Genomic DNA, 115,343 nt, shown 5'->3' with positions numbered 1-115,343 from the left:
TTATAATTAAAACTGTCAGTAAATTCTTTTTCATGTGATTTATCCTTAAACACAATTTTTTAAATATTTTATATCACTTATTACGCATAAGTATTTCATGAATACGTCAAAAAAATATGTTAGGCAAGTCTTTTAGTCATTATTTTTAAGGGATGAATCAACTGAATAAATCACCAATAATGGCATCACACCACACAAGGCATCATGTTTATTGTTAACATATTGAACAATATATAGAAATCTAAACTGCCAAGAAATGGCTATTTATTGTTTATAAAATTAATATCAAAGTAGCTTAAAGATTCGTTTAAAATTTCAATCTTATTTTAACGACGCTGGCTTTTTCACAGAATAAGATTCAACAGCATATCGCCAATCTGTTGAAAAATGCATGCCGCAAAAGTTAATTTCTCTTGATCAATAAAATCAATGCAATAAAGATCGTTTTGAATGATATGAAGCTTCCCTGACCAAACTGTTTGCTGTACATCTAAAGCCTAAATAGATTTACGTAGATGATGCTTCACTTTGCCTAACCCATTTTTTGTTTAACCGTATTCTTGCGATGCAAAAAAGGTAGTGCTTTGTTTTTTGCTCATATTCGCATATAACCTCACTCAACATAGCAACATCCATGTCACCTCACGATAGCAAGACCATCCTTGATGTAAAAGTGCAGAATAAATGAATTACAAAAAATTTAAAAAAACATAAAGTTGATTCGACATGAGTGATTAAAATAAAATCAATTGTATGAATATTCAGGAAATATTAAATGCATACCCTGTTAATTTAAATATTTAAAAAAAATTTGACTACAGGACAATGAGAGATAGATTGACTCAATCTTTTCACAAACTAACTATTTCACAAATTGAAAACTATAAAAGTGATTGCTAAAAAACCTGAGGATTTCCCTCTGCCTTTGCATATATTAGATAAAACAGGATGCTAACAACGTTATCGCTGAATGAAGATTCTAATCAAGTTGCATTGAATTAGATAAAGCAAGTTGAGTTATTCATAAGCTGCCACTGTTCGATTGAACAGTGGCAAAATTTAAAAACGATAATGATCAATATTCAAGGATCAATTTGATAGCAGTGTTTTAATATCCGCCAATAAGTTTCCGTTTTTAGCATTTACACTATAAGCGGTACCATGGTCCCATTTTGGATCGGTTCGATAATCAATTTTTGTGGTTAATGCTCGTGCTTGCGCCACTAATGCGTCTGTTGCCTGAGGCAACACCAATGTATCTGCACCACCTTGATAAATAATGATTGGTGTTTTAACCAAGACTTGAAGAGGCTGTGAATCTTTCTCCAAAAATTGTTTGACGATCGGATCATCCATATAGCCCTTAGCTCTTCGTGGATAATCTTTTATACTACCATTATTTGCTTCAGCATATTCCCCTATTCCTCGCGCAAATTCAAAACCTAACTCAAGCACACATAAAGACTCAGCTTGTTCTGCAATTTTGTCGGTGGGTGACTTAAAGACCTTACTATATACACCATCCATCCCATAAGTAGTTTTAATACTCGCAGCAATCAATGCGGTAAACCCATCCGTAGCAACATAGCCAAGGACCTTACGTTGAAATTCAGGATTCACATTTCCATTTTCATCCAATGGTTTATCAGGTAATCCTTCTAACTTAAATTGAATTAAACTATCAATCATTTTTAAATTAGACGCAGGAGCAACCGCCACTGCCCCTTTGTAGTCCATATTGGCGCGTGCTGCATATTGAGCAGCACCTAGTGCCGCTTGCCCTCCTTGTGAATGCCCCACTACTGCCCATTTATTAGAGACCTTATCACGTAACCAACTTTTGGTTGCTACCACTGCATCCGTAATTGAATAAGCCTCACTTTTGACATTTAGAAAAGGATGTAATTCCTTATTTCCAGGCTCTCCCAAACCTTCATAGTCAGGTGCAACAACAACATAACCTTCTTTAAGAAAGCTATCGATCATGTTTTTAATCGTTGGATCACCTGGACCAAACAAACCTGGTATCGTCAATTTGTTAACACTCGGTGCACAACTATCTGCGACACCCGTTGTACCATGTGCCCATACTACGATTGGCCATCCCCCTGCAGGCGGTGCTGTTTTTGGGGTAAAAACTAAGCTGGTAGCCAATGTTTCAGTTCCTTTGATGCCTTTCATTTTATAAGTCATCATTACACTGTCTGCGGCATTCGGTGGTGCATCTTCTTTAATATATTTATATGCAGCAGGTGTTCCCACCACAGGGTTTTGAATATTATTGATGTCTACATTTGATGTGGTAGATGGACCTCCATCATTATTGTCATCTCCTCCACATGCTGTTAAAAATACAACTGAACTTGCTAATAATATCCAAAGCGTATTTCTTTTCATTTTTTTCATCCTTGTTGCCTATCTTGTTTTAATACTTCAGTGTGAATCATTCCAATTTATCCGCACTGATCATTCAATTACCTAGCTTTTGGCGGGGTATTCTTTTTAAATTACCTTAAATCCAATAATTAAGATAATCTACACTATAATTATCTTATTAAAATAAATTTGCAAGCGATATTCGATAGCCATTATTTTGATATTTATTAGAAAATATTTAAAAAAAGTAGATTAAGTTGGTTTTAAACTAAAAAATGAGGTGAGATTCACTGTATTCAGTAGAATTTACAACCTCAACAATAAAAAATACCAGCACGCCCAAACTTTAAGATATTCTTATAAATTATTAAATAAATAATGATAGCCAGTATCAACTAGATATAATTTATATTTTAATCATGCAACCACCATACAAGGACAGAACTGCTTGAGAGTTAAACAAAAACAAATCAAAACTGACTTTCAAATAACTTTAAATTGTATTCAATGCTTAAAAAAGCTAGGGTACTCAAAAGCTCCTGTTCAAATTGGTGAAGGAACAAAAGATGCAAGCCATTATTTTAGATACAGAAACACATACACTCAATGGTCTACCTATTGAAATTGCTTATGCACCTATTCAGATTGAAGCAGGAAAACTCAGTTTAGATCGCAAGCAAATATTTGATCAGCTTTATAGCATTGGCAATGAAAAAATCTCTTTTGCCTCTATGGCAGTTCACCATATTTTAGAAGCGGACATTGCAGGACAACCTAACTTTTCGGACTTCGAGCTTCCTAAAGAAACCACATATATCATTGGTCATAATATTGATTATGATATTCGTGCCATTGAACAATGCGGTGTAGATACCTCAAAAATCAAAGCCATCTGTACGCTGGCATTGGCTCGTTTAGTTTGGCCAGATGCTGAAGCCCATAATATTTCTGCACTGATTTATATGATCAGTAAAGGCAGTGAAAAAGCACGTGAAATGCTGAAAAGCGCGCATCGCGCAGATGCAGATATTATTTTAACTGCCAATATTTTAATGCACATTATTCATCATTTAAAAATTCAGACCCTAGAAGAACTCTATGAAGCCTCTGAAGATGCACGTATACCAAGAACGATCAACTTTGGTAAACACCGCGGTACTGCAATTTCAGAATTACCCTCAGACTATGTGCAATGGTTATTACGCCAGGAAGACCTAGACCCTTATTTACGTAAAGCCTTAGAAAATGCAAACCTTATCACACTTTAACCTTGTGATTTGTAACAAGAAAGTCATATTAGTGTAATTTTCATTCTTTATCCTTGGGTCAATTTATTGGGGGAATAACTTGACTCATGGATCAATATTTTAAAACTGACTTGGGAATTCAGGCATTAAAACAGCGGTCATTTCAACTGAATGCGCGTCAAAGACAGTTATTACTCCTGATCGGTACTGATGATTTTAAAATTTTAAATAGTGCCCTCAAACAACGCTTGGCGACTCCTGAACTGATTCAACAATTAGAAGAACTTGGTTTGATTTTTCAGGATAATGCACCATCTGCGGATAAAAAAAATTATACCGCCCTATCAGCAGTGACAACTTCAATTGCATTAGACACAAACCAACAACCAACTTTGGCTCAAACAACAAAAAGTCAATCTTCAAAAGAAGATCTCATTTCCTCAATTAGCATCAGTGAAAAATTAACAGAAGTATCCTCACCCGACAATCTCCACACCAATGAGCCAACCCATGATCTAAAACCACAACTAGAAACACCAGCACAGAAGGAAAATAAACTCGAACATGTCCATATCAGTTTTGATGAGATCAAACAAAAAATGGCACATCTATTACAAACTCATTGTGGACTCATGACTAAACAATTGGTGATACAGATCCAGCAGGCAAAATCTATCCGTGATATTAAATTTTGCCAAATGCAATGGATTACCGCATTACAAGAGTCCAGAATTTCACCAGTTGAGCTAAATCAAACCATGCAACAAATTAATTATTCTTTACAACACCTACAATCATCATAATTTAAGCATGTTACAAGCGTGAGACTTAGCATTTAGATTTAACCCCCTTAGAATGACACAATTAAGTGTTTTAACGTCATTCTAAGTTTTTTAATCTAAACAGATTAATATTTTTTAAAAGATGGATAATGATCAGATTTGGCAGATCATCGCCCTTGAAGATGATCATTATTTATCGGAACAAAAGCTGAATTTAGAATTAAAATCTGCTTTGCTCACAGAATTCCTTCAACACTTACACATTGAATTTCAACATTATGGTTCAGAAATACAACTATTCCACGTCTAAAATCAAATGTCATATATCGCTTAACATCACCAACATATCTCATTGATATTAATGATGAATTAACTTAAATCCATATATCTTATTATATCTTTTTACAAAATCAAATTGTCTATTTTTACATCAAGCTATACAATAAACACTCAGCTAACTTGTTCAAATAATTACACAATTATGACTACTTATATTACCAAATCGACCAATCAAACAGCATTAGCACTTTCAAATTTTCATTCAACTTTTGAACAGTGTTTGACGGCTGTTTCTAATATTAAGCATAAAAGAGATTTACGAATCAAAGATGACCCAATGTCCTCACAACATGTGTTGGTACAAAGTTATCAATCTGGATCACTCAAAGGTGATTTAAGAATTGAAAAACGCGCTGTTGTTCAAGCCAATCGAGACCGCTTAGCCCTTTATCATTTAGTTGCTGTTGTTCTTGATCATTTTAAAACTGCTTGATTTTTTTAGCAGAAACTTGGTTGTTGCTGTTCAGCTTTAGATCTTTTAATGCTTAGCTATAATAAATGTGTTGGATAAATGCATCCAACACATTTTTTTAATTGTCACATGTTTGGTCTAGTTAAAAATTAACTTACCTGTTCAATGATGCGATAAATACTATCACTTTCTTTACTCTCGAACAGTAATTCAATACTTGGCAATATCTTTTCGCCATCTACCACAATATGATCGATCTTTTGGAACAAGGATAAATTTTCAGCATCTTCATGCTCTTGCAATTTGTTTAACCATGCCATTGCATTTAATTCGTTGCTATATTGATCCTTCACCTTGACTGTAATCATTTCAGACATTTTCCTATCCTCTTTTTTATATACTGTTTTTCTTATAGCATGACATTGAATAAAATTTCTTGAGAAGTTGTTAGATTTTATGGCAATGTTAAAGCATTGCAACTTATGAATATTTTTCAGTTATAAAACAATCAATTACTTTGAATATTTTATGTAAATTCTGCCTATCTTAATTATTTCATCAGATTTCAAAATGAAAAAGCTCACATTTCTGTGAGCTTTTTGATGTTGGAAAGCTAGTGCTTATTTTTTATTTGAACTGGAGTCACAAATTCAATAAGCCGTCATTGATCTGTCCAACTACTTCGTAGCATCTTATCGATCTACTGTAGTTATAATATAGGCAGAACTTTGACCATCTGCAAGAAGCAGTAACATTATTCAACCTAATTACAGCGATTTTAAAATTGAATTATTTTAAAAACAGCAGATAATAGTTAAGCCTAAATTGATGATCAATTTTTCAATCTTTAAAGAATAATGGCTGCTAAGCACTAAAATGAAATTAAACTTTGAAAGTGCTTTAAAATGATCATTTTTCCGAATTAAAAATTCAGATAAAAAGTATAAAATTTTTTGAAAATAAATCATTTGTATGAAAAATTATGCGGTTTGAATATAAATGATCAGAAATTTACACTATCAATTATCACTTAGTATGTTTTCTTTATCGGATGAAAATTTGAGTCATGGCGATAATGTACTATATTCATTGTCCTTGAACTTCTTTACATTTTACCAATATTACCTAAAGTTATCGTACAGCTACATTTATAGTGCAATTATGTTCTGAGTCTTTTGCATTACGAAAATTTAATTGGTGCTTGAAACACTGACAATACGCTCTAGACTGAGTATATTTTATTTTTTCAGGAATATTTACACCCAAACATTCAGATTCAATATGCCCCATTTGTGATAAAGGAAACTCTCCTTTAAGTATTAATCCGACTGCACCAAATACAATCAACATCACAAAAATTATCAATATTATATAAGTTCTCATTATTCTGAATTTTCATCTTTTTATAACTCAATAAAAATTAAGCAGATCTGTCAACAAGACTGTACTGCTCAATCATCATCGACCGTCTCATAAAACATACGATTTATTATTTTTTTACAACAGAGGATTTAGTGGCATATTCAACCCCATGTTTTTCTAAATATTCACGAATTAATTGGCGAACAACTTGAGAAGGTTTTAAGTCTTGACGGTTACATAATTCTTCAAATGCTTCTTTTTTATTTGGATCGATTAAAATTGTTAACCTTGCCGTTTTATTTTCCATACCCCATTTCCTTAAATTTCTTAGAAATAGAATTGTAATAATATTTAGAAGATTTTCAATGATAATTTTTTATCTCGCCAACCTTACAAGATAAGACATATATATATGATTTATAACACTTTATTTTAATAATTTTAATATTTAAATGATAAATCGATCATAATTTTTTGTGAATATTATCAAATATTTTAATTTTAAAGCTAAAATTCACACAAAAGGCTATCACAACAACGCGAAGTAATAGCCAAGTCTCTATTTTTAAGAGAAATCTAATTCTTTTTCAAAAATTCTAAGTTCGTGTCTAGCCATTGCTAAATTAGATTTTTGACGATCCAATACTAAATATAAAAATAAATCACTGTTTTTCTCTAGCGGTCTAAGTAAATGATACTGTTTACCTAAAGTAATCAAAATATCATCAATAGTATCTTTCAAGTTCAACGCATCAGCAGTTTTCATTTTCGCACGTAAAACCTCAGTATTCCCCGCAGCTGCAAGCTCCAAATCAATGCCTGTTCCTTGTGCTGCCAATGAAAGACCACTTGTACAATCAACAAGTGCTGAAGCTGTAAATCCGTCAATATCTGCTAATGGTGTTAAGTCAATTTTAGCCATTTATATATACCTTTTATTAAGTAAAAACCGTATGAACCATCTGAGGAGTCTGGCTCATGTTTAAAAGTATCATAAAATTATAATAAAATATTATTTTATGATAATAATATGTGATTTTTTTAGTCTAATTAAAAAAAAAGACAATATTTCTTTTCAGAAGGCATTTCTGATTTACTTTAAAATTCACATGTGAATCGACACGATTCATATAAATAAAGATGATTTGGAAAATAAATTTAATTTTTCTTATAAAAATATTAAAAAAATATTGACAAAAAATAATTTAAATATAAAAACTTATGTGTTTATCATTTTCTTTGCAGCATACTTGGGTAGATGTTTTATGTATAACTTGCTCCACATATATGCTTTATGTATTACAGCACTTTTCATTAAAATGTTTGCGATATCATGTTATCAAGGTTATTTCCGTATTAAAAATAAGGCTTTTAAAAATAAAGAAGATGCACAATATCTAAACATGAATGCCCATCCCGAAGAACTTCCGCAAGTGGTGAGAGCAAGTCAAGCCTGGGCTAACGATTTAGAAAATATTCCTGTGTTTTGGGTACTTGGTGGCATTTGTATCGCCTTGAATTTGAACACAACATTGATAGCATGGGCGTTTAGTGTTTTTACCATTGCACGTATTGCTCATACAATAACCTATTTAGTAGGAATACAGCCTTGGAGAACGATCTCTTATATAACTGGTATCGTTTGCCTATTTATTTTAACCTTTATTATTATACTGGCTTGTTTATGACTGATCTAAGTGTAGGATGCTTCTAAATCAATCGCCAACAACATATTATGGTTGTGATCACGATCACAATATAACTATTTATTTGATGCAGATAAATACAAGATATGGTGAAATTTATAATTAAATTGAAAAATCATGTGCTTGATATAATATAAAAGCTAACCTGTTAGATAAATGCAGATTGACATTAAACTCACGCAAAATTTAAAATGATCAAAATATATCATCCCACTATCCAACAAAAATGTGATCTAACTAAACCCACACATACTAAAAATATATTCTTATTGCGATTTATCTTAATAAAGTAGATGTGACACAAGCCCGTACTGTATCGCTATTTTAAGTATAAACATAAACAACACTTATGCACAGTCACGCAAGCCCAATATACATCGTCGTAATATACCTAGATCTGAGAACATAACCACGACGTAAAGAAAGCAAGAGAATTGGTTAGGAGATAGACTTAACTCATCCTGATGATTGGTGACCTTATCCAAATGTTGTTTTCAAATGCTCAGCTTTATATAATCAGGAAAATATCCAGCCGCAATATGCATAATTTTAGCTGGAAAATTGGTCGTGCTAAATGCTTCGACACTACATATTGCATTGGTCAATAAAGTTACCAACAAAGATAAATCTCTAAATAGCAACAATCTTACAGCAATCCAATACCACTTTATACTCACACCCCCATATTTTATTATCTAATTTGCCAGGCTTGGATATTTTCCTGTTTTTTATCAAATTCTTATTTATCTCAACTTAGCGTTCATTTTTTATTGTTTCTTCATCCTGAAAAATAGCTTCTATAGATAAACCAAAGAGTCTTGCTATTTTAAAGGCTAAAGGGAGACTTGGATCATAACGCTCTTTTTCGATAGCATTGATAGTTTGACGTGAAACACCAAGTAATTCCGCAATTTGTTGTTGCGACCAACCTTGCTTCATTCTTAATTCAGATAAAATATTTTTCATCGATAACGCCAACTTCCAATTGCGATCCCCATTCCCCACAATGTTGCCATTAATGGCCAAACAAAAAACATCGATAGTAAAGGAAATCCAATATTTTCTAAAAAGCCATAGCTAAATGTGATGAGCGCAGTACCAACAAAGGCGATTGCAAAAGCTTGTAGTTGAATTCGATGTTGCATTTCATCTAATTGCGATAACTGTCTAATCACGCTCCAACATACGAATACGCAAGGAATGACAGGCAATAAAGTTACAATCATTTGTGTTGAATCATCAAGTTGATTATTTTTTAAATATCTTAGAGAAAAAACCAACACAACAATATACAGCAAGATAGATAAAACCAATTCAAAAAGGTGTCTAAATTTATTCATAGCGCACTCATGTAAAGTAAACTTTACATGAGCATAATTAATTTCAAATTAAATGTAAAGGATACTTTACATCAATGATGATTGATGTGAGTAAACTAACCAAAAGCATCGTACGCCTGATCTACTCTTTTTGAAGTAACCCAATTCAATAAAAATATATTTTTCATTTAAAATCAAATATATATTTCACATTTAAACTTTATAGCAATGATTTTAGATCATCTAAGATATTTAAAGTGAAAAAAATTATGGGGTATCATAAAAAACCCCACCAAAAGGTAGGGCGATTTATATCCAAGCTTATTTAACTTCTTTCACCGAAAAAGACTGATCTTTTGCAAGTTCAATTGTTGCTTCCTCACCTTTGGAATGAATTGACACACCATTTTCACCTTCTAGACGCATACCACTGCCAGATGGAACTTCTTTAAGTGAATAGTTATGCCCTTCACTATCTGTCAAAGTTGCTGTAGCAAAATTATCAGTTGTTTGAAGTGTGAATTGCTTTTTATCTTCAGTTTCATATTTCACTGTTTTTTGGTTCGACTCATTGCTGTCTACCTGAGCAACAGGACTACTTGCTTCTCCTGTTGAGGCATTGGTTTTTTCTTTGTCTTTTGCATTACATCCAACTAAAAAAACAGCAGTTAAAATAGAGGAAATTAATAATATTTTTTTCATGATTAATCTCAGTAGAAATAAGAAGTTTAAGTTCTACCACAGGACTTGAAGCTCATCCAACCAGCGATTGCGAATTCACTACTGGTTCCGTACAGAAATCATAAACATTATTTATAATACTATACATTTCATATTTTATTTTTAACTATTTATATGTTAACTAGCCATAGATTTTAAATTAAGATTTATTTGAATAATAAATTAATGCAATGATTGCGATGAACACGATGCTGATTTGGAGAAGCAAAGAAAACATCAATTTTCCTAGGAGAATACAAAAATTTTCATTGAATTTAAAAGTTGTAGCTTCATCACTTAACATCGATATTGCTAATTTTTCCGCATTTACGGCATTCTTTTATGCAGCTTATATTAGGATATTCAAAAACATGAATACAAAGCAATTGTCTAATTCGCAACATCATAAAAATATGCCTTATAAAAGCCCACATGATTGGATAATGTGGGCAACTACATGAAAAGCTTCTATTAGGTAAAGCTTGAAACTACAAAGTAATTTCTGGCTCAAATTTTAAAACAAAAACAATCAAGAACATTGGCATTAAATGACAATTTTTAAAATTTTATTTTAAATCAACACTTAATATTAAAAATACTAAACAATAATTAAATACTATAAATGTTCAATAATTAATGGACGATACTTAAAAGATTAAAGGTGCACATCGAAACATCTGAGATTAAAAAATATGGAGATAAACAAATTTTTAAATTTATTGTGAAAAGTTTAAAATCACGCTATAAAATTACTTCTTATTACCCAACAAGCCCCTTAAATTAGAGACCTGCTGGAATAGATAGTTACGACTGAGGTTGAATGTCCTTGTCATCATTCTTGTCGTTTTTGCTTGTCTTGGTCAGATTTTTTGTCTTGGTTTTATCAGCGCCATTTTTATGTGACTGATAATAACAACCAATTGCGATCCCAGTGCCTAATAATGCTGCAGTCTTAAACATGACATTCCTCGTACTGAATAAAAAAGGTCTAATAGGAATAACATCAAATTAAAACCTGTGTATTTCAACATGTTAGTTGTGAAAGAATATGTGAAATTTTATAACATTAGATTTCAAAAATCATTTTAATTTTAATATTTTTCAATTGGTTAGAATTTATTTAATTTATAAACTGTTAACAGAACTGTCACACTTTGGACTATTTTTCATTGAATCATTAATTAATCAACATTTCCCTAAAAACAATCCATAAAAAAGCCCATCCTCAGATGAGCCCTTTACTTAGATTACACTATTTTAAAACCCACATCCCTGATGGAATATTTCCAAAGAGATGTACTAACAATGTAAGAACAACAAACATAAATATGAAAAAAGCGATGTTTATTGATTTATATATCATGTGATCACCCTCATTTTATTGTTGTTCTTTTTTTATACACTAATAACATAAAATTTACAAACCTTTTCAAAAAAACCCTATATTAAAAAGATTTATATAGTTATATCTATTCGGGCTAACAATCAGCAATCTTCTTGATTTTTCATTTTATTAAAACAATAAACACCAATATACATTTACTTTATTGTAGCTCTTGATAGAACGTTCATTTCATGATTTCACTGTGTAACCATTTTAAATAATTTTCTTTGTTATGAAATTGAGGAGACTGGTTTACATTCAAAGCAACTTCTTTCCCATCAACTAAAATTACATAATTTTTTGCCATCTGTGAACGCTCATCATCAGGTCGCGCAAGAATAAAAAAATATTTTAGAAACAGGGTATTATAAAGTATATTATCCATGATTGATTTAAGATCATTTAACTGTCTATTTTTCTTTGTGAATTTCTGATGATCATCTTTTTCAGGAAAATGCTGACTTGTCTTAAACGCTTCATATTTTTCATCTAATTCATTAATATTCATATTATTTATCACCAAAATTTTATTCCTACTTTAAATGAATGCAGTCAACCTGTTCTACATTCACCATAAACATGTTTTTATAACTACTTTGTATCAACCTGCGATCCGTTCCATAAGTATGAAGAATTAAACATTAAATTCGTTTCATACTTTTCTTGAGCAAATCAATCATCATATATTCATTTCAAATTTTTCATTCATTTATCCTTATTTTAAAGACTATGAATAAAATCACTTAGACTCATTAAAATTCTCCTTATTTATTAAATTCTTACAGTAATTAATGTGATCATTGTCTTTTTTATTATGCACCATTTTCATGCATGAACAAAAGTGCTCAGATCGTCCATACTGGATATCATCTGGAACATCAATTCCATAACATTTCGCATCAATTTCATTCAATTTAGGTGCAACAATCCATTTTCCAGAATAAAAAGGATAGCCAAAGCCACCAATAACAATCATCAACAGAACAATAATTGGAAAGTTATTTTTAATATATTGAATCATTTTTAAAAATCTTTAAGGTCTAAAATCCAATTCTACAAAAAAATGATTATTCAACCAAATCAATACACTTTAATGGTACTTTTTAAATTTTTTCAGCAAATAAAAGATATTGTCATGATAAAATATTTTAGAAAGTTGCTCAATCGTCGTTAGGAAATTATTTCATGAAATTTATAGTAGTTTTATCTACTTTTACTGTTTTACTTTCAGGCTGTACGGCAATGAGTCTTGAGCAATGCAAAACTGCAAACTGGTTTAATGTTGGTGAAAAAGATGGTTCAGCTGGTTCCAACCCACATCTAGATCAATACTACTCTGCTTGCCAAAAAGCCAATATCATTCCAAATCAGAATTTATATGAAAAAGGCTACCAAAAAGGTTTGAATGCTTATTGTCAACCTGAAAACATTTTCTATGAAGCCTTAGAAGGTCGTGGTAATTATCGAATTTGTCCTATAGAAAAGCGTGAATCTCTTCGTAGTTATTATCAAGTCGCAAGTCAGTACTTTTCCGCAAATTCAGATTTTAATAAATCACAAAATGGTATGAATTATTACCTTGAAAGATTGGAGTATAAGAACCTTTCTGATAAAGATCGTGATAGCTATAAACAGAAATTATATGATCTCCGTATCAATAGCAGCCAAGTACAATCTCGTTATCAAACAGCTCTGCGTAATTTAGAACGTTTCAAGGCTGAGCATGATCTTGACTAGATTGAAACAAATTCTTTATACAAATCTATGTTATAGATGTAATTTTCATGTTTTTTAAATAACATTTGAATAAAAATTTGTATTTGATTGATGCTGAATACGGTCTAGGATTATGCAATTATTTTAAAGCAATCTATACAAAATTGAAACTACTCGAAAATCTACTTATTTTTCGTTCTCGATTTTAAGCGATCTATAAGGCTGTGACCAAAAAACAAGTCGTGAGCAAAAAATATGATGAGATTTAAAATTATTTTGCTATAAAAAAAGCCTCACATTTCTATGAGGCTTACCTTAATTTTGCGCTGATTAAGGTTTTTTGTTATTTATTTTTAGTAAAATAACTATTTAAATTTAATTTAAAATATCTAGTATGTCAATGATATTTACTGGCTCAAACCAAAGTTTAAAGTTAAAATCTATTAGCAAGTGAATGTCTCACTTTGTTCAACTACATTCTTGCTTATATGAAAATATGAAAAAAATCTTCTGGTAGGTGAGGTCGAAGTCCTATTCCCTCACCTAATATATTCACTTTTAGTTATATATTGAATTATTATGGAAGATTCAACCTACGGCAATCTTGATAAATAATCTTACATTGAGATTCTGGAAAACCATCAGCACGACATGCGTCTACAACTTTCTTGCGTCCTAATGCCTTTCTGCTCCCAGGAACGAGTACTGGAATAACATCTTTCACTTCACCAGCTGTTGTACGTGCTCGATAAAGTCTATTGGTTCCTTCAGCCTGTCCGACTGTCGCACAATGATTATCATCATAAGTAAACCAAATTTGACAACCTGTACCCCCTTTTTTTTCACAATCTTGTAACGCTTTCTCTTCTAACTTTCCTCGGAAAATTTTTGCCGTTGCGACACCAATGACTCCATTTGTTCCTGCTGCAACATAACCTTCTGTCGTTGGTGAACGATAGCTTGGCTGGGCATATCCACCTCCACCACCATAATTTGGAATCGGTGCACAGCCTTGTACACCCTGACCACCTACTGGATAATAGCCAGGAGGACAGTTACCTTCAGCCTTAGCAACGCTAGAAATAATAGAAAGTACTGAAAGACAAATTAAGGCGATAAAAAAGTGTATGTTCTGTTGTCTATAGTGTTTCATCATGATTGGCACATCCATGTTTGTGAATTATTTTGTGAAAAGTACATCATTTATCGGTGATATTTTAATCATTTTAAATCTTAAAATAATTCATTGCGAAACTCAAATTTCGAGTCAACATCTATTATTTTTCTGTTTGAGGCATATGTCTTAGACAATCCTATCTATGTATCTAAGACATTAAATTTTCTAAATATTTTTTATAAAATTGATATTTAACAATGCTTAACAAACAAAACCAAATTATAGCTTTTATGGAGTGAAAGCGCCTTGCTGATATGCTGGGAAAGTATTTTGATCAATTTTGTGATATAAGGCATACCCATTTATCTTTTTTCCTCTATGAGGTTTTATATGAAAAATACACCATCATCTGATGATCTAGAATCAACAGCATTGGGTTGGAAATTCATTGTTATTGTTGGTATTTTAACGTCTATCTTTTTTACTTTCCTGTATCTGGCGATGTCTAGCGAACCAGACTATATGCCAAGTCAGAAGCAGAAACAAACCTCCATACAACATAAAAACAGCACATCATAATCTTTTGAGCAATCAACTAGAACTTTATCAAGTGAATTATAGAGTATTCATTTTTTATTGTTGATGCTTGGTTGAATAAAAAACTCGCTAAATTAAACCGCATCCGAAAGTTGGACACTTTTAATCTAAATTTGGAGGGTGCCTTTTTATGACCAAATATTCTTAAAAATAACGCTGAGATGTCCTATCAACATTCGTCGTTACCGAAACGGCTTCATCATCTTGAGGCTCCGCTTGTAATAGTTTCGTTGCGGTAAAAGCAAAAGTTACCATCAACAAAATAAACATGGACAACGAAAAAAAACCATTTTTTTTACCTATATCACATGATCCACAATGATTTTTTTCAATCATTGTGGATCTATTGCACCTTTTACAAAAATTTTGACTCATCGCCCTACGACAATCCTGTTACACAAGACTCTTTTAACATATCGATATTAGTTGATTTTGAGTAAAAATTACAGAATTGTTATTTTAAATAAAGAACCTCCTCTTTGTTGATCTACTTCAAATAAGGAATCTATATTTTAAATGATCAAAGAGTAGGTTGTGGAATCGGAATGTCTTTTGAGATTTTCTTAGCATTATTCAAATTCAGATCACAACGAGAGTGCCCCCACTTCACTATGATACCCTTTTCAAGCATAAATTTTTCTTCACAATAACGCCCTGGATGAACAAATGTTTCATAAGAAATTATTTTTCCTCCATTTGTTAAGGTATAGCTTTTATCTGGTAATCCCCATTTTTTAATTAGTTTTTCTTCTGACGAACCAACCCATGATTGCATTAGATCATTGAGTGTTTCATAGCGCTGTGTACTGAGACTTGCACAAGCTAGAAGTGATTGGCTGATTACAATAATTAAAAGTATTTTCTTCATTATTCATGCCTAAAATCATAATACAGATCAATACTATATGATTAAACCATTTTTACAAAGATTAAAAGTTAAACTATTTCTTCTTTTATTAAACTCAGCATGATTAACTTTCGCACCACTCTTTACTCTAACACTTAAAAAAGTGAGCAGTGTAGATCGTTAAAAAACTAAACATTTTACGGTACATTTTTATTCGATTTTACAGCATGCCCCCAAATGTACCCTTATTATGAAGGTATACAGAGGAACAAACTGCGACAAGCTGAGACAATAAGAATGCCTAGGTGCTTTTAATATAAAGGGTTTTGAGACAAATTGGAATAAGGAGGAACAGCAAGATGGTACGCCCAGCGGGACTCGAACCCACTCCACAGGCTTCGGAAACCTGTACTCTATCCAGTTAAGCTATGGGCGCTTAAATTGAGATGGCACATCATAACAAAAAAAAGCGTGAGGTAAAGCATTTATAAAACAACTCTTTTCATTGATGATCATGCTTTAAACAATGTTCTATATTTGCAATGTAGAATTCCGTCTAACTTACTTGGTTTATTCAAAAAGATCGCTCACAATAAACACTCCTGAAACCATGTGAGAATTTCATGACTGATGCCTTGACGTTAAGAGATTTATCGAAAACCTATAGAAATGGATTCCAAGCACTCAAAGGAATCAATCTAACTGTTCCAGAAGGAGAGTTTTACGCACTTTTAGGACCGAATGGTGCAGGTAAATCTACAACAATCGGTATTATCAGTTCCTTGACACGTAAAACTTCAGGAACCGTGGAAATTTTTGGACACAACCTAGATACCCATCCATCAAATGCCAAACAATGTTTAGGTGTCGTCCCTCAAGAGTTTAACTTTGGTCAATTTGAAAAGATCTTTGACATCTTAGTGACCCAAGCAGGTTATTACGGTATTCCGCCAAAAATTGCACAAAAACGTGCAGAAGAATACTTAGAAAAACTTGGATTATGGGAAAAACGTAATACTCAAGGTCGAATGTTATCTGGAGGCATGAAACGCCGCTTAATGATCGCGCGTGCCATGATGCATGAACCAAAACTTTTAATTTTAGATGAGCCAACTGCTGGGGTAGACATTGAGCTGCGTCGTTCAATGTGGGACTTTCTCACTGAAATGAATGAAAAAGGAACGTCTATTATTTTAACCACACATTATTTGGAAGAAGCTGAAATGCTTTGTCGCCAAATCGCGATTATTGACCGTGGTGTTATTAAAGAGGACACCTCAATGAAAGCCTTTTTAAATCAACTCAGTGAAGAATCATTTATTTTTGATTTGGAATATCCAATCGAGCCGATCACTGTTGACATCATCGGGGTTAAATTTAATTTAATTGATCCAATGACACTAGAAGTCACGATGGACAAAGCACACGCTTTAAATGATTTATTCCAACTTTTAGAAGCTCAAGGTATTCGTGTACGCAGTATGCGTAATAAATCGAATCGTCTGGAAGAACTCTTTGTTAAAATGGTGGAGAAAAACCTGCAAGGAGCAGCACAATGAATTTTAATCAACTGCAAATTGCACTTTACACACTGGTCTTAAAAGAAATTCGCCGCTTTATGCGAATCTGGCCACAGACACTATTACCACCTGCCATTACCATGAGTTTGTACTTTGTGATCTTTGGTAATTTGGTTGGTTCTCGGATTGGTCAAATGGGTGGATTTAGCTACATGCAATTCATCGTACCCGGTCTGATTATGATGGCTGTAATTACCAACAGTTATGCCAACGTCTCTTCAAGTTTTTTTAGTGCCAAATTTCAAAAAAGTATTGAAGAACTCATCATGAGCCCAGTTCCATTACACATGGTTTTATGTGGTTATGTGATTGGTGGGGTGTGTCGTGGTGTGCTTGTCGGTGCGATTGTTACTGCCATGAGTATGTTTTTCACTGACCTTTATATACATAATATTTTCGTGACCATATATACGGTGATTGTGACCTCACTATTGTTCTCTTTGGGTGGTTTTATCAATGCTGTATATGCAAAATCTTTCGATGATATTTCAATTATTCCCACCTTTGTATTAACACCACTGACTTATCTTGGTGGGGTATTTTACTCGATCAGTGCTTTAAGCCCATTTTGGCAAAATCTCTCTTTAGTTAACCCGATCGTATATATGGTTAATGCTTTCCGTTTTGGAATTTTAGGTCATAGTGATGTCAATGTTACTTTGTCTTTAATCATAGTGACACTTTGCTGTGGCTTACTCTATGGTGTTGCTTACTATTTACTTTCTCGTGGTTCAGGAATGCGTGAATAATGTCTGTTGAACAATCTTTATTGGGTAAAGAAACCAATTACCCGACCACCTATCAGCCTGAAATTCTTTTCCCAATATCACGTGCACAAGCACGTGAACAATATGCTGAAGTTGAAGGCATATATCAAGGTCAAGATTGGTGGCATGTTTTCGAAATTTCTTGGCTAAATGCTAAGGGAATTCCTCAAGTTGCGATTGGGCGTATTGCACTCCCAGCAACATCACCGAATTTGATCGAATCTAAATCACTCAAGCTGTATTTTAATAGCATGAACTTTACTCAGTTTGATTCCCGTCAAGCTTTTATCGATACTGTTGAAAAAGATTTGTCTCAAGCAGCGCAAGCACCTGTCACTTTAACGTTGTTTCAAGTGGATGATTTAGACATTACCAAACCGACAGGTATTTGTATTGATGATCAAGAACCTGACTGTCTGGTCAATCATCCAGATGCTAGCCTTTTGGAATTCGATCAAAACACTTCAAATACAGATAAAAATGTTGAAATTCAACTATTTTCACACTTATTAAGAAGTAACTGCCCTGTGACAGGTCAACCCGATTGGGGGACTGTTTTTATCCGTTATCAAGGTAAAAAACCTTGTTATCGTAGTATTTTAGCTTATATTATCTCCTATCGTCAGCATAACGGTTTTCACGAACAATGCGTGGAACAAATTTTTGCCGATATTTGGCAAAATTTAAAACCAGAAAAGCTGATGGTTTATGCAACTTATACACGCCGTGGCGGTTTAGATATTAATCCGTGTCGTGTATCTGATGAATCATGGATGCCAAGCCCAATTCGATTGGCGCGACAATAAACATTGAGGTTGAACACATGCCTTTTTTTGGTTTTGTACCTTCTGAAGAACTACTCAAGAATATTCAGACAGGTATCGAGAAAAAAAACTCTAACGAACCACTCTATCCTTTACGTGATCAAACAGCCTTACTTATCAATGAAGAAATTATTGATACGCTTTTGATTGAACTTGTTCGTCGTTTCCCTGCAAGCGACAAACGAGACACTGCGGAAAAACTCGCGGGTTATGTCAAATCAACCGTTGCTGTATTACTTAAACAGTTATTAAGTAAGGCAGACAATGATGTGGTTCGCCAGTCTGTCGATTTTTCAGAACGTAGTCTATTTAAAGATCCGCAAGGTCAATATCGGGTTGGGGTTAACTTAGATCCTAATTTGGTTATTAACCTAAAAAATAGCTTTGCTGAAGTTCAAGCCAATGGCGATGTCAATCGTGCCGTTTTAGCAGAGCAATTTAAACAGTTTGCTGATGCAACTACCAACCACTTTATGCGTGACTTTAATAAAACCCTAGATTTAGGAATGATTAAACGTAAAGCAGCAGATATTGGTGCAGCAGCTGTAGGTAAAGCTGTACATATCGCAATTGATAAATTGATTCCAAATTTAAATAAGGACGAAATTACAGCAGTTGCAGAATATTACGACACTTTATTTTTTAATTGATCGATAAATTTTAATTGATTTTTTAAATATAAAAATGCCCTTTTGATTCAGGGCATTTTTTTATGCTCTCAATCTGTCAGTTTTAAAATATATAATTTCTTTTTAAATTCAAACAACTAATCACAACTATAATTATATACTATTGGAGCGTACAGAAAATTGTTGAATCAATCTCAACATATCAGCGTAAATTGGCGATTCAGCTTTAGCTTTAACATCTTTCATCTATAAAAACCCCCTCTAAATATTCAAACATAATTTTGTTGCGAAGTATTGATATTCATTGCCTTCGGGGGGGATTGTGATAGCATGCGCAAAACATGTTTTTGTACAAAATAGACCAATGGCACCAAGCGCTCAATATAAATTTTTACGGCATTCTCCTCGTGATGGTTTAAGCACCGCCACGCTCCCCTCTCGTTGGCAAAGACTACATATTGACCCTTGGTTGAGTTTATTTCTGATTTTAAATGCATTACTGGGCTTAACCGTGCTTTATAGCGCATCGGCACAGGATATGGGGTTGGTTTCCAAACAAGCGATGAGTTTTGGGATCGGTTTCTTAGTGATGTGCAGTTTAGCCCAAGTCCCACCCAAAGTTTATCAAGCGTTCGCACCATATTTTTATCTTTTTGGTTTGGTCTGTCTGGTTGCAGTTAAGCTATTTGGTGAAGTGCGAATGGGCGCACAGCGTTGGATTGGTATCCCAGGCTTCGGTAGTGTACAACCCAGTGAGTTCTTAAAAATTGGTATGCCCTTAATGATTGCTTGGTTTTTATCACGTAATCCACTTCCACCAAGCTTTAAGAATGTCGTGTTGTCATTATTGATGATTGGTATACCTTTTATCCTAATCGCTGAACAGCCTGATCTAGGGACATCACTGTTGATCTTAGCCAGTGGAATTTTTGTGCTGTTTCTCAGTGGGCTTTCATGGAAAATGATTTTAGGTGCGGTTAGCGCAGCTGCTGTGGTTATTCCAGTGGCTTGGGAGTTTTTACTGCATGATTACCAACGACAGCGTGTTCTCACCTTATTTAATCCTGAAGCTGACGCCTTAGGCACAGGCTGGAACATCATTCAATCTAAAACGGCGATTGGCTCAGGCGGATTTATGGGCAAAGGCTACTTAGAAGGGACTCAATCACATTTACACTTTTTACCAGAAGGTCACACTGACTTTATTATTGCTGCATTTTCGGAAGAATTTGGTTTGATTGGTATTCTACTACTCATCACTATCTATTTTTGTATCATCTTTAGAACCTTTCAAATGAGTCTACAATGCTTTCATAATTTTGGACGTTTGGTTGCCGGTGCTTTTGCTTTGTCATTTTTTGTTTATGTATTTGTAAATGCAGGCATGGTCAGTGGTATTTTACCTGTAGTCGGTGTACCACTACCCTTTATGAGTTATGGTGGCACGGCAATTATTACTTTAATGGCCACTTTTGGCATTGTGATGTCGATCCATACGCATCGTTAATTTTTTATCATAAATAATTAGGAAATATAACCTATGCTTACTTTTGGGCTTTTACAGAAGGTTAAAAATATCACTTTCTGTGCGGCAGCATTTTCACTGACCAGTTTTTGTCAAGCCAATGATTTTGCCAGCAACCCTGAATACAATAATTTTAAAGCCAGAACTATGCAAACATACGGCTTAAGTGCAGAACAGATTGATTGGGCAATGAATGGTTCACGCAATTTACCGAATATCATCAATATCATGGAACGCCCAGGTGAAAGCAAGCCTTGGTATCAGTATAAGACTAACTTTTTAGCCGAAGGCACTATTCAGCGTGGCGTGCGTTTCAAACAACAATATGCAGATACCCTAAATCGCGCAGAACAGCAGTTTGGTGTGCCTCAATCGATCATTTTGGGCATTCTAGGGGTTGAAACAGGATATGGGTCGAATAAGGGCTCATTTATCACTCGTGATGCACTTGCTACACTGGGTTTTGGTTATCCTCGCCGTGCTCAATATTTTCAGGATGAATTAGGTGCCCTTATTGCATGGTCATATAAAGATGGTGTTCCAACCAACTCGATTGTTGGTTCCTATGCAGGTGCGGTAGGCTATCCGCAATTTATGCCAAGTAATGTGTCTAAGTTTGGTGTGGATTATGATGGCAATGGTCATGTCGACTTGCGTAACTCTGCTGTAGATGCAATTGGTTCTATTGCGAACTATCTTGCTCAGCATGGTTGGCAACGCGATCAACCGATTGCATTTTTAGCGCGATATACAGGAAACAATCCTGATGCAATCATTGCCAAAGATTTAACCCAACCTGTTCCTTATGGTTCACTGAAAAATTTAGGAATTTCTCCATTAAACCCAATTGTTAAAATTGATGATTTAGACTTGGTCAATATTATTCAGTTACAAGACACAAATGGTCCTATTTATTATATTACTTATCCTAATTTTCAAGTGATTACCACATATAATAGAAGCCGCATGTATGCCACCGCTTTATGGCTTTTAGGCACTGAAATTGTAAGTCGATAAGACTTACAATTTCCTTTAGATAGAATAAGTCAAGAAATATTTTTGTTAATTTGATCACATTATATACTTTTTAAATAAATTGTTACAATATTGGTTATTTTTTAATCAAAACCTGTAAGAATTTGTCCTTTTTGTAACGGTTTCTTAAATAATGCTAGACACCTTTAATGCAGCTTGAATATTATCCTTTCCGTTAAATGCAGTTGCAAAAGTGAATTTACAGACCTCTATGGTTAATTTTCAGCGACTTAGAAAGTTAAAATTGAGGTTCCAAGGAGTTAAACGATGCATGCTTCACTCAAATGTGTGATGGCCCTGACCATGGGTCTGAGTATGACGCAAGTCAACTCAGAAATGGTTCAGTCATCATATTTAAATAATGATTCGGATAGTTCGAGTCTAGCTTCTCGTGTGATTAGCAAAGATTCAACAAATTTCAATTCTCATTTTTCAAACCTAAACAGTTTGTCAATTACTGAACGTTCTGGCGACCAAGTACGTCGTCAAACTATTGCAGCAAAGATTCAAGTTCCTGAAGATGAGCCTTCAGTAATTGATAAACTTAATGAAGTTGCTTCTAATACAGTTCGCAAATTTAGCCAAACTGGTGTTGCATCTTGGTACGGTCGTCAGTTCCACGGTCGTAAAACTGCAAGTGGTGATACATTCGATATGAATGATCTCACAGCAGCTCATCGTAGCCTACCATTAAACTGCTTTATTCGTGTAACCAATAAAGACAATGGTAAGAGTGTTGTGGTTAAAGTTAACGATCGTGGTCCATTCCATGGTAATCGTGTACTCGATCTCTCTTATGGCGCTGCGAAGCGTTTAGGTATTACAAATTCAGGAACGGCACGCGTTAATATTGAACGCGTAGACGGTCCAAACTCGTAAATCACTGCATGCATTTAACAAAAGCCACTTTCCAGTGGCTTTTTTATTATCACTTAAAAATACTCATGTCCGAATTGCCCCCTTATTTTTTTAATTACTCCCCTTTTCTTTAAAATTATTTACAATCAAAATTAAAATTCAATGAGCACAGGAAGTGTTCGAGAACATATCCAAAAAAAGCAAAAATCTAAAATTAGGCAAGTGAGTCCAGCATGGAAGCAAACCATAAGATCCACCGTGTAGATCATCGAATACTCAGCAGAACACACAAAGTGATTGCGCTCGGGTTTGCGACACAAGGACTTGGTTATGCCACAGTCATGACTGCTCTCCCCACAATAAAAGACCGATTTAAGTTAACTGAAGACCAGTTAGCAATGATCATTCTAGGAGTCTGTATTGCTGCAGCACTCGGTTCAATTTTAGCCGATCGTATAGCGGTTAAACTTGGGTCACGACTTGCCATTGTGACTGGTTTTATTTTTGAAGCCATTGGAATAGCAATTGCTGCATTTAGCCCAAATGTGATGCTGATGATTGCGAGCTTCTTAGTGTATGGGCTTGGACTAGGCTGCTTAGATGCAGCACTTAATATGCAAGCCGTCATGATGGAACAACGACTTGGGAAAAGTGTTTTTGGCGGTTTCTTTGCTTGCTATACAGCGGCTGCTTTTCTAGGCGCATTGATGATGTCAGCCACTGTTTCAACCCCACTTGGCGCAACGACAGCATTATGCATCGCTGTGGTGATTGCGTGCATCACCTCGCATTTGTCTAGAAACTGGTTATTTCAGCAAAAACAGTGTGCAGAATTAAATCCACAGCAGAAGCCAGCCATCCCATATCAACAACTACTTATTTTTGGGCTAATTATCCTAATTGTATTTACTGTCGACTCCGCAATCAGTACTTGGAGCTCCATTTATCTCAAAGATGTTTTAGCAAGTTCAGCAACGATTGCTCCTTTAGGTTATGCAGCTTATCAAATTGGAATTTTACTGACGCGATTAAGTCTTGATTATTTGCTGCGATTTAAAACAGCCACATGGGTTGCATTAGTCACAATCCTGATCGGAGCATTTGGATGTGTATTATCAGGAATAAGTCATTCACTCGTTACCGTAATCATTGGTTTTGCGCTGGCTGGTGTCGCCGTAGGTGCATTGGTCCCACTGACCTTTTCCGCCGCAGGTCGTTTAGATGAAAATCGACGAGATGAAATTATTGCTCGAGTTAATATTTTTAATTATGGCGGTGCTGTTGCAGGTGCAGTTATTGTTGGCTTACTTGCAACGCCTTTTGGTTACGCCCCATCGTTTATTGGCTTGGCATTTGCTTTGCTGGGCATCCTTTATTTTAGAAAAAGACTGGTTTAATCTGTATCAATTCTAATCTTACATTCATAAAAGTGACTAAATAGCCCAGTTTAAATATGTGAAAAGTAAACATCATTTCTATACTTAGCATGAAATCTTTGTTAATTTAATTCTTATTCTATACGCTATTTTGAATTCAATTGTAGCGACGTATATTCAATTCTAACAATACAAAAACTAGGGTGATTCACTATGTTGCAACTTAACCCATCCCAGCTTGTTCGATTTATTGCTCCTATCATCTGCATCAGTAGTTTTGGATTGCTCAGTGCTTGTACCAACATCGCTCAATCAGATCCCACAAAATCTCAAACTGTCACAACTTCCCTTCCACAAGCCAGTACACTTTTTTATGGTGGCTCGATTTTGACCATGCAAGGGATGTCACCACATTATGTAGAAGCATTGTTTGTCAAAGATGGAAAAATTGTCTTTGCAGGTGATTTAAACCAAGCACAGAAACTCAAACAAAAGAATACTCAAGTAATTAACTTAAAACGTCATACTCTACTCCCCGGGTTTATCGATGCACATAGCCATTTAAACAGTGTGGGTTTACAGCAAACTGTTGCCAACCTCTATCCAACACCAGATGGCAATGTATCCGATATCCCCTCTCTGATTCATGAACTTTCCTTGTGGCAACAAAAAAATCCTGATTTTATTAAGGCAACCTCAGGATGGATTATTGGCAATGGTTATGATGATGCGCAACTGAATGAAAAACGCCACCCAACTGCTGATGATTTAGACTTGGTTTCGACCAACCATCCTATTATTGTCTTACACCAATCAGGTCATTTAGCCTCAGTCAATCATAAAGCGCTTGAGGTTTTAAACATCAATCAGAATACACCTAATCCAACTGGAGGGATTATTCGCCGTAAAGCAAATTCTCAAGAACCCAATGGCGTACTTGAAGAAGCTGCCGTTTTCTCAGCAATGGCAACGGCTTTTAGTCAAGTGCCACCTGAGATCATGCAAAATATGGCAAAAACAGCGCTCAATACCTACATCGAAAATGGCTATACCACCGTACAAGAAGGTCGTGCTGATCACGGCACAGCAGAATTGTGGCGAAGTTTTGCCGCCATCAACCAATTAAATATTGATGTTGTAGTTTATCCCGACATCATGAATGAAAAAAACTACATGCTTAAAAATGGCAGCAGTCTAAATTACCAAAACCATTTTAGAATTGGCGGGGTAAAAATCAGCCTAGATGGTTCTCCTCAAGGCAAAACTGCATGGCTCACTCAGCCTTATCTTGTTCCACCAGAAGGCAAAAGCAAAGATTATCAAGGTTATCCTGCTTATCCTGATATCAAACAAGTTCAAGATGCAATTAATCTTGCTTATCAGAATCACTGGCAAATTCTTGCACATGCCAATGGAGATGCTGCAATTGATCAATATTTAACAACCATTGAAAAAGCAAATACTCAATATGGATATGCAGACCGCCGTAATGTCATTATTCATGCCCAAACCATGCGTGAAGATCAATTAGATCAAGCCAAAAAACTTGGACTGATTCCATCATTCTTTTCATTACACACCTACTATTGGGGTGATTGGCACAAACATGAAACGCTTGGCGCAGAACGCGCTAACCGAATTTCCCCAACTGGATCTGCTTTACGCAAGAATATGATTTTTACTGAACATCATGATGCGCCTGTTATTCCACCCAAGAATATGATGGTGATTGATGCCACTGTGAATCGAACGACCCGTTCTGGAGATGTTTTAGGTGAAGATCAAAAAGTCAGTCCCTATATTGCTTTAAAATCAGTGACTGATTGGGCTGCATACCAGTACTTTGAAGAAAAAAATAAAGGTACTTTAGAGCAAGGAAAATTGGCGGACCTTGTACTTTTAGATCAAGACCCTTTAAAAGTCCCTTCTCAAAAGATCAAAGACATTAAAATATTAGCGACCTATAAAGAAGGTCGATTGATTTATCAACGCCCTCAATAAAGATCAAAAAGGATAAGTCATGCTCAAGCAAAAAATTTTAATCATGATTTTATTCCTGCTCAGTGGTTTTGCTTATGGCGATATTTCCATATTCAAAGCCACTTTTCCAACGTTGAAAAATAACAAAGCGCCACATCAACAACACCACATCGAAAAGCTGCCAGCGACCAGACTTAATCATGATGTTTTCGTCGACACGTATATTGCTGCCATTCCCAATCCATTTAACGATACAGGCTTTTATAAAGACGATTCCGTATGTAACTACAACAAAACCCAAGCTGTGAAGTGTCAATTTAATTATCAATTGTCCACAACACAGGCTAAAAATTTCAAAATTATCTTGTTACCTGGTATTGGTCCCGTACTCATCCCTAAAACATGGCAGGTCATCAGTACAGATTTAGGACCTTCTGGTGTCGCTTATGCTGTACTCGCAAGTCCTCAAAAAGATGAAGCGATCACAATTTACAATTCATCTGCTTGTGTTGGCTGTGCCATGCACAGTGCCAGTTTATATTTTCCAAATGTTCGAAAACTCAGTCTAGCCAATGAGTTTGGTGCTATTGAGGACAAAAATCATCTATTAAAGATCGTCAGAGTGAACAAAAACAAAGTTTATTTTAGTTATCAGATTCCCAACCACAACGCACATACACATGGTATCGCCTACTATAGCGATGAAAGTGACGGTAATGACATCACCAACTTTCAAGAAATCAAAGTCTCGCTCAAACCGCAACACCAAACTTGGGCACGTGATATCTTAAATTTTTATCAAAGCACGCATTAAAATAGGTCGACTAAAACAATCGGAATTGATTTGGTCAGTCGGATTTTGACCTCAAGCCAATTCTGAATTATATTATTTTCAGGAAAATTAAAGCTAGATGAATAATAAAGCCAACCACCTGCATGGAGCGCCAAATGAAAAACATTACTGAATGGTTTGATGAATATAGTGAAAGTCATCAAAACAAAACCAATAAAGCCATCCATTGGGCCTGTGTTCCTGCGATTTTATTTGCCATCATTGGAATCCTTGCACATTTTAGTGCCTTGCTTACAGCCCTTCTTTTAGTGCTTACACTGGTTTTCTACACCCGCTTAGATATTGTGCTTGCTGTCGCCATGACCGCATTGATTGCTGTTATGGCATGGGTGATCTATCTGCTTCCTGTTGGCGTTGGTTTTTATATTGGCGTGTTTGTTTTGGCTTGGATCGGACAGTTTTATGGGCATAAAATTGAGGGTAAAAAACCTTCATTTTTTAAAGACCTTCAATTTCTCTTGATTGGTCCTGTATGGTGCATGGATGCATATCTAAGTAAAGTACTGCCAAAATGGAAAACACGCCAAAAACTAGCTTTTTAAGGCAAATACATTGAGGGGAAATTCTATATCAGCTTTTCCCTTCAGATACAGTCAACTTAATAAGTAAAATAAACCATAGAAACACAGTAGACTTAGACCAAGATTGACTAAGATTTTTTTAGAAATCAGCGCTAAAACAATACATATGATCGCTGTTAAAAAATAAGCATCTAAAGGTAAAGCTCGCAATTGTTGATCATTAAAGAACACAATCGGTGCACAAATGGCGGTGAGTAAACAAGGTGCAGAATACTGCAACATATTTTCAATCCAATGCGGTAACTTAAATGCAACTTTGGGTTCGAGAAAGAAATAACGATTTAGAAATACGATAAGTGCCAAGCTTAGTAGCAATAACCATGTCATTGTTGAACTCCTAAGCTTCTAAGTTTTGTTAACTTTGCTGCACACATCGCACTCAACATGCCAAAGATTCCTGATAATACAATGCCGCCTTCGAATTGAAGATATTTAAAGATACAGGCAAAGATTAAGGTAAAAATCACTCCAATCAAGGTTGCCTTGTTTTTAATCATCGGCACAATGATGAGAATAAATACTGCAACAATCGAAAAATCGAGATGTAAACTTTCTAAATTAGGTATCGACTGTGCCAACAAGATGCCAAATAAGCTAAATACACACCATGCTAAATAAAAACATAAGCCTGCACCAAATAGATAAGCGAAGGTTCGTTGCTTATTTTCCCCTATTCCTACTGCAAATAATTCATCGGTTAACAGAAAGCCGATCACCAGTCTCTGTCTAAAAGAAAATTGAGTTACATCCTTACGGAAGTTCAAGGCATAAATTAAATGTTGACTGGTTAAGGAAAACACCGTAAAAAAAATGGTCCAAACCGAAGCCCCCGCCATAACCAAACCCAAACTCACCAGTTGAGCAGCACCTGCAAATACAACAGCCGACATCGAAAAAGCCTGAGCAAAGGTCAATCCTGCGTTGATTGCCATCGAACCTGCTAGAATCCCCCAAGGCAATACAGCGATTGATAGAGGCAAAATATCAACAACACCACGTAAAAATGCTTTTTTATTCAAGTCGGATTGCGATTGAATGTCAGCAGAACAAGGTTCAAATTGATGACTCATTGATTAAATCCAAAACCATGAATAGAACAAGTATCTTTAAAAGCAGTGGACGTGGCTTGCATGAAATTGCTGCTTTATTGCTGTTCTAAGGATTTCTTATGACATTTAAAAGATGTTGAACTAGGCTAAATATTTAAAGTGCTTAAATACTGGGAAGGTGTTACGCCCATGGCCTTTTTAAAATGTCGATTAAAATGGCTTTGATCTGAAAAACCACAATTTTGTGCTGTCATTGCGATCGTATAACCTTGTTTTAATAATTGCCGTGCTTTATGCAAACGGACTTGTACCAACCAACTGTGTGGCGGCAACCCTGTATACTTTTTAAATTCTCGCAAAAAGTGCCAAGGACTCAATCCTACAGTTGCAGCCAAATCAGTCAAAGAATAATCTCGCTCAGGAAAAGCATTCAATAAATCTTTGACAATTTCAATTTTACGTTGTGCCTCAGGAAGCTCTGCGGGTGTTAATTTTGCTCGACCATAGCGACTGATTAAACGAGCCAAAGTTGATAAATACAGACTTTCCTTGAGCAACGTATTTTCTTTTTGTTCCAATAGATCAAACAGTAAGCTAAACTGCTGTGCCAAGCCAACATCGTGAACAACAGCATGAGGAAACCAAGGCACACTATTTTTGACACTAAAAAAATCTTGTCCTGCATCAAGTAACATTTCGGGTGTTGGATAAATTGCTCGGTATTTCCAACCCGACTCAACCGCAGATGAACCCGTGTGAATTTCATCTGCATTGACTAAAATAATGTCACCTTTCGGCGCTGTATGTAACTGCCCTGTTCGATAAAAACTTTGCGCACCATCTTCAATCACACCAATACAATAACCTTCATGCACATGCTTTGAAAATTGCTTATGGTGATACTGTGCTTTTAACAACTCTAATCCACCTAATTCTTTAAGGTGGAAATAGTTTGCCCACTCCTGCATGTTTTCGATTCAAACGTCTTCTGATGGCTTAAAAATAGCACGATTAGAAACAAGGTATAGAACAAAATTGCTGTCTAAATCTGAATAGAATAACAATGAACGAAATTTTATAGAACCGAATGAACAATGCACTATTTATTGATAGGTTTTTCCATCATGCTTTAGCCAACCATCTTTATGACGGCGACTTGGATCATGATGTGTCCAATGAATCACACCACCTTGATTACTGTATTCATATTCGCCAAAAAACTCAACACGATCGCCTTTACGTAAATGATCAATTCGTGGCGCTAAATCAATATTATGTGCGATCAAGACAGTTAAGCCGTTATCCAACGAAAGAATGAATTTTTGATGACGGGAACCTTGATTATCGTCACGTAATATTGCTTTTACTCGCCCTTCCGACTGAACTTGAACATTACTCAACTTTCCATCAAAAGCTTGACGAATAACCGTTAACCCTTGCTGATTTTGACTATTGTTTGACTGCGTGTTTTGAAAATTTTGCTGATCACTTGATTTAGAATCAAATTGTGCAGCACGATTGTTTTGATCTTGGGAATTAACTTGAGCTTGCCCAGTTGATGCCTTGTTTTGTTGGTTTAGGTCAATACCAAAATAAGCAGCAACAATTACAGCGATTGCAGCACCAATACCAAGTTGCGTTTTGTTTGCCATTAAGTTTTAGTCTAAGCAATATGAATAATAGAGATTATAAAAGAATAACGCCCATCATTTGTATAAAATCATTTTACTGATTCTTCTTGAATTTATTTTTCTATAAAATCAACAGCAATAAAAAACCCCTCAAATGAGGGGTTTTCAATAATTATACTTAAAAAGTAAAATTATTTAGCAGCAGCCTGAGCAGCAGCAACTTCTTCAGCAAAGCTCATTTCAGCTTTTTTCTCAATACCTTCACCTACTTCGAAGCGAACGAATTGAGCTACAGTTGTTGCAGTCGCTTTCAATACTTCAGCAACTTTTTTGTCGTTGTCGATAACGTATTGTTGACGCTCAAGAACAACTTCGTTCAAGTATTTTTCAACTGAACCAGTTACCATTTTTTCAACGATGTTTGCTGGTTTACCAGATTCGATTGCTTTAGCTTCTGCAATTTCTTTCTCTTTAGCGATAAGATCAGCAGAAACTTCTTCAGCAGTTACAGCAACTGGGTTGAACGCAGCAACGTGCATTGCAATACCTTTACCAGTTTCAGCAGAACCTGTGTAAGAAACAACAACACCAATTTTTAAACCGTGTTTGTAAACTGCAAGGTTTTCACCTTCTACAATTGCAGCACGACGAACTTGAATGTTTTCACCGATTTTTTGAACAAGCGCAATACGAGCTTCTTCAACAGTTGAACCGTCTTCAAGTTTCAATTCAGCAATTTGAGCAGCGTCAGTTACGCCAGCAGCAAGTGCAGCAGCAGCAACTTTAGCAGAGAAACCAGCAAAGTTTTCGTCTTTCGCAACGAAGTCAGTTTGACAGTTTACTTCTAAAAGAATTGCTTTGTTACCTTCTTGAGCAATCGTGATTGCACCATCAGCAGCAATATTACCAGCTTTTTTAGCTGCTTTTGCTTGACCTGATTTACGAAGGTTATCAATCGCTAATTCGATGTCACCGTCTGCTTCTGTTAATGCTTTTTTGCATTCCATCATTGCAAGACCAGTACGGTCACGTAATTCTTTTACCATGCTCGCAGTAACTGCAGTCATGTTGTTCTCCTAAATACGGTAGAATATGAATCTGTTCAACAAAAACGGCCCAAAGGTTTCTCTGGGCCGTTTTGCTTTATCGACGCTCAATTTGTCATCATTTTAATTCACAAAAATGACAAGCTTGCGTCAAAACGCATTAAGCCTCAGGAGCTTCTTTCGCAGCTTCTTCGCCTTTAGCTTGAGCATTTGCTTGAGTTTGAGCGTATTCTTTACCAGCAAGAATCGCATCAGCCATTGCAGAAGCATAAAGTGTAACAGCACGAATCGCATCGTCGTTACCAGGAATAACGAAATCTACGTTATCTGGGTTAGAGTTTGTATCAACGATACCGATTACTGGAATACCAAGGTTTTTAGCTTCTTTAATCGCGATTGCTTCGTGATCAACGTCGATGATGAACAATGCGTCAGGTAAACCACCCATGTTCTTAACACCGCCTAAAGAGCGTTCAAGTTTTTCCATTTCACGAGTACGTTCTAATGCTTCACGTTTAGTAAGTTTAGCAAAAGTACCATCTTGTGATTGAGTTTGAAGATCTTTCAAACGGTTGATTGACTGACGAAGAGTTTTCCAGTTAGTCAACATACCACCCAACCAACGATGATCTACATAAGGTTGACCAGCGCGTTGAGCTTGCTCACGAATGATGTTAGAAGCAGCACGTTTTGTACCAACGAACAATACTTTGTTCTTTTTGCTTGCTAGATTGTTAACAAAATTCAAAGCATCATTTAACGCAGGAACAGTGTGTTCAAGGTTGATGATGTGAATGCGGTTACGCGCACCAAAAATGTATTGACGCATTTTTGGGTTCCAGAAGCGAGTTTGGTGACCAAAGTGCGCACCAGCTTGAAGAAGGTCGCGCATGCTTACGTTGTAATCTGCCATTTTCTTTACCTTAAAAGTTTGGGTTAGGCCTCCATATGTCCGCATTCTCCACCCTTTCAGGCACCCAGAGTAATGTGACGACATATGTGCGGATTTTTAAATTACCCTTATCAAAATTTCCATAAACGATTCATAAAGAAAGTCACAGAAAGCATTTGATAAATTGGGCGGCTATTTATACCATAGTCACATACAAATTTCCAAAAGTTTTTAAAGATCATGAACAGTACTTACGAAGCGCCCCGTCGATTAATCAAAACCGCAGATGAAATTGAGAAGATGCGTGTTGCAGGTCGATTGGCTGCAGAAGTTTTGGATATGATCAAACCGCATATCAAACCAGGTGTCAGTACACTGGAGTTGGATACGATTTGTCATGACTATATTGTCAATACACAAAATGCTATACCTGCATGTTTGGGTTATGGCGCTGCACCCGGTCGACCTGCTTTCCAACATGTGATTTGTACTTCTGTGAACCATGTGGTATGTCACGGCATTCCGTCTGAAAGTAAAATCCTGAAAAAAGGCGATATCCTGAATATTGATGTCACAGTGATTAAAGATGGTTACCACGGCGATACCAATATGATGTATGTCGTTGGTGGAGAAACTTCAATCATTGCAGACCGTTTATGTAAAGTTGCTCAAGAAGCAATGTACCGTGGTATGGCAACCGTTAAACCAGGCTCTACAATTGGCGATATTGGTGCTGCAATCCAAAAGTATGTTGAGTCAGAGCGTTTTAGCGTTGTCCGTGAATATTGTGGTCATGGTATCGGCACTGTATTCCATGACGAACCCCAAGTTTTACATTATGGACAACCAAACTCAGGTATGGTTTTAGAAGAAGGCATGACCTTTACCATTGAGCCGATGGTCAATGCAGGCGTTTGGCAAACCCGTTTAATGGGCGATAAATGGACTGTCGTAACCAAAGATCATAGCCTTTCAGCGCAATACGAACATACACTGCTAGTCACTAAAAATGGTGTTGAAGTTTTAACCGCGCGCCCTGAAGAAGACTTGTCTCGCTTTCAGAAATAAATAAGTCATTGACTAAACTGACTTGAGTCATTTAAGAAAAGGTCATATTGATATGACCTTTTTTTATTACTGCAATTTTCCACTATAAATAAGATATTGTTTTAAAATATTTTTTACCGTCAAAATCTTCTATTTTTACAATGTAATGCAATGTTAACACAATTACACAGATGCTAAGATTATCAACCCGATGATAAATAAAACATTAAAAAAAGAACATTCACTTAAAAAAACACCTTGCAAAAGCAACATTCAAACACAGCAAAAAATCCTAATAATAAAAATACATAAAAATTAGTATCAATTGCGGACATGGAGTCCAATTCTATGAAGAAATCATTACTTTGCATGATCACCACATGTGTGACTTTACCCATGATGGCACATGCGGATTCACCTTATTTTAGTTTTAAAGATGGTGATGGATTTAAACGATTTTCTGTCTCAGCAGGCTGGTTACATGCTATGCCACAAGGCAATGGCAATCCGATCAAAGTGAATACCGCCGTTGCTGAAGGAACCCAATCAAAAGTAGGAGATATTTCTAAAAAAGCTGTACTAGATGCAGCTGTTAAGGAATCAAATCCTTTTCTATATGGTGCAATCGGTCTTTTAGGTGACACAATTCCCAGTGCTTTAACTGGTACAGCAACGGTCAATGGCTTATCGAGTTGGACTGCTGAAGGTACAGGCTTAACAGCAAAAGATGTTGATACTTTTGGCTTGATGGGCAATTATTACTTTACTGACAATATTTCTCTAGAGTTTAAAGCGGGTATTCCACCTAAAGTTGAGATTGAAGGTAAAGGTCAAATCTTTGCCCCTTTGACAGGCAAAGATTCAACACCTCTCGGGAGTATTGACTTACAGAAAGATATTCCGATTACCGATTTATCCAAGCACGCTAAAGCAGCATCAGCAACTGCATGGTTACCAGCAGCAGAGTTACATTATCAATTTGGTAAATCTGGTGTAAATAAATTTCGACCTTATCTTGGTGTCGGTGTGATGTATGCACATTTCACCCATTTAAAAGTCGATAATGGCGTGAAAGATGATTTGATTGCAGCAGGTCATATGATTCAAAATGTCTTAGATAATCAAGCAGGTGCTGCACTTGACGGTAAACTATCTTCAGCAAATCCTGTAGTCAAAGTCAAAGCAGATGATGCTTGGGCGCCTATGGCAACATTGGGTGCAACCTATGACTTTAATGAGCGTTGGTTTGGCGTAGGCTCAGTAACTTATGCTCCTATGAGTAGCGATGCCACAATTACCATTTCAAACTCAAATACCAATAAAGATCTTGTTACTGCTAAGACTAAAATTGATATCGATCCTCTGATTACCTATGTGGGTGTAGGTTACCGTTTTTAATTTCTGAGACTAAAATGATTTTCTTGAAAAATCATTTAATCAATAAATTAAAATCATTGACCTAAACCGAGCAGATTGATCACTAAAATTTATCGATTGATAAAATTTTATTCTATCGCTAAGTCCCATTGAATCCTCTACAATTCTCATATGATGATTCAATGGACCACTTATGTCAGCGCTACAGGACGACACTCGCTTTTCTAAACCTCTCATTTATATGCTCATTGGAAGTGCTTTTATTCTGGCACTTTCTTTGGGTGTGCGTCATGGTTTTGGACTTTATTTAGTCCCGATGAGCCATGAGTTTAACTGGAGCCACCAAGTTTTTAGCTTGGCAATTGCCATGCAAAACTTACTCTGGGGTGCTGTTCAACCCTTTACAGGTGCACTTGCTGATAAATACGGCAGTAAAAAAGTTGTTGCAGTTGGTGGTGTACTTTATACGATTGGCTTGTTGTTGATGTCAGTCAGTTCAAATGCCCTTTTACTTGACCTCAGTGTCGGTTTAATTATTGGCTTAGCTCTCTCTGCAACTTCTTTTTCGGTACTCCTTTCAGCAGTTGGGCGTGCTGCTCATCCAAGCAAACGTAGCATGGCTATGGGGATTGCAAGTGCGGCAGGTTCATTTGGGCAATTTATCATGTTGCCTACCACTCTCCTACTGATTAAAAACTTTGGATGGTCTTCAGCACTAGTCATTACAGCCGTCTTGGTTGTATTGATTATCCCATTGGCATGGATGCTGAAAGCACCAATGTATACCCCGCCAAATGCAGTCAAGCAGGCGCTAAAACCGAGCTTAACCTTTAAGCAAATTTTAAACATTGCATTTCATCATAAACCTTTTCTGTGGTTGGCCTTTGGTTTCTTGGTGTGTGGTTTCCAAGTGGTGTTCTTAGGGATTCATCTTCCAGGCTATCTGATTGATCATGGTTTTGATGCTTCAACAGGTACAGTATTTCTTGCACTGGTTGGATTATTTAATATTGTAGGAACCTATGCCGCAGGCTGGTTAGGCGATAAATATTCAAAACCTCATTTGTTAATGGGTCTCTATGGCTTACGAGGCGTAACCATCATTGCATTTTTGATGCTGCCACTGAGCATCTGGACGGTATACGCTTTCGGCATCATTATGGGCATTCTTTGGCTTTCAACGGTTCCTTTAACCAATGGCATTGTTGCCAATATGTTTGGTGTAAAATATTTAACCATGCTCAGCGGTATTGTATTTTTCACCCATCAAGTCGGCTCATTTTTTGGTGGCTGGTTGGGTGGCTTAAACCATGATATAACAGGTAACTACAACATCATCTGGGGTTGTTCAATTGCGTTAAGTCTGTTTGGCGTTATTGTGCATTTCTTCGTGAATGAGGAGGCGGTTGTCGATGACTGATACTGATATATGGTTAAAATTTGCTGTTTGGGGTGTCATTATTCTATTGTTGCTCTTGTCTAGCCTACTGTGGTTTAACACACCTGAACTGTTTGAATATTTTAATATGGCTTTTTGTGCACACTAATTTGAACTGAATTTGACGACTTAAACGTTTGAGCTGAATCTCAGTGCGATTGATTCAAAAGTGCTCAAAAAAGGCTGCCAGACAATCGTGATTATGGCAGCTTTTTTAAAATTCACTATTCAGTCTTTATTTTTTGAATAAAAAAGTTTAGGCGTTAAAAAGACCATTTCACAATGGTCTCTTTAATGATCAATCTTAGATGATCTTAAGCTGATTTGCGTGAGTTTACTCGCCCTTGAATCACAGCTTTGACATTATTTTTGGCATAATTCAAGAATACTTTTAATGGTGAAAGTTTCGGATTTGGCTTTTTGCCTTCACCGATCGCTTTAAATTGTGCGGCATACCAAAGGATTTCCATAATTGCCATTTTATCAACAAAAGGAATACCAGTTTTGATTTGCTCTACTGCATAACGCACATCTTGACCTGCGATCAAATTATTACTCACATCAGGCTCTACTGCCAAAGGACGAGCAATACCAATAAATTCGCAAGCGCCACTCTCCAGTGCTGCATTCATCCCTTGCGCTGTGCGGAAACCACCTGTCACCATCAGATGACATTTGACCTCTTTACGGATTTTTTCAGCAAAATCTAGGAAATATGCTTCACGTGCAATAGTGCTTTGTTTACGCTTGTCAGCCTTTGCTCCCGCCATTGCTGGTGCTTCATAAGTTCCACCAGAAATTTCGATAATATCAATACCAGCTGCATCAATCGCTTTGAATACTTGCACCACTTCTTCTTCGGTAATCCCACCACGTTGAAAGTCCGCAGAGTTCAACTTAACCGATACAATAAAATTTTCTGAGGTTTTGGCACGAACTGCTTGATAAATTTCCAATAAGAAACGCATACGGTTTTCAATTGAACCGCCCCACTGGTCTTGACGCTTATTGGTCAACGGTGAGAGAAATTGGCTGATCAAATAACCATGTGCGCCGTGGAGCTGCACCCCTTCGAATCCTGCTTTTTCACAAATCCGCGCTGATTCTGCAAAACGCTGGATAATATCTAAAATTTCAACTTCACTTAACGCTCGAGGAGTCCCAAATGTGGTTGCCAATAATGGACTAAACGGTACGGCAGATGGTGCAACTGTTTCTTTATTTAGCCCTTTTGGACACTGACGTCCCGGATGTGACAATTGAATCAATTGCACCATGCCGTGTTTTTTTCCGATATTTGCCCATTCAGTCAATTTGGCAAGATCTCGCTCGGTTTCAACCACAACCACACCCGGCTCATTTTTAGCACGGAAATCGACCATCACATTACCGGTGATCGCACAACCCAAACCACCTTTGCCCCATGCATCATACAATCCCAAATGCAGTTGATTGGGTTGTCCGGCATGGTTTGCCAGTGCCTCACTCATCGCACCTTTAATAATGCGGTTTTTAAAAATGGTCTTATTTATTTCTAATGATTCTGCAAGATGGCTCATGGTCAAATCTCTTCAATGATTAGAGTTTTTACTCTATTTTAAATTTAACATAGTTCAAGCGTAAATCTGACAATTTAATTTGTCAATTTTGTAAGTGTGACTGAAGAGATTAAAATTGCTCAATCATTACAGCTTAATATTGACTCGCTTTAATTAAATTTTTTGTGTAATTATTCAACGGCTTGTCAAATAAATCTTGGGTATCTTGGAACTCGATAACCTTCGCCTCTTTCAGCACCAATACTTTCTGACAAAGTGCTTTGACTACTTGCAAGTCATGACTAATAAATAAATAGCTCATTTGATAGTCTTGTTGCAATTGACGCAATAATTTCACAATTGCACGCTGTGTGGTTCGGTCAAGTGCAGATGTTGGCTCATCAAGAATCAATAATTTAGGTCGCAGTACCACTGCACGTGCCAAGGCGACACGTTGTCGTTGTCCTCCTGAAAGCTGATGCGGATAAAGTTGTTTCACGACAACAGGTAATTCAACTTTATTCAAAATTTCATTGATCCGAATAATCATTTCTGATTCTTTTAAATTTTGTAGTGCCAAGCCCTCTCGAATAATCTGATCGACCGTCATTCTTGGGTTTAAACTGCTTAATGGATCTTGAAAGACAATCTGAAAATTGCAGCGTAGCGGTCTTAATTTGCGTTGATTCAAGCGATTAATATCTTGATTTAATAAAACAATATTACCTGTACTTTCAATCAGTCTTGCAATTGCCAAAGCTAAAGATGTTTTGCCAGAACCGCTCTCTCCGACAATCCCAATGGATTCAGCACGATTCAAACGCAAATTTAAAGGCTTAACCGCAATAAAATAATCTTGGATTCGATTTAAAACTCCTTTCCGAATTGGAAATTTGACCCCGAGTCGATGTAAAGACAGTACCAAATGACTGTCATTCGGTACTGGATTGGCTTCACCAAAGTTATAATCCAGTAAATATTGGGTATATGCTGTTTTAGGTTTTAGAAAAATATCTCGAACTAAACCCTTTTCTTCAACTCGTCCCTGATTCATCACGATCACTTGATTGGAATATTTACGAACCAAATTCAAGTCATGGCTAATCAGGATCATCGCCATTTTATGATTCAAAATCAGCAATTGTAATAAGTTTAAGACTTGGGATTGTAAGGTAACATCCAATGCTGTGGTTGGCTCGTCTGCAATAATAATTTCAGGTTTTTGTGCCAATACTGAAGCGATTAAAACACGTTGTCTTTGCCCGCCCGACAGTTCATGTGGATAACGTTGTAACTTATCCTCAGGATCATCCATCCCTACATCACACAATAAATCATAGACACGTTTTCTGGCTTTTTCTTTAGACATCCCTTCTAAAATTAAGGTTTCACCCACAATCCGTTCTACTTTATGCAATGGATTTAAAGCGGTCATCGGTTCTTGAAAGATCATGGCAATTTTTTTACCACGAATATTTAATATACCATTTTGATTGAGTGCCAATAAGTCGTGTTGATCATAGACAGCTTGCCCTGAAACTTTTAAATCATCGGGAAGTAATCCCAGTAAAGCCAAACCGCTGATAGATTTCCCGGACCCACTCTCCCCGACAATCGCTACAGTTTCACCGACATGTAAATCAAAATTCAGATTCTCAACCAGCACTTTCTGTTGTTTATTTTCAATGTGCAAATGTTTAACAGACAATAATAAAGATTCATCATTATTTTTGGCGTCTTGGATCGAATGCATCGCGTGTCGCCTCCCCAATATAAATTAATAATGACAAAACCAACGCCAATGTAAAAAAACCTGAAAGTGCAAGCCACGGTGCATCTAGGTTATTTTTACCTTGTAGCAGTAACTCTCCCAAAGATGCGGCATCAGGTGGTAAGCCATAGCCTAGAAAATCCAACGCCGTAAGTGCTGTAATATTTGCAGTCAACATAAAAGGTAATTGTGACAAGCTTGAACTCATGACATTCGGCAGAATATGCCTAAAAATAATCACTAAATCGCTTACACCTAATGCACGCGCTGCTTGCACATAATCCAAGTGACGCGCACGAAGGAACTCCGCTCGCACAATACCCACCAACTCTGTCCAGCCAAAAATCAACATGATCAAAAACAGCCAATACACACTCGGCGTAAACAAACTGACTAAAATAATCACCATGAATAAAGTGGGTAATCCTCCCCAAACTTCAAGGATTCGTTGCCCAATCAAATCAATCCATCCACCATAATAGCCCTGAATCGCACCCACAACGACACCAAGAAAAGCAGCAAACAACGTAAGGGCAAAACCAAATAACAAGGATATACGTAATCCATACAGGATTCTGGCCAAAACATCACGTCCTTGGTCATCTGTTCCCAACCAATTTTGCGTTGTAGGTGGTGATGGCACAGGGACAGCTAAATCTAAATTAGGGGTCTGATAGGAGAAGCGTAGAATAGGCCAAATCGCCCAGCCTTTTTCATCAATCAGCTGTTGAACAACAGGATCTCGATAATCAGCTTCAGTTTCAAAAACTCCACCAAAGGTTGTTTCTGGATAGGCTTTAAACACAGGCATGTAATAGTGCTGATCGTATTTGACCAATACTGGCTTATCATTGGCAATAAATTCAGCTGAAATAGAAATCACAAACAGTGCCATAAATAGAATAAAACAGCCAAAGCCCAATCGATTTTGTTTAAATTTCTCTAAACGGGCATGCATGATTGGTGACATTATTTCGCACCTCTTGATTCAAAATCAATCCGAGGGTCAATCACCCGATACAACACATCGCAAATCAATCTTAAAATCAGACCAAAGAGGGTCAAAAAGAATAAAGTACCAAAAATCACAGGATAATCACGCTGTTGTACAGCTTCAAAACCCAGTAAGCCTAATCCATCTAAATTAAAAATTATTTCGATCAGTAAGTTACCTACAAAAAACACCCCCACAAGCACTTCGGGTAACCCTGCCACAATCACCAATAAGGCATTACGGAATACATGTTTGTAGAGCACTGTATTTTCGGTCAAACCTTTGGCACGTGCAGCGAGTACATAATGCTTATTTAACTCTTCCATAAATGTATATTTTGTAAGATAGGTTAAACTGGCAAAACCACCCAGCACCATTGCCAACAAAGGTAAAGCCATGTGCCAAAAATAATCAATCACCTGCTCAAACAAGTTCAAACTGTGAAAGTTGTCTGATACAAAACCCTGTAATGGAAACCACTGAAAATAAGAACCACCAGCAAAAAATACGATCAACAAAATCGCAAAGACAAAAGCAGGAACGGCATAACCTACAGCGAGTAGCAATGATGTTGCTCGATCAAAAAAAAGACCATTCTGTTTGGCTTTCCTTATACCCAAAGGAATGGAAATTAAGTAAATCAGCAAAGTGCTCCATAAACCCAAAGACATTGTGACTGGCATTTTTTCGAGTAAGAGTTCTGTAACAGGTTTATCTTTAAAAAAACTGCTACCAAAATCAAAAGCCAAATAATTGCTCAGCATCAGTCCAAAACGTCGATACGCGGGTTGATCAAAACCATATTGCTTTTTGATTTGCTCAACCATTTCTTGGCTCAAACCTTGCGCACCACGATACTCATGACGGTCAATCGAAGCAGAAATCCCACCCGTGCCGATATTATCTCGTTGAAAGTTTTCTGCTTGCTGAATCGCCTGTTCAACAGGTCCGCCTGGTGCAATTTGAACCACAACAAAATTGATCAATAAAACAAAGAACAATGTTGGAATGATCAGTAATAGCCTTTTGAGTATATATGTGCCCATTGCAACAAGGTTCCTTATGTCCTCATGAGGATGGATGAATCAATTTAACTACGACTTAATTTGAGTCACTTATGTTTTGCATACTATTGTCTTTTAGACAATTTTTTTCATCGATTATCTTTTTAAATATTGCTCTACTTTTTTAGTTTCAATCGGATCAGCCCACCAATACTCCAAACCGAGTGATAGTTTGGGTTTAATTACAGGTTGATGATACATGTTCCAATAGGCATACCAATTTTTATCATTGCCATAGGTCAGAATTTGATAATAACCAGCACGTAACACACGATCGAGTACACGTGTATGTAATACCAGTTGTTCACGATTTGGGGAAGCAATCATCTTTTGGATCAATTGATCAATCACAGGATTTTTAATTCCTGCATAGTTATAATTGCCTACCTCATCTGCCGCTTTAGAACCCCACATTTGAGCCTGTTCAGCACCTGGTGTCAAAGATTGTGGCATGTCCATTGGCGTCATCTGAAAATCCAAACGGCGCATACGTTCAGTATATTGCGGCAAATCCACTTGGCGAATCGTGGCTTGAATACCGAGTTTTTTTAAATTGCGTATATAGGGCAGTAAAGTTCGTTGCGCACCATCCTGATGAATCAAAAACTCAATGCGAATAGGTTTCCCCTGCTGATCAAGCAATTGACCTTGGTAAAAACGATACCCTGCTTTTAATAAAATAGAACGTGCAATCAACAGGTTTTGACGATTAAAACCACTGGCATCAGAAACAGGATATTGCCAATCTGCTAAAACACCTTCTCGTTGTAAAGTTGGAAGTTGTTTAAGATAAGGTTTAAGAATCTCTAGTTCTTGAACACTGGGTTTCGCCGTTGCAGCTAGCTCACTGTTTTGAAAATGGCTTTGTAGTCGAATATTTTGACCATATAACAAAGCTTTGTTGATCCATTCAAAATCATAAGCATAGGTTAAGGCCTGTCGAAAATACAGATCATTAAAAGGTGTTTTTCGGGTATTAAATACCAAACTTTGAGTTAATGCCGGTGTTTGAATTTTAGCGGTATAAGTTTTGACTAGTCCTGCTTTTACCGCAGGAAAATGATATGCAGTCACCCAATTGCGCGCGCTTTTCTCTTGGTAAAATGTATACTGTCCGGACTTAAAGCCCTCAAAAGCAACTTCAGGACTGCGATAATAAACATATTTGATTCGATCAAAGTTATAACGTCCGCGATTGACAGGCAAGTCTTTTGCCCAATAGTGTGGGTTCCGTCTATAAGTAATACTACGTCCAGAATCAATTCGTTCAATTAAATAAGGACCAGATCCTAAAATCGGTTGCAAAGTCACTTTGCTATAGTCTTTATTTTTCCAATCCGCTTTTGAGTAAATTGCGATCTTTGCCAAAATATAAGGCATATCAGGATTATGGGCAGATTTAAAGGTCATTTTTACCTGATACTTGGACAACACTTCCGTTTTTGCCAAATCAGATAAATACATTTGAAAGCCAAGATTGGCTTTGGTCTGAATCGTATCAAAGCTAAATTTGATATCTTCAGCGGTGACTGGTGACCCATCACTAAAACGGGCTTGAGGATTTAGGTGAAAAATGACATATTTGGTTTTAGCGGGATCATAACTGACTTTTTCAGCAAGTAGTGGATATAACACTCCTGGTTCATCCAACGAGCTATCCATCAAGCTATCAAATACATAGTTGATTCCTTCAGTCGAACTGCCTTTGCCATTCAAACTGTTTAAATTATCAAATGTACCAATACTTGACGTACTGATATAACCGCCTTTGGGCGCATTGACATTGGCATAAGGCATGACCTGAGCTTTGACATATAATGGCGAATTATGAACCGCAATATAAGGTGTAGTCTGAATTGCAGCAGCTACATCCACTGCAATACCTCCCCCCAATGCCAATACGAATGTACTGACATGTGTAAAACTCAGGTGCATTCCCCTACTTTCCTTGATTCAAAAAATCATTTTGAAAATTTAAATCACTCAGTAAATCCATCTATCACCCAAATCAATTAAAGATTTGGAACTTTGATAATACTGCCAATACGTAAAGCGGCATTTGGTTTCAGATCATTCATCTCAGCTAATGCACCAGTATCGATACCGAACTTACTGGCTAAACGAATCAATGAGTCGCCACTTTTCACTTTGTACTCAGTGACAGTTTTAGGAATACGAATGGATTGACCGCGCTGTAAACCAGCACGTGGACTTAAATCATTCATCTCAGCCAGTTCTTGTACGGATAAACCCACACGACTGGCAATGACATTTAAAGATTCACCTGCCTTAACAGCATAACTTTCAGTATTCTTACTCGCTGCTTTAGATGAAGACTTTGCTGAAGCTTTTAAGTCTTCCTTTTCCTTAGAAAGCGAGGATTTACTGGGCAAATCTCCTTCAATTTTCAGACGTTGTCCAACATCAAGTGCTTGATTACGAGATAAACCATTTAAGTCGCTCAAATAGCTCAACTGTAATTTATATTTCTTGGCAATACTTGCCAGCGTCTCACCTGATTTTACGACATGAATGTCCTTGCTTGAAGCTTCAGATTTTGCTTCACTTTTGCTATGTGCTCTGTCTTTAGCACTACTTTCAGGTGTCCCTGTTAATTTGAGCTTTTGTCCAACCAGCAAACCTGAGGTCGTCGTTAGACCATTTAACTCAGCAATTTGGTTAACTTGTAAATTATATTTGTTGGCAACTGCAATCAAACTATCGCCCGATTGAACTGTATAGGTCTCTGGAGTAGAACTTCCAGCAGGAATTTTGATCACCTGACCTACAAGTAAGTTTCGAGATGGAGAGAGTTTATTCAACTCAGCCAACTCCGTTAAAGATAATTTAGACTGTGCTGCAATACTGGATAAACTATCACCACTTTGAACTTTATAGTTTTCCGTTTTATAGCTAGGTTCAGATTTCAGATTTTTAAACTTACTTTGCTCAGCAACTTTCGACTCAAGCTTGTTCTCTTGCTCATTCACTTCATTAAGGGGCACATTGATTTTTTGCCCGACAAACAAACTGCTTGAAATATCTAATCCTGGAGTTAAATCAGCAAGTTCATGTACTGATAATGCATAACGATCAGCGATGATTTTGAGATATTCACCACGTTTGACCACATAAGATTTAGTTCTTACTTTGGCAACTGGCTTAGATGTATCTGCTCGAACCACAGTCTTATTAATTTCTGATAATTTATCATCAGCAGTATCTTTAAGTTTTAATTTTTGACCAACAAATAAATTACTGTTGGTATTCAAATTGTTATAACTTGCCAATTGTGAAACCGATAAATCAAATTGGTTGGCAACGCCAGTTAAGCTGTCATTCGGTTTAACCACATAAGTGGTCGGTGCTGACTCTGTTGCTTTCCGTGAGGTGATAGGTGCGTCAATCTGTGGTTTTGCATCATACAAATACAATGTTGCACCAACAAATAAAGTTCCATTTGGATCCACTTGGTTCCATTTGGCAATGTCACGCCAATTGACTCCATTTTTCAAAGCAATCGTTGCTAAAGTATCACCTGGCAAAACAGTATAAGTGCTGCGTTTACCTTTAGGAGGTTCCACCACGACTTCAGTATCAGTTTTCTTAAAGTTCTTATCTTGATTCAGTTTCGCTTCTTCAGAATTTGCAGGTGTAGTATCAGCCAAGCCTTTAGGATATGCAAATCCAACGGTATTTTCTCTACCCTGCACTTCTGCGACTGATTGACTGGTCTGAATCGCAGTCAGTTTAATTTTGCCGTCATACGGGTCTAAAACTTCCGTACCTTGTGGCGCAATTGCTTTAATTTCTTTAACAACTTCTTCTTTTTCTGCTTGTGTTGCTTGTGGTTCTAACACTTGTTTAACTGTTTCTTTTTCACCTTCGGCTTTCACCGCGGCAAGAATTTGAGCCTTTTCTCGTGCAGAAATCGGTGGCTCCACTGCTACAGGTTTAACATTGGCAGCCGTAGTAACGGCAACAGGAATACGTGGTGCACTTGGAATATCTGCATTGGCGGCAAATCGCGCCAAAGCATCTGAGCCCTGTGGCGTATTCTTTAAAGTATTTACTGAATTTGCAGTGCTGGTTGTCGTAGTGGTTGCTTTATTTGAACTCAATACAGGTGGCGTAGTACGGGTCGGCGTAATCGATTGCGTTACTGTAGACGTTACACCAGCAGGTGTTAAAGTCTGGGTTGCTGTCGTTGGGCTATTATTGCTTGCCCAAAATCCACCATCAGAGCTTGATTTTAAAGCTCTTAACTTGGAATCAATTGTTGGGCTTAAATCAGCAGGAATCAAAATTCGTAAAGTACTTGATGGATCAACAACTTCACCACGATGCCCCGGATTCAGCGCGTACAATTCCGCACGGCTTAAACCTGTGATGGACGCAATTTGATTCAATTGTGCACCTGGTGGAACAGCGACTTCTCTAAAATGCGGACGATTGGCAATCGGCGGTAAACTTACACCATATTTAGATGGATTTTTAATGATTTGTGCGACCGCCAAAAAACGCGGAACATAGTTCATCGTTTCTTGTGGTAATCGCAATGACCAATAGTCTGTTGGCAACCCTGCTGCTTGGTTTCGATTAATTGCCTGTTGAATTCGTCCTGGACCAGCATTGTATGCTGCCAATGCCAATTCCCATGAACCAAACTGATTATACAAACCACCTAAAAACTCATATGCTGCACGAGTGGACTCAACCACATCACGACGCCCATCGTACAAACTGGTTTGTCTTAAACCGTAAATTTTACCTGTGCTTGGTATGAACTGCCACATTCCCGCTGCCGCAGCACTACTGGTTGCAGCAGGATCGTAAGAACTTTCAATGATTGGTAATAATGCCAATTCAGTTGGCAAACCGCGACGTTCAGCTTCTTTTACTGTATGGTAAAGATAACGTGATGCACGGGCACTCAAACGATCTATATAAGGTTGACGAGAAACAAACCAGCTTCGTTGTGCATCAATCCGTGGGTCCCAATGGTTTTCATCCATTTTAAAACCAACAGACATGCGCTTCCAAACGTCACCGTGTTTTAAAATCAATAAACGATCACCTTCTACCGCACGCATATCAGTTGCTGACAGAAGATCCTCTAGTGAATCCAAACTGTTCGCGTCCAACATTCCTGACGACTTTGATGTTTGAGTTTTTGACGTCGATGGGTTCGAAGAACACCCAGCAGTCAAACCCAGTGCCGCCAATGCAGATGTTAATAGTGATAGTTTAAAGAAAACAGATGCAGTAGGTTGCCACACCATTGTGGTAGGTTTAAACATAAGGGTTCCGAACAACATTTAGTAAATTATTTTATCTTTGCCATTTTAGTAGAGCTTAGGGCGCATACAAGGCAAAATTTGAATGCGAATTGCATACAAATGTTACAAGAAATTAAAAAAATCTCAGTTCATGCGTAGAAAACGCTGATTTGCGTATACAATAAATTCTTAAACCGCGATGTTCAACTCTTAATTCACTTTCATTGGTTATTACTATGTCACAAACAATCACACTTTATGTCGACGGTGCTTGTAAAGGCAACCCAGGTCCTGGTGGCTGGGGTGCTTATATCATCACTGAAACTGAAGAGCATAAATTGTGTGGTGGTGAGCTGGATACCACCAATAATCGTATGGAGCTGAGTGCTGCTATTGAAGGCATTTCATTTTGCCCCACAGAAGCGAAACTGATTATTTGGACCGACTCCAACTATGTGAAGCGCGGTATTACCGAATGGATTGAAGGTTGGAAAAAGAAAAATTGGAAAGATGTCAAAAATCCTGATTTATGGCAAAAACTGGATCGCGTATGTAGAGGTCGTGAAATCGAATGGAATTGGATTAAAGGTCATGCAGGTCATGCAGGAAATGAAATGGCTGATCAATTGGCAAACTTAGGTACGGAACAAACATTGGCAGCAAAAAATGCGAAGATGCCTCAATCAGCCACCGAACAGAGTGTAGAAAATAATGATAAAAAAAAAGATGAAAAAGACTGGTTGCTTGATGATCCCTTCGGATTTGACCTGATGGAATCCGATGAAACTATCGATACTGAATTGCCAACACCCAAACAAACTGTGACAAGCTCTGAAACACCAAATAATAATTTGCGCCATGAAGATGTAGTTGAACAGGTTGAACAAAGTACTCAAATGAAAGATATGAATATTCACCCGCAAATTGTGATTACACCTGCGACTATAGAGCTGCATGGACCTAAACAGTTTATTCTTGATACCGAAACCACAGGTTTTTATTATCAGGACAGTGATCGAATTGTTGAAGTTGGTGCGATTGAAATGGTCAACCGTAAACTCACAGGCAGTTCGATTCACATCTATATTAATCCAGGAAAACCTGTAGGTGAGTCAGAAGCCATCCACGGGATCACTGATGAATTTTTAAAAGACAAACCCAAGTATGAGGAAATTGCAGAAGTCCTATTCGACTACTTAAAAGGCAGTGAAATCATTGCACATAATGCAAGCTTCGATATGAACTTCTTGGACATGGAATTCAAACGCAGTGGTCTTCCTGCCCTGTCTGAAGTGTGTACAGTGACTGATACTTTAGCGATGGCTAAAAGTAAGCATCCAGGACAAAAAAACTCTTTAGATGCACTTGTTCGACGTTACGAAATTGTTCAACGTGATCGTACTTTCCACGGCGCATTGCTTGATGCTGAAATTTTAGCCGATGTTTATCTCGCAATGACAGGCGGACAAGTATCCTTTGACATGGATGCTATTTCTGCACATACTGAACAAGCTCAGGGGAATACAACACGGCAAAAAATTGAAATTGATGTTCCAGTAATTTACGCTTCAGATGAAGAATTGGAAGCACATGAGAACTGGGTCAATAAATATCAAGAAAAACATGGGGAAGCCTGCATTTTTGCAAAATAAAATTTCCTATTTAGGCTGATTTTTTTCTGTAAAAAGTCCCTTGTTCAGCTATATTAAAACTTAGAAAATTAGCCTCGTTTTGAGGCTATGCAATAGAACATTTAGATACCCAGGAAAGGTGCAGATCAATGTCTTACCAAACCTCTATACATTTTGATCCGACGGCATTACTGATTATTAAAAAAGAAGTCGATAATTCAATTTTACAAGTTGAATCTGCTGTCAGCAGTTTAGTTGAAGATCAAACTTTACCCTTTGGTATTGATGATGCATTGCTACAACTGGAACAATGTAGTCATGTACTGATGCTGATTGACATGCCTCAAGTTGCCAAAATTGCCGAACTTTCAGCACAAGTTATGCGTAAAATCATGCAAAATCCACGTGAAATCAATACTCAAGATGTGATTGCATTGAGCGAAGGTACAACCATGCTCAAACGTTACATCGAGTTTAGTTGTCTACGTGAAGTCAAAGTGCCACAATTTTTGCATGATACACTAAACCGCTTGGAACTTTCTTTAGGTTTAGAACTCACGCCAGAAGGTCAAGCTATTATGCCACTACTGGATTGCGTGACGCCTAGTTTTAATCTCTTACAAACTCCAGATTTGGAACGTTCAGTGCATGTACATAAGCTTTATAAGCTGTGTCTGCATAAACTCTTAAATCAACAAGAGACGGATTTAGATCTGCAAGGGATAAAACTGGTTGGCAATTATTTAGCCAATATCGCTCAAGGACAACCGAGTGCTCAATATTGGGCGCTGATTGCTGTGGCTTTAAATCAGATTGAAAATATTATCCTCAACGATACACGTTTAAGAACATTAATTAGCATCGAAACCAACATTTCATCATTCTTTAAAGACCTTGCAGGATTTATTCCATCCTTAACCGATACTGCAAATGTATTGAGTATTTGTATTAGTCAGGAAGATGAAATTTCTCAACACATTCGTGAGCAAATCAATGTAGGCGAAGATATTTTAACGGATACTCAATTACAGATTTTTAGTCGTCATTTGTACGGACCAGATTTCGATACGATTCATAGTGTCAGCCAGCTCATTACAGATGAAATGTCGCAAATCCGTAATGATATCGAGTTTAATTATCAAAATATGAGTGATGAAAAAACTCAAGAATTAAAGAGTAAACTCACAGACCTTGCACATGTATTTAAAGTACTTAACTTAAATGAAGCCTATAGCGAACTAAAACAGCAAGCTGATCTGTTGTCTCAAGAAAACATGCTGAGAGATGAAAACTATGCACAGCAATTGATGAATAGTATTCTATCTGCGATGAACTCTATTGGAATTCTTGAACGCAATTACACTTCTAATCGCTTGCAATTAAAGGTCAATAATCTACATATTTCTTTAGACCGTCTTGATGAAGCTCACACCGCTTTACTGACTGAAACTAAGGCAATGGTCGATTTAAGCTCACAAACACTGGTTCAATATTTACAAGATCCGCAGTCTACAAGTCTAGAACTACTACCTTCTCAATTATATGAAATTGGAGGAGCTTTATTGTTCCTTGCAGCCAAAGATGGTCAAAAGGCATTGGCACAGTCTGCTGAATTTATTCAGTCTGGACTCAACAAAGAACAGATATTTAACCAACAACAGATCAATAAACTTCTAGATGTGTTAGCCAGTGCAGATATGATGATTGAAAATCTACAGAACAAACAACCTGTTTTGCAAACGATGTTTGATGTAGCATTAGCAAGTAGTCAAAATTTAAAATCGGTAGCCTAATGTCAGAATTATCAGTTGCTTATATCTTTCATCACCAACAACTTTTAGTAGATGAAAACTTACAACTTCCGAAAGTAGAGAAATTGGCAAGTGATATCAGTTTTAACTCGGGTGATCAAATCATTGCCCGAGATCTTTTTATCGAAGATGAAATTCCTCAAGGTTATCAACTGATTCCAATTCGACAGCTCATCTCACAATGGACAAAATCTGAATTTGAACAAGCTAGTCGAGCAGTGCAACTGCTTGAATGGCGTCGAAATCATAAATTTTGTAGTCACTGTGGACATGAAACAGAAGTTCACCCGATTGAATATGCAATGGTTTGCCCTGCCTGTCGTTATCACCAATACCCTCGCGTACAGCCATGTATTATTACGGTGATCACACGCGGCGACAATGAAATTTTATTGGCTAAAAATGCCAAGAATAAAAGTAATATGTATGGTCTGATTGCAGGTTTTGTTGAAGTCGGTGAAACCCTTGAAGAAGCGGTAAAGCGTGAAACTTTGGAAGAAGTCGGTTTAAAAGTAAAGAATGTACAATATTTATCGAGTCAACCGTGGCCTTTTCCAAGCAATTTGATGCTCGCCTTTAAAGCCGAATATGAGGCGGGTGAAATCGTATTGCAAGAAGAAGAGATCAGTGATGCGCAATTTTTCAAATTTGATCAATTGCCTGAAACGCCGTTCACAGGCAGTATTGCACATGCCATGATTGAACATGTGATTCACAATACACCGATGCACCAAGATTAATTTGATCCATATCCTTAATAAAAAGCCTAGCGATTGCTAGGCTTTGTTCATTGCATCATCGAGTACTTTTATAATTTCCGATCGTGTCATAAAGAAACGACTGAATAAACTCGAAACACTTCCCATAATCGAGATATGTCCCGTTTTAGGAATCGTCAAGATTTCACAATGATTACCTTGTTCATGTAATTGTTGTTTGAAATCAAATGAGTTCTGAGGCTTTACGATTTGATCATTTTCAGCCAGAAATAAATAATGCTTTACATCATTCTTGGCAACAAAGTAATAAGGCATCACTTGTTGATATGGAATCGCCTGATCAAATGCATCTTCAGCCAAAGCATCACCTTTATAATCAAAATGATAAGGTCCCGCAATTCCAATCATGGCTTTGATGTTTGGTTTTAGCGCCAAAGCATAACTTTTGGGATGATAAAGCAATGAGGCAATATTAAATGCCCCAGCTGAATGCCCCATGAGTGCAATTTTATCTGTAGTAATCCCTAAACGTGTTTGCTGTTGTTCAAGATAATTCAAAGCAACGGCTAAATCATCAACATAGCTTGGAAACTTATGTTCAGGTGCTAAATGATAATTCATAATCGCAACGTTATAGCCATAGCGACTAAATGCTTCACCTACAAATTTATAGGCACTTTTATCACCATGATTCCAAGCACCACCATGTACAAAAACAATTAAAGCTTTGTTTTGTGTTTGATGGGAAAGATATAGATCTAAACGTTGTCGAGCTTTTAAACCATAAGCAATGTTTGATTTTATGGAATACCCCTTTTTAGGGGTTAGTCCATTGATCGTTATGCTGCCTAAATCATATAAACGAAAATCTTGATAATGTGCTTTAAACTTGACTTTAAGCTGTTGAAATTGCTTATCAAGTTTATTTTTTAGCAATTCTAATCTATTGTTGGATAACATTATTGTTTTGCCCTGAAGCATCTGGATCAATTGCAACAGGGGTTTGCACATCTGGCTGTTGTGCATTGTTTACCACAGGTGCCGTAAACGATGAAGTTTGAACTGAATTATTTGCTTGCTCAACATTGTCAATCAAGGTCACAATTTTAGTCACATTTCCAACCTTTTGTAGAACATCATTTAAATCTGCGATTTCAGCATTATTTAAACGACCCAAAACATACAGTACGCCATCTTCAGTATGAACCAAAACTTTGTTATCAGAAACGACAGGCGCTTTCATGATTAAGCCACGCGTATTTACGGTGACAGAAGCGTCTTGCATAATCGTGCTATAGCCGATTTGATTGCCAACAGTTAAATAATTATGTACCGCTTTTACGTCACTCATTGCACGTAAATTGTCTTCGGCAAGCTGCTTTAAATGTGCATCAGGCACTTGTCCAGTCAGTAAAACATTACTATGGAAACTATTAATATTTACACGAGATTGTTTAAATCGAGCATCCAGCTTATATAGATTAATTTTCGCAGTACGCTCAATAGAAGAATCAATAAAAACCTGCCCTAAAGATCGGACACCGCTTTCTGTTCCCACTGGTGAAGAACCAGTACCACCTGAGATAAAACTAGCGCAACCAGACAAACTTGCTACACACATCATGGTGATGACAATACGCTTTAACACTCAGCAAGACTCCTAATGATTTTAACTGACAACACAACATCCTGATTACTCATTAAGATGTTGGAACATATCTTTTTTTTGATAAAAAACTGTGAGGCAATTCTTCATCACAGATTAATCAAGTCTGCATCCAAAGTAAATGCATTTTCAATCCAAGACTGATCATAAGAGATTTTACTTAAGTCTTGCTGTACGTTTTTTGCAATTTTATGATGTAAATCAAACCCAATTACATCAAAACGACTATAATACTGTTCATATTGCGGATATTCTTGTAAAAACCTAAACGCCGTTTTGATCATTTTTTGTTGCTTAATCAAATTCACAGCTTCAAAGGCATATCCCCTATAGCTTGACGTTCTGGCTTTCACTTCAATAAAAACTAATTCTTGCTGTGCCTCAGCAATAATATCGATTTCGCCAAAGCGAGAAAAATAGTTCAATTTGACAATCGTGTAGCCAGACTGCCGCAGTATTTTTACTGCCTCATGCTCTGCCCATTCCCCTAAATTATTTTTAGCCATCGATCATTCAACTATAAGGGCACTAAGTTATTTTTAGAGCGCTCAAAACATTGTGGAATGCGCTCAACGCGATTACCTTCAATTTTAATTTTTCCTGTCCGCCCATTAAAGGTTAGACTTTTGACATTGGGATCTAACACAAATTGTTCAGCAATGTACCAAGCATCACCACCAAACGCATATAAACGTTGATAAGGTAATGACGTTGGTTGATCCTTATAGGCTTTCACCACATCTTCCCATTCTTTGATATACAAAGCAGGCACATCACAGAACTTCATGCCTTTCGGTAATGTTTTACTTTCATTCACGGCGATCGCTTGAGTATAAATATTCTTTTTCTTTAACTTCTTTAAATTTGCCAACCATTGATTTGACCCAAGCAATAAAATACCTTCACTTGCTTTGGTCGTATTTGGCATCGCATCTACTGGGTCAACTTCTCCTGCATAATTTGCGAAAAGTGCATTTAAAAAGCTGATTGATTCTGCCTCAGTGCCCTTTTCACGAACAACATAGAGTTTGCTCACTTTATCATGCTGAATATAATCCAGAAGTGCTAAAGCATCGTCATTTTTAGACAGACTATATTGCCAAACATTTTTATGGGTCGGATACACCTCATTCAAAGCAAGCACTGGAACTTTTGGTTTTAAATTAATCAATGCTTCTACATCTGGACGTGCCAAAGGACCAATAATCATTTTGGTCTTTTTATTCACATTTTGCTTCAATATGGTTTTGATGGGTTTTTGATCAGAATCGACAAATTTTAATGGAATTTGGTTCTTGGATGCATGAGATGCATTCAATATTCCTTGTTTGATACTTAAACCTGCTCGCGACATGGGACCTGTTTCAGGTAAGATAACAAGAATTTCTGCGTGAACTTGGATTGTAAATCCAATTATTCCCAAACATACCAGTCTTTTAATACTGTTCAACACTATCTTATTTTTCATGGAGACCTTTATGAGTGCTCAATTATTTGTCGTAGCGACCCCAATTGGGCACTTAGATGATATGACTTTCCGTTCTATTGAAGTTTTAAAGTCGGTTTCTATTATTGCGGCAGAAGATACCCGCCAATCCGCTCAATTATTAAAACATTATAATATCTCAACTCCACTTACAGCGTGTCATGATCATAATGAAAGTAACAAAATTGATATACTTATCGAAAAATTAAAGCAAGGTCAAGATATTGCACTGGTCAGTGATGCTGGAACCCCGCTCATTAGTGATCCTGGATTTAAATTGGTTCGTGCTGCACAAGACAATGGAATCCGTGTCATTCCTGTACCGGGCGCTTGCGCTGCAATTGCAGCTTTGTGTGCTGTTGGCTTACCTAGTGACCGTTTTAGTTTTGAAGGCTTTCTATCTTCAAAACAATCTCAGCGCTTAATACAACTAGAAAAATTAAAATATGAAACGCAAACCATGATTATCTATGAAGCGCCCCACCGTATTTTAGACAGTGTCAAAGATATGGCTCAGGTTTTTGGTGAACAACGCCCCGTCGGTTTCGCTCGCGAGATCACCAAGACCTTTGAAACTATTAAAAAAATGACGCTAGGTGAATTGGTGAGTTTTATTGAAAATGATCATCACCAACAAAAAGGTGAGATCGTTTTAGTCATCGGTGGTCTACCTGATGCCAAAGATCAAGATGTTGAACAAGATAAGTTAGATCAACTACTCACACGATTATTACAGGACTTATCTGTTAAAGCTGCATCGCAACTCGCAGCTGATTTAATGGGTATCAAAAAGAAAATTGCTTACCAACGAGCGTTAGAACTCACCAATCAATAATCACGTGATATAACAACAAAAGTAGAATGATCATCATTGAGGAATAGGATGTTTAGTGGCTGTTCCTCAATGTATCTAAGAATATGATTGAACATTTATTTTTATTTATCAGAAATTTTAACTTATGATCAATAAACCAAAGATTCAAATTTTTAAAATATCAAAACCACGACTCTTTTTATTGTCATGGCTGATGACATCATCTTTATTTGCTGCACAAGATCCGGATTTTAATGAACCACTTCAACTGTCAGGTGATTTTGCTCAATTTAATATCCATAACTCCTCTGGCTATTACAAAGGGAACTTTAGCGCTAAACAAGGAAGTATGCAGATCACAGGAAATGAAATACAGCTCAATCAAGAGAAAAATAAACAACTTGTGTCTATCATCGCTTTTGGTACCCCTCTAAAACTGAATAAGAGAATCTATAAAACGAAAGAAAACATTCAGGCTTCTGCAAATAAAATGATTTTCGATGCGAAAAAATCAATAATCACTCTAGAAGGTAATGCAATGATTAGAAGTGATATTGGAAAACAAATTAAAAGTTCAAAAATTACTTATGATTTAATCAGTAATGACTTTGAAGCAATTGGGAATGATCAACAACGTGTCGAAATCATCATGCAACCTTAAGCGTTGAATTAATCAGCCGCCCCTAATCAAATTTTAAAGACATTAAAAAAGCACCTGACGGTGCTTTTAAAATCAATCTCTTGCAGATTCATCAGGGGGAACTTCAGTAATTTTCCCACCACGCGCTAAAAATGCAGCGACTTCATCTTCTAATGCTTCACGTTGTCTTTTTTTCGCAGTCACTGTGAGTGTTTCTGCTTCAGCCAAATCTGTATCAGACACCGTTGATTCACTTACCGCAGCACCTTTTTCCGCTGCTTTAGCTTCATCATCGTCAACTGCATGATCTTCTGAATTATCATCATAATCATTTGTATCTGTCATCTTGAACTCCCCATCAACGACGTCAATTTACCATCCAAAAAATGGTGATGTTTTACAGAGAAATGTACCAATCTCTTGCGGATTCGACTAGTCTCTAGATACATAAAATCGTGTTTTTTTTCATCAAATTCGTAATATTGTTTAAATGATTGTTTAAAAAGTATCAGTCAACTCATGAAATGGCATATTGCGTGCTTTTTAACGTTTCTAACCCACTGGCTTTTGTTAAAAATTGATCTTTTAAAAGCGGAGTATTTTCCACTTGTTTCAGTCCAAAATTACGCGCCCAGATCATAGGAAAGAATTCAGCAGTTTCCAAGAAACCAATCATCGACATGCTATGCATCATGGCATCATTTTGCCCTTTACGTGTGTGTTCATAACGTTTTAAGGTCTGTTGGTGTGCCCATACACCACGCTTTTTATCTTGCAATAAGACATCACAAAGCACTGCCGCATCCAAACAACCTATATTCACTCCTTGCCCGGCCAAAGGATGAATCACATGTGCTGCATCACCAATCAATGCCAACCCTTCCTTGACATAACGCTGCGCTGCGCGTGCTTTGAGTGGAAATTTTGCACGTGGTGTTGCTTCAATTATTTCACCCAACATATGATGACTTTCACGGGTGAGCAACTGGCAAAAATTTACATCATTCAAACTGGCATATTCATCTGCATAATCATCAGGCAGTGTCCAGACAATTGAAATCCAATGCTCAGCTTGTTGAGGATTCAAACTCGCCATCGGTAAAAATGCCAAAGGACCAGTTGGATGGAAAATTTGACGAGCCACATAACGGTGCGGTTGTGTGGTACGAATCGCACAAGTCAAACCTGCTTGCTGATAATCAAGAATATCGTAATCAATAAAAGCCTGCTCACGCACAAATGAGTTTGCCCCATCTGCCCCTATGACCAATTTGGTCTTTAACTGACTGCCATCTGCAAGATGGATTATCCAACAACCAACGCCTTGTTCAACACGAACGACTTTCACCTCGGTACGATAGTCGTTTAATTGTTCCAGCATTTGTTGTTGAATGGCGAGATTTAATAAGCTGGGTTCAACCATTGAACCTAAACTATGTTCATCCGTCGGAAAATTTATGGATTCTTGACCAAAATTAATTTCTCCATAACCATTTTTATTCCAGACTTGCATCCCTGTATAAGGCATCTTTCGGGCAATTTTATCCCAAACATTCACAGTTTTAAGTAAATGAATGGTTGCTTGACTGAGTGCCAAAACTCGTGGATTCGCTTGGGCTAAAACTTTTTGCTCGTCTAAAATGGGTGCTGCGTCTAATACTGTTGCTTGAACACCGCCTTGCGCCAAAAGTAATGCGGTTAAACCGCCTACCAGACCGCCACCAATAACAATAACATCTAAAACATTTTGTTCTATCATGCTTTTAACCCCATTGCGTAATTGGCAACCAAGGGTTTTATTCCAGGGATGACATCAAATGCAACTAACCCTGTGTTACGTAATAATTTTAAAACTGGATTCTGATTACTAAAGCCTCGTACAACCGAATCACAAAATTTGATGACCCGTTGTTGATCTGTTAAGCGAGCCTGTTCATATGCCTTTAACATCTCAGGCTCACCTATATCTTCAGACTTAGCCATTTGTGCTGTGATATAACGCAGCAATACATCAGCATCACGCATGCATAGATTAAATCCTTGCCCTGCCACAGGGTGAATCGTATGTGCCGCATTTCCCATTAAGATCACACGTCCGACCGCCTGTTTATCTGCCAGCACTTGTGACAATGGGAAACTAAAACGTTTGCCTGTCTTTTGGAATTTACCTGCACGATCTCCATAGGTTTGCTGTAAGGCATCCAGAAAATGTTGATCATTCTCTTCCCCTAGCCACTCACCCTCTGTTCCTTTTTTTACCGGCCAAACAACTGAACGGCGGCATTCACCAGGCAAAGGTAATAATGCTAATGGACCTAAGTGGCTAAAGCGTTCAAAACCCACTTGCTGATGCGGTTTAGACGTTTGTACAGTGGTAACAATTGCAACTTGATCATAATCATGTACATCCACACCGACGCCTAAGGCTTGACGGCAAAAAGAGTCTCGACCATCTGCTGCAATCACCAATTTAGCTTTGATTGAATGACTATATTCTTCACCACGACTTGCTTCTACATAAACAAAGTCATTGTCTTGTTTTAAAGAGTTTACTTGCACACCATCAATCAACTCTATAAGAGGTTGTTGTCTTACCTGAGTAAGAAGTACCCGTCCAAGCCATGCATTTTCAATCACTTGCCCAAAGCTTTCGACTTTTTCTTGATCTGCTTTTAAACGGGCTTTACCGAAACTGCCTTGCTCTGTGATATGAACTTCAAGAATCGGGGTTGCATGCTCTTGTAAAGCATTCCACAAACCGAGCTTTTGATAAATTTGTACAGTACGACGTGAAAGTGCTGTATTTCGAGCATCAAAACTTGAATGATAAGCTACAGCATTGTTGTCATCATAATTTGGGTATTTCACCGCTTCTAAGAGCTTTACCGCAATATTCGCTTTCGCCAACATGAGAGCCAAACTCAGCCCAACCATTCCACCGCCAACGATGATGACTTCTTGTTGCATGCTTTGATCCTTTCTATACGTGATTCAGCTTACTGAATACTTATGATCTTGATGAATTTTATCTTACATCAAGCGCGATTATTTTTATATTGAAATAGGAAATTGTTGCTATCATTTGTACTGAATCAATACGTTATTTTAAAAAAGACACATCATATCTAATCAAGAGCTAACAATGACGTTGTAAGCGTTTTAAATTTAGAAAAAAGCGCAATATTGTCAAAATATTGCGCTTGTTGAAGCCATTTCAATGCAATGGCTCAGTCGAACATCAATAATTAACATATTCAGTTGTGGGATGCCATCAAGGCTTCAATATCCTCAATCGTTTTCACAACATTCTTAGTCAACACCAAAGGACCGTGTTCGGTTGCCACGACATCATCTTCAATTCGGATACCAATGCCACGCCATTTTTCCTCGACAGTTTCATCATCTGGCGCAATATATAGACCTGGCTCTACTGTAACCACCATGCCTTGCTCATAGGTTCGCCATTGACCATTGTCATCTTTATAAGCACCAACATCATGTACATCCATACCTAGCCAATGCCCAGTTCCATGCATATAGAACTGACGATAACTTTCAGATTCGATAATTTGATCAACATCACCTTGCATAATTCCAAGTTCAACCAAACCTTCAACCAGAATTCGTACTGCTACCGTATGCGGTTCTTTATAAGAGTTTCCAATTTGAATCGCTTCTATCGCTGCAATTTGTGCATCTAAAATAATTTGATACAAGGCTTTTTGTTCAGGACTAAATTTGCCATTCACGGGAAAAGTCCGTGTGATATCTGAAGCATAACATTCATATTCACACGCCGCGTCAATCAACACCAGATCACCGTTTTTTAGGGGCTGATTATTTTCTACATAATGTAAAATACAGCCATTTTTACCACCACCGACAATGCTGTTATAGGCAGGTACACAACCATGCTGACCGAAAATATAATTCAATTCAGCTTCTAAAGCATATTCCATCATTTCGGGACGAACTGTTTGCATGGCACGGGTATGCGCATCCGCACTAATATTTGCTGCGATTTGCATCAATTCAATTTCTTCAGCTGATTTATGCAAACGCATTTCATCTAAAATCTGATCAAGTTGCATAAGCTGTGTTGGCACGCCGAAACCACGACTGGATTCTTGTGCTTTGGAAATCCAATGCGTTATTTTGGCATCAAACTCTGCTCGTTGACCAATCCGATAGAATAGTTTTTCTTTATTGAGGATTTTGGCAATAATCTCTTCATCAAGCAGATCTATGGCATATGCTTCATCTGCTTCATAGTCATCAATTGCTCCATCAATTCCTGCTCGATAACCATTCCAAATTTCCATTTCACGGTTTCGCTCACGGCAAAATAGACTATAAATATACGTTTCACCAGTTTCATCTGTTTCGAACACTGCTACTGCTTGAGGTTCGGCAAAACCTGTAAGATAAAAGAAACTACTGTCTGCACGAAACTTATAGTCAGCATCTCTATTTCGCATGACTTCCGGACTAGTGGCGATAATTGCAATACTATTGGGACCCATTTGTTCAGCGAGGCGGTCACGACGTTCCTGAAAATCTGCTTGAGTTAATTTCATTCTCTATTCAGCTTGTCTTTCAGTTCATTAAATCAATTGGTGAATGTTTAAATTACAGTTTGATGGGGTAAGATGTAAATACGAATACAACAATATTTATCCATTTATTTTAAAAACAAAATCAGCAGTATTCTATGAGATTGATTGATCGATCCTTATCAATATCCTTAAAATGACTTGGTTTGGTGATCAAAATATATCCGCATATCATGATAAAAAAATGGCTGATTGTGGTCTCTAAATTTTAGAGATTTATACAATCAACCATTTCATTAAAACTTAGCAGTGCTTCATCTTGAACAAAAAATTTAACTTGGACGGTGTGGTGTAAACATTTCGACCACATTGTTACTTTCAGATGAGTCTATAGCTTGCTTCATTTTGCTATGGAAATTTTGCAACAAAGGACTTTCTGAAACTGGCACTTTTTTGCGCCCTACAGATAGGGATACTGGAATCAAGCGAACAAACTCATATAACTCTTCATAGCTTGCTTCACCCTCTTCATCGTCATCTGATTCATCAAACTCAACAGATGCAACATCTTGTAAACTTTCAATTAACTCTTGTTCGTCTGAACGAATGTGACCTGAAGCCAAACCAAAACCTAAAACAACGCCAGCACACCAGTCAGCCAAAGCTTGAACACGCTCCGATAACGTATGTTCATCATCTGGAAGCATCGGAAGATAGTCTAAATCATCTTCAGCAAGCGCATGTGACACATCTTCGGTTTCATCTGAGAGTACAGCCAATGCTTCATCGTCTAATTTTGGTACATCCAACGTCGATAAAATTTGTAACCATTCATCTCGGGTTGGCACTTCGGTAACACAAACTATACCTGTTAATAAGCCATGTAACTCACTCGGGCTTGAAATTTCCTCAATCCCTTTAAAATTTTGGTTCCAATCTGACCAACCTGAAATATCGTCTTGCATTCGCTTATCCAATCTCTATACTTCTGTATATATTACCTTTGATTGCAAATCTGTGCGACCCGTTATGTTAGAACAATTACAGCGTCTACAAACGCATATTGGTGTTTTAAAAACACGAATCGAGACTGTTGAGAAAGAAAATGCATCGCTGTTAAAAGAAAAAGATAACAGTGAAGAGCAAGCTCACGCTCAAATCAGCCATAAAAACAGTATTATTACCCAAAAACAAGATGAAATTGATTCGCTCACTGAACAGCTTGCTCAGTTGCAAAATCAATTTCAACAGCTTAACACTGATGCCTCATCTTTAGCTGAACGCTATAGCCGTTTAGAAAAAAGCTGTACAGATTTAAAAAATCGTTTTCAGGAAATTTTAGCCGAACGTAATGAATTACGCGTGGTTAAAGAGAAAATGGCAAATGAACAGCGCCATCATTTGCAGGACATTAAAAACCTGCAAGATGAGCGTGAACGTTTAATCCAAAAAAATGAACATGCAAAGACCAAAGTTGAAGCAATTATTCAACGTCTTTCTATTTTAGGGACTGAACAAGATCATCATGCGCAAGAGATTCAACAACTTGCTCATCCTTCAGAATCTAATGAGGAAGTATAATTATGTCTGAACATGTTACCGTAGAATTGCGTTTAATCGAACAGACTTTCCGTCTAGGTACGACAACAGAAAAAAGGCACGAGTTAGAACGTGCTGGTCAGCTGTTAAATGATAAGTTTCAAGAGTTCCGTCGCAAAGCACCCAACGTTGAACATAATAAGTTGGTGATTATGGTGGCGTTAGAGTTAATGCAAGAAGTTTTGAGCATGAATAAAACGTTACAAGAATACGCACAATGCGAACGTTTATTAGAAGCTATGCTCGAAGATGTTGAAAAAGCGGGCTAAACCGCTTTTTTTTCGTGCAGTTGATTTCATTTTTTTATCTATATTTATAATTTGTGACCTTTGATGATTTGCCACAAACGTCAGATTATGTATACTTAATACAACTCTGGGGTGTTCGCCAGTACGTCTATTCCCCTGCCGATACTTAAACTTATGGATGTGTTCTGTATATTTTGAGTGTATGCCCGCCGCGAGTGGGAAACCCAGTAAGTGTACGTCACGTCCACCTTGAACTCATCGGGTTCAGGGTAACGACCATGCAGCGGCATCACCGGAGTGTTTTAATTTAAATAATAACAACAACTTATATATTTTCAATCAAACTTATCAAACCAAATAAATCATTTTTTCTTGTCATTGTAGCCATTATGTAGCCTCTAGAAATGTCGTGTATTGTTGTATATGATTGCTAAATATTGTCTTATTAGTGCGTTAAGATGTCTTATATTCGATATAATATTACTAAAACTTTTGTAGACTTGTTACCCTTCTCACCCTCCAAAATTACATTTTATAAAGATGAGAAGCTCATCGGCTTTGCTGTACGTGTTACTAAGAACTCTAAATCGTATATTGCTGAGAAAAAATTGCCAGATGGTCGAACATGCCGAGTCACTATAGGTACACATGGTATTTGGACAGTGGCACAAGCAAGAGAAAAAGCTCAAGAATATTTACTCATGATTTCGAAAGGGATAGATCCTAATGCCGAAAAAACAAAATCTAAGAACGCCATAAGAAATCAAATAAATGTAAATACACTTATTCCTACTCTGAGTGATGCTTATGATAACTACAAATCTAAAAAAAATTTAAGTAAAGCAACGCTTGAGGCTTATGACCGCTGTGTAAATGATTATTTTAGTGATTGGAAGAATATAAAAATCACTGAGCTATCTCAAAAAATGGTTATCGACAGACACATGGATCTATCTAAAAGAAGCTTGGCTCAAGCAAATTTATCAATGAAATTTTTGTCCGCTGTCTATAATTTTACAGCTTCGATTTTATTTGATCATAATGATCAAAAAATTATCACCGAAAAAAGCCCTGTAGGTGTTATTTATAAAGAAAAAAAATGGAACAAAATTAAAAGACGTAAAGGCTATATTCGATCAGATCAATTACATGACTGGTCTGAAGGTGTATGTAAAACATATTGGAAAGGCAATCAAGGTACTGATCCAAGAGCTTATACAAACCAAGATTATTTACTCCTTTTAATTCTTACTGGGTTTAGGCGCGAAGAAGGTGAAACACTTGAATGGAAAAATATTGATTTAAAATATGGAACAATCAAAATTACAGATACAAAAAACCATGAGGACTTACTTTTGCCAATGGGCGATATGCTTTGGCATATTATGAAAGAAAGAAAGAGATTATCTGAAAATAATAAATTTGTTTTCCCAGGTATTGGGGTAGATACACATATCACAGATAAACGCAATGCAAGAGAAGAAGTAACCAAAAACACAGGTATTAATTTCACATTTCATGACTTACGGCGTACTTTTGGTACTATAGCAAATAGTTTGGCCATTGGTAGCTATACAATCAAAAAACTTATTAATCACTCATTAGACGATGATGACTTAGATGTAACAGATGGCTATATTCAAGTTACTTTTGATGATCTTAGAAAAGCTATGAATATGATTGAAAACAAGGTCTTATCAGATTTAGCTAAAAAGCTAATTAAAAATAGATTATACATTCAGCCAAAATCAACAAGAAACGCTTTTGCTGATTGGCACAAACACAACGAACAATTGATTATGGAGCATTTGTAAATGATGAAAAAATTTGATGGGAATATTCCTGACTTTCAAGTGTTGACTGATGAACGTCTAACACAAATGATAATCCCTGCCCAGTTTATTCCTGAAAAACCACCAGAGCTTGAGAGTCAAAATGTCGAATATATTTTTGACAGTTCAGATTCGTTTAATCTGACTTTTGATGAATTGGTTGAGATTGTGGCAAAAGCGCGATTAGCTGGACCTAGAATGATTCCTGTCTTAGGAACGATTGGAGATACTCTCACACAAAAAGCTCCACTCCATGAAAGAATTATTGAATTTGTGAAAAACAAAGGTGGTAATGTCTCATTTGTTGAATTCCAAAATGAGTTCCCTGAAATTAAAGGGGATTGGGACTTTATTTTGACTGAATTCAACTTATTGTTATGGCCTAATGTTACGGAAGAATTTATTCAAGCGATAGACTTTCTAATAAAGAGTGAGAAGCTCCAATTTGCCCCATGTGAATCATTGGTTTATATCGGTGATGGCGTTGTTCTCAATTACCCTATTGCTAATGATTTTAAACCATATGCTTCATTAAAGTGGTTCCCAATAGTTTTCAATTTGGTTTAATCAATCCTATAAATGGTCAGTTTACAAGGTGATCATTTATAAAAATGAAAAATAATTAAAAAAACATACATGATACGAAATAAATATGATACATTTTGACAAAACTGCATGAGTTATATAATTATGGATTTAAATGAACTTCGACCACATATTTTGAGCCGAATTGCACATGAATTTGGTAATAATTTTTTGGATAGTTTAGAATTTCAAATAAAAAACAGACTATTAGAGAAAGAGAATTATGTACAGGAAAGCTACTACTCCCCAGAACTTGCACGTCAAGAAAGTGTGAAATATGAGCCTGGTCTATTAATGGATGCACTTTTGGCTAGTGCTGTAGAATCTGGACATAATGCTATCGTTCAGGATACAAAACCTAGAGGACATCAGTTTGTCCAAATGACTACACCTTCATGCCATATCGTAATCATGCGGAAGGATTCTAATAATACCAAAAATGCCAAATTTTACATTGAGCAATCCTTATCAAATACGGGGTTAATCAAGCAACGTCAGAGAGATCTGCTAGCAGAAGTAATTCTAAATGAAGGGGCTAATCTTGATGATTTGCTTTTTATATGCGTAACAGGTTATTGGAATTCAGATGTTGAATTATTAGATCTTGATTTTATCATTCCACACCCTATTGAAAATAGACCCATTCTCACATTTAGTTTAGCAGAACTTAAACAATCTGCATCTGAGCCAATGACTGAAGTGGCGGAAGAAAATATACTTACGATCAAGAAGCGCTTAGATCAGGCTGATGATAGCTCCCGCGCTTCAGGTGAGTAAAAAATTGGAGGTACAGACAATGTTGGGTATAGATAAGTTCGAGCCAAATAGGTTAAAACTTGCCCGTCAAATGTACGATGACTTAAGTAAAACTGCTTTGGCTACAATGATTGATGTTGCACCATCTACTGTTACTAAATGGGAAGATGGTACACATAGCCCTCAACCAGAAGTATTAATCAATATCGCTGATGCTTTTGGCATTCCTGTGCATTGGTTTACTCGTGAGGTTCCTAATTTTGGTAATCCCTTATTTTTAAATCGTGCAAAAAAGCGTGTACTTAAAGCTCCATGTTTTAGATCAAACTCAATGCTAATAAATTTAGCTGAGATACAATCTATTGCTGATGAATGGATTTCTTTCCCTAAGGTTGATTTAATTCCTGCTCTTACTAGAGAAGAATCTTTATCATTAAATGAGGGGGAGATTCAGCTGCTAGCTGAAAATTTGCGTAACCATTGGGGATTAGGAGTTTCTCCAATCCCAAATTTGATGAAGCGTGTTGAGCGTGCAGGTATTGTTGTTACTAGATTTGAAATTGGTTATGAAGAAATGGATGGTACTTCTGCGTGGATAAATGACAGACCTTATATATTTATTGCAGCAGATAAACAAAATTTCTTTAGAGGTCGGTTTGATTTAGCGCATGAGTTAGGGCATATCGTTATGCATAAATACTTAACAGAAGAGGATAAGAAAAATTGGTTTGATAAGCTTGAAGAACAAGCACATTATTTTGCTAATTGCTTTCTATTCCCTACTAGTGCATTCATTGCTGAAACAAGAAGCCGCGTTTCTTTAGAGTCTCTAATGCTATTGAAAAAGCGTTGGGGGATTTCCTTAGCTGCAATGATGTATAAAGCTAAAACTTTAAACATTATTTCTGATGATCAATCTTCTAAGCTTTGGCGAAGTTACCGTTATCGTGGTTACACAAAATCTGAACCTTATGATATTGATACTATTGCAGAAGAGCCAAACCTACTCAAGAATATGATCAAGATGTTACTTGAACAAGGTGGTTTTGATAAAGCCAATATTATTGATAAATTTGGGCTTAAGAAACATTTAGAACTTTTAGCTGGCTTGCCAAAAGGATATTTAGATGATGATTTTGGTCAAATTATTAACATGAAGCCTAATGCTGAAAAAGTTAATAAAATTGATAATCCAAACTCATTATTGAGACCTGCAAAAATCATCCAGTTTTCTCGTAAATAAAATAAGCCCTCAACCGAGGGCTTATTTTATTAAGCTTCCGTAACTTTAGTTGCTGTAACCCCACTCAACTTTGGCAAATCATAACGAAACTCAGCTGGTCTACTTGTCTTGCCGTACCAGCGGAATTCCTGAAAATCTGACTCATTATATAGTGCATAACAAACCATATTTGACTGATTGCCGCCAATACAGACTAATTTACCAGTTTTGCTATCACGACCTGCTACAAAGCAAACATGACCTCCACCGCTACGAGTTTTAATCGCTACGCAACCATAAGCGGGTTTCGATAGTTTTGATCCATAGTTCACATAATCTAATGCGCGGTACCAGTGCTTTGGATATGCAATACCTGCAGTCTTCAGACACCAAGCCACAAAAGTACCACACCAAGGTGTTTCATCTTCTTGCCACCAAGCACCAAGCGATTTTAGCCATTTTAGGATTGTTGGGTTATGAGCAGTTTTGCTTGTGTTTTCTTTTAAGCCTAAATGCTTCTTGGCTTCAATCATCCAAGCTAAATCATTTGTAGTGGATACTGGTGCTGAGATCAGTGTATTGACACCAGTTAAATTTAACTGTGGTTCATGCAACTCAGGCTGTTTTTTCAAACGTGCTAAAATCATAGCAACACCAACAAAAGCGCCGACGTATTCTTTCCAATTTTCAGGAATTGAGTTTTTAACTTCCTGAGGAATCAGATTCCAAATCATTAAAAAGTGCTCAGAGAATAAACTCAAAGCAAAAAAAATGGCGCTTATTGCGCCTACTTGTACTGACTTGAGTTTCCAAGCCTGTTTCCAGTTATCGATTAATTTCATTTGATACTCCACGTGTTTGCTTGACGTTTTAGCCAAGACTCAATAAATGTGCTTCCTAAAATCCCTAATGCCGATGCTATTGCAATCAATGCAAGAGGATTGATGTCAGGAATCTGTAAAACAATTGCGCCGGCGATTGTTGATGTTGCCCCTCCTAAAATCGTTCGACCTATCGCTAAACGCCACGTCAGTTTTTCATCAGAGACAAGCAACTTAGCAAATCCAATACACAGCCCTACTACAAGAATGAGTAGAAAATTTTTCTCATGCTCCTGCATGAATCCCCCTAATTTTTTTGCAATAAAAAAGCACCTTTCGGTGCAATTAATAACAATTGATATTTAGACTTAAAGCGTCATAGCTTGCTGCCAAAGTTGGTCCACTTGTTCTTCGCTAAGTTCAAGCATTTTACACATTGCATTCACTGATTCTGATTGTCGTTGAAATTCTACGGACTCTGTATATTCAATCTGCATACGTTTACGTAATGTTAAGTCTGGAATGTTGTCGATTGTTGATTCAACTTTTTCAAGCAAATCATTTTCGAGTAATGCGAGTTTGAATTGTCGACGAGTCAGGGGTGTAAGTGTCTTTAAAAAGATGTCACGCTTCTCTTCATCTGATAAATATTTTTCAGGGTTTAAATGACGATCAACTTCGCTTTTCGTCATCTTTGTAAACTCTTTGGTGATTAATTCATCTTGTGAACCGTCACTCTCGAATGCAAAAACTTCACCATTTTTTTTGAAATATTTCATTATGTTAGCTCCGACCATTTAGTGAATGTTCCATCAACACGGTAAGTTGTATATGGAGGCACTGTAATCTCACCACCCCTCGATGTGCCCCAGGCTGTAGTATTTGAAAAGGCAAATAGAAACTCACCTCCAACACTTATATTTGCATAAGCATTATTACCCCCAGCCTCTAAATAAATAGCAACTTTGATAGGTACGGATCTGTTGTTGGTATATGTTGTATTGGCTGCACGTTGAGATGTTACATTGCGCCACGTTTGATTAATGCCAAGCCCTTGAACTACTGAAGCCGAAATATTTACGTTTCCGTAATTATCAAAGCTCGCACTTCCTGAGAGTTGACCTGAAAGCGTCACTGAACCTTGTGGATCTAATGAACGCCATTCAGTAAAGTTTTGACCGCCATTCCAAGACTGTCGGACAGCCACAGATCCATTTACATTTTTATTATGTGCGTAATAAGTTTGATGAATCGTCGCTCCAGCTTTACGAACTTCTAAAATTCCATATCCATAGAATCCACTGATATTACTATCTGCAACAAGATAAAAACCATCTTCAAGAGAACTGTTTAAAGTTGAATCATTTGCATTTCCTAGATAGCGCATAGGAGCTGTAATATTAATATCACCTGTTCCATCAAATAGAACATTATTGATATTTCTGGCAATTTGAAGTTTTGAAGCAGAAGGAGCTATTCCTTGTCCGTTCCCTGTACCACCACAATCAACAGATAATGGAACATAGCCCGTAGCTGGATCAAATGCACCCCACTTTTGTTGGTTGATAAATAAATATCTACCTGTACTGTTACTAATTGTTGTTTCAGCGCGTGTTGTAAAAAAGCCGCCTGAGGTTAAAATGGTACCCTTAGAATAAATACCTGAATTGGGGATTTTATCAGCATCAGAATAACTATCAGAAATAAGTAAACCGCCTGTAAGCAATCTTTTGGCTATACCGCCATCTTTAGAAACAAACCAAAAGTCACCATCGTTTCTAAAATTTTGTGCATAGACTGGACCATCTACTTGAATATCACCAGTGAATTTTGTAGTTCCTGTAAATGTCTGATCTTGGGTGAATGCGATTTCTTTCCAAGATGTCCAAGACCCATTATAAAACCGTCTAATGAATGTGCGATTTGTGTTGTATTCAGTAAATGTTTGCTTTGCACCTGCATGACGTTCTACAAAGAGTGAAAAAGCAAATGGTGTTGGTAAATTTAGAATAGTTGCTGCTTCAGCATCTGCATCACACCAATACAGTCCTGGTTCCTGATAATGGTTTAAATCACCGCTGGAGATTTTTGTTGATTTTGACAGTTTACTATCAAACAATGTTTTTCCTTGTGCTGCAGTCAACGCCTCAGTTACAGAAGTACTAGTCAATGTATTGTTTAGTTGTACTGCTCCTTGTACTGTTGTCGAAGCTGAAGGAAACATTCTATTGCCAGCACTTGTAATTCTCCCTTTGTTATCAACTGTAAATACTGGAATTTGTAATGTGTTCGCTCCATAAGTACCAGCACTTGTATTTGCCATTGCTAAAACCATATTGATAGAAACATTAGATGTCCCATCAAAATAAGTCGTACCATTTGCATCACCTGCAATTGTAATATTTCGAGCAGTTTGCAATTTTGTAGCTGAAGCAACATTACTATTGGTATGTGCTATATTTTTCCATGAACCATAATTAGCATTTGTAGGTGCTGAACGTACTGCGATTTCACCAGAAGAATATCCAGTAGCCATTTGTAGTCGCCCTGGTGCATTTTTTTTGTAAGTTGTTTTTGTCTCAATATAAATAAAATCATCTGCAATATTGGGTGCATTTAATAAATTTATATTTTTAGAAACTAAAATACGCGATCCAAGTGGAAAATCATCAAAAGTCTTAAAAGTTTGCTCAGTGAGATGATCTTGATAATAATCAACATCTTTTGCAAATGAATCAAAAAAAGAGTTTCCAACTTCAACCTTTTTTTCGTTTAATTTTTTGCCTTGATTTGCTGATAAGGGTTTTTTTGCATCACTTGAATTTAGATCATCAATTGCGTCTACAGTCGGTTGAGGATTTAGCTTACTATAAATTTCATACCATTCTGACCACTCTTGATAATAAGATCGAATATATTGTTTCGTACCACCACCATTGTAAGTCGTTAGCCTTTGAACGACGCCTGCGGTAATATCCACTTGTAGAGTGAAAGATAACCATGTTGGACTGTTTTTAATAGTTGCAGCATAAACATCTAGATCGACAAAGAAGCTTCCTTGAGTTTTATAATTATTTAAATCAGCATTTACAGGGATATTAATTGCTTTATTGAGTTTATTATCCTCTAAATATTTTCCTTGTTTTGCCGAGAGTGGTTTTTTTGAATCATCTGTCGTTAAGTTATCAACAATCTCATTATGACGAATGTAATCTTCATCAATGATTTGATTTACAGTTAAAGCTAGCTTGTTAAACAAATAGTTAAACCACTGGCGTGCAGGTTTAAGGTTTACAGGAAAACCATCTTCTTGATTTAAACCATCAGTATTTTTTTGCCCATTTTTGGCAAATTCAGGTAGTTTATTTACTGCCATTTTTACATGCTCTCAATAATAAGTGATACACCCGCAGGCAATGGGAAAAAGAGTAGAACGAGAATTTTGTCGCTATAGGATTCTCGCGTTAAAAATTTAAAAGTGACTGACATATCTTTGTTATCAATGACTTTGAAATGCTCATGATTTAGAACAAGTTTTAAAATTGCTTTTGTCTGGTCTATATTTCCAGTACTGATATTTTTGAGAATCTTTGCCTTAATTAAATTTCTTAAAAATTGCCCTTTCGGGATTAATCCACCCGTTCCAGATTGACCAGATTCCCTAAAATAACCGCCAATACTTGGATCATCTGTCTCACCAAACGTCAGCGCATTTTCTTGATCAATAAAGCCGAAATATTCAAGCTGTGCTGCACCAGGAATAATTAGCGGCGTTCCAGTCCAACGCGCTAAAGTTTCTAGATAAGGATCTGTCGCGGTGTCAACATCATAGTGGCTGTGTAAATTATTCAAAAAATTAAAGCAGTCAACTAACGGGGAATTGACTGCTTCAATCATTGCAATATATTTAGGCTTTAAACGATGTTGACTAGTAATTAGTTTTCTATAATCACCAATCTTTTTATCATCCACTTGTCACCTCGATTTGAATTAACGATGGATCACAAAAGGCTACGCAACCAAATGGCAAAATATAGTCATTCATATATTCAACGTTGTTGGCCACAATAATGATTGAAGAAACCTCATAGGTTTGGCTTTGTTCTGCACCATAGAGATTGGCAGCACCAATTAATTTATTTTGCGTAATCTTGTCACCAATATCTAAAGCATTGACATACTCAGCGAGCAACTTACGAATAGAGTCTGCTGTATCTGCGCTATAAGATTCATTTGTTGTGATTTGAAGCTTGAAATTGATGTTGACTACATCTGGACGATATAGCTTGATCGTTTCTGCATCACCGTAGACATTGACTACTGTAACGCTTGTATTTCCGTATAGAGCGCAACCCATAGACTTGTATTTATGAATTAAATTACCAATCGCCTGAGAGTCACCCCCGTAAGCAATCACACAAAGCGATTTAGGCGGTAATCCGTTTGCATCTGCGACAGTTTGCTTATTTTCAAAATACTTACATCGAGTGACATTCGGCAAATCAAGAATAGCTCCCCGCAATCCTTCAGGCATTGATTGAGAGGGAATAGCCACTGATAAAGCTTGGCGTTGTCTCAGTCTTGCATTGGTTTCAGCATCTTGACCTATAGATGACGAGTTCTGATTATTTACGCTTTGCCAACCACGTGTAGGGTTCAAGATTGTTTTTATTGTATTTGCAGATGCTAAAACTGCCCCTGCATTTTCAGCTATTGCAGAAACAATGATAGAGCCTGACTGCGGTATAGTGATGTTCGCAGGTAATATCCACTTATTGTTATTGGTGTCGCCAACAATTCCTGCTTTAATTAGTGTTCCTGATACTCCTGATATTGTCACATCAACAGTAGAGAATGTCGCTAAAGCACGTGTGATGCCATTAATTTTAACATTGCGTGTTAAGGCTTCTGTGTCCGCAGTTTTCGGGCTAAATGAGTTATAAGTTTTAACACAGACCGCATTAACATCGTTAAGGGCTAAAGATAGTACCCCCAAAAACTGACCGTCTAAACTGTCATTTTCAAGATATACATCATTGCCATAAATATTCCTGTACTGCTGTTTGAAATACGCAAGGATCTGATCATAAGTTGGTGCACTTATTCCACTTTCATTAATGACAGGTGCTATTGTAGTTAGTGCCATTAGTCGTAAGCCCCCGATACTGTTGTTTGGCCATAAATAGTATTCACGGTCATGGATACCGTTAATCGTCTTGTTTCACGGTCTAATGAGCTTTGAAACGTCTCAATTGAAGTTACCCCATAAGTTTCTAAAACTCGTTGGCGTAAAGTCAATTCATAAAGATTCTTAGACTGTTTTCCTAAAATGGCTTGTGACCAACCTGTGCCATCTGATGTATCGGCAAACCACTCACCTACCCATAACTTGAGCCGTGTTTCTATTGCTTGGGCGATAGCTTCAGCACGATCAATATGAAAATCATTTAGTCCTGATCCAAAGCTGTAATCACCTTGTTCATCTTGTTTTCTATAGCGCATAAAAAAAGACGCTTTCGCGCCCTCCTATTTTCTATTTTGGTCCAGCTGATTCATCACCACCCGACTTGACTCCACCATGTTTGTGGCTAAATAAACTGATCACTTTAGCAATAACATCAGAAAGCGATTTGATAATACCCGTCACTGTCAAAGTTTCATTCATCTCCACATCACAATGAAAAACCGCTTTTGAGCCCAGAAAATGAATTTCTCCACCTGGTGTGATTTGAATCTTGCAAGTGTTCGCATCATTACGAATCTCAAGATTATCTGTAGAAATATCGCTGATTTTTTTTGTTTGTGATTGAGGTCTAAAAAAAGCAAATCCATCTGATAAATCATGCTTTCGCATATCAAAAGGATTTTGAATACCCCCTGACTGCCACCACAAATCAATATTTCGATCTGCAAATGAGACTAAACATTCATCACCTTTCTTAATGGGATGTGTGATCGTAAAGCCACCTGCGCACGGAAACATTACCGGTACATCTTCAATCACCGGCATTTCAACTGTTTCAATCTCACCCGTTCTTGTCATTACTGGTATTTTAATCAAAGGCTGTACATTAACTGTGACCGCTTCTGAATCGTAACTATCAATTTCACATGGTAAGGCTGTCCAGAAGTTTGCCAATTCGGCTCTTATCGCATCTCGTACAATGGATAATTGATCTGGTGCAAGCTCATTAAAACTTAATGCCATTAAGTAGCCCCTTCTGTTTGAGTTGGTCTCCAATTTTCATCTACAGCATCAATCGTGATGCCAGTTTTTGGCACAACAGAGTCAATACCTATACAGACTAAATCGGTGTACCAATCATTGCCCCTTGTATCGCCATGATGCTCAACGGATCTTATAAGAAAAAGGCCACCTGCATTGGTGGCCGTTCTAGGATCCTTTTGTGGCTGATCAACTTTTTGACTGCCGTATGTAATGTCATAGGCTTCTGTTTGTAAGTTGCTCATATCAACTTGAACACGACCACCCCATTTCATTTTAGGGTTTAACAAGCAAGAAACTTTTAAGCCTTCACTGGTGAGTTGAGGAATACCAACCATGCCAGTTCTAGGCGTAAGAATTTGCACTGGTACGGGAATATACCCTTTAATTGGTACTACATTGAGATTGTCATCTGAGAAGTCAATCAGCATGTTATTTTCTTCATAGAACTGCCTCAAATTGTCTTCGAGTGGTCCAAAGAAAACACGACCACGCGGGTATTGTTGGCTTCTTAAATCAACTACATCCCCTTTTTCAACACCATGCTTACCTGCTTCATCCACCAAAAAATTACCAATATCATTGATGGTTGTACCTGCAGATAACGTTTGGCTGACCAATGCAGCACTTTTTAATCGATCACCAGATTGGGCAAGAATACACAACCAGGTATCTGTTGGATTATCTCGTCCACGGCGATATTGAAAAACTCGACCTTTAAAGACAACTTCCAAAGGACCAAGCATGTAACCACATTCAAAAATGACAGTGCTATTTACTTTCTCACTATTCATACCTGCCAAGCGGTTCATAGTAGATTCGCTCATGTTGTAGATATAAAATTCTGCTGCCTTAGGTGTAGAGGTCGTCGCCTGACCAATATGAAATACAATTTTGAAATCAGATAAGTCTAATGCTTCAGGTTGACCATCTTCGATTTGCACTGTGAGCTTACACTTACGCTCCCATTGTAATGTCATGTCGGATCTCTCCAATATAATTGGATTTTAGAGCCTAGATCGAAAAATCCTTGTGACTCATTTTTATTTGAATTGGTTGCGAAGAATGAACCTTTGATTAAGTGTTGATGCTGCTCAAGCAAATCTATATTTGGATTCATCGCCAAACCTGAAATGATCGGATTTTCTGAGCTATCCAATACATCCAAGTACCAACAATCTAAGCGAAAAATGAGTTGCAATTTATAGGTAATTTTATTCAGCTGAACAATAAACTTTTGATTTCCTACTCCTAAAGGGATTTTATATAAGCCCATAATTAACTCCCAAAAATACCAGTAGCAATCTTACTTAAAACAGATTCATTTTCTGGTGTCGCCTGAACTGTTCCACCATTGGAGACCCCTGCGGATGAAGCTGGGTTTGTTTGTTCATCAAGCAAAACACTAGTTTCAGAAGATTGAACTAAAAAGACTTTTTTAAGCGTCATTTCGATCATCAAAACATTTTCTGTTTGTAAGTCCGTTGTGCATCCAAGCGACTTGATTAACATATTGCTATAAAGGCGTTTACCTGTAGAAATTACCAAAAGTTGCTTTAAGTTTTGAAGCTGTTGCAGTGTTTCATATACAGCCACAAGCCCAGTTGTTTCAGATAGCAGTGAATCACCAACTAGACCATTTAACTTGCCTGCACTTTCTGACCATCCAACCTTAATTGTTACTTCAGGAGGTTCTTTATAGGCATGGTCAGACATAGGCGAACCGACTTCTGTTGGATGCTCAGTGATTTGCAATTCGTCTTTGTGCTTTTCTTCAATCGTCACATCAGCGAAAAGCCCCATGATTGTTCGCCCACGACCAGCAAGTAATAATGAGCCTGCAATTTCTGTTAAAGGTGATGCCGCAACAGTACCGAGTGCAGTATTTAAGATTGAGTTTATTGACATATTTCACCTATAAAAAAACCTCCCGAAGGAGGCTTATGAAAATTTTACTTTTTCCATACATTTTTAAACCATGTAAACATTTTCTTTTCTGGATCTTTAACTCTAACACCTGCCCAAGTATCTTTTTCTTCATTTAACTCAATTACTATCAATCTCTCTTTCACAATAGCCATTAAATCGTCACGAACAATTGCTGCTGAATATTTACCTAATGAATCAACCGCAAACCAAGTATCACCAATCCAATGCCACCATGCTAATTTCTTTTCTTTCATGTAATTGGTAACTAGTTTTTCTTGATCAGGGCTTAAATCGTCAAAACAAACAATGTATCTACGTTTCATTATTATTGTTCCTCCTGAACAGGTTCAATAACTTTTACAGTATTCGGAAGGCTTTTTGGTGATGAATGAACATCTATCAAACTATCGCTTGAGGACTGTTTCTCGATTGCTAATTTCTCAAGATTAAACTTTTCACTTCTTAGAAAGTCAGTTTTACCTGTAAATAAGCAATAAAAGAAAGCTATCAAAATTGCAATTATGATTAAAAATATTAATGCAAATAGTCCTACTGAAATTAATGTTGGAGCTTTAACTAAATATGAAGCAGTTAATGCTCCAACTAGTATAGCCAACACCCATGCAAGAATACTTAAAATAGAAGATTTAGAGCCAAAGGATTTTGCACTCTGTAAAACATGTTGAATGTAATCCATAAAGCTTTCAAAAGCCCCATTATTTACTTTTATATAATGTTGCATGATACTAACCTCTGAACTATAAATCTATAAAATGATGCTTATTTGATAAAAATCAAGGAACTTTTGATATGAAAAAACTACTCCTACTTACCATTTTAGTTAGTGGCGGGGCTTGGGCGGATTGTGAAGATCCAAAAACGTCTTTTGAAGTCCAAAAATGTTTATCGGATGATTTAAATGATCTAAATAAACAAATGCAATCTTCTTATGCAAAACTACACAAACAAACACAAGCTAAAGAAGAATTAAAAAAATCTCAAAATGCTTGGGTTAGTTATAAAGATATCCAGTGCGGGGATTTTATTGCAGTAAATACTGATCATAGTCCAGCATCTACAGCATACTCTTTAGCTTGCCAAGCAGACCTTACTCAACAACGTATTGAGTTTATTAACAATCAACTTGATTAAACAAGAAAACTTTTCGCATTTCTTGCCATAACCGTCATTGAATTTTCTTGCTGACGCTTTACAGCGTTAGCTGACTCGATAGGTTCTTTAGCTCCGTTAATCGTCATATCAGTTTTAAATTCTTGATGAATTGTCACATTTGAAGCAGACATTTTTGAATTAATGCTATTGATATGAGATTTTTCAGGATTTTTAACAGGTGTTCCAATATTTTGAAGTGTAAAACCTGAAAATAAGTTTTTGCGATCGTTAATATAATTTGTTTTGGTTTCAGGTTGATTTAATGAAATATTAAAAGGTTTGGGTATAAACTTTTTCAAGTCATTAGTAGTCCCATGCCCATGAACATTTTTCCCTGAACCAAAAACTAAATTATTCTCTACCGCTTTTTTATAAAATGCATCAACCCAAGCCTTTCTATTTTTCATATCTGACACATAAGGGTTAGCATAATTCAGATGTCCACCTACGCTAGATTTTTGACCATTAGCCCTTTCTTCTAAATAACTCATCACCTCTGCTTTTACTTTAGGGTTAATATGTTTCGTCGGCATATTTTGTACTGATCCGTAAGGATTTAGTTTAATAACTTTACCTGTTTTAGTTTTATACGATTTTGGACCTGTGATTTTTGTAAATTGCCTATTAGCATTCGCTACATCACGAACTGTTTTACCCCATTTTCCTGAAACTACACGATTTAAGATTGTATCCACTACACCATGAGTTTGTTTGGTAAATGCCTCACCTTTAAGTGATGGAACAACTTCAGTAGAAGTGACTTTAATTAAATCTTCAATATCCTGTTTCGAAAGATGTAGTGTACTGTTAGTAAATTCCGTTTGATTAACGCCTACACTGTCCTTAACTACATTCTGAGCCAAGGTAGCCACACCCACTACAGCATTAATTCCTTTTTGAATATTGTCTTGTAAGCCATTAATAAAAGATGATTTATCCTTATTCAGTGGTTGTTCAATATTAGCAGGTTTAGGAATCTGAGGAATGGTAGGTTGTAAAGCTGCAGAACTATTAGGTTTTATAGTTTGCGGTTTATTTGGCTGTTGTGCATTTTCGGCAAATTTAGCTAAATCTTTAGCATTCTTAGGAGTTTCGATCTTTGGTTGTGATTGATAACCGATTTCACCACGTTCACGTTGATCTACCCGAGTTTGAGCATCTTTATCACCAAAGAAAGCTAACCCTTTATCAATTAATCCAAAACCTGCATCCATCCCATTAGCAATAGCATCACGTGGGGCAGAAACTTCCCCATTTTCATCTGGAGTGGGATTAGCCAGTTCATTGCCTACATTAGATAAAACATCTTTTGTAGTTTCGACAACTTCCTGAACAGCACTGACTGGATCTGAAATAATCTTTTGAACAAAGTTAATAACTTTATCTTTGATCTTATCGAGCAAATCTAAAAAGTCTTTTATCTTATTGATGATGGTTTCGATTCCATTGGTCCATTTAGACCAATCAAATAATGACTTGCCACCATCACGCCATGTTTTGTAGTCATCATAGAGTAAGGCCAATGCTGCAGCTAAAGCTAAAATGATGCCAATCGGTGAAGCAAGGAAAGCCAAACGGAATAGTTTTAATACGCCTATAAAGCTTTTTATCATCGGAATGAACTTAAATAGCATTCCAAAAGTCTTGATGAATCCACCTAATACCAATACCAACATGCCAAAGCGTAACCCTACACCTAGCATCTGCTTTATTTCAGGATTTAACTGACTGAATGCTGATATACCCGCTTGAATCAATTGGTTAAGTAAACGCAATATTGGAATAAGGGCTTTACCCGCCTGCATCACAATGACTTGAAAGCCTGTTTTCGTGACCATTGTTAAGTCACGGTATTCAGTCATGAAATCATTGCCTGATTTGGTCAAATCATCATTCATGCCAAGCTGTTCTTGTATCTTTTGGTATTTCTCCATGTTCGATACAAACTTACCATCACGCATGGCCAACAAGGTATTTTGATCAATACCTAATGAATTGGCATAAGCATTAGCTTGATATGCTGGCATTTGAGCAAGCACACCACTTAGATCCTTCATTACATCGACACGATCGCGCATCTCGCCATTGGCTTGTTTTGTATTCACGCCAAGGCTGTTAATCATTCCCTCGTAACCGGGTGAATTACGCATTTTTTCAGCTAACGATTCTAATGTGCCAATAGCGCTTTCGGCATTACCACCCATTTGACTAATGGCATTACCAAAAGCAGTAATGTTGGTTGCGCTTGCACCTATGCGCTGTGAAGAAAAGTAAAGCTTATCTAGCTCACTTGCAGTTTGACGCACGGCTATAACTGCACCAGTCGCTAAAGTCAAAAGAGCAACTTTAAGCGAAGCTGATTTAAGCTCTATACGCCCCATTGCATCCTGCATTTGCCCCAAACCGGTATTATCAGTTTTAAAACCTAATGCAACCATGAAGTTGCGAATTACACCTTCTTCAGCCATGAAACCACCTAATTATTTACTTTTCTTTTTCACGCTCTTCAATGATTAAATATTCATTGTCAGCAACTACATCAAGAGCATCGTTCATCAATGCAATATCTGCCAAATCAACCTTGCCATTTTTTAAGGATTCAAACTTGCACATGCCTTTTATTACAGGACGTAAGAGCCAATCTTCTTTATCTGGAAGACTTTTAAAATCTATGTGGACTGTTCCTGAATGCTCGATGCCTTCATAAGCAGTCCTTGAATAAAATTTCCCAAGCTGACACGAATCACAGCAACAACAAGTGGAAGGATCTGCACCATGTCGAGATCATCAAACATAATCGATTGACCACGACACACGACAGATGAACCACGTTTCACAACAGATAAGCATTTGTGAATGATGTAATTTACATCCTCTTCAGGCATTTTAGAGAATGCATCCATCAATGGCTCTAAGGCTTGTGCTAAAGGCTCTAAATCATCAAGGTCATCATTATTACCTTCCTTGATAGAATCGATAATGGCATCAAGATCTGCTTTGGCCACCTCAGAAATGATTGGCATCAGAGTAGGAACGATCGGTGCTATTTTTCGTGACACATGAAATTGATCGAGCGCATTTAAGCGCCCGATCGTGTAATCATGCTCACCAATTGTGATGAGTTCATTCATTGATATTTAAACCTTATTCATAAGTGCCGTATTTCATATCGACTTTGATTGAATCAAAAACCCACTCAACCATTGCCCCTGCCTTTGCATTGGTATAATCAGGGATTTTCTTAAATGCACATTTGGACGCAGTATGGTTATCGCCTGAGCCTGAATGGTTCAAAGTGATGGTATTTTTGCCCCATTTACGTGTAACGCCTTTCTGAGCGTTGTAAATGTTCATCAGCTTGGCATTTGCTGACGAAGTTTTAAGTAGACGAATCGTGACCTGACCCGAATTATCAGCATGCAAAGAATGCATACCCTCACCGTCTGCACCAATCGTCATGGTGTTTTTATCGCCAGCCATTGCAAAGGTAATACCTTCCTCGGCAATACCTGCGCCATAGCCAAGATCGATGACACCGTCAGCGCTCGTTAAAGAGCATTGAGTGTCCATAAAGCTATAAGTAGACATAAACTGCTCCTTAACGGTTTACTGAAACAACTACATCGGCAAAGTGTGTTGCACCTGCCAATTTTGCTGCAATTTGAAATACTGGTGCTTTACGTGCTTCACGCTCTGATTGAGCTTGATCATCTAAGCTATTGGCATAAACATAAAAGCCTTTGGGCAGATAATCACCTGTGTTCAATGCGCCAAAGCTGTCACCGTTCCACTGACCTTCACCCATCAAGCCGTTATTCATCCCTTGTTCGCATGCGCGTTCAAGTACGCCACATTGACGATTCACACCAGCTGCAGTTTGGGGAATTTTGGTTGTGCTGGTGTAATACAGATTCCACAGCGAGTTTTCTAAATGATTTTGCAACCAATCTAAGCCGTGAAGCTCATCAATGAACGTTCCATCACACATCACACCTTCTTGTAAGATGGCAGTGTCATTGTCGTAACCTGCAAAAACATTACAGTTCTTAGCCGTCAATGCATTCGCTTCTGAGATTTTTAAATCTTCAGATGGAATACCTGGCAATTGCTTAAACTTAAGGGTGATTGTGGTATTAGTACCGTTAAAATTTACGCTAAATGCACGACCAAAAACTGAAGCTGCAGCATAAGCATTGGTGCTGGAAAAAATACAAAAGGTACGACGGTACTTCGCATTTGAAAGTTTGTAAGCAATATCGGTTTTGCTAATTGCGCTTGTAGCTTCTTCAACTTGTGTTGTATAGCCAAAAGCTCGTACTGGATCAGCCGCTTCAATCAATGAGGCAACAGATAAAACTTGTTCATCGGTTAAGTCAGAAGCCACAACCAAACCATACCATTTGAGCGAATCCAAACATGCTGTTACTGCGGTTTGGATGGTTTCAGGTGTTTGGCCATCTTTGTGCCAATAGCCAATATATAGGGTGCGTGGTTTCGGTGATTGACCAAAGTATGCTAAAGCTGCCTTGTATTCAGGATCATCAACGCCATAATCCTCGCCAACATCGGTGATGCTTGAGTATTGGCGCATACGCTCAATATTATCAATCACACCACTGGTTGAACCTAAGATGAGTAATGATCCGAACGAACGTGGACCAGCCGCTAATGCAGCAAGACTAATGCTGACATTGACGACATTAGAAACAGGTAATGTCATTTAAGACTCCTAATTTCGATGAGTTTTAATTTGAAAACTTTTGAATGTTTTGACCGCATACGTCCGTTTGGTCTTACGTCTAAAAGTCGCGACCAAGTCATAACGATGCACATATTGTTGGTTTAGAAAATCGGGGGCGGTGATAATTTCATCACACCCAATATATTTGATTTTGTGCTCACGTAATTGAGCGATGTTTTGCGGAATGCCTAGACCATCTTTAAAGATATTTGCTATTGATTGCCCATGTTGGCCATAAAAGGATAAAAACAGTTTTAGGGTTTCGTGGCGTATAGAATCCATATCCTCGTCATGCTGTTCAAACATAGGACCATCATCTGAGGTGAGCGCCTTAACTGCAAAACCACACCAGTCCACGCCAACGGCGGGCATAGGTGGTGGATCTTCTTGCCATCGAGGGCGCACGTACTGACCTTGTAGAGATGTAATCCCCACAATGAAAGCTTGAAAAATATCTTCTAATTCTTGGTCATAGGCGACTGTTCCGCTTGGTGGAATATAACCACCTGTTGCAGAATCACCCATGTTCACCCCAATGGTTTTAAGTCGCAGATAGCTTTATTGAAACCACTCCCGTAATGCAAATTATCAAACACTTGGACAACATAGTAAGCTTTGCCTTTCCATGTAATCTCATCGGCTTGATGACCTTTACTGCCCGCTATTAATGGGGTTTTGGTGTGAATATTTATTGCGCCTTTAATCAGTGTGCCATCTTCTCGACGATCCATGTTTTGACCGCTATTTGTTGTCACCACGCCACTAAATTTAAAACTGTTTTCAGTTTTAATCGGTCGCCCATTCTCTCCAACTTCGACCTCGATCCGCTTACAAATAAGGTCCTTCGTCATAAAGTCAGCATCTTGAAGAACGTCTGATACATCAAGATTAGGCACGTTTAATTTCCTCCTCACCACGCATCACAACATAAGTATGTGAATTACGGTATTGAGCTGTATCTACTAATGGCTTTTCTGACTTTCGCCCTCGAGCTTTACGGCCTTTGATTGTCAATGGTGCTAATGGGGCAAAATCACCCGCATTAATAAACCGCTTAACATTCATGGTGGCTTTCATTCCCGCAGATTCAAGATAGAAATACATTCGCTTGGTGTTGCCGGTTAATGCAGCATCAACAGCCCAAGTTAGCTTTTCAGTGATAACGTCTTGGACTTCTTCAATACCTGGTATTAAATGAGGTCGCGCGGGTAAGTTCATTGCTGGGGAACCAGTTTCGAGTAAATATCCTATGGCAGCATTGGTCATACCGTCTCCATCTGTTCTAGCCTCACCATGAGGAACACCCACCAAAACATCAGTTTTCGATAGTTCAGATACAGCGTTGAGAATATCGAGTAATCCGTTTCCTGTTGAAGTAACACTCATAATTGAATACCACCTGCGCCAGCCATCATCATCAGTTCATAAAACTGAATTCCAAAGGTCGTCATATTCCAATGTCCCGCATCTGAGATTAATACACCTGACACGTCCATAGATTTAGAAACACTGTCTACAGATTTGGATGTTTCATTGCCTACGACTTTCCCCGCATCACCACCTATTCCCGCAGCATCCATCCCACGCTTGAACAGCGTGAGATAGTGAGCAATAAATAAAGTCAGTCCATAATCAATCAAACTATCAGGATCGTTAGGATTCCCCCACCGAGACTCAGGCAACAGTTTTAGTCCAAGCTTTAGATAGAAATTAAACTGATATGAAGGGTAATCATTAGCATCAGCAAACATTGGCATATCTTCACGAAATGATAATTCGGTGATCATGATTATTTGCCTTTCGCGTCCGCTGCAGTGGATTGTTGAGCCTTAGTTAATTGCACTTTTAAATCTGCAATTTCTTTATCCTTGGCTTTACTCGCCTTTTCTAATTCATCGATCATTGCGTCCGCTGCAGTGGATTGTGCTGTTAATGATTCTATTGCAGCATTTGCAGCATCAAGCGCAACCTGTAGTTCGCTTGAGAGTGCATCACTCGGAGTGATTGCCTGCGCATGTGCCTTAACAAACCAATGTTCTGCAATATCTTGCTCAACTTCTTGCAAGCCGGGTTGCAGTACTATAGTTTTTGCTTCCCCTTGGTCATCACGACCAAGGTTTACAGTGAGCTGCTTTGACAAAAGGATTTGAACTAACTTTGACATAACGACTCCTTAAAGCCCATCAGCATAGTAAGCAGTTTCAGGGTAGACCCACTCGATCGCACCTAAACGACCAAAATAAGTGGTCAATTGACGTAAATCACGATATTCAATTGGTGTACGTTGTAATGGTACAAGAGGGAAACGAACACGATTTTCTGACTGCGTGTATGTCATCATACGATCCGTACCTCCCACACCACGCTGAACACACCATTTAGACGGTTGAATATCTAAAGGACGACCATTCACCGAGTTGCTTAAGCTGTTTGCTTTTAGGAATTCGAGAATTGAAATGTTACCCGCTTCACTCACAATACGTGATGTAAGTAAGCTGAACTGCACAGGTGGTAATAAAAGCTTATCAGGACATACCGCAAAACCGGATGCCACCCAAGCATTATTTAAAATGAGATTTACATCATCTAAAATTTCTTGTGGTGTTGATGTTTTCCAACCTTTATTTACGTTGGTTGCGCCGACTTTACTTGAGTTAAGCAAGCCTTCTACTCCGACAATTCCATCACCAATATAGACTTGTTCGTCTATATCCATTTGATGCTTCAACTGTAAGCCTGATAACTTTTGAGAATCAACAGGACGACCGACTGCTCGTGCCGACTCAAGTTCTGGAATAGTCCAACCAACCTGCATTGCCCATAAAGTCAATGGTTGTGCGGTTTTACCAATATCTAGCGCAATACCAGCAATTGCATCAGTATTTTTACCAACCCATGATTTACCATTGGGTGAAGCGCCACCTGCAGCAGCAAAGGTAGAATTGGTAAATGATGAAGTTTCATCAGCAATCGAAACATCAGAGCGCAAGTCAACATCACGCCCCCATGTTACGCTCACCATTGGATCGTGCATCGTTTGATCAAGGCGCTCTAATTCACCTAGTAAGAAAGCACCAGTGCTATCAACTGTCTGAGCATCAAAGGTGCGCATTCCCATACCACTGTCACGTGTACGTGCACGAATAGGATTGCCCATTGCTACCGCCTGCGCCATGGTAGTGGCTAAGAGTAATTTACTCATATTTTTATTTTCTCCAGACATAAAAATAGACGCTTGTAGCGCCTTGTTTTACATCAACTAAACTTTAGATATTAAATGAGATTTCTACATTGCCTTGCGCATCTGCATCGTGCATAAACATGGCATTTTTCAATTCAATTGTATTTGTGGCATCTGCGACCGCTTCAATGCCACCAATCGGCTTAAGATCAGTACCTCCCGCTACACGAACAAATACTGAACCTGCTGTTTTGGCATTACCTGCATTACAACGAACAGTCATATAGCCACGGCGCAATACATCTTGGATAATTCCTGATTGGGGAATTGCAGCACCCATACCGTTTAAGGCTGACTGTGTTGGGTATGAGCGAACAATTAAGCCGTAAACATTCGTGTCATCTGCTGTAAGTGGCACAAAACCATCGGCAGTCAATTTACCAAAGACACCAAATGCACCAAAATTACCTTTAGCAAGGTGCGCTTCAATTGTTGAATGTGATTTTCGGCTCACATCACCTGGGATGCCTGAAGGCATACGGTATAAGATTGAATTACCCATGATTATTTTCCTTTCTTCCAAAATTCACGGTTACGGGCATTAATGTCGGCAGGTGATGCAGGCGCACGACCAAAATCACGCGTAGAAATCCCTGAACGAACACCAGCTAAGTTATTTTGCTGTTTCATTAACTCAGATGCACCAATGAATGCAGCATCAATTGTTGCAACTGACATTGCATCAAAATCTGTATTGCCGCCAATAAATGGTGAAATGGCTTTTTGACCATCTGTTGTGGTGAATGCTTGTTTGAGGGCGGATCGTTTTGCATTTAATACAGCCTTAGCATTGTTCGCACTATCCATAGTGGGCAACTTAATGCCTGGCACCAATATTTCGGCACGTGACAATACTTGTTTTAACGAGTCACCCGTATGGTTTTGAACGCCTTGTTCTGATAATTTTGCAGCTTCTTCAGCCTTTAAAATATCATCTTTAGTTTTTTCTGGATCATCATCTGGATTATCGTTATCCTCGGTTTTCTTTTCAGGATCATCCGAATCTTTAGTTTTTTTCTTTTCAATTGCTGACATACGTTTATCCATGGTTTTCATGAAACTACGCATTTCATTTTGAAAAGCAGCATCACCAGTTTGAGTACCAGATTCATCCTCAGGATCATCATCCTCAGTTTTTATATCAGGCGCTTCATCTTCAACTGCTTTAGCCAATTTCTCAGCCTCGTCAGCATCCTTTGTTTTAACTAGATTGCGGATACGATCAGCAAAACTAATTTTCTTTTTAGCCATAAAGCTATCTCCAATTTTACAACGTGACCCACAGCGCCCTTTAGGAACCAAGGCGATGTGATTTCCAAAAATATTTGTTTGAAACCCTTTCCCGATACTAATTTCAGTATAATCAGCATCGTAACCTAGTGAGATTTCAACCTTTCCAGCCATTACCTCATCAATTGTTGCTTTATCGGTAATAAGAAGATCTGCAACCAAACAATCGGAATCAATATCATCACCACGGCGAACATTATTTGCAGAGCCTTTTGATAAATCTTTCCAGTTTTCAGGATTTACCCAATCGTCAGGATGATCATCCGTGACGGGTTTACCTTCAAAACTAGCAATCGTACGTGGATCAAAAAGTACATCTTCATCACGCTCAATAATAATCAAGCCTGACTTGTCCGCTGTGACTGGTACCTCACCATCGCCATACATCAGCTTTCCTATACGTGCAATTGGAACATCACGGCAAAGTAAATAACCTTCAGGTGTGGTTTCCCGTGTGCGACCAATCTGACCAGTCGTGTAAAAGTTTGAGCGATCTACAGTAGCTTTAGATTTCGGTTTGTTTTTAAACATGGTTTTACCTTTCTATAGGCATTAAAAAACCACCCGAAGGTGGTTTTATTTTCACAGAATCTATTTCAATGAATCTTTTCTAAAAATAGCTAATTCATTTAGTAACTTATCTTTTTTTGAAGCACTTTCAAAAATATAATTTTCAAAAATTTGCTTTAATTCTTGAACATTATCAATATTTTCAATTTTTTTAACTAAATTCATAGTTTCTTTATTAAAATTAGCAATATCAAAAACTAAATGTTTTGGATAAAGTATGTTATACCTATCAAGTGTAAATCTACAAATAGCATATTTATCCTCATACACTTCTTGTTTTTTGTTTATATTATCAAGAACTTCAGAATAAAATATCTCATCACTTTTTTTTAATTCAGATTTTAACTTACTTAATTTCATATCAAAAATTTGTTTAATTGTATTATTTTGATAATTAAATAAAGCGATAATATTAATTTCATTTTCAATTAACTTTTCACGATGGAATGCGTAAGTTTGCTGGAGCTTCCATGTTTTCCACATTCTCCAAGCAAAAAACAATGCAATTAATGTTGCTATTGCGGCAATAATAGTAAAAATACCACTAAGGAATGATATTAAGTTTAAAGTATATTGTGAAATCATTATGAATCTCTAGTTTTATAAAGTGCTGATAATATAATCTTAAATTGAAAAAACTTATATATATTTTGATATTACAGGTTCACAATAGCATCGGCAATTAGGTAAACATCCTGCATGTCCTGTCATTCGATCTAAAGTAGGTGGTTCATCCCAATACACAAACATTCCATTCATTTGCTCATGACTATATCTCACATCGAGATCATCACTGGTACGCCAGATATATCCTTCAGACCCAAGATTTTCTGCCCGAGCTTGTGTAAATATACTTTGGGCTCTGCTTACTTCCGTTCGTGCAATAGTATTTGCCCGTGACTTGGTCACATGGCCAGTGACCATAATCAGGCTAGATATTTCACTGGCTCGGCTACCATCAATCAAGGCACGTGTAGACAAATCACTAATTCTTTGTGCTGCATCAAGAGGCAAGGATTTAATTAAACGTATTTGCTCATTAAGTAATTGTTGATAAACCGCACCAATATCAGTATTGCGAATTTGATCTTTGACACCACGCGATAAATCTTGTGCATAAATCAGCCACGTTTTCTCATCACGTAAAGCTACATCTGTGATAATTCTACCTGCAGCATTTTTTGCCCAAAAATCTAAAGTATTTGCGTACTCATTTAATGCAGAAACAATAAGAGCATGTGATCTTGGATCATTTACGTTAAAGCCTTTAACGATCGTATCAATATAACCTGCAATTTTTCTAAGCTGCTGACTGTACCGAATCTCCATCTTTCTTGCCCGGTGGGGCGTCAGTCGGTTGATTTGATTCTTCATCATATTCACTCTTAGGCGGTGGTGGGTCATCGTCTGCGTCTGCAATTTCCTGATCAGTGATATGAGAAAATATTCCAGTCACTTCTGAAGATTGGCGCAATTCTTTTAAAGCGGTTTTACGGCTGATTAATCCGCTTTCTTCAACAGTAGTAACTGCCTGAGCTACCGTGTTGGCCACATCGGCTTTAACCTTTTCATCGATCTGCCAAAGAGATGCAAAATCAAACTTAAATGAATCAGGTAATGCCTTACCTAATTTGGATAGTGAAACAACAGCTAGAAGCATTTGCAACGGTGTACGCATACGACCTTCTTGCTGTTGATTAATATTGTCATAGTAGTTAGACAAATCGCTTTCACCTGTTGCGCTAAAGCCTGCGGGAGATTGACCAAATAATCGAACCAAAGGAATACCTGTTGCACCAGCAATCTGTTGCCCAAACTGCATCAACAAATTATCCAGACCAGTAAAACTATATTGATGCGTTTCGAATGTATCCTCAGCATCCATCAAAGTCATACCTTCATTAGATTGCCACTGCCGAATCATATTAATTTGTTTAACTAAAGCATCATAAGCTCTACCACCTGCGGCAATAATCGTACGCAACCCTTTAACCTTATATGTACGCAAATGAGCTTTATAGACCAACTGACCTGCGCCTAATGTTGCACTATCAAAAATAGTTAATCGATCTTCAAGACGCTCAATGACTGACTGCCCCCATAGGTTTTCCGCAATTGCTTGCCAATAAGGGAGTTCCACACCATCCATACGTATCACACGTGAAAAGTGAATCTTTTGATTACACAAACCGACGGAATCGGTAATCACATCGTAATACTTAGGCATTCCATAATATGGCCCATATTCAGTGACAAGATCTTCTAGAGTCGGTACAACCATCCAACGATCTAATACTATTAATCCCTTGAATTGATCTTTTGCTACAGTGTTAATATTTAATGGTGTCGAGACATTTTGACCATCAATCATCATGACAGCAATTGCGCCACCATAAAGCCGTGACCACTTAATCGTTTTATTAAGTTTATCCCAAACTTGTAAGCGGTCTAATTCCTGATTAATTTCCTCTGCATCTTCTGGAGACTCTAGACCACGCATGTTGATGCCTTCGCGCGTCATATCATCGGCTACAACATCAACTACTTGACCAACTACCCAAGACGATCGATACATTGATTCAACTAGCAATCGATTACGACTTAAGTAATTTGCGCTGTAGGTTGATTGATCGTGTTGACTTCCAGCACCCAAGCCAACCCGAGCCGCGAAGTTTTGAAAACTATCCGCAGTAAATTTAAGTAATCCCATATTTTTCTCGAATTAAAGCTTGCTCCAAACATCAAGGCTTGAAACTTGCGGATTAAAACAAATCATGACGCTATCTGCGCGGTTCGGTGATGCTGTGCCATCAGGTTGCTTATTAACTAGAATTTTACCAACACCGTTTTTTGTGTAGGTTGGTTGAGATAGCTCAGTTATGAGTAAAGCCAATTCTTTAGGATCTATATCTTTACTCGATAATGAAATAATCATATCTGGATCATAGTCACGACCTTGAAGCGCCCTAAATGTCTCTTGAAAGCGCATGCGTAGCCACCACCATGATTGTGCTTTAAGATTGGCAAAAAAGTCTTTATTAAATCGACCATCAACCATCTGCTCCTCAGGCTCCCATACAGACCCCGAGCCACGGAAAGACTCCACAATAACCTCGGGCAATCCTTTCTCGCGTTGCAATTCATTAATGACACGCGAATCACCACGACACCCAGCGCCTAAACCATCCGCATCATAGAACAGTGTATCAATCGATCTCTCTATGCTTGTATCCATCGCTCTTTGCGTTGTGCCAAAGATGTCATCCCCCTTACCACTCCAAGTGTCTAGATAGTCCATTACAATGCCGTGGCGACCTGCCATTGAGTTTTTATCCTTGCCTTCATCCGCAACATCAAGACCACCGATACGATCACCAGTGGCATCAATCTTGAGCTTGATGTGTGCATCAATGGCAGATTGGATCCATGTACTAGGAATTAATACACCTTCTACCGATGCGGCATAGTTAATATCGACCTCTTGAGCCAATACAACATCATCCAATGTGGCTAGTTGCTTTTCATACCATGGATGGATGACCTTTCCGTTATACTCTACAGTCCAGTTCTTATCAGGATTAGCACGCCAAGGCATAGTAAACACGGCGTAACGACCGCTAAATCTATCCTGGTGAAATCGATCACCAATACCATTAGGAGTTGAGCCTTTGATATGAACGTTTGTATTTTGTGATATTGCAGCATCTACCGCTTCTTGACGCTCTACAAACGCCCATTCATCAAGAAAGTACATCGTGGTACGTCCACCACGGCCAATATTGTCACCCGCTTCACCCGTGATGGTTGCACCATTATCGGGATTGATGATACGCATGTAGTTATCATGCACTTTCTCAACAAAGCCCTTGGGCTTCATCCATACAGGCATCTTGCTGAACATATCGCGGAACTTGTGAAGCAACGTTTTTGGATCGCCTTTCTTGTCCACCAATTCTTCTTTACGGCTTCCCACCCCACCAGCAAAGCCGTCAACAAATAACCAGCGATGCAAATAAAATCCGAGCACAACGTAACTCATACCCTCATCGCGTGACTTTTCAATCAAGCCATGTGTCTGAGTATTTTCCCGTTCTAGTAGCCAGTCGATCAGTTCGACTTGCTTAGGGCGTAAAACAAACGGTAAATTAGCGGGCAAACCGAATGGCATGCCACGCGGATCATATGTCCATATCCAATGATTAAACCAGTGTGTAGGATCGTTTTTACATTTGTACATTTCAGCTTGAATGCTGAGTTCATTTTGCTCTATGACCGCTTTGTAGTAGTAACGGCGCGTCATTTCTGCAATGACTTCGGGAAGCCGGGTATTGATTGTCCATTCTTTGATTAATGGCGTGAGTTCTTCTAGTGCATATGTCATAACTTTCCATGAATCGCTAAACGTGAAAGTTCTTGCGGTGTTAGTTTTGAAATTTCTTCTGGCGCGAGCAATGGTGGTGCTTTGTGCTCATTCTCGGTTTTTATTGGTCCACCATCTTTTCCAGTTATCTCAAGTTTTCTTTCATAGTGACCTTTCACAATCTTCTGGATCTGATCAATAATTTTGATCGCAAGCACCACGTTGCCTTTTTTACTTATGAGCAAATCACTCAATATTTGCAACTGAATCAAATCATTTGCACCAATGATGTTATGCATTGGCTGTTTTAAGTATTCTTTGCGTGACTTGTTAAATAAATCAATAAATTCTTGGGAAAGATCGGCGCCAGCCACTTTAGTTGGATCATATGTCTCAACCTGTTGAGGCGTCACATCTATGTTGAATTTTTCCTTGATGTCCTTTACTACTTCGGTAGGTGTCATAAATTGCGCAAGACACCGTACAATAAAGGTTTTCTCGGTTTTTTTTAATCTTGCCATAGCTCACCATCCATCAAGGTACATCAAGGTAAGTGGGCAAAAAAATTTGAAACAAACCTACTTGATTAAACACGTCCCACAGCACGCAGTTATATTTTTTTCAGATACAAACGGCGCCTGCTTCGCGACCTCGACTAGACGCTTAACGTCCCCACTTGCTCCCCAACGTTTGACCACTCCTATAAATTCCTCAACATCATGACCTGCTAAGTAATGTTTAGGTAAGCCTGTATGATCGCTGTAGAGTATTTCCCCATCCTCATCACGCTCTACACCAATGTGATAGAGCTCATGCTCAATCAAAGCACAAAATTCATGATCGTTCGCACGTTCACAAAAGCTTGCATCTACAGTAATTAGATAAACAGGAAGAAACCCAAACCAGTCACGCATTTGTTGCTCTTGCCGAGCTTTGCGCCAACCGCTCTGGTTAAACATCACCTTTTCACATTGACCTAACACCATTCTCTTTTTTGCAACGGCGGCAGATGACGCCCAAGCGAAAGCTAAGAATGTTTCGTCATCATGAAGTAATTCAGCTATGTGGTCATGATCAGGATTATGAAGTTCACCACCAAGCGTTAGAAAGTTGGTTACCACCCATTCTTTTAGATCCGCTGCAGGTGCCAAGCGAATCGCTTCCTCTTCCTCTGCTTGATCAATCAAATCGGTTGGTGGAAATGGTCTGATCTGTTCCATTTTCTAAACTCTCTAATTGTTCTTTAATCCAATTAATCACATGACCTGAAAGAATCGAATCAGGATGAAACCGCTCAATCTTATAGCCCATATCTTCAGCCAAATCATATTTGTTAAATGAATTTGCTATCTTCTTGCCACCACGACCCATTGCCCAAGGGCTACCAACAATCTCAATGAGTAAATTCAGTTTGACAATATAGAAATCAAATCGCCAATTTCGAGTTGATTCAAACTGAAATTTACGGCGATAGCCAATTAGTTTTTCTTCTAATTCTTGAAATAAAGTCTCTTCAGCTTCTAAAAATTTTTGTGTTGCTTTGGGTAGTGGTTTTGCTCTTGGTTTTGTTTTAAGTGGCTTCTTATTAGTTAGGTTAGTGTAATCATTAACTTCCATAAATAGCGCCCAATAAAAAACCTCCCGAAGGAGGTTTAGTTCATTTAATCAGATATAGTAAGATTAATTCTGTCTAAAATAATTTTATGGTATTTTAGCTTATTTGAAATTTCTATAATCATTTCAATAAGCTTTGGATTAGACAGGTTTTTGCGTTTAAGTTCATCAGCATCAGCCTTGATGTTTAAATGCTCAAAAGCTTCCTTAAAGACATTTGAATCAAATAAATGAAGAATCGTTTCAAGTTGATCGATCCCATTTTTGTAATCGCGAACTTTTTGAACATAAGCATCTACACCAAACATATTACTATAAATTGCCAATACATTGTCCCCAGTATGTTTTTGGAGAGTCTCTTTATGTAATCCCAAATCTTTCCTTAAAACATCTAAATCAATACTCATAACACTCATAACCCGCACTCACAAGCAAATTTTTATTTTGTTTATATGAGGCTTTTTTATCGAATTTCAACCCTATATCAATAGAAATACCACTATTTAATCAGACAAATTATGAAAAAGGATGTGGTGATCTGCCACATCCTTGCCTTAGATTACGATATTGATCAACTCGGCAACTGATCTACCGCTACTCAACACGACAAACATCTCAAAGTTAGCTATTGATTTGCTCTGTGTCTTTCAATTCCATTGGTCGGGTGTCACCACACTTTTAGGCTCTGAGGCTAACTCAATGTGTGACGAAATCACATTGGATTCAAACCGATTTATACGGCTGGTTTCTGCATCCCACTGTTTGCGCTTATAGCTGAACAATTTGTACAGCGTCACAAATCCAAGTTGCTTCTAAAGCTAACGATCTTTCATGAGTCGATCCTCAGTAGATCACTTGTGCACGTCACAAGCACCTTTATAAAATTTAAACATTAAAAACCCATTCGGAGTGTTTTTATTAAATTAATCAATTAGATATTTCTTCTAGCATCATTTAGAAATTTAGTTGAGTTGTTACTAAGCAAGCCAATCTCTAAAATAATATCATTCAATTTTTGCGGAATTTCTTCTGGACTTCTTATTGCATGAATTTCAGCAATAAAGCTCGCAAGCTTAGTAGTAATATCTTCTTTACTTAAAATAATATTTAAATTCAAATTGATGTTAGATATATGCAATTTAACCAAGTTTTCTTGATAGCGTAGAATCTTTAGATCCAATTGCTTCTTAGATTCAATGTAATCTTGCCTCAAATACTGAGGATCTTGATCATTACCATTTACCAAGTAAATCTTTTTACATTCACTATATATTTGTAGAGTTGTAATTAAAGCTGCATAAGTATCTAAAGTTGCTAACTCTGACTCAAATATTACATCCCTGTTAAAACTATAATCTGACTGTCTCTTCCATTGAAAGAAAACATAAATAGCAAATATAAGACCCAGCACAGTGGCTATGTTCGCCAGCAATGAGACAAATTCAACGCAAGTCATAGTTTTTAATCAAAAATAATTCTTAATGTTGTTATACATTACTCTAAAGCAAAAAACCCAATAAAAGTGAGCTAAATTTTTTTTAAAAATTTATCTTATCCAAGGTATCTAAGTTAACCACTTTAAATTCCTTTGTATTTAATTTATTCATAAGTAATGTCTTATCACCAATTTTATCTAAAATTAACCATTCTTCTTTTGAACCGTCATCTATCTTGATTGAGGCTTTGGGTAATTTATTGTTCTTTACCTTAAAGGAATAGTTATGTATACCAACCAAAAAAGGCAAAATTAAAATATATATAAAGAGAAAAATCAATGTTTCTCTAATAGTGTTATGAAAATAAAGTAAGCTAAAAAACAAACCAATTATTAATGCAAAATATAAAGTAAGATAGTCTTTAAAAAAATAGGCGATTCCTGAACCAATAATCAGAATTATGCCAAATACATATATATTTCTCTCTGCTTCATAAATTACTAATATCTTATTAAATGTTACACTCAAGACAATAAAAACACTTAGGAGCTGTAAAGAAGTGTAAATTAGATCTGAAAAGCTAAAATATTGAATTATAAATAAAATATCAACTTCACTAAACATAAAATATCCAATCTTATAACTAAAACCTATTAGAAGTAAAATTGTAGTTAATAAAGTTAATCTTTCTGCAAAAGGAAATGTCTTAAAAAATTCTATAATATTCATAAACCATAAATTTCTTAAATTAAGTGCAAAAAAAATAATGCTGATTGTCGCATTTCCACCAATTAAAAAACTTTTCTTAAATGACTAATACAATTGTATGGCATTAATCATTTGTGTAAAAAATACCCACTGATAGAGTCAGTGGGTATGCAAAAAATTTTTTGGTCTCGGATAAACCGTAATACGACCAGTATAGAAAAATATACCCTTTATTTTGGGACTATGCAATCATAAATTATATTCTTCAGCCACATAGTGAAAATATCCTCTTAAGTGAGCATCAAGATCAACTCTCCAATCCCCTAAAATATCTAATGCAACTTTTTCGTATTTATCATAAGTTCTTAAATAAGCTTTTCGATCAATGCTCATACAAGAAATTCGATGCCGCTCTGATTGATTGTAAGCATCTTCTTTTTTCCCTTCGCATTTACTGCACTCAACATGCTTTTTATCAGTTTTTGAAAATACAAACCCTTTTCCATTACATTTGGTGCACATACCTCGTTTAAATAAAAATTGAATAAGCGCTGAACGGGCAACACCTTTTGCAGCTTCTTTAGTAGTTATCTGTTTGGTTTTAAAACCATCCTTTTTAAACTTTAAGCGAATTTCAGAAGTTAGTAGATTGTGAAGTAAAGCAAAGTGACGATCTGTAGGATTGACTGAACGAACTAATGCCCACAACATTGAGTAAACTTCTGGACTCATATCTTGCATCATTAGAGCAGCACTATTTGTCTTACTTCCAAATGTTGATGGTCCACCTACACCATCCTTAAAACCGTCCATTGTTTTTTGTGCTAAGTCGAGCAATGTAAAATCGACTTTTGAGCGACTTGGAGTAAATAATAAACGGCGTAAATCGTGAACTATAGTCTCATTTCGATGTTTTTCAAATTTTGCTGTTGCTGTCATAAACTCACCCTATTAACCGTCTAATTTCTTCAATCGCTTTACCGCTCTTAACCTGCTCAGTGCTATATCTATACACTGAATAACCCAACTCCGTAGCTGAGTTATACTTTTCCATATCTGCTATGTAGCCTTTACCTCTTGTATGTCTGCCATTGCTCCAAATACCTCCCTCAACTTCAATTAAAATTTTGGTACCAGTAATGTGAAAATCAGCTCTCCATTTACGATTTTCATTAAACTGACACTCTTGTTCATATCCAATTCCATAAGCCTTGAAATGCTGAATTAGTATAGCTTCGCCTTCACTTACAACACGTTCTTTTTTAATCAAATTACGGCGCTTAGGTTTCCTTTTCCTTGTCGCATAATTCTTCAAATAATCAGCAATCGAGATGCTAGACAAAATCAATCCTCCCCCCAATCTTCATATTGATCGTAAAGTTCTGACTCATTTTCCTGATCATCCCTAAAATGCGCGCAACTTGGGCATAGAAACTCGGAATGCTCAGGTTCATATCGGACATTCTCAGCAATGAAGCAGTCCATACACACTGGTGTAGATTCAAGATTCATGCTCACCTCGCTTAAAATCAGAAATACGCTTATTCATGCAAATTCTCCACGAATAAATTGCTGAATCCTTTCACCGATCCAACGCATTACCGTAACCGCCATTGAATTTCCAAGGGCTTTATAGCGTTGTGTTGCTGATGCTTTATGTATTTCTGTATAGCTGTCAGAGAAACCTTGTAGACGTTCGCATTCAATCTCAGTTAAGTAACGTGCAATGTATTTATATACGACACTTGAGGGCACAATCCCTCCACCTCCGCTTGCGCGCAGCGTTCCGTTTATTTGTTTTGAAATTTTTGGGGTGGTATCAGCAATCATTGAGTATGCTGGCTGTTCAACTACAGCCTGTCTTATCGGTCCTCCGCCTTTTCCTCCACTTCTAAGAGTAGGTGCAATATTTTTAGTTAGATCACGTAAATAATCATTCTGAGAACCACAGTACAAAACACCATGTCTATCAGCCGTGGTAAGCGTTGGTGCTTGTTCTTCTTTAAAACCTATGCCTTGTCCACCCGAATTTAATGATCTACCTATAATATTTCCTTGAATACCGTAGGAATGAATAACATATCCTCGATCACTTCTACCTAATAAAGTTGGTGCTTTTTCTACAGTAATAGCTGAGTTTGCGTTAGTTCCTCCAACACCTATCACATGCTTTATATAGTAATCACCACAAAAAGCCTCTTGATTGCCTAACCATTTTTTCTGACCATGTGATGCAAGCAATGGAGGAACTATTGTTTGTCCGCTAACCGTTTCGCTTGTTCTGTTAGTGTATATTCCACTATTTGACGCAGAACCTTCCCCCTTGCTTTGGCTCTTCTCAATATCCCCAAACACGCCTTGGCGCTCAAATAGTATTTCGGTGATACATTCTGTTCGAGCACTTGCGATAACAAACACTCTTTTGCGTCGTTGGGCGAGTCCGAAATATTGAGCATCAAGGACTCGCCAAACGACTTGTCGAGATGGTCCAAACACACAACCAGCGTTTTTCCATCTTCCCCCTGGTGGTTGTAATTCACACCCTTCACCTGCAAGCCCTGCCAGTAAGCAACCGAAAGCGTTGTCTTTTGTGTTGAGCACTCCGGGTACGTTTTCCCAAACGGCAATGACTGGCTCAAGTCCTCGAACAAATCTGGCTGTATCAATTTCATTCGCTAATCTCACAAATTCAAGACTTAATTGTCCTCGATCGTCATCTAATGAGTTTCTTAACCCGGCTACAGAAAATGCTTGGCATGGGGTTCCTCCAACCAATATATCGGGTGCTTCTACTTCATAACTTTTAACTTTTTCAGCAATGGTGGTCATATCACCAAGATTGGGAGTATCGGGAAAGTGATGTGCCAAGACTTGGCTTGGAAATTTTTCTATTTCTGCAAACCAGACAGGCTTCCAACCGAGCTCATGCCATGCAACTGTAGCCGCTTCAATGCCTGAGCAAACAGATCCGTATTTCATATCGAAACACCTTTGCCCTTAGGTTTAAAACCAACGTCTGCAAGATATGATTTCCAATTTTGACGTTCTGTAGGATCTGATAGTTTTGCAGCAATGCGACCAGCAAGATTTTCGTATGACTCACCTGCAGAGCTGTACTTGCTCATAACTTCAGGATGGTGAGCAAGTTTGTTAGCGAACATGTACATCTGACTTGGGGATGCAAAAACTAGGAAATCAGGATTAGCGTTGTCAGATGAATCAACTGCAGGTGATTTTGAAAATCTCCCTTGAGAATTTGCAGAATTATGTTTTTCATATTTCAAATATGCTCTGATCAACCAATCAGCAAAAAAATAAACCATCATTTCATCTGAATGATTCTTTTCAGCGTTGTATATTTCAAATTGCTCTAACTCACGCTTAAACCAAGAAGCGTTCAAAATCTCGTCAACAGCAACCGAAGTATTGGAAGAAATAATTTGAGATTTTAAATTTTCAAAAGAAAGCCAATTTTTTTTATTTTGATAGTGTCTTTTGATAGTGTTACTTTGTGGGTTAAAATTCTTTACCACTTGCGGTAAAAATTCTTTACCACCTTTGGTTAAAATATTTAACCACTTGCCATTTGTAGTGGTAAAAATATTTGACCACTTCGGTAAGTTATCCACAGTTTTAAGGTGGTAAAAATTTTTAACCAGTAAAGATTTTTTACCACCAATATTTAAGTAGAAATCGACTGGTTTTTGAGCAATTTTTTCTCCATATCCGAAGTGGTAAAAATTTTTAACCAGCTCTTTTTTAAAGCGGATAAATGCTTTAACCATCACTTTTTTTGCAGGAAATTTAACCCATTCACCAAGATCATAACTATCAAGTAATGAGTAAACATTTCCGTATTTAGATTGATGATGTTTCTTAATTAATCCAACTTCCTCAAGCTCGTTCAAGCATCTAACGACCGTAGGCTTACTTTTCTTAGATAAACTCTCAAGCTGACGCAAAGAGAGCGCATCATATTCCTTTGCCCAACCACGTGTTTTGCGATTAATCAGTAAGTAGATCTTTACTGATGCATCGCTAAGCTTACCCATAGCCTCATCCACAAACGCATTAGCGACCATGAATGAATTGGGTATAAATTTACTCATGCTTCACCCACCTCTTCATTCACCTGAATGAAACGACCAAACATTAAAATTTTGCCAGCACGCAATAAACTCGAGATAATTTCACCGGCTTGATAAATAGTAATGCGGTGCTCCATCGTTAGAATTTCTATAAATTCATCCCGAGTCACTGCAGCATTTGATTCATCACGATTAATCTTGCGTAAGTTTGCACGGCGTACATTTAAAATTCCTTCTAGCGAATTCAATGCAGGTTCAAACCATGATTGCGTCCATTGGATCTGTTTATGCTCTGGAGCTTTTTGGAAGTGTTGATTTGTAGTCATGAAACCTCCGCTAATGCTTGTTCAGCATCTGTTAAACGACGATTGGCTTGGATTTCTATAGTTGTGGCTGGGCGAATCTCTTTTGATGCAACAATGATGTGGTGATTCTTTGATTTAATAGACCATAGTCGTTCTGTTGCTTTACCCTTCACTTCAAACAAATCATTTGAGTAAAAGGTTCGGCAAAGCTTGGAAAGAACCACCACATCACCTGGTAAAAAATCCACATCGAAACTTTTATGAGTAGGTAAATACTCATTTTCAGCTTTCTCAACAAATCCTTTACCCGTACTTGTAAACCCTGTCATTGAAGCAAAACAATCAATGCACATTTTTGGTTCTTTGATTTCACCGCCTTTGTATAAATTGTTTGATCCACAATCGATACAGGTCTGCGTTATGTTTACCTGCACCAGACAAGTCTTACACTGCTCGTCTTTAAATTCCGTGCATTTGCCAGCGCATGGATGTTTTGATATATTTGGGTTCTTCATTGTTTATCCTTGTGATGAATGAGCAGGAAAAGTCTGAGATGCAACCTCAGGCTTTTTTTGTGCCAATTGCTTTTTAAAAATCCTAAAAACATTTTTGAATACATTGGAGTTCATCGTTGTGTACGATGTATTCAATGTATACGTTTGTTTACGATCACTTTTATGCGAAAAATTAGACTCACCTAAAGCGATAAGGTTTTCAGCTATGAGTCTTTGTTTAATTGCTTCCCGAATCCAATCACTTCGATTTACACTATTATTTTCAATAACCTCGTTCCAATTTGAAGGAAGTCGTGTTGACGCCAAAACATCTAATTTTGGCTGCTCGATTACAACCGTTGTCATAAAGTTCTCCTATTGGTTTATATGTTCTTGTGTTGGTTTTGCTCTTAAATAATCAAAATCAGCATCAGGACAAAGATCATCACAACGCACTTGTCCTTGGCTTTCTCTATCAATAGCTATAGCAAGTGTTGCACTGCATTGTCTGACCCCACTTGCAACAAGCCTTAAATAGCCCAGACTTGTTATGCATCTGGTTGCAAAACTCTCTTTTGCCTGCTTTGTTGGTAAAGAATTGATGTAACTAGAAAGTGATTTTTTTGTAACCATCATTGCCAATCCTGTCGATAAATAATTTTATCTTTTTATATTATCTTTTGATAAATTTATTTGCAATAGGATAATTAGTATATTTAACTTTTGATTGTTATCATTTGATAATTAGTTAGCACATAAAAGTAATTGAAATGAATCTGAAAGAAATACGGCGAAGAAATCTACGAAACCTTATTGAAAAATTATCAGCAGATAAAATTTTTGATCGTAAAGAAGATTTTGCTGCAGCTGTTGATATCGATAAAACTTATTTATCACAAATGATTATGGATCCTACTCAAAAAGGTGCTCGTGGTGTAAGTGAAGCCAAAGCTAGACAAATTGAGAGTAAATTAAATCTTAGCCCTAATTACTTAGACACTTTAGACGACTCAAGTCCATTTGGAAAAAGCATCGTTGCTAATGGGGTAATAAGATCCTTAGCAGTAGATGAAGATGAAATGAATGAATATGTAATTCTTCCTATGTATGATGTGAAGGCTGCTTGTGGCCTAGGTTATACAAACGAAGAGGAATTAATTAAAGGTGGTTTAAGTTTTAAGCAAAGCTTTCTTAGAAAGATAGGTTTATCTCTAAATCATTTAGAAACGGGCATCTTAGATGGAGATGGTCAGAGCATGGAACCTACGATAAACCACTGTGATTCGGTACTTATTGATTTACGAGTTAATACTTTTGATCAAGTCATAAGTGGTAAAATTTATGCTTTTATTGCAAATAAGGAGTTAAGAATTAAACGTTTGTTTAAAACCATTAATGGTGGACTAAGAATAGTAAGTGATAATAATGATAAAACTACTTTTCCGGATGAAACATTACAACCTGAAGAACTCAACGCTATTCAAATTAAAGGTTGTGTAAAATGGAGATGTGGTGAGGTTTAATTTGATAAATTTCTTTACAAATAAGCTTGATAAATAATCAAGCTTTTTTATTGTCTTAATTTTCAATAATTTATCAAATAAGATAAATTATTTTATCTTTTGCTATTGTTATCAATAATATCTTTTGATAAATTCACCTCGTAGACAGCAAAAAGCCCCGATCAATTACCACACCGAACAGGGCTTTATACAATTACGAGGCAATTATGAACACAAAACCAAATTCAATCAATCCCATTGTTACACATCGTGTACAGCCTATGGGATTTTTCAAAGTCGCTGCAATAAGTGGTTTAGTCACTGTTGGTGCTGTTAGTCTTGCGTACGACCAGAAAACGACTGAATACAAGCCACCAGTAGCCATCCCAAATGTTACACCCTCTACTTACACCGTTGATGCTTTAAAGCTTACCTCTGAAACCTCAGGGAAAGCAGTTATCAAACTTGATAGCTTCCTAGTTTTAGTCAGCTTTGATTTTGAATCTCATCCAGATAGTTACGGCGTACCTGGTTCTGAATTCACAGCCGTTGATATTACCAATTTGGCGGTTGAAAAAATTACAGATGTGAACGGTAACGATTGGAATGACTTCACCGACTACAACGATCACAGAAATATCAATCAGATGATTGTTGGTTACATCGAACGAAATAAACTTGTGGAGGCAAACTAATGACCTCTACTACTCAAAAGAAAACTGAATTTATCAGCAATGAAAATGGCGAATTCCGCATGCGTATCTATTCATACGAATACATCCAAAAAGATGGCGAAATTTATCGAGTAAGTAAATCTGGCTATTTGTTTCTTATCGAATTTGCTGAGCACATAGAAAAGCCTTGGATTCGCATTAGCTTTGAACGTGAACGTAAATTTCAAAAGCGTAAAGCATTGGCTATTGGACTTCAAAATTCAAATATCCCCTCTTATGAACGTCGTGCGTTTAAAAAACGTATGGGCTGGGTTGGAGCATAATCATGACAAATTCGAATAATACAAATATGGATCTTTGGAATTCTTTATGCATAACAGATCCAAAGAAAGTTAAGCCGATTACAGGTAAATCTTATAAAGGTTCATCACCTCAACCTTATTGGTTAGTACAACGTGCTACAGAAACTTTTGGTCCTTGTGGTCAAGGTTGGGGAATTGAAATAGTTCAACAAGGTTTTCAGCAATGTAATACCGAAACAATGATGCATTATGCGACAGTCCGTGTTTGGTATATGCAAGACGGTAAAAAGTGTTCAGTAGAACACATGGGCGGAACAATGGCTATGTATAAAACCAGTACAGGTAAAATGATTTACGACGAGGATGCCCCTAAAAAATCAGTCACAGATGCAATGGTTAAGGCACTTAGTTTTATTGGTTTTGCTGGCGATATTTTCTCAGGCATTTGGGATGACTGGAAATATCAGGAAATGGCTGCAGCTCATTACAATGAACAAAAACAACAGCCCTCTCAAAATCAAAATAATCAACAAAACTCTAGGCAGACTCAACAACCTAATAGCAATCAAAACAACCAAACTAATGGTCAGCAACAAAAACCATTGGCTCAGCGTTTTAACGATGCACTTTTAGCTATAAAAGATGCGAAGAAGCCTCAGACGTTAGACAAAGCAATTAACACATTCAAAGGTACTCAATATGAGATTGGTATTTCGAATGCCTGTCGTGCACGAGCTGATCAAATGGGTTGGAATACAGCACCACCGATTAACCAAGTTCAACAACAAAATCAAATGCAGCACTGAGGAAAATAAAAAATGAATATTTTGAATGGAAATGAAGCATTTGCGGCTTTAATGGCTGGTAAAAATATTATGTGTCGCGCTGTTGGCGAATTGATGGACTTTGATGACTTAGATCAATTTCCTGCAACCGTGTTCGCAATGCCTGATTATGAGTTCTGTATCAAGATAGATGAGATATCAATAAATGGCTACACATTCTTAAAACCTTATTCATTGGAAGAACTTTCAGCAGGTCAAGACATTTTTTTACTTGGTAATACTGGGACCATTGTCAAAGGTCAATTTATTCCTGATTATGAAGAACTGGTATTAGCAGTAAAAAATGGATCTGTTCAACGTGATTTTGATAATGCTCAGAATCAAGCGAAAGCAATGCAAAGCTTACTTAGTATAAATAATGATTTGGTCTTAAAAGTTGTAGATTTTCATGAGTTCATGAAACCTGCAGCAAAATCCAAAAAAACTACACGTAAAAAATCCAATGATCCTCAGACTGAAAATTCAACGTCTGAGGTAAATGCTCATAAAAATGATCAGGAAAACATTACTGAAACAGCGCCTAAAATACGCCCTGCTTTTACAGTAGATGAAGTTGCTGAAATTGAATCAGATCCAACTTTAATAATTGAAAAATTTGCTGCGCAGATTGCAAGCTGTACGACTACAGAAGCTGTACTTTCATTACGCCCGGTGTTTTTTGCTAACGGAAATTTACAGCGTGAGCACACTCAACATTTATGTAAATTAACTGAAGATAAGTTACTCGAGTTAGATCCTGAACAATATTCGCCAAAAGTAATCAATGCTGATCATCAAATTTATATCGATGGTATTAATGCTTGTATTTCTGAGGAAGAAATTAACACCACCCTTTATGATTTGAATGATCAAGGTTTTAGCGAAGAACAAATTTCAGAAATTAATCTAACAAAAGTCTGCAAACTTGCTGAATTTCAGACAAAATTTCTTGAAAATATTCATGATAATCAATACAACCAGTTACTTACAGAACTACTGGAACGTGCTCAAAAATCTAACTCACCTGCTGAAGCGAATGCCTTGTATAAATACACAACTCAATGGTCTGAAGATCAGCGTAAACCATTGATCAATGCAATTCATAAACGATTAGCAGAATTAAGTCCTGATGCAGCGACTACAGCTGAGCCACCATCATTAATGGTGCAAATCCAAAGAGCGCCCGACCTAACAACTTTGGATGCATTAGAGATTGATGTTGCAAGCCGTCATCCAGACATTCAGCCAAAATTGATGGGTTTTGTCCGTGCACGTCGATATGAACTTGAAAATCCTAATTCAAAGGTAGTGCCGTAATGAAAAGACAAATTAAGGTGCATCCATTGATGAGTGAAGCATTTGTAATTTGGCTCACAAAAATTGGATATAGAGGTGTAACAGGAATTGAAGGGATTTCATTTTATTGCACTATTTCAAACAACTATTTCCCAAGAAATGTAATGATTTTTTCAAATGGTCGCATGAATAAACCTGCCATCAAACTGTTTGAAGAATTTAAAAAATATGACCCTTTTAATGAGGTGGCGTGATGGAAATTAAAAGTTTTGATATTGAAGGCTCTGTTGATGAAATTGCAGCACAGTTATTCAAGAAAATGATTGGACCTATCTTTGATCACCTAGCCCAAACAGATCCTGAGTTGGCTGTTGAATTTGGTTATAGCATTGCTGGTAATGGGATCGCTTGTTACATGAATAGTCCTAATGATGTATCAAAAGCGGAAAAGTTAATTATCGAATCTACACAATCTATGGCTGCTGATATTAAGCGCCATAGAAATAAAGTTTGCTAAACAGATTAAATAATTCGAGCAAAAATCTGCGCATTATCATCAAAAAATTAGGATTTTGCGCAGAAAAATGCACAAGTAATAATGAATTATAGAGGACTATTTTAAATGAGTAGATTATCAAAATTTGATCGAATGACTGCTGAAGAAAAGGCTCAGGAAGTTAATCGCTTTTGGAGTTCAAATGATGATGTTTGTTTTCCACCTGAGACAGTTGCCGCAGTCCTCGAAGTTTCACCATCTTGGCTACAGGCTAAACGTTGTTCAGGGGGCGGGATTCCATTCACTAAGATTAGTGAAAGAAAAATCCGATATATTAAAGCTGATATTGTAGATTACTATAACAAAAGAAAAGTTGATCACACATCAATGAATAGCGGTTGTTAAGACCGCTATTGTGTAGCCATAATGTAGCCTTTAAATCCAAAAATATTAGTTTTGTAGCCCTAAAGTGACAATGTAGCCTATATGTAGCCTAAATATACTCAGCTTAAAATTGCGTAATGTTGCATATAAAAGTATAGAATTAATTCACTAATTTTATTATGATTTTTGTATATTTTAATGTTGTATAATAAAGTATAAAATTGCACTTTTGGCGAATCTCCCTGAGAACTCATCGGGTTCAGGGTAACGACCATGCAGCGGCATCACCGGAGTACTTTTTTCTATTATAAAAATTTAATGTTTAAAATTCATTCTAGTTCTCTGACGAATCTCTTTATACTGTATCCTCTTAAAATTTTCATGTTTTGATTTATATGGTCATTTCGATTGTGTGATTCGCATAATCCTTACACTTATAACTCAACATCACATTAGGTTCTCAATTTAAGACCTGATACTTCATAAATACGTTCATTCAAACACAACACAGATCAACTTCATATTTTGACTTGAAAAACTTGATATTTTGCTAAAGCTTGATTGTGTCTATTTATGATTTAGCGCTTCATAGCAAAGATAGCCTGTTACACCACCACCCCCATCTTTCGGGTGCTGGATACCATCCATAACTGGAACTTTTTCAAAATCAAACGGTGAGACTCCAACGATACAGGAAACATTCACTCCAAACTGCTTAGGATTGGAGCGACGTTGATGAAAAGTATAAATTCCACAAACTGAACAAAAATAATGTGCTGCTTGTTTTGTGTTAAATCTATACTCTGTTAATTTATTATGACCCTCATAAACATTTATTCCTGAAAGTGGAGCAGACACGGCTACAGCTCCCCTCATACGACAAAATGAACAATTACAACGTCGTATTGTCTCAAAATTATCTGACAACTCTACGGTGAATTTCACTGCCCCACAGTGGCATTGCGCATTTAAAGTCATATTCATTCAGTTATTAAAGTCATGTTTATTATGTCTAAAATAAGCAATAACACTGAGAAAAAGCAAAATATTTCACTAATATTAGATAAAGAATCAATATTAATTTTCTTTATGGTTTTTCTTCAAATCTGGTCTTACCATGTAAATATTATTCTGCAATTCAAAAATATGACTTAAAGCCTTTGCTATAAATAAAATATTTTCTCTATGATCTAAATCAGGGACTTCTTGTATTCTTTTAGGAATACTATCCAGTTTCAAGGCAATCTCGTATAAATCTGAATAAATAGTTTCTAAGGTGCTCATTTATACTCTCTTACAGGAATTTTGGCTCATCACCTACAGGTCATTAAAAGTCATTTTTTAATCATAAATTCTATTCTTTTAAAATTATAAAAGAATAGTCGATCAATAAAGTCAACCATTTCTTGAATATTGATACTGCTTAGACAAATCTAATCATCTGAAATATTGCTATAGTATTTATCCGAATGACAAGAGTAGATGGATATAATGTTAATTCGCCTCGCCAGTGAAGCCGATCTCAAATATTTAATAGCGATTGATAGTGTTGCCTTACATGAGGCACAACGAGTATTACAAATTCACGCTTGGTGTGCTCAAAGTACATGTTTTCTTGCTGAAAAGGATGGCGAAATCATGGGTTATGGTGTTTTAAATTACCATTTCTTTGGATGTGGATTTATTGAAATGTTAATGGTTGGAGTATTACCTATCGACGTAATGGCATCGGACTTGCCTTACTGAATGGCTTGAAGTCAAAATGCCTACATCCAAAACTTTTCACCACCACCAATCGTTCTAATTTGCGAATGCAACGCTTGTTACGCACTTCTGGATTTATAGAAAGTGGTCAAATTGAAAATCTTGATGAGGATGATCCAGAATTAGTATTTTTTATCCCAATCCCCCAATAAGTTACTTTTAAGCAGTCGCATTTCCAACTTTTAGGGCAATCCGTCACTACTGCTTTCAGATTGAAAGGTGGAGCGATAGCTCGATATGATTTAATCAATGAAGACTACATTTATATATCAAATCATAAAGTAAAAATTGGTCATTTAGTTCTTGGGCTAATTGTTAGAATCAAATTGTGATTATTTACCACTTTTTATTGTTTGTAATAAGAAAATTAATTTCAAACAATATCAATGACAAATAAAAAAATACCCACTTGATGGAGTAAAGTGGGCGATAAAAACTGCGTATATAGTTGAAGCACAACCTTCAGCACTATGATTTGAATATGGCAAAGAAAACTTTAAAATTCAAGTTTATTTTTTACCCATTGGTAAATTTTTACGATCATTAAGTAACCAAAATGTAATTTAAAAAAATGATGATTAATACTTGGTTTACGTGTAAAAATAAAGTTTTGTTATTTCAATCGCTTGTAATTCCAATAGCTTATCAGTAACCCAAAACACATCATCTTTTCAATACGTTTAGATCCAACAAGATATAAGTAGCCCATTTTCAATGAAACCCTATGGGCTACTCATGAGAGATACTAAGTGTTCAACATCCAGACTTCAACTTTAGAATTTTTGAGAAATACTGAACTTATAATCGCGCCCTGTACCCGTCATATATTCACCTAAATACATTTTATAGTCTCGATTAAACAAATTATCTATAGAGAAATTAAGTGTTGGTCCTTTCTCACCCACAGGTTGCCAATCTGCATATACGCCATGAAGCGAGTAGCCTTTGGTTTTAGGTAAAGAAAAAGAAGATGCAGCAATTGATTTATCATTATCAGATAAACTTCTGTCTTGAGCCGCAACAAAAATTCCTCTCCATCCCATGGTTAAGTGATGCTCAGGCACATTTACCCCTAAAGTTGCTGTGGCTTTTTTAGGTGGGATATCAACCATCCATGTTTTTTGGTCAAACCATGGATTCACAGGTGAATTATCACGTTGCCCACGAATATATGAATAAGTTAAACCAGCAAACCAAGTCGGTTGATTGTAGAAAACTTCAGCTTCATAGGCTTTAATGGTGTAATCGGTAACGTTTCGATAGAAACCATGATTGTAATTACCATTGCAGTCTTTAACACTGCCCTCACCTGTACTTGCATTATTTTCTGCTTGGGCTTGGCAAAAGGTTGAACGGTTTCTAAATATTTCGTCAGCACCACGATTGCGATGATAGGTCAATCGTACTTGCAGATGATCATCTGTACTGAACAAATCATCAAAATTCATTTCATTACCGATACGTATCGCCAGCATTTTTTCAGGAAGCAAATAACGACTGGTCGATGGAACAGTGGTTGCCGCTGATTGCACATAATACTGCTCATCAACACGAGGAGCACGCCATGTCTTACTCACATTGGCAAACCATGTCATGTAGTCTGTTTGCTTCCAAGACATTGCCAAACGAGGTGACCAACCTGTATAGGTTTTACTTGAGTAATCGTGTCCTGCGCTAGGATCATTATAGCGTGATGCTCGATTGGGTTTGCCTGTGTTTTCAATATGATCGTAACGTAACGATGGTGTGATAATGATATTATTGAACTGATATTGATCTTCAACAAATGCGCTCAACATTTGCTGATCGCCTGCTGGCATATAATTGGGTTCATAATAGCCAAAATTATAATCAGGCTTCTTCACATTGTTTTTATCAAAAATCAGGGAATTTTGTTCCATCTTTTGATATTGCGTACCGACTTTTAACTTATGAGTACCATATTTAGTTTCTATATCACTGATATTACTGAGTTTGAATGCTGTATTGGTATAGGTTACCCAACTTTCATTGCCTAAAAGTGCTGCTGAACCATTTACGCTTGGTAGTCTTTGGTCATGCTGATAGGTTTTTGAATATGAAGCAACCGCTTTGAGATTCAAATATGGATTGTTTGCTGGATTAAACTCATAATTTGCTGAATAACTGGTATCTTCCTGATCACGATAAACCAAACGTCGTTTCCATGCTTCATCATAGCCATATTTTGCAATATCTGCCTGTGTAGGCACAGCATCCTGATCACGCATGGCAGCAAAAGGCTCCCAACCCTCATGTCCGCTGCGCATAGCATTGATAGAGATTTTATGTCCATCCGCAGGATAAAAATTAAGTTTTGCTAAGTAGGTCTCTTGCTCTTGGGCAGAGTATAAAAATGTACTGCCATCTGGACGTTTAACATTACCACTGTCCCGGTTGGTATAATAAAACAAGCCATCTACTACACCATTATCAGCTTTACCATATACCGCACCTGTGTAGGTATTTTGGCGATTATTTGAATATCGAGAATACTTTAAAAAAGCCCCTACATTTTTATCTTTATCTAACAAATCTGTCGCATCTTTGGTTTCTAAAGTAACCTTCCCACCAAAACCACCATTTCCAACTTCAACATTATGCGGACCTTTATCTACAGTGATTTTCTTTAAAATTTCAGGTTCTATAAATACCGATCCCTGACGATATTTATCAAAACTTTTTACAGAATCATCTAAAGTAATCGGAACATCTGCGACCCCACCCATACCCAGAATATTGATCGTTTGACCGCCGGGGCGAGGAGATCCAGCAGACCCAACACTTGGCATGTTGTCTAAGAGTTGTGCCACATTATTGGCCTGATAACGATCAATTGCTTTTTGGTTTAAAACACTTTGTCCAAACTTAATTGTATCTTTTTGAACGGCTTCTACCACAATCGGCGTCATTTGATAAATTTGATTTTGCCCATTCTGATTTGAAGGCAGATTTTTGTCTAAACTCACTTTTTCATGGTTAATTACAGGGGCACTTTCAACACTGGGCTTTTCCATTAATACATAGCCAGCTGAAGTTTTTTGGATTTGAAAGGGGGTATTTTGAACCAACATTGTAAATATCTGGTCTAAGGTGTATTTACCTTGGATACTTTTAACTTGGTAACGATTGGTTTTGTCGGAATCAAGCAATAATGAAACATTGGCTTGTTGTGCCAAACTGTTTAAAGCTTGAGTGAGTGAACCACGCTGCACTTGATAGAAAGTCATGGGCACAGCAGTTTCTGCGTAAATTTGTGTACTGATGACTCCCATAGACAAGGCTATGGCAGCGGTCAATGCGAGCGGTTTTATGGCATTTCGATATAAAGACTGGGACATTTTGAAGCCACCTAAAGTCAAATGATAATCATTCACTTCATTCAGTTAAAAAAAATATGTGTTCTAACTTATATGACGAAGACCATCCAAAAAAACCGCAATGAATGGTCATTTTTTTTAGAAGACACTGTTTAAACGTTTTATCACTCTGCATTTATTGCAATCACATGTTGCCCTATTTTTTTGATTTTTAAAGGATACTGTGTTGCCAAGAGTGCAAGTGTCTGTTCCAAATCTTGTTGAGTATTAATCACACCGCTCACTTTGTATTGCGCTAAAGTTGCTTGGTTAAATAATAAATATTGGTGATGATAGCGCCCTAAACGGCTAAGTAAATCTGACATTGGTAAATCATTCGCCAAGATTTGCTGTTTCTGCCAAGCGAATTCTGTTGATGCAGTATCTATTTTAGTTATCTGGCTTAAACCTTGTGAATCCGCTGTGATATTTTCACCTTGCTGAACTACTTTAGACAAAGGAGCTGCCTGCAAAGCCGTCGCTTCGACTTTAGAATGCAGCATATTCAATACACTGCGCTTTGGATATTGATTCACAATAAAGCGAGTTCCTAATGCCTTATAATCTGCTTGTGGCGTGTGGATAATCAGTGGTCTATTTGGATCTTTGGCAACATCGATATAAATGTCACCCTGAACTAAGTCAATTTGGCGTTTATCTGCTTTGAAATCCAATTTAATTGCAGATCGTGCCCCCAAAGATATTTTTGAGCCATCCTCCAAAGTGAATGACTGCATTTCACCTGTATCTGTTTTTAAATCAGCTGTATAGTAAGAGAATATTGTTGAGTGATAAGCAAAATATGTTGCACTTCCTATACTTAAACAAAGTACAAAAACTTTGGTAAATAATTTCTGGATTTCCGTTTTACTCTGCTGACTGATTTGCATAGAGTGATGAACATTCTGACTGGAAATACCATGTGTCATCGAAAGCTGTTGCATCGTTTCAGAAAAACTCAGCATTTCATCTAATTGATCCTGATATTCAGGATATTGATTGCGCCAAAGATCAAATTCAATCTGAGCCTGACGGCGCTCCTCTTGATCATCCGCATTTAAGCGAACAATCCACAGCGCCATATCTTTACGCAACTGTTTAGCGTTCATCTTGCTCCAGCTCAAGCAGATTATTTTTCGCTTTGTAACATAGTTGTAGACATTCAGCTAAATACAATTGCGTACTACGCAATGACCGACCAATCTCTAAGGCAACCTCACTTTGACTATAACCTTCAAAGTAATACATGATAAAAGCCTTACGCATCAGTGAGGTGGTATTTTGTAGCGCAACCGTCAAAAAGTCTAAAATTAACACTGCTTCTTCGATTTGATTGGATGACAGCAAGCTTTCTTGTTCATCTACGTGTTGCTTTACGGTCTCTAAATAATTTTGCTCTAAGATATAACGACGGTGTTTATCAATAAGCAAATGTTTAGCCACATTGACCAAATAGGCTCGAGGTTCTTGAATGGAAAATAGCTGTTTGGTTTGCAACAATTTTACAAAAGTATCTTGAACCAAATCAGCTGCGCTAAATGGATACTTGATCCTTAAGCTTAGCCACTGACGAAGCCAATCATGATGATCCAGATACATTTCTTGCAGTAACTGCTGACGTGATTGAGTTGTGGGAGTCTGAATCATAAAATGTAGTACGCAAATACAAACAATAATAATTATCGTTTACACAAAGACTTTTGTAAATGCTCTAATCGACAACTTTTTGTCCTTTATTGAATAGACTTTTCTTAGAAATTAATTGATAATGATTATCAATTGCATTGTTTGAAATTTGGTGAATATTGTGGAACAGCCTACTCTAGCAACAGAAGCCATCCGAGCATTTTTCACACTACAATGCTGTTGGCTAAATAATGAAGAAATTTATCTTGAAAAAGGTTGTTTACATTGTGGTTCTGCAGCCACCTATTTAATTTACTTTACCAATACGCCGATCCAAAACTTATTGTTGAATTTTATTCAAAAATACAATTGTCATCATAGCCGTAAATTGGACTTACTTGATCTGTTAGATTTTGAAGAACAATACAATGATTTCCTGCAAATCTTAGAAAACGCTGTTAACAGTTACGCTTGCCAATATCAAAATCGTCCAAGAGTACTTGCCTTTGAACAGGTTGATTCTATTTTTGAGCGAGAAGCTGCCGTTGCATGTTAAAGCGCTATATATTAAACCGTAGTAAGCCAAATCAATACACGGCTTAATTCTCAAAGCTTCAACGATGACTCAAATCATTGAAGCTTATAACCGTGCCCTGCTCTCTTTGATCAATTAAAAAATCAAGCATCATAAATCATATTGAAAGCGCCCTATTCTCAAAGAACAAGGCGCAGATGATCAGTTGATTTCTGTTGAAATGCTGCATGATTAAGATAGCAAAAACAATACTTCTCAATCCGGTTAATCAAGCCGATTAGATTTTTATATTTACACCGACTTGAAAACCACGTCCAGGAAGCGGTGCAATATATTTTAACGGCGAGTTTTGTGGTCTTGCATCTTCATTCAATAAATTCGATCCATTTAAAAATACGTCCATACTGGTTTTTTGTAGTTTGAAGTGTTTTTGAATTTGAAAATCCATCATGTTATATGCTGGCAATGGTACTTCTTCAGACACGCTTTTTCCCAAATATTGAGGCTTATCATAATAGATACTGGATAATCGTGCAGACCAATCATTTTGTGCCCATTCAACACTCATGCCATAACGGTTGGTTGGCATATTGGGTAAATAGTTTCCGTCATTAAACAGACTAAACTGATTCGGATGAAGGTTTTTATTTTTAACAAAATCGGCAAATGCGGACAGCACAACTGAACCATAGGCATTTAATTCAACTTTTTGTTTTAAATCAACTTCAAACCCTGTGATTTCAGCATCTGTCTGTGTCCAATATTTAAGCGGTAAACGGTTTTGAGTCTGCACACCTGAATGGGTTAAGTATAAGTAATTGTCATATTTCATTTTATAAACAGTGGCAGTTAAATTAAAATTTTGATAATTCAATAATCCTGTCAATTCTAGATTTTTCGACTTTTCTGCTTTGAGCTTTTGATTTCCTTCCTCTTGCATCATGGTAGAGTAGTGCGCATTACTCGCATAAAGCTCATTGATTTCAGGCGCTCGATCTGAAACCGAATAGCGTAATTTTAAGCCCAATAAATCATTATATTTGAAATAAGACCCAAAGCTATAACTGTCTAAATCAAATTCAGTATTCTTTAACTTAGTATTTGGTGAGTTTCTTGCTGTTTTAAAATCACTCGCTTGAATTTTGTGTTCTACTTTTTCATTACGGTAACCTGCATCTAATTCTAGCCAGTCAAAGTCTAATTTTTCCTTAATAAATACTGCTTGTGTTCGAGTATCAACATGAGGTAAGTAACGTAATTTCCCTTGTCCTTCAACTCTACGATCTATTTGATTTAGACCAACAAAACCACTCCAAAATTCGGTTGGTCGATGTTTAAGTAATAATTCTGCTTGTTGTGTATCAAATTGATAACGATTGGCCATCCCAGTACCCAGATACTCAGCAGAGGTATTGACTGTTTTACTGGCATTAAACTGAATTTGATTGAGCAACAATGGGCTAAAGTTAAGTTCACTCGCAAGTGAATATCTTCGTTGATCCGTTTTAACCCCTACTGGGACACTTTCACTGGTCGATTGAAAGGATTTATTTTCAAGAGAAAATCCCGGAACACCGTATTCACTTTTTTTCGAATCAGCACTGAGTCCGATATATCCTTGATCAAGAAAATATGTTGTGCCTACTGCAAAATGCTGATTGTCTAAGTAACTGTTTCCAAGCTTACCGCTATAGTTCGGGGTAACGTCCTTATTAATTTTATTTTCCGTAAACTGTTTGCTATTCGGAACATAATTGGGATTTACAGGATTGGTATAAGTTTTCCCACTCCATACAGATGTTGGCTTGTCTGTATAAAAAGAAAATGTACCATCTGCCCAATCTGGATTTTCTGTCATGAATTGGTCAATATATGGCTGTGATGCCGTGTTATACACCTGTTGAATTCGTGCTTCTTTTTGGCAAGCATCAGCTAAACCTGTATTCACTCCACCTGTTGCAGGAAATAATGCGCTATTACAGACTTTTGCTTTACCGTTACCCGGAATTTTATATGCCGCAATCTCTTGCGTCGAAAATAAGAAATTGGTCGAAAAATTCTTTTGGTTATTTAAATTTAATTTAAAGCCCTTTGCATCAAAATCATTCCAGCCCTTTTTAGCGACAAGTTCCAGTTCAGTTTTTTTTTCAGGAAGCACTTGATCAATGATTCCTGTATCAATGTCCACACTCCCACCAATAGCATTCCCGCCATAACGCACCGTATCAGAGGATTTATTGACCGTAATTGATTCGCTAAACAATGGATCAAATGGAATATTAATATTGCCACTGATTGCATTCATTCCATAAAGCGATTGACCATTTTCTAAAATCTGTACCCGATTGCCGCCTAAACTACGGATGATTGGTGCACCAGCATTTGGACCAAAAGCACTACTTTGCACTCCTGAAACTTGCTTTAAGGCATCTCCTAAAGTTTTATTGTCCGCATTTTTATTTTTTACAACTACAAGATCTTGTTTAAAAATGTCTGTTTCTGCATCTACTCGAATGATGGGTAAAACATTGAGCTCTTTATTATCCACTGCATAGGCAGGAAAGATCGGTAAAGAAATTGCAATGGCTAAACTATGACGACGCACGATGATATATCCAGATTGTAATTTATTGTTATGTTATAACATTACATTTAACTATTCAACGACAATAATCTTGATGATTTATCCAACAAATACCATTTTGATAAAAAAAATTTTAATAAGTATTTGATCTAACTTAATAATTTAAACAATTGATGCTATCTATGAACAAATTTCTTTGTTCTGAAATGCTGCATCGCTGAACTGATACTTATATTGATGAATTAAAGTTGATTTTTAAGAGCTTAAGTTAAAATATCAGTTTAAAAACGATGTTCTAACTTTAAGCTGATATTGTGTTTATCATAGGAATACAACCACTCTACATTACTGTTATTTTGATTA

At 37.1% G+C, this 115,343-nt stretch carries 129 protein-coding genes, 1 tRNA gene, 1 other RNA gene and 1 pseudogene (2 of these 132 cut by a window edge); 44 read left to right on the top strand and 88 right to left on the bottom strand.

All coding sequences use genetic code 11. The annotated features are described in order from the left end of the window. Together AAV97_RS17745 and AAV97_RS17740 are read right to left on the bottom strand one after the other, a co-directional pair. Nucleotides 1–34, bottom strand: partial view of an alpha/beta hydrolase family protein gene (locus AAV97_RS17745; protein WP_042086644.1) — the beginning only. The gene continues 1,187 nt to the left of window position 1, outside the view; the window shows 34 of its 1,221 coding nt (coding positions 1–34); the start codon lies at nt 32–34; its stop codon lies off the left edge, out of view. Nucleotides 35–1,089: 1,055 nt separating this feature from the next. Beyond that, entirely contained in the window at nt 1,090–2,397 is a 1,308-nt protein-coding gene (locus tag AAV97_RS17740) for an alpha/beta hydrolase family protein (RefSeq protein WP_042086642.1), read from the bottom strand. A 545-nt stretch (nt 2,398–2,942) separates the two neighbouring features. Between AAV97_RS17740 and AAV97_RS17735 the strand changes: the two genes are divergently transcribed. The 3 genes from AAV97_RS17735 (at nt 2,943) to AAV97_RS17725 (ending at nt 5,177) form a co-directional block, all read left to right on the top strand. Next, nucleotides 2,943–3,644 carry an exonuclease domain-containing protein gene (locus AAV97_RS17735; RefSeq protein ID WP_004831566.1) on the top strand — a complete coding sequence of 234 codons (702 nt, stop codon included), beginning with the start codon at nt 2,943–2,945 and terminating at the stop codon, nt 3,642–3,644. Nucleotides 3,645–3,730: 86 nt separating this feature from the next. Next, nucleotides 3,731–4,426: a hypothetical protein gene (locus AAV97_RS17730; protein ID WP_046761275.1), complete on the top strand. Its 696-nt coding sequence runs from the start codon at nt 3,731–3,733 to the stop codon at nt 4,424–4,426. A gap of 460 nt (nt 4,427–4,886) precedes the next feature. Beyond that, on the top strand, nt 4,887–5,177 hold the full coding sequence (locus AAV97_RS17725; RefSeq protein ID WP_004831569.1) for a hypothetical protein: 291 nt from the start codon (nt 4,887–4,889) through the stop codon (nt 5,175–5,177). A 128-nt stretch (nt 5,178–5,305) separates the two neighbouring features. On the opposite strand, the gene AAV97_RS17720 is transcribed toward AAV97_RS17725, so the two are convergent. The 3 genes from AAV97_RS17720 to AAV97_RS17705 all read right to left on the bottom strand — a co-directional run bounded on the left by AAV97_RS17720 (nt 5,306) and on the right by AAV97_RS17705 (nt 7,440). After that, nucleotides 5,306–5,533, bottom strand: a complete 228-nt coding sequence (locus tag AAV97_RS17720) for a hypothetical protein (protein WP_004831570.1) — start codon at nt 5,531–5,533, stop codon at nt 5,306–5,308. A gap of 1,112 nt (nt 5,534–6,645) precedes the next feature. Continuing rightward, nucleotides 6,646–6,825 (bottom strand): ribbon-helix-helix protein, CopG family, encoded by a 180-nt coding sequence (locus AAV97_RS17710; protein WP_004831572.1) that lies wholly within the window; start codon nt 6,823–6,825, stop codon nt 6,646–6,648. 258 nt (nt 6,826–7,083) lie between these two features. Beyond that, the gene (locus tag AAV97_RS17705; RefSeq protein WP_004831574.1) at nt 7,084–7,440 is read right to left on the bottom strand and encodes a hypothetical protein; all 357 of its coding nucleotides are present in this window, start codon (nt 7,438–7,440) and stop codon (nt 7,084–7,086) included. Between the two features lie 223 nt (nt 7,441–7,663). Between AAV97_RS17705 and AAV97_RS17700 the strand changes: the two genes are divergently transcribed. Next, nucleotides 7,664–8,206 carry an MAPEG family protein gene (locus AAV97_RS17700; protein ID WP_228136565.1) on the top strand — a complete coding sequence of 181 codons (543 nt, stop codon included), beginning with the start codon at nt 7,664–7,666 and terminating at the stop codon, nt 8,204–8,206. 771 nt (nt 8,207–8,977) lie between these two features. Here the strand turns inward: AAV97_RS17700 and AAV97_RS17695 are convergent. The 6 genes from AAV97_RS17695 to AAV97_RS17670 form a co-directional block, all read right to left on the bottom strand. Beyond that, a complete protein-coding gene (locus AAV97_RS17695; RefSeq protein WP_005030142.1) occupies nt 8,978–9,190 on the bottom strand; it encodes a helix-turn-helix transcriptional regulator in 213 nt (70 codons plus the stop codon). Then, nucleotides 9,187–9,564 (bottom strand): hypothetical protein, encoded by a 378-nt coding sequence (locus AAV97_RS17690; protein WP_004831577.1) that lies wholly within the window; start codon nt 9,562–9,564, stop codon nt 9,187–9,189. The genes AAV97_RS17695 and AAV97_RS17690 overlap by 4 nt, the downstream gene beginning before the upstream one ends. 300 nt (nt 9,565–9,864) lie before the next feature. Then, nucleotides 9,865–10,245 (bottom strand): MliC family protein, encoded by a 381-nt coding sequence (locus AAV97_RS17685; protein WP_046761274.1) that lies wholly within the window; start codon nt 10,243–10,245, stop codon nt 9,865–9,867. An 822-nt stretch (nt 10,246–11,067) separates the two neighbouring features. Then, nucleotides 11,068–11,223, bottom strand: coding sequence for a hypothetical protein (locus AAV97_RS21255; RefSeq protein WP_009586207.1), 156 nt, complete (start codon nt 11,221–11,223; stop codon nt 11,068–11,070). A 608-nt stretch (nt 11,224–11,831) separates the two neighbouring features. Next, nucleotides 11,832–12,155: a hypothetical protein gene (locus AAV97_RS17675; protein WP_046761272.1), complete on the bottom strand. Its 324-nt coding sequence runs from the start codon at nt 12,153–12,155 to the stop codon at nt 11,832–11,834. A gap of 231 nt (nt 12,156–12,386) precedes the next feature. Next, a complete protein-coding gene (locus AAV97_RS17670; RefSeq protein WP_046761271.1) occupies nt 12,387–12,668 on the bottom strand; it encodes a hypothetical protein in 282 nt (93 codons plus the stop codon). A gap of 164 nt (nt 12,669–12,832) precedes the next feature. Here AAV97_RS17670 and AAV97_RS17665 point away from each other — a divergent pair, with 164 nt between their 5' ends. Further along, entirely contained in the window at nt 12,833–13,384 is a 552-nt protein-coding gene (locus AAV97_RS17665; RefSeq protein WP_046761270.1) for a DUF2799 domain-containing protein, read from the top strand. Nucleotides 13,385–13,940: 556 nt separating this feature from the next. Here the strand turns inward: AAV97_RS17665 and AAV97_RS17660 are convergent. Then, nucleotides 13,941–14,519 (bottom strand): DUF4189 domain-containing protein, encoded by a 579-nt coding sequence (locus AAV97_RS17660; protein WP_042086653.1) that lies wholly within the window; start codon nt 14,517–14,519, stop codon nt 13,941–13,943. Between the two features lie 351 nt (nt 14,520–14,870). On the opposite strand from AAV97_RS17660, the gene AAV97_RS17655 reads away from it, so the two are divergent. Next, complete coding sequence (locus tag AAV97_RS17655; protein WP_005030158.1) at nt 14,871–15,059, top strand: hypothetical protein; 189 nt, start codon at nt 14,871–14,873, stop codon at nt 15,057–15,059. A 162-nt stretch (nt 15,060–15,221) separates the two neighbouring features. On the opposite strand, the gene AAV97_RS17650 is transcribed toward AAV97_RS17655, so the two are convergent. The 3 genes from AAV97_RS17650 to AAV97_RS17640 all read right to left on the bottom strand — a co-directional run bounded on the left by AAV97_RS17650 (nt 15,222) and on the right by AAV97_RS17640 (nt 16,360). After that, nucleotides 15,222–15,413, bottom strand: a complete 192-nt coding sequence (locus tag AAV97_RS17650; protein WP_046761269.1) for a hypothetical protein — start codon at nt 15,411–15,413, stop codon at nt 15,222–15,224. Between the two features lie 184 nt (nt 15,414–15,597). Further along, complete coding sequence (locus AAV97_RS17645; protein ID WP_004831587.1) at nt 15,598–15,945, bottom strand: hypothetical protein; 348 nt, start codon at nt 15,943–15,945, stop codon at nt 15,598–15,600. Between the two features lie 339 nt (nt 15,946–16,284). Beyond that, a tRNA-Arg gene (locus tag AAV97_RS17640) sits at nt 16,285–16,360 on the bottom strand. Between the two features lie 187 nt (nt 16,361–16,547). Here AAV97_RS17640 and AAV97_RS17635 point away from each other — a divergent pair. From AAV97_RS17635 to AAV97_RS17585, 11 genes are all read left to right on the top strand, one after another. After that, nucleotides 16,548–17,483: an ABC transporter ATP-binding protein gene (locus AAV97_RS17635; RefSeq protein ID WP_004831679.1), complete on the top strand. Its 936-nt coding sequence runs from the start codon at nt 16,548–16,550 to the stop codon at nt 17,481–17,483. Next, nucleotides 17,480–18,253 (top strand): ABC transporter permease, encoded by a 774-nt coding sequence (locus tag AAV97_RS17630; protein ID WP_004831680.1) that lies wholly within the window; start codon nt 17,480–17,482, stop codon nt 18,251–18,253. The genes AAV97_RS17635 and AAV97_RS17630 overlap by 4 nt, the downstream gene beginning before the upstream one ends. Then, nucleotides 18,253–19,077, top strand: a complete 825-nt coding sequence (queF, locus tag AAV97_RS17625) for an NADPH-dependent 7-cyano-7-deazaguanine reductase QueF (RefSeq protein WP_005030409.1) — start codon at nt 18,253–18,255, stop codon at nt 19,075–19,077. Before AAV97_RS17630 ends, queF begins: the two co-directional genes overlap by 1 nt. Nucleotides 19,078–19,094: 17 nt before the next feature. Beyond that, nucleotides 19,095–19,745, top strand: coding sequence for a hypothetical protein (locus AAV97_RS17620; RefSeq protein ID WP_004831684.1), 651 nt, complete (start codon nt 19,095–19,097; stop codon nt 19,743–19,745). Between the two features lie 343 nt (nt 19,746–20,088). Further along, the gene (gene rodA / locus AAV97_RS17615; protein ID WP_042085768.1) at nt 20,089–21,231 is read left to right on the top strand and encodes a rod shape-determining protein RodA; all 1,143 of its coding nucleotides are present in this window, start codon (nt 20,089–20,091) and stop codon (nt 21,229–21,231) included. Nucleotides 21,232–21,264: 33 nt separating this feature from the next. After that, nucleotides 21,265–22,266, top strand: coding sequence for a lytic murein transglycosylase B (gene mltB / locus AAV97_RS17610; RefSeq protein ID WP_004831688.1), 1,002 nt, complete (start codon nt 21,265–21,267; stop codon nt 22,264–22,266). Between the two features lie 285 nt (nt 22,267–22,551). Next, nucleotides 22,552–23,163 (top strand): septal ring lytic transglycosylase RlpA family protein, encoded by a 612-nt coding sequence (locus tag AAV97_RS17605; RefSeq protein WP_009586515.1) that lies wholly within the window; start codon nt 22,552–22,554, stop codon nt 23,161–23,163. 212 nt (nt 23,164–23,375) lie between these two features. After that, nucleotides 23,376–24,539, top strand: a complete 1,164-nt coding sequence (locus AAV97_RS17600; protein WP_005030414.1) for an MFS transporter — start codon at nt 23,376–23,378, stop codon at nt 24,537–24,539. A gap of 192 nt (nt 24,540–24,731) precedes the next feature. Further along, complete coding sequence (locus AAV97_RS17595) at nt 24,732–26,519, top strand: amidohydrolase (RefSeq protein ID WP_046761268.1); 1,788 nt, start codon at nt 24,732–24,734, stop codon at nt 26,517–26,519. 19 nt (nt 26,520–26,538) lie between these two features. Continuing rightward, nucleotides 26,539–27,312, top strand: coding sequence for a DUF4850 domain-containing protein (locus AAV97_RS17590; RefSeq protein WP_046761267.1), 774 nt, complete (start codon nt 26,539–26,541; stop codon nt 27,310–27,312). 134 nt (nt 27,313–27,446) lie between these two features. Next, complete coding sequence (locus AAV97_RS17585) at nt 27,447–27,893, top strand: DUF962 domain-containing protein (protein ID WP_004831696.1); 447 nt, start codon at nt 27,447–27,449, stop codon at nt 27,891–27,893. A gap of 51 nt (nt 27,894–27,944) precedes the next feature. Here AAV97_RS17585 and AAV97_RS17580 read toward each other — a convergent pair whose 3' ends face one another. From AAV97_RS17580 to rpsB, 6 genes are all read right to left on the bottom strand, one after another. Next, nucleotides 27,945–28,259, bottom strand: a complete 315-nt coding sequence (locus AAV97_RS17580) for an AzlD domain-containing protein (protein ID WP_004831697.1) — start codon at nt 28,257–28,259, stop codon at nt 27,945–27,947. Next, nucleotides 28,256–29,002, bottom strand: a complete 747-nt coding sequence (locus tag AAV97_RS17575; RefSeq protein ID WP_046761266.1) for an AzlC family ABC transporter permease — start codon at nt 29,000–29,002, stop codon at nt 28,256–28,258. The genes AAV97_RS17580 and AAV97_RS17575 overlap by 4 nt, the downstream gene beginning before the upstream one ends. Nucleotides 29,003–29,127: 125 nt before the next feature. Then, on the bottom strand, nt 29,128–29,949 hold the full coding sequence (locus tag AAV97_RS17570) for an AraC family transcriptional regulator (protein WP_046761265.1): 822 nt from the start codon (nt 29,947–29,949) through the stop codon (nt 29,128–29,130). Between the two features lie 135 nt (nt 29,950–30,084). Next, on the bottom strand, nt 30,085–30,633 hold the full coding sequence (locus tag AAV97_RS17565; RefSeq protein WP_046761264.1) for a DUF3465 domain-containing protein: 549 nt from the start codon (nt 30,631–30,633) through the stop codon (nt 30,085–30,087). Nucleotides 30,634–30,803: 170 nt separating this feature from the next. Continuing rightward, nucleotides 30,804–31,679 carry a translation elongation factor Ts gene (tsf, locus tag AAV97_RS17560; RefSeq protein ID WP_046761263.1) on the bottom strand — a complete coding sequence of 292 codons (876 nt, stop codon included), beginning with the start codon at nt 31,677–31,679 and terminating at the stop codon, nt 30,804–30,806. A 139-nt stretch (nt 31,680–31,818) separates the two neighbouring features. Next, a complete protein-coding gene (gene rpsB / locus AAV97_RS17555; protein WP_004831703.1) occupies nt 31,819–32,571 on the bottom strand; it encodes a 30S ribosomal protein S2 in 753 nt (250 codons plus the stop codon). Nucleotides 32,572–32,790: 219 nt separating this feature from the next. Here rpsB and map point away from each other — a divergent pair, with 219 nt between their 5' ends. The 4 genes from map to AAV97_RS21565 all read left to right on the top strand — a co-directional run bounded on the left by map (nt 32,791) and on the right by AAV97_RS21565 (nt 36,521). Beyond that, nucleotides 32,791–33,618, top strand: a complete 828-nt coding sequence (map, locus tag AAV97_RS17550) for a type I methionyl aminopeptidase (RefSeq protein ID WP_004831704.1) — start codon at nt 32,791–32,793, stop codon at nt 33,616–33,618. A gap of 327 nt (nt 33,619–33,945) precedes the next feature. Continuing rightward, nucleotides 33,946–34,995, top strand: coding sequence for an OmpW/AlkL family protein (locus tag AAV97_RS17545; protein WP_042085748.1), 1,050 nt, complete (start codon nt 33,946–33,948; stop codon nt 34,993–34,995). A 172-nt stretch (nt 34,996–35,167) separates the two neighbouring features. Then, nucleotides 35,168–36,394, top strand: a complete 1,227-nt coding sequence (locus AAV97_RS17540) for an MFS transporter (RefSeq protein ID WP_009586510.1) — start codon at nt 35,168–35,170, stop codon at nt 36,392–36,394. Continuing rightward, on the top strand, nt 36,387–36,521 hold the full coding sequence (locus AAV97_RS21565; RefSeq protein ID WP_004831707.1) for a hypothetical protein: 135 nt from the start codon (nt 36,387–36,389) through the stop codon (nt 36,519–36,521). Before AAV97_RS17540 ends, AAV97_RS21565 begins: the two co-directional genes overlap by 8 nt. Before the next feature lie 205 nt (nt 36,522–36,726). On the opposite strand, the gene AAV97_RS17530 is transcribed toward AAV97_RS21565, so the two are convergent. The 6 genes from AAV97_RS17530 to AAV97_RS17505 all read right to left on the bottom strand — a co-directional run bounded on the left by AAV97_RS17530 (nt 36,727) and on the right by AAV97_RS17505 (nt 47,079). Then, nucleotides 36,727–37,971, bottom strand: a complete 1,245-nt coding sequence (locus tag AAV97_RS17530) for an NADH:flavin oxidoreductase/NADH oxidase family protein (RefSeq protein WP_046761262.1) — start codon at nt 37,969–37,971, stop codon at nt 36,727–36,729. A 133-nt stretch (nt 37,972–38,104) separates the two neighbouring features. Continuing rightward, nucleotides 38,105–39,703 (bottom strand): ATP-binding cassette domain-containing protein, encoded by a 1,599-nt coding sequence (locus AAV97_RS17525; RefSeq protein WP_046761261.1) that lies wholly within the window; start codon nt 39,701–39,703, stop codon nt 38,105–38,107. Beyond that, nucleotides 39,675–40,691, bottom strand: coding sequence for an ABC transporter permease (locus AAV97_RS17520; RefSeq protein WP_005030432.1), 1,017 nt, complete (start codon nt 40,689–40,691; stop codon nt 39,675–39,677). The genes AAV97_RS17525 and AAV97_RS17520 overlap by 29 nt, the downstream gene beginning before the upstream one ends. After that, on the bottom strand, nt 40,691–41,761 hold the full coding sequence (locus AAV97_RS17515) for a microcin C ABC transporter permease YejB (protein WP_009586477.1): 1,071 nt from the start codon (nt 41,759–41,761) through the stop codon (nt 40,691–40,693). Before AAV97_RS17515 ends, AAV97_RS17520 begins: the two co-directional genes overlap by 1 nt. A gap of 114 nt (nt 41,762–41,875) precedes the next feature. Then, nucleotides 41,876–43,714: an extracellular solute-binding protein gene (locus AAV97_RS17510; RefSeq protein WP_046761260.1), complete on the bottom strand. Its 1,839-nt coding sequence runs from the start codon at nt 43,712–43,714 to the stop codon at nt 41,876–41,878. 77 nt (nt 43,715–43,791) lie between these two features. Then, nucleotides 43,792–47,079, bottom strand: coding sequence for a LysM peptidoglycan-binding domain-containing protein (locus AAV97_RS17505; protein WP_046761259.1), 3,288 nt, complete (start codon nt 47,077–47,079; stop codon nt 43,792–43,794). A gap of 215 nt (nt 47,080–47,294) precedes the next feature. On the opposite strand from AAV97_RS17505, the gene dnaQ reads away from it, so the two are divergent. The 3 genes from dnaQ to nudC all read left to right on the top strand — a co-directional run bounded on the left by dnaQ (nt 47,295) and on the right by nudC (nt 51,240). Beyond that, on the top strand, nt 47,295–48,710 hold the full coding sequence (dnaQ, locus tag AAV97_RS17500; RefSeq protein ID WP_046761258.1) for a DNA polymerase III subunit epsilon: 1,416 nt from the start codon (nt 47,295–47,297) through the stop codon (nt 48,708–48,710). Nucleotides 48,711–48,838: 128 nt separating this feature from the next. Beyond that, nucleotides 48,839–50,482, top strand: coding sequence for a hypothetical protein (locus AAV97_RS17495; protein WP_046761257.1), 1,644 nt, complete (start codon nt 48,839–48,841; stop codon nt 50,480–50,482). After that, a complete protein-coding gene (gene nudC, locus AAV97_RS17490; protein WP_046761256.1) occupies nt 50,482–51,240 on the top strand; it encodes an NAD(+) diphosphatase in 759 nt (252 codons plus the stop codon). The genes AAV97_RS17495 and nudC overlap by 1 nt, the downstream gene beginning before the upstream one ends. Before the next feature lie 36 nt (nt 51,241–51,276). On the opposite strand, the gene AAV97_RS17485 is transcribed toward nudC, so the two are convergent. The 4 genes from AAV97_RS17485 to AAV97_RS17470 form a co-directional block, all read right to left on the bottom strand. Further along, nucleotides 51,277–52,179: an alpha/beta hydrolase gene (locus tag AAV97_RS17485; RefSeq protein WP_046761255.1), complete on the bottom strand. Its 903-nt coding sequence runs from the start codon at nt 52,177–52,179 to the stop codon at nt 51,277–51,279. Beyond that, a complete protein-coding gene (locus AAV97_RS17480; protein ID WP_004831722.1) occupies nt 52,163–52,867 on the bottom strand; it encodes a BON domain-containing protein in 705 nt (234 codons plus the stop codon). The genes AAV97_RS17485 and AAV97_RS17480 overlap by 17 nt, the downstream gene beginning before the upstream one ends. Nucleotides 52,868–52,974: 107 nt before the next feature. After that, on the bottom strand, nt 52,975–53,391 hold the full coding sequence (locus AAV97_RS17475) for a YraN family protein (RefSeq protein WP_046761254.1): 417 nt from the start codon (nt 53,389–53,391) through the stop codon (nt 52,975–52,977). Nucleotides 53,392–53,402: 11 nt separating this feature from the next. Continuing rightward, a complete protein-coding gene (locus AAV97_RS17470) occupies nt 53,403–54,353 on the bottom strand; it encodes a penicillin-binding protein activator (protein ID WP_035301412.1) in 951 nt (316 codons plus the stop codon). Between the two features lie 10 nt (nt 54,354–54,363). Here AAV97_RS17470 and rsmI point away from each other — a divergent pair, with 10 nt between their 5' ends. Continuing rightward, nucleotides 54,364–55,206 carry a 16S rRNA (cytidine(1402)-2'-O)-methyltransferase gene (gene rsmI / locus AAV97_RS17465; RefSeq protein WP_004831728.1) on the top strand — a complete coding sequence of 281 codons (843 nt, stop codon included), beginning with the start codon at nt 54,364–54,366 and terminating at the stop codon, nt 55,204–55,206. A gap of 193 nt (nt 55,207–55,399) precedes the next feature. Then, entirely contained in the window at nt 55,400–55,846 is a 447-nt protein-coding gene (gene lptA, locus AAV97_RS17460; RefSeq protein WP_227561605.1) for a lipopolysaccharide transport periplasmic protein LptA, read from the top strand. 72 nt (nt 55,847–55,918) lie between these two features. Here the strand turns inward: lptA and AAV97_RS17455 are convergent, their stop codons facing one another. The 5 genes from AAV97_RS17455 to AAV97_RS17435 form a co-directional block, all read right to left on the bottom strand. Beyond that, complete coding sequence (locus AAV97_RS17455; RefSeq protein ID WP_042085725.1) at nt 55,919–56,170, bottom strand: hypothetical protein; 252 nt, start codon at nt 56,168–56,170, stop codon at nt 55,919–55,921. 172 nt (nt 56,171–56,342) lie between these two features. Then, nucleotides 56,343–57,584, bottom strand: a complete 1,242-nt coding sequence (locus AAV97_RS17450) for an FAD-dependent monooxygenase (protein WP_046761253.1) — start codon at nt 57,582–57,584, stop codon at nt 56,343–56,345. Continuing rightward, complete coding sequence (gene ubiH / locus AAV97_RS17445) at nt 57,581–58,792, bottom strand: 2-octaprenyl-6-methoxyphenyl hydroxylase (protein ID WP_046761252.1); 1,212 nt, start codon at nt 58,790–58,792, stop codon at nt 57,581–57,583. The genes AAV97_RS17450 and ubiH overlap by 4 nt, the downstream gene beginning before the upstream one ends. A 287-nt stretch (nt 58,793–59,079) precedes the next feature. Further along, nucleotides 59,080–60,402, bottom strand: coding sequence for a Xaa-Pro aminopeptidase (gene pepP / locus AAV97_RS17440; protein ID WP_046761251.1), 1,323 nt, complete (start codon nt 60,400–60,402; stop codon nt 59,080–59,082). A 308-nt stretch (nt 60,403–60,710) separates the two neighbouring features. Further along, on the bottom strand, nt 60,711–61,343 hold the full coding sequence (locus AAV97_RS17435; protein WP_004831738.1) for a UPF0149 family protein: 633 nt from the start codon (nt 61,341–61,343) through the stop codon (nt 60,711–60,713). A 64-nt stretch (nt 61,344–61,407) separates the two neighbouring features. Here AAV97_RS17435 and AAV97_RS17430 point away from each other — a divergent pair, with 64 nt between their 5' ends. From AAV97_RS17430 to AAV97_RS17400, 7 genes and pseudogenes are all read left to right on the top strand, one after another. Beyond that, a complete protein-coding gene (locus tag AAV97_RS17430) occupies nt 61,408–61,959 on the top strand; it encodes a hypothetical protein (protein WP_004831739.1) in 552 nt (183 codons plus the stop codon). Between the two features lie 2 nt (nt 61,960–61,961). After that, on the top strand, nt 61,962–62,246 hold the full coding sequence (locus AAV97_RS17425) for a cell division protein ZapA (protein WP_004831740.1): 285 nt from the start codon (nt 61,962–61,964) through the stop codon (nt 62,244–62,246). 100 nt (nt 62,247–62,346) lie between these two features. Next, nucleotides 62,347–62,528: non-coding RNA, 6S RNA (gene ssrS / locus AAV97_RS20985), on the top strand. A gap of 155 nt (nt 62,529–62,683) precedes the next feature. Continuing rightward, nucleotides 62,684–64,039, top strand: a complete 1,356-nt coding sequence (locus tag AAV97_RS17420) for a site-specific integrase (RefSeq protein ID WP_046761250.1) — start codon at nt 62,684–62,686, stop codon at nt 64,037–64,039. Beyond that, nucleotides 64,040–64,282: pseudogene (locus AAV97_RS21300) on the top strand (hypothetical protein); the annotation flags it as partial. It abuts the gene before it with no gap. Nucleotides 64,283–64,732: 450 nt separating this feature from the next. Beyond that, nucleotides 64,733–65,419: a hypothetical protein gene (locus tag AAV97_RS17405; protein ID WP_228136564.1), complete on the top strand. Its 687-nt coding sequence runs from the start codon at nt 64,733–64,735 to the stop codon at nt 65,417–65,419. Nucleotides 65,420–65,438: 19 nt separating this feature from the next. After that, nucleotides 65,439–66,641, top strand: coding sequence for a helix-turn-helix domain-containing protein (locus AAV97_RS17400; protein WP_046761248.1), 1,203 nt, complete (start codon nt 65,439–65,441; stop codon nt 66,639–66,641). A 29-nt stretch (nt 66,642–66,670) separates the two neighbouring features. Here AAV97_RS17400 and AAV97_RS17395 read toward each other — a convergent pair whose 3' ends face one another. The 13 genes from AAV97_RS17395 to AAV97_RS17335 form a co-directional block, all read right to left on the bottom strand. Further along, nucleotides 66,671–67,462 carry a TIGR02594 family protein gene (locus tag AAV97_RS17395; RefSeq protein WP_046761247.1) on the bottom strand — a complete coding sequence of 264 codons (792 nt, stop codon included), beginning with the start codon at nt 67,460–67,462 and terminating at the stop codon, nt 66,671–66,673. Continuing rightward, nucleotides 67,459–67,740, bottom strand: a complete 282-nt coding sequence (locus tag AAV97_RS17390; RefSeq protein WP_005028957.1) for a phage holin family protein — start codon at nt 67,738–67,740, stop codon at nt 67,459–67,461. Before AAV97_RS17390 ends, AAV97_RS17395 begins: the two co-directional genes overlap by 4 nt. 69 nt (nt 67,741–67,809) lie before the next feature. Continuing rightward, a complete protein-coding gene (locus AAV97_RS17385) occupies nt 67,810–68,220 on the bottom strand; it encodes a hypothetical protein (RefSeq protein WP_046761246.1) in 411 nt (136 codons plus the stop codon). Beyond that, a complete protein-coding gene (locus AAV97_RS21485) occupies nt 68,220–70,817 on the bottom strand; it encodes a pyocin knob domain-containing protein (RefSeq protein ID WP_046761245.1) in 2,598 nt (865 codons plus the stop codon). Before AAV97_RS21485 ends, AAV97_RS17385 begins: the two co-directional genes overlap by 1 nt. Before the next feature lie 2 nt (nt 70,818–70,819). Then, complete coding sequence (locus AAV97_RS17375; protein ID WP_046761244.1) at nt 70,820–71,413, bottom strand: DUF2612 domain-containing protein; 594 nt, start codon at nt 71,411–71,413, stop codon at nt 70,820–70,822. Continuing rightward, nucleotides 71,406–72,587: a baseplate J/gp47 family protein gene (locus tag AAV97_RS17370; RefSeq protein ID WP_046761243.1), complete on the bottom strand. Its 1,182-nt coding sequence runs from the start codon at nt 72,585–72,587 to the stop codon at nt 71,406–71,408. The genes AAV97_RS17375 and AAV97_RS17370 overlap by 8 nt, the downstream gene beginning before the upstream one ends. Beyond that, nucleotides 72,587–72,943: a hypothetical protein gene (locus tag AAV97_RS17365; protein WP_046761242.1), complete on the bottom strand. Its 357-nt coding sequence runs from the start codon at nt 72,941–72,943 to the stop codon at nt 72,587–72,589. The genes AAV97_RS17370 and AAV97_RS17365 overlap by 1 nt, the downstream gene beginning before the upstream one ends. Nucleotides 72,944–72,974: 31 nt before the next feature. Beyond that, a complete protein-coding gene (locus tag AAV97_RS17360; RefSeq protein WP_046761241.1) occupies nt 72,975–73,649 on the bottom strand; it encodes a Gp138 family membrane-puncturing spike protein in 675 nt (224 codons plus the stop codon). Beyond that, the gene (locus tag AAV97_RS17355) at nt 73,649–74,647 is read right to left on the bottom strand and encodes a baseplate hub protein (protein ID WP_046761240.1); all 999 of its coding nucleotides are present in this window, start codon (nt 74,645–74,647) and stop codon (nt 73,649–73,651) included. Before AAV97_RS17355 ends, AAV97_RS17360 begins: the two co-directional genes overlap by 1 nt. Continuing rightward, nucleotides 74,644–74,943, bottom strand: a complete 300-nt coding sequence (locus tag AAV97_RS17350) for a phage baseplate plug family protein (protein WP_046761239.1) — start codon at nt 74,941–74,943, stop codon at nt 74,644–74,646. Before AAV97_RS17350 ends, AAV97_RS17355 begins: the two co-directional genes overlap by 4 nt. A 2-nt stretch (nt 74,944–74,945) precedes the next feature. Continuing rightward, the gene (locus AAV97_RS17345) at nt 74,946–75,575 is read right to left on the bottom strand and encodes a phage baseplate protein (RefSeq protein WP_046761238.1); all 630 of its coding nucleotides are present in this window, start codon (nt 75,573–75,575) and stop codon (nt 74,946–74,948) included. A gap of 44 nt (nt 75,576–75,619) precedes the next feature. Beyond that, nucleotides 75,620–75,919: a hypothetical protein gene (locus tag AAV97_RS17340; protein WP_046761237.1), complete on the bottom strand. Its 300-nt coding sequence runs from the start codon at nt 75,917–75,919 to the stop codon at nt 75,620–75,622. A gap of 2 nt (nt 75,920–75,921) precedes the next feature. Then, nucleotides 75,922–76,338 (bottom strand): hypothetical protein, encoded by a 417-nt coding sequence (locus AAV97_RS17335; protein ID WP_046761236.1) that lies wholly within the window; start codon nt 76,336–76,338, stop codon nt 75,922–75,924. A gap of 68 nt (nt 76,339–76,406) precedes the next feature. Between AAV97_RS17335 and AAV97_RS17330 the strand changes: the two genes are divergently transcribed. Next, nucleotides 76,407–76,748 (top strand): lysozyme inhibitor LprI family protein, encoded by a 342-nt coding sequence (locus AAV97_RS17330; RefSeq protein ID WP_046761235.1) that lies wholly within the window; start codon nt 76,407–76,409, stop codon nt 76,746–76,748. On the opposite strand, the gene AAV97_RS21480 is transcribed toward AAV97_RS17330, so the two are convergent. The 32 genes from AAV97_RS21480 to AAV97_RS17175 all read right to left on the bottom strand — a co-directional run bounded on the left by AAV97_RS21480 (nt 76,745) and on the right by AAV97_RS17175 (nt 100,252). After that, nucleotides 76,745–79,237 carry a cell wall hydrolase gene (locus AAV97_RS21480; protein WP_228136563.1) on the bottom strand — a complete coding sequence of 831 codons (2,493 nt, stop codon included), beginning with the start codon at nt 79,235–79,237 and terminating at the stop codon, nt 76,745–76,747. The two genes, AAV97_RS17330 and AAV97_RS21480, sit on opposite strands and share 4 nt — an antisense overlap. 16 nt (nt 79,238–79,253) lie before the next feature. Further along, the gene (locus AAV97_RS21560; protein WP_265596885.1) at nt 79,254–79,382 is read right to left on the bottom strand and encodes a DUF6889 family protein; all 129 of its coding nucleotides are present in this window, start codon (nt 79,380–79,382) and stop codon (nt 79,254–79,256) included. A 56-nt stretch (nt 79,383–79,438) separates the two neighbouring features. Further along, on the bottom strand, nt 79,439–79,900 hold the full coding sequence (locus tag AAV97_RS17315; RefSeq protein ID WP_046761234.1) for a phage tail assembly chaperone: 462 nt from the start codon (nt 79,898–79,900) through the stop codon (nt 79,439–79,441). Nucleotides 79,901–79,913: 13 nt separating this feature from the next. After that, a complete protein-coding gene (locus AAV97_RS17310) occupies nt 79,914–80,357 on the bottom strand; it encodes a phage structural protein (RefSeq protein WP_046761233.1) in 444 nt (147 codons plus the stop codon). A gap of 10 nt (nt 80,358–80,367) precedes the next feature. Further along, nucleotides 80,368–81,489 carry a DUF3383 family protein gene (locus AAV97_RS17305; RefSeq protein ID WP_046761232.1) on the bottom strand — a complete coding sequence of 374 codons (1,122 nt, stop codon included), beginning with the start codon at nt 81,487–81,489 and terminating at the stop codon, nt 80,368–80,370. Between the two features lie 9 nt (nt 81,490–81,498). After that, the gene (locus AAV97_RS17300) at nt 81,499–82,035 is read right to left on the bottom strand and encodes a hypothetical protein (RefSeq protein WP_046761231.1); all 537 of its coding nucleotides are present in this window, start codon (nt 82,033–82,035) and stop codon (nt 81,499–81,501) included. Nucleotides 82,036–82,037: 2 nt separating this feature from the next. After that, nucleotides 82,038–82,406: a hypothetical protein gene (locus AAV97_RS17295; protein WP_155769262.1), complete on the bottom strand. Its 369-nt coding sequence runs from the start codon at nt 82,404–82,406 to the stop codon at nt 82,038–82,040. Continuing rightward, a complete protein-coding gene (locus AAV97_RS17290) occupies nt 82,399–82,896 on the bottom strand; it encodes a hypothetical protein (protein WP_046761230.1) in 498 nt (165 codons plus the stop codon). Before AAV97_RS17290 ends, AAV97_RS17295 begins: the two co-directional genes overlap by 8 nt. Continuing rightward, a complete protein-coding gene (locus tag AAV97_RS17285; RefSeq protein WP_046761229.1) occupies nt 82,893–83,297 on the bottom strand; it encodes a DUF4054 domain-containing protein in 405 nt (134 codons plus the stop codon). The genes AAV97_RS17290 and AAV97_RS17285 overlap by 4 nt, the downstream gene beginning before the upstream one ends. Before the next feature lie 2 nt (nt 83,298–83,299). Next, nucleotides 83,300–83,674: an STY1053 family phage-associated protein gene (locus AAV97_RS17280; protein ID WP_046761228.1), complete on the bottom strand. Its 375-nt coding sequence runs from the start codon at nt 83,672–83,674 to the stop codon at nt 83,300–83,302. 9 nt (nt 83,675–83,683) lie between these two features. After that, nucleotides 83,684–84,712 (bottom strand): DUF2184 domain-containing protein, encoded by a 1,029-nt coding sequence (locus AAV97_RS17275; RefSeq protein ID WP_046761305.1) that lies wholly within the window; start codon nt 84,710–84,712, stop codon nt 83,684–83,686. Between the two features lie 64 nt (nt 84,713–84,776). Beyond that, complete coding sequence (locus AAV97_RS17270; RefSeq protein ID WP_046761227.1) at nt 84,777–85,253, bottom strand: hypothetical protein; 477 nt, start codon at nt 85,251–85,253, stop codon at nt 84,777–84,779. A gap of 2 nt (nt 85,254–85,255) precedes the next feature. After that, nucleotides 85,256–86,572, bottom strand: coding sequence for a DUF2213 domain-containing protein (locus AAV97_RS17265; RefSeq protein ID WP_046761226.1), 1,317 nt, complete (start codon nt 86,570–86,572; stop codon nt 85,256–85,258). A gap of 60 nt (nt 86,573–86,632) precedes the next feature. After that, nucleotides 86,633–87,196, bottom strand: a complete 564-nt coding sequence (locus tag AAV97_RS17260; RefSeq protein WP_046761225.1) for a hypothetical protein — start codon at nt 87,194–87,196, stop codon at nt 86,633–86,635. 54 nt (nt 87,197–87,250) lie between these two features. Beyond that, the gene (locus AAV97_RS17255; protein ID WP_046761224.1) at nt 87,251–87,940 is read right to left on the bottom strand and encodes a phage minor head protein; all 690 of its coding nucleotides are present in this window, start codon (nt 87,938–87,940) and stop codon (nt 87,251–87,253) included. Continuing rightward, a complete protein-coding gene (locus AAV97_RS17250) occupies nt 87,912–89,321 on the bottom strand; it encodes a DUF1073 domain-containing protein (RefSeq protein WP_046761223.1) in 1,410 nt (469 codons plus the stop codon). Before AAV97_RS17250 ends, AAV97_RS17255 begins: the two co-directional genes overlap by 29 nt. Nucleotides 89,322–89,333: 12 nt before the next feature. Then, nucleotides 89,334–90,992 (bottom strand): terminase, encoded by a 1,659-nt coding sequence (locus AAV97_RS17245; RefSeq protein ID WP_046761222.1) that lies wholly within the window; start codon nt 90,990–90,992, stop codon nt 89,334–89,336. Further along, entirely contained in the window at nt 90,989–91,492 is a 504-nt protein-coding gene (locus AAV97_RS17240; RefSeq protein WP_046761221.1) for a DUF2280 domain-containing protein, read from the bottom strand. The genes AAV97_RS17245 and AAV97_RS17240 overlap by 4 nt, the downstream gene beginning before the upstream one ends. A 57-nt stretch (nt 91,493–91,549) precedes the next feature. Next, a complete protein-coding gene (locus tag AAV97_RS17235; protein WP_046761220.1) occupies nt 91,550–92,191 on the bottom strand; it encodes a putative metallopeptidase in 642 nt (213 codons plus the stop codon). Beyond that, complete coding sequence (locus tag AAV97_RS17230; protein ID WP_046761219.1) at nt 92,151–92,588, bottom strand: hypothetical protein; 438 nt, start codon at nt 92,586–92,588, stop codon at nt 92,151–92,153. The genes AAV97_RS17235 and AAV97_RS17230 overlap by 41 nt, the downstream gene beginning before the upstream one ends. Before the next feature lie 44 nt (nt 92,589–92,632). Further along, a complete protein-coding gene (locus AAV97_RS17225) occupies nt 92,633–92,992 on the bottom strand; it encodes a hypothetical protein (RefSeq protein WP_046761218.1) in 360 nt (119 codons plus the stop codon). 524 nt (nt 92,993–93,516) lie between these two features. Next, nucleotides 93,517–94,041, bottom strand: a complete 525-nt coding sequence (locus AAV97_RS17220; protein WP_046761217.1) for a hypothetical protein — start codon at nt 94,039–94,041, stop codon at nt 93,517–93,519. 82 nt (nt 94,042–94,123) lie between these two features. Then, nucleotides 94,124–94,750: a hypothetical protein gene (locus AAV97_RS17215; RefSeq protein WP_046761216.1), complete on the bottom strand. Its 627-nt coding sequence runs from the start codon at nt 94,748–94,750 to the stop codon at nt 94,124–94,126. Nucleotides 94,751–94,978: 228 nt separating this feature from the next. Next, the gene (locus AAV97_RS17210; protein ID WP_046761215.1) at nt 94,979–95,668 is read right to left on the bottom strand and encodes a hypothetical protein; all 690 of its coding nucleotides are present in this window, start codon (nt 95,666–95,668) and stop codon (nt 94,979–94,981) included. Between the two features lie 4 nt (nt 95,669–95,672). Continuing rightward, nucleotides 95,673–96,071 carry a hypothetical protein gene (locus AAV97_RS17205; RefSeq protein WP_046761304.1) on the bottom strand — a complete coding sequence of 133 codons (399 nt, stop codon included), beginning with the start codon at nt 96,069–96,071 and terminating at the stop codon, nt 95,673–95,675. Between the two features lie 2 nt (nt 96,072–96,073). Beyond that, nucleotides 96,074–96,241, bottom strand: coding sequence for a hypothetical protein (locus AAV97_RS21250; RefSeq protein ID WP_171249391.1), 168 nt, complete (start codon nt 96,239–96,241; stop codon nt 96,074–96,076). Between the two features lie 33 nt (nt 96,242–96,274). Beyond that, the gene (locus tag AAV97_RS17200) at nt 96,275–97,708 is read right to left on the bottom strand and encodes a DNA cytosine methyltransferase (RefSeq protein ID WP_046761214.1); all 1,434 of its coding nucleotides are present in this window, start codon (nt 97,706–97,708) and stop codon (nt 96,275–96,277) included. After that, on the bottom strand, nt 97,705–98,838 hold the full coding sequence (locus AAV97_RS17195; protein ID WP_046761213.1) for a hypothetical protein: 1,134 nt from the start codon (nt 98,836–98,838) through the stop codon (nt 97,705–97,707). The genes AAV97_RS17200 and AAV97_RS17195 overlap by 4 nt, the downstream gene beginning before the upstream one ends. Beyond that, on the bottom strand, nt 98,835–99,143 hold the full coding sequence (locus AAV97_RS17190; RefSeq protein ID WP_046761212.1) for a hypothetical protein: 309 nt from the start codon (nt 99,141–99,143) through the stop codon (nt 98,835–98,837). Before AAV97_RS17190 ends, AAV97_RS17195 begins: the two co-directional genes overlap by 4 nt. Continuing rightward, nucleotides 99,140–99,370 carry a hypothetical protein gene (locus AAV97_RS17185; RefSeq protein WP_046761303.1) on the bottom strand — a complete coding sequence of 77 codons (231 nt, stop codon included), beginning with the start codon at nt 99,368–99,370 and terminating at the stop codon, nt 99,140–99,142. Before AAV97_RS17185 ends, AAV97_RS17190 begins: the two co-directional genes overlap by 4 nt. A 270-nt stretch (nt 99,371–99,640) precedes the next feature. Further along, nucleotides 99,641–99,982: a hypothetical protein gene (locus AAV97_RS17180; protein ID WP_046761211.1), complete on the bottom strand. Its 342-nt coding sequence runs from the start codon at nt 99,980–99,982 to the stop codon at nt 99,641–99,643. Nucleotides 99,983–99,991: 9 nt separating this feature from the next. Continuing rightward, nucleotides 99,992–100,252: a transcriptional regulator gene (locus tag AAV97_RS17175; RefSeq protein WP_046761210.1), complete on the bottom strand. Its 261-nt coding sequence runs from the start codon at nt 100,250–100,252 to the stop codon at nt 99,992–99,994. Nucleotides 100,253–100,386: 134 nt separating this feature from the next. Between AAV97_RS17175 and AAV97_RS17170 the strand changes: the two genes are divergently transcribed. The 8 genes from AAV97_RS17170 (at nt 100,387) to AAV97_RS17135 (ending at nt 105,115) form a co-directional block, all read left to right on the top strand. Beyond that, a complete protein-coding gene (locus AAV97_RS17170; protein ID WP_046761209.1) occupies nt 100,387–101,139 on the top strand; it encodes a S24 family peptidase in 753 nt (250 codons plus the stop codon). A 206-nt stretch (nt 101,140–101,345) separates the two neighbouring features. Further along, complete coding sequence (locus tag AAV97_RS17165; protein ID WP_046761208.1) at nt 101,346–101,813, top strand: hypothetical protein; 468 nt, start codon at nt 101,346–101,348, stop codon at nt 101,811–101,813. Next, entirely contained in the window at nt 101,813–102,115 is a 303-nt protein-coding gene (locus tag AAV97_RS17160; RefSeq protein ID WP_046761207.1) for a hypothetical protein, read from the top strand. Before AAV97_RS17165 ends, AAV97_RS17160 begins: the two co-directional genes overlap by 1 nt. 2 nt (nt 102,116–102,117) lie before the next feature. After that, nucleotides 102,118–102,900 (top strand): hypothetical protein, encoded by a 783-nt coding sequence (locus AAV97_RS17155; protein ID WP_046761206.1) that lies wholly within the window; start codon nt 102,118–102,120, stop codon nt 102,898–102,900. 12 nt (nt 102,901–102,912) lie between these two features. After that, a complete protein-coding gene (locus AAV97_RS17150) occupies nt 102,913–104,235 on the top strand; it encodes a hypothetical protein (RefSeq protein WP_046761205.1) in 1,323 nt (440 codons plus the stop codon). After that, nucleotides 104,235–104,468 (top strand): hypothetical protein, encoded by a 234-nt coding sequence (locus AAV97_RS17145; RefSeq protein WP_046761204.1) that lies wholly within the window; start codon nt 104,235–104,237, stop codon nt 104,466–104,468. The genes AAV97_RS17150 and AAV97_RS17145 overlap by 1 nt, the downstream gene beginning before the upstream one ends. Next, a complete protein-coding gene (locus tag AAV97_RS17140; RefSeq protein ID WP_046761203.1) occupies nt 104,468–104,731 on the top strand; it encodes a hypothetical protein in 264 nt (87 codons plus the stop codon). Before AAV97_RS17145 ends, AAV97_RS17140 begins: the two co-directional genes overlap by 1 nt. A 105-nt stretch (nt 104,732–104,836) precedes the next feature. Next, complete coding sequence (locus AAV97_RS17135) at nt 104,837–105,115, top strand: helix-turn-helix domain-containing protein (RefSeq protein ID WP_046761202.1); 279 nt, start codon at nt 104,837–104,839, stop codon at nt 105,113–105,115. Between the two features lie 546 nt (nt 105,116–105,661). On the opposite strand, the gene AAV97_RS17130 is transcribed toward AAV97_RS17135, so the two are convergent. After that, the gene (locus AAV97_RS17130; protein ID WP_228136562.1) at nt 105,662–106,072 is read right to left on the bottom strand and encodes a GFA family protein; all 411 of its coding nucleotides are present in this window, start codon (nt 106,070–106,072) and stop codon (nt 105,662–105,664) included. Nucleotides 106,073–106,171: 99 nt separating this feature from the next. Further along, nucleotides 106,172–106,378 carry a hypothetical protein gene (locus AAV97_RS17125; protein ID WP_009586519.1) on the bottom strand — a complete coding sequence of 69 codons (207 nt, stop codon included), beginning with the start codon at nt 106,376–106,378 and terminating at the stop codon, nt 106,172–106,174. A 198-nt stretch (nt 106,379–106,576) separates the two neighbouring features. On the opposite strand from AAV97_RS17125, the gene AAV97_RS21475 reads away from it, so the two are divergent. Continuing rightward, nucleotides 106,577–106,840: a GNAT family N-acetyltransferase gene (locus tag AAV97_RS21475; RefSeq protein ID WP_228136561.1), complete on the top strand. Its 264-nt coding sequence runs from the start codon at nt 106,577–106,579 to the stop codon at nt 106,838–106,840. Nucleotides 106,841–107,631: 791 nt separating this feature from the next. On the opposite strand, the gene AAV97_RS17115 is transcribed toward AAV97_RS21475, so the two are convergent. From AAV97_RS17115 to AAV97_RS17105, 3 genes are all read right to left on the bottom strand, one after another. Continuing rightward, on the bottom strand, nt 107,632–110,217 hold the full coding sequence (locus AAV97_RS17115) for a TonB-dependent hemoglobin/transferrin/lactoferrin family receptor (protein WP_046761302.1): 2,586 nt from the start codon (nt 110,215–110,217) through the stop codon (nt 107,632–107,634). Nucleotides 110,218–110,360: 143 nt separating this feature from the next. Next, nucleotides 110,361–111,344: a FecR family protein gene (locus tag AAV97_RS17110; protein ID WP_046761200.1), complete on the bottom strand. Its 984-nt coding sequence runs from the start codon at nt 111,342–111,344 to the stop codon at nt 110,361–110,363. After that, on the bottom strand, nt 111,334–111,882 hold the full coding sequence (locus AAV97_RS17105; RefSeq protein WP_046761199.1) for a sigma-70 family RNA polymerase sigma factor: 549 nt from the start codon (nt 111,880–111,882) through the stop codon (nt 111,334–111,336). The genes AAV97_RS17110 and AAV97_RS17105 overlap by 11 nt, the downstream gene beginning before the upstream one ends. Before the next feature lie 160 nt (nt 111,883–112,042). Between AAV97_RS17105 and AAV97_RS17100 the strand changes: the two genes are divergently transcribed. Continuing rightward, nucleotides 112,043–112,417 (top strand): hypothetical protein, encoded by a 375-nt coding sequence (locus AAV97_RS17100; RefSeq protein ID WP_009586476.1) that lies wholly within the window; start codon nt 112,043–112,045, stop codon nt 112,415–112,417. A 256-nt stretch (nt 112,418–112,673) separates the two neighbouring features. Here AAV97_RS17100 and AAV97_RS17095 read toward each other — a convergent pair whose 3' ends face one another. Beyond that, entirely contained in the window at nt 112,674–115,001 is a 2,328-nt protein-coding gene (locus AAV97_RS17095; protein WP_046761198.1) for a TonB-dependent receptor, read from the bottom strand. Between the two features lie 260 nt (nt 115,002–115,261). Beyond that, on the bottom strand, nt 115,262–115,343 hold the end of the coding sequence (locus tag AAV97_RS17090) for a surface lipoprotein assembly modifier (protein ID WP_046761197.1). 1,409 nt of this gene lie beyond the right edge of the window; only the last 82 of its 1,491 coding nucleotides appear in the window; its start codon lies off the right edge, out of view; it ends in the stop codon at nt 115,262–115,264.

The sequence above is a fragment of the Acinetobacter sp. Ag2 genome, from assembly GCF_001005515.1.
In the GTDB taxonomy this organism is placed as follows: Bacteria; Pseudomonadota; Gammaproteobacteria; order Pseudomonadales; family Moraxellaceae; genus Acinetobacter; species Acinetobacter bereziniae.
The sequence above is the reverse complement of the archived record's forward strand: the minus strand, read 5'-3'. Positions and strand labels throughout refer to the sequence as shown.

Excerpts from the sequence above, each read along its gene's own strand:
- AAV97_RS17740 (WP_042086642.1), bottom strand. The coding sequence starts at position 2,397 with ATGAAAAGAAATACGCTTTGGATATTATTAGCAAGTTCAGTTGTATTT.
- AAV97_RS17735 (WP_004831566.1), top strand. The coding sequence starts at position 2,943 with ATGCAAGCCATTATTTTAGATACAGAAACACATACACTCAATGGTCTA.
- AAV97_RS17730 (WP_046761275.1), top strand. The coding sequence starts at position 3,731 with ATGGATCAATATTTTAAAACTGACTTGGGAATTCAGGCATTAAAACAG.
- AAV97_RS17725 (WP_004831569.1), top strand. The coding sequence starts at position 4,887 with ATGACTACTTATATTACCAAATCGACCAATCAAACAGCATTAGCACTT.
- AAV97_RS17720 (WP_004831570.1), bottom strand. The coding sequence starts at position 5,533 with ATGTCTGAAATGATTACAGTCAAGGTGAAGGATCAATATAGCAACGAA.
- AAV97_RS17710 (WP_004831572.1), bottom strand. The coding sequence starts at position 6,825 with ATGGAAAATAAAACGGCAAGGTTAACAATTTTAATCGATCCAAATAAA.
- AAV97_RS17705 (WP_004831574.1), bottom strand. The coding sequence starts at position 7,440 with ATGGCTAAAATTGACTTAACACCATTAGCAGATATTGACGGATTTACA.
- AAV97_RS17695 (WP_005030142.1), bottom strand. The coding sequence starts at position 9,190 with ATGAAAAATATTTTATCTGAATTAAGAATGAAGCAAGGTTGGTCGCAA.
- AAV97_RS17690 (WP_004831577.1), bottom strand. The coding sequence starts at position 9,564 with ATGAATAAATTTAGACACCTTTTTGAATTGGTTTTATCTATCTTGCTG.
- AAV97_RS17685 (WP_046761274.1), bottom strand. The coding sequence starts at position 10,245 with ATGAAAAAAATATTATTAATTTCCTCTATTTTAACTGCTGTTTTTTTA.
- AAV97_RS21255 (WP_009586207.1), bottom strand. The coding sequence starts at position 11,223 with ATGTTTAAGACTGCAGCATTATTAGGCACTGGGATCGCAATTGGTTGT.
- AAV97_RS17675 (WP_046761272.1), bottom strand. The coding sequence starts at position 12,155 with ATGAATATTAATGAATTAGATGAAAAATATGAAGCGTTTAAGACAAGT.
- AAV97_RS17670 (WP_046761271.1), bottom strand. The coding sequence starts at position 12,668 with ATGATTCAATATATTAAAAATAACTTTCCAATTATTGTTCTGTTGATG.
- AAV97_RS17665 (WP_046761270.1), top strand. The coding sequence starts at position 12,833 with ATGAAATTTATAGTAGTTTTATCTACTTTTACTGTTTTACTTTCAGGC.
- AAV97_RS17660 (WP_042086653.1), bottom strand. The coding sequence starts at position 14,519 with ATGATGAAACACTATAGACAACAGAACATACACTTTTTTATCGCCTTA.
- AAV97_RS17655 (WP_005030158.1), top strand. The coding sequence starts at position 14,871 with ATGAAAAATACACCATCATCTGATGATCTAGAATCAACAGCATTGGGT.
- AAV97_RS17650 (WP_046761269.1), bottom strand. The coding sequence starts at position 15,413 with ATGATTGAAAAAAATCATTGTGGATCATGTGATATAGGTAAAAAAAAT.
- AAV97_RS17645 (WP_004831587.1), bottom strand. The coding sequence starts at position 15,945 with ATGAAGAAAATACTTTTAATTATTGTAATCAGCCAATCACTTCTAGCT.
- AAV97_RS17635 (WP_004831679.1), top strand. The coding sequence starts at position 16,548 with ATGACTGATGCCTTGACGTTAAGAGATTTATCGAAAACCTATAGAAAT.
- AAV97_RS17630 (WP_004831680.1), top strand. The coding sequence starts at position 17,480 with ATGAATTTTAATCAACTGCAAATTGCACTTTACACACTGGTCTTAAAA.
- queF (WP_005030409.1), top strand. The coding sequence starts at position 18,253 with ATGTCTGTTGAACAATCTTTATTGGGTAAAGAAACCAATTACCCGACC.
- AAV97_RS17620 (WP_004831684.1), top strand. The coding sequence starts at position 19,095 with ATGCCTTTTTTTGGTTTTGTACCTTCTGAAGAACTACTCAAGAATATT.
- rodA (WP_042085768.1), top strand. The coding sequence starts at position 20,089 with ATGGCACCAAGCGCTCAATATAAATTTTTACGGCATTCTCCTCGTGAT.
- mltB (WP_004831688.1), top strand. The coding sequence starts at position 21,265 with ATGCTTACTTTTGGGCTTTTACAGAAGGTTAAAAATATCACTTTCTGT.
- AAV97_RS17605 (WP_009586515.1), top strand. The coding sequence starts at position 22,552 with ATGCATGCTTCACTCAAATGTGTGATGGCCCTGACCATGGGTCTGAGT.
- AAV97_RS17600 (WP_005030414.1), top strand. The coding sequence starts at position 23,376 with ATGGAAGCAAACCATAAGATCCACCGTGTAGATCATCGAATACTCAGC.
- AAV97_RS17595 (WP_046761268.1), top strand. The coding sequence starts at position 24,732 with ATGTTGCAACTTAACCCATCCCAGCTTGTTCGATTTATTGCTCCTATC.
- AAV97_RS17590 (WP_046761267.1), top strand. The coding sequence starts at position 26,539 with ATGCTCAAGCAAAAAATTTTAATCATGATTTTATTCCTGCTCAGTGGT.
- AAV97_RS17585 (WP_004831696.1), top strand. The coding sequence starts at position 27,447 with ATGAAAAACATTACTGAATGGTTTGATGAATATAGTGAAAGTCATCAA.
- AAV97_RS17580 (WP_004831697.1), bottom strand. The coding sequence starts at position 28,259 with ATGACATGGTTATTGCTACTAAGCTTGGCACTTATCGTATTTCTAAAT.
- AAV97_RS17575 (WP_046761266.1), bottom strand. The coding sequence starts at position 29,002 with ATGAGTCATCAATTTGAACCTTGTTCTGCTGACATTCAATCGCAATCC.
- AAV97_RS17570 (WP_046761265.1), bottom strand. The coding sequence starts at position 29,949 with ATGCAGGAGTGGGCAAACTATTTCCACCTTAAAGAATTAGGTGGATTA.
- AAV97_RS17565 (WP_046761264.1), bottom strand. The coding sequence starts at position 30,633 with ATGGCAAACAAAACGCAACTTGGTATTGGTGCTGCAATCGCTGTAATT.
- tsf (WP_046761263.1), bottom strand. The coding sequence starts at position 31,679 with ATGACTGCAGTTACTGCGAGCATGGTAAAAGAATTACGTGACCGTACT.
- rpsB (WP_004831703.1), bottom strand. The coding sequence starts at position 32,571 with ATGGCAGATTACAACGTAAGCATGCGCGACCTTCTTCAAGCTGGTGCG.
- map (WP_004831704.1), top strand. The coding sequence starts at position 32,791 with ATGAACAGTACTTACGAAGCGCCCCGTCGATTAATCAAAACCGCAGAT.
- AAV97_RS17545 (WP_042085748.1), top strand. The coding sequence starts at position 33,946 with ATGAAGAAATCATTACTTTGCATGATCACCACATGTGTGACTTTACCC.
- AAV97_RS17540 (WP_009586510.1), top strand. The coding sequence starts at position 35,168 with ATGTCAGCGCTACAGGACGACACTCGCTTTTCTAAACCTCTCATTTAT.
- AAV97_RS21565 (WP_004831707.1), top strand. The coding sequence starts at position 36,387 with ATGACTGATACTGATATATGGTTAAAATTTGCTGTTTGGGGTGTCATT.
- AAV97_RS17530 (WP_046761262.1), bottom strand. The coding sequence starts at position 37,971 with ATGAGCCATCTTGCAGAATCATTAGAAATAAATAAGACCATTTTTAAA.
- AAV97_RS17525 (WP_046761261.1), bottom strand. The coding sequence starts at position 39,703 with ATGCATTCGATCCAAGACGCCAAAAATAATGATGAATCTTTATTATTG.
- AAV97_RS17520 (WP_005030432.1), bottom strand. The coding sequence starts at position 40,691 with ATGTCACCAATCATGCATGCCCGTTTAGAGAAATTTAAACAAAATCGA.
- AAV97_RS17515 (WP_009586477.1), bottom strand. The coding sequence starts at position 41,761 with ATGGGCACATATATACTCAAAAGGCTATTACTGATCATTCCAACATTG.
- AAV97_RS17510 (WP_046761260.1), bottom strand. The coding sequence starts at position 43,714 with ATGCACCTGAGTTTTACACATGTCAGTACATTCGTATTGGCATTGGGG.
- AAV97_RS17505 (WP_046761259.1), bottom strand. The coding sequence starts at position 47,079 with ATGTTTAAACCTACCACAATGGTGTGGCAACCTACTGCATCTGTTTTC.
- dnaQ (WP_046761258.1), top strand. The coding sequence starts at position 47,295 with ATGTCACAAACAATCACACTTTATGTCGACGGTGCTTGTAAAGGCAAC.
- AAV97_RS17495 (WP_046761257.1), top strand. The coding sequence starts at position 48,839 with ATGTCTTACCAAACCTCTATACATTTTGATCCGACGGCATTACTGATT.
- nudC (WP_046761256.1), top strand. The coding sequence starts at position 50,482 with ATGTCAGAATTATCAGTTGCTTATATCTTTCATCACCAACAACTTTTA.
- AAV97_RS17485 (WP_046761255.1), bottom strand. The coding sequence starts at position 52,179 with ATGTTATCCAACAATAGATTAGAATTGCTAAAAAATAAACTTGATAAG.
- AAV97_RS17475 (WP_046761254.1), bottom strand. The coding sequence starts at position 53,391 with ATGGCTAAAAATAATTTAGGGGAATGGGCAGAGCATGAGGCAGTAAAA.
- AAV97_RS17470 (WP_035301412.1), bottom strand. The coding sequence starts at position 54,353 with ATGAAAAATAAGATAGTGTTGAACAGTATTAAAAGACTGGTATGTTTG.
- rsmI (WP_004831728.1), top strand. The coding sequence starts at position 54,364 with ATGAGTGCTCAATTATTTGTCGTAGCGACCCCAATTGGGCACTTAGAT.
- lptA (WP_227561605.1), top strand. The coding sequence starts at position 55,400 with ATGACATCATCTTTATTTGCTGCACAAGATCCGGATTTTAATGAACCA.
- AAV97_RS17455 (WP_042085725.1), bottom strand. The coding sequence starts at position 56,170 with ATGACAGATACAAATGATTATGATGATAATTCAGAAGATCATGCAGTT.
- AAV97_RS17450 (WP_046761253.1), bottom strand. The coding sequence starts at position 57,584 with ATGATAGAACAAAATGTTTTAGATGTTATTGTTATTGGTGGCGGTCTG.
- ubiH (WP_046761252.1), bottom strand. The coding sequence starts at position 58,792 with ATGCAACAAGAAGTCATCATCGTTGGCGGTGGAATGGTTGGGCTGAGT.
- pepP (WP_046761251.1), bottom strand. The coding sequence starts at position 60,402 with ATGAAATTAACTCAAGCAGATTTTCAGGAACGTCGTGACCGCCTCGCT.
- AAV97_RS17435 (WP_004831738.1), bottom strand. The coding sequence starts at position 61,343 with ATGCAAGACGATATTTCAGGTTGGTCAGATTGGAACCAAAATTTTAAA.
- AAV97_RS17430 (WP_004831739.1), top strand. The coding sequence starts at position 61,408 with ATGTTAGAACAATTACAGCGTCTACAAACGCATATTGGTGTTTTAAAA.
- AAV97_RS17425 (WP_004831740.1), top strand. The coding sequence starts at position 61,962 with ATGTCTGAACATGTTACCGTAGAATTGCGTTTAATCGAACAGACTTTC.
- AAV97_RS17420 (WP_046761250.1), top strand. The coding sequence starts at position 62,684 with ATGTCTTATATTCGATATAATATTACTAAAACTTTTGTAGACTTGTTA.
- AAV97_RS17405 (WP_228136564.1), top strand. The coding sequence starts at position 64,733 with ATGAGTTATATAATTATGGATTTAAATGAACTTCGACCACATATTTTG.
- AAV97_RS17400 (WP_046761248.1), top strand. The coding sequence starts at position 65,439 with ATGTTGGGTATAGATAAGTTCGAGCCAAATAGGTTAAAACTTGCCCGT.
- AAV97_RS17395 (WP_046761247.1), bottom strand. The coding sequence starts at position 67,462 with ATGAAATTAATCGATAACTGGAAACAGGCTTGGAAACTCAAGTCAGTA.
- AAV97_RS17390 (WP_005028957.1), bottom strand. The coding sequence starts at position 67,740 with ATGCAGGAGCATGAGAAAAATTTTCTACTCATTCTTGTAGTAGGGCTG.
- AAV97_RS17385 (WP_046761246.1), bottom strand. The coding sequence starts at position 68,220 with ATGAAATATTTCAAAAAAAATGGTGAAGTTTTTGCATTCGAGAGTGAC.
- AAV97_RS21485 (WP_046761245.1), bottom strand. The coding sequence starts at position 70,817 with ATGGCAGTAAATAAACTACCTGAATTTGCCAAAAATGGGCAAAAAAAT.
- AAV97_RS17370 (WP_046761243.1), bottom strand. The coding sequence starts at position 72,587 with ATGGCACTAACTACAATAGCACCTGTCATTAATGAAAGTGGAATAAGT.
- AAV97_RS17365 (WP_046761242.1), bottom strand. The coding sequence starts at position 72,943 with ATGCGCTATAGAAAACAAGATGAACAAGGTGATTACAGCTTTGGATCA.
- AAV97_RS17360 (WP_046761241.1), bottom strand. The coding sequence starts at position 73,649 with ATGGCATTAAGTTTTAATGAGCTTGCACCAGATCAATTATCCATTGTA.
- AAV97_RS17355 (WP_046761240.1), bottom strand. The coding sequence starts at position 74,647 with ATGACATTACAATGGGAGCGTAAGTGTAAGCTCACAGTGCAAATCGAA.
- AAV97_RS17350 (WP_046761239.1), bottom strand. The coding sequence starts at position 74,943 with ATGGGCTTATATAAAATCCCTTTAGGAGTAGGAAATCAAAAGTTTATT.
- AAV97_RS17345 (WP_046761238.1), bottom strand. The coding sequence starts at position 75,575 with ATGTCAATAAACTCAATCTTAAATACTGCACTCGGTACTGTTGCGGCA.
- AAV97_RS17340 (WP_046761237.1), bottom strand. The coding sequence starts at position 75,919 with ATGAAACGTAGATACATTGTTTGTTTTGACGATTTAAGCCCTGATCAA.
- AAV97_RS17335 (WP_046761236.1), bottom strand. The coding sequence starts at position 76,338 with ATGCAACATTATATAAAAGTAAATAATGGGGCTTTTGAAAGCTTTATG.
- AAV97_RS17330 (WP_046761235.1), top strand. The coding sequence starts at position 76,407 with ATGAAAAAACTACTCCTACTTACCATTTTAGTTAGTGGCGGGGCTTGG.
- AAV97_RS21480 (WP_228136563.1), bottom strand. The coding sequence starts at position 79,237 with ATGGCTGAAGAAGGTGTAATTCGCAACTTCATGGTTGCATTAGGTTTT.
- AAV97_RS21560 (WP_265596885.1), bottom strand. The coding sequence starts at position 79,382 with ATGTGCAAGTTTGAATCCTTAAAAAATGGCAAGGTTGATTTGGCAGAT.
- AAV97_RS17315 (WP_046761234.1), bottom strand. The coding sequence starts at position 79,900 with ATGAATGAACTCATCACAATTGGTGAGCATGATTACACGATCGGGCGC.
- AAV97_RS17310 (WP_046761233.1), bottom strand. The coding sequence starts at position 80,357 with ATGTCTACTTATAGCTTTATGGACACTCAATGCTCTTTAACGAGCGCT.
- AAV97_RS17305 (WP_046761232.1), bottom strand. The coding sequence starts at position 81,489 with ATGACATTACCTGTTTCTAATGTCGTCAATGTCAGCATTAGTCTTGCT.
- AAV97_RS17300 (WP_046761231.1), bottom strand. The coding sequence starts at position 82,035 with ATGGGTGATTCTGCAACAGGTGGTTATATTCCACCAAGCGGAACAGTC.
- AAV97_RS17290 (WP_046761230.1), bottom strand. The coding sequence starts at position 82,896 with ATGAGTGTTACTTCAACAGGAAACGGATTACTCGATATTCTCAACGCT.
- AAV97_RS17285 (WP_046761229.1), bottom strand. The coding sequence starts at position 83,297 with ATGATCACCGAATTATCATTTCGTGAAGATATGCCAATGTTTGCTGAT.
- AAV97_RS17280 (WP_046761228.1), bottom strand. The coding sequence starts at position 83,674 with ATGTCAAAGTTAGTTCAAATCCTTTTGTCAAAGCAGCTCACTGTAAAC.
- AAV97_RS17275 (WP_046761305.1), bottom strand. The coding sequence starts at position 84,712 with ATGAGTAAATTACTCTTAGCCACTACCATGGCGCAGGCGGTAGCAATG.
- AAV97_RS17270 (WP_046761227.1), bottom strand. The coding sequence starts at position 85,253 with ATGGGTAATTCAATCTTATACCGTATGCCTTCAGGCATCCCAGGTGAT.
- AAV97_RS17265 (WP_046761226.1), bottom strand. The coding sequence starts at position 86,572 with ATGTTTAAAAACAAACCGAAATCTAAAGCTACTGTAGATCGCTCAAAC.
- AAV97_RS17260 (WP_046761225.1), bottom strand. The coding sequence starts at position 87,196 with ATGATTTCACAATATACTTTAAACTTAATATCATTCCTTAGTGGTATT.
- AAV97_RS17255 (WP_046761224.1), bottom strand. The coding sequence starts at position 87,940 with ATGGAGATTCGGTACAGTCAGCAGCTTAGAAAAATTGCAGGTTATATT.
- AAV97_RS17250 (WP_046761223.1), bottom strand. The coding sequence starts at position 89,321 with ATGGGATTACTTAAATTTACTGCGGATAGTTTTCAAAACTTCGCGGCT.
- AAV97_RS17245 (WP_046761222.1), bottom strand. The coding sequence starts at position 90,992 with ATGACATATGCACTAGAAGAACTCACGCCATTAATCAAAGAATGGACA.
- AAV97_RS17240 (WP_046761221.1), bottom strand. The coding sequence starts at position 91,492 with ATGGCAAGATTAAAAAAAACCGAGAAAACCTTTATTGTACGGTGTCTT.
- AAV97_RS17235 (WP_046761220.1), bottom strand. The coding sequence starts at position 92,191 with ATGGAACAGATCAGACCATTTCCACCAACCGATTTGATTGATCAAGCA.
- AAV97_RS17230 (WP_046761219.1), bottom strand. The coding sequence starts at position 92,588 with ATGGAAGTTAATGATTACACTAACCTAACTAATAAGAAGCCACTTAAA.
- AAV97_RS17225 (WP_046761218.1), bottom strand. The coding sequence starts at position 92,992 with ATGAGTATTGATTTAGATGTTTTAAGGAAAGATTTGGGATTACATAAA.
- AAV97_RS17220 (WP_046761217.1), bottom strand. The coding sequence starts at position 94,041 with ATGACTTGCGTTGAATTTGTCTCATTGCTGGCGAACATAGCCACTGTG.
- AAV97_RS17215 (WP_046761216.1), bottom strand. The coding sequence starts at position 94,750 with ATGAATATTATAGAATTTTTTAAGACATTTCCTTTTGCAGAAAGATTA.
- AAV97_RS17210 (WP_046761215.1), bottom strand. The coding sequence starts at position 95,668 with ATGACAGCAACAGCAAAATTTGAAAAACATCGAAATGAGACTATAGTT.
- AAV97_RS21250 (WP_171249391.1), bottom strand. The coding sequence starts at position 96,241 with ATGAATCTTGAATCTACACCAGTGTGTATGGACTGCTTCATTGCTGAG.
- AAV97_RS17200 (WP_046761214.1), bottom strand. The coding sequence starts at position 97,708 with ATGAAATACGGATCTGTTTGCTCAGGCATTGAAGCGGCTACAGTTGCA.
- AAV97_RS17195 (WP_046761213.1), bottom strand. The coding sequence starts at position 98,838 with ATGAGTAAATTTATACCCAATTCATTCATGGTCGCTAATGCGTTTGTG.
- AAV97_RS17190 (WP_046761212.1), bottom strand. The coding sequence starts at position 99,143 with ATGACTACAAATCAACACTTCCAAAAAGCTCCAGAGCATAAACAGATC.
- AAV97_RS17180 (WP_046761211.1), bottom strand. The coding sequence starts at position 99,982 with ATGACAACGGTTGTAATCGAGCAGCCAAAATTAGATGTTTTGGCGTCA.
- AAV97_RS17175 (WP_046761210.1), bottom strand. The coding sequence starts at position 100,252 with ATGATGGTTACAAAAAAATCACTTTCTAGTTACATCAATTCTTTACCA.
- AAV97_RS17170 (WP_046761209.1), top strand. The coding sequence starts at position 100,387 with ATGAATCTGAAAGAAATACGGCGAAGAAATCTACGAAACCTTATTGAA.
- AAV97_RS17165 (WP_046761208.1), top strand. The coding sequence starts at position 101,346 with ATGAACACAAAACCAAATTCAATCAATCCCATTGTTACACATCGTGTA.
- AAV97_RS17160 (WP_046761207.1), top strand. The coding sequence starts at position 101,813 with ATGACCTCTACTACTCAAAAGAAAACTGAATTTATCAGCAATGAAAAT.
- AAV97_RS17155 (WP_046761206.1), top strand. The coding sequence starts at position 102,118 with ATGACAAATTCGAATAATACAAATATGGATCTTTGGAATTCTTTATGC.
- AAV97_RS17150 (WP_046761205.1), top strand. The coding sequence starts at position 102,913 with ATGAATATTTTGAATGGAAATGAAGCATTTGCGGCTTTAATGGCTGGT.
- AAV97_RS17145 (WP_046761204.1), top strand. The coding sequence starts at position 104,235 with ATGAAAAGACAAATTAAGGTGCATCCATTGATGAGTGAAGCATTTGTA.
- AAV97_RS17140 (WP_046761203.1), top strand. The coding sequence starts at position 104,468 with ATGGAAATTAAAAGTTTTGATATTGAAGGCTCTGTTGATGAAATTGCA.
- AAV97_RS17135 (WP_046761202.1), top strand. The coding sequence starts at position 104,837 with ATGAGTAGATTATCAAAATTTGATCGAATGACTGCTGAAGAAAAGGCT.
- AAV97_RS17130 (WP_228136562.1), bottom strand. The coding sequence starts at position 106,072 with ATGACTTTAAATGCGCAATGCCACTGTGGGGCAGTGAAATTCACCGTA.
- AAV97_RS17125 (WP_009586519.1), bottom strand. The coding sequence starts at position 106,378 with ATGAGCACCTTAGAAACTATTTATTCAGATTTATACGAGATTGCCTTG.
- AAV97_RS21475 (WP_228136561.1), top strand. The coding sequence starts at position 106,577 with ATGGATATAATGTTAATTCGCCTCGCCAGTGAAGCCGATCTCAAATAT.
- AAV97_RS17115 (WP_046761302.1), bottom strand. The coding sequence starts at position 110,217 with ATGTCCCAGTCTTTATATCGAAATGCCATAAAACCGCTCGCATTGACC.
- AAV97_RS17110 (WP_046761200.1), bottom strand. The coding sequence starts at position 111,344 with ATGAACGCTAAACAGTTGCGTAAAGATATGGCGCTGTGGATTGTTCGC.
- AAV97_RS17105 (WP_046761199.1), bottom strand. The coding sequence starts at position 111,882 with ATGATTCAGACTCCCACAACTCAATCACGTCAGCAGTTACTGCAAGAA.